This window comes from Tropicimonas sp. IMCC6043 (assembly GCF_004146235.1).
GTDB lineage: Bacteria > Pseudomonadota > Alphaproteobacteria > Rhodobacterales > Rhodobacteraceae > Tropicimonas.
Window position 1 is genome coordinate 1 of record NZ_SELO01000002.1, and the last position, 114212, is coordinate 114212.

The 114212-nt window shown below is 64.9% G+C and carries 99 protein-coding genes, 1 tRNA gene, 1 pseudogene and 1 riboswitch (1 of these 102 running past the window's edge); of the genes and pseudogenes, 57 read left to right on the forward strand and 44 right to left on the reverse strand.

The window, feature by feature from the left end:
* A pseudogene (locus tag EU800_RS27195) lies at positions 1-282 on the forward strand (hypothetical protein); the annotation flags it as partial.
* The gene (locus tag EU800_RS02340) at positions 243-962 is read left to right on the forward strand and encodes an isoprenylcysteine carboxylmethyltransferase family protein (RefSeq protein ID WP_129628182.1); all 720 of its coding nucleotides are present in this window, start codon (positions 243-245) and stop codon (positions 960-962) included. The pseudogene EU800_RS27195 and the gene EU800_RS02340, both read left to right, overlap by 40 nt.
* 116 nt (positions 963-1078) lie before the next feature.
* Here the strand turns inward: EU800_RS02340 and EU800_RS02345 are convergent, their stop codons facing one another.
* The 3 genes from EU800_RS02345 to EU800_RS02355 all read right to left on the reverse strand — a co-directional run bounded on the left by EU800_RS02345 (position 1079) and on the right by EU800_RS02355 (position 7618).
* Positions 1079-6196, reverse strand: coding sequence for a RecQ family ATP-dependent DNA helicase (locus tag EU800_RS02345; RefSeq protein WP_129628184.1), 5118 nt, complete (start codon positions 6194-6196; stop codon positions 1079-1081).
* 532 nt (positions 6197-6728) lie between these two features.
* Positions 6729-6977 carry a hypothetical protein gene (locus tag EU800_RS02350; protein WP_129628186.1) on the reverse strand — a complete coding sequence of 83 codons (249 nt, stop codon included), beginning with the start codon at positions 6975-6977 and terminating at the stop codon, positions 6729-6731.
* Positions 6978-7393: 416 nt separating this feature from the next.
* Positions 7394-7618, reverse strand: a complete 225-nt coding sequence (locus EU800_RS02355; protein ID WP_129628188.1) for a hypothetical protein — start codon at positions 7616-7618, stop codon at positions 7394-7396.
* Between the two features lie 92 nt (positions 7619-7710).
* Between EU800_RS02355 and EU800_RS02360 the strand changes: the two genes are divergently transcribed.
* Entirely contained in the window at positions 7711-8598 is an 888-nt protein-coding gene (locus EU800_RS02360) for a LysR family transcriptional regulator (protein WP_129628190.1), read from the forward strand.
* 214 nt (positions 8599-8812) lie between these two features.
* Complete coding sequence (locus tag EU800_RS02365) at positions 8813-10159, forward strand: hypothetical protein (RefSeq protein WP_129628192.1); 1347 nt, start codon at positions 8813-8815, stop codon at positions 10157-10159.
* A 387-nt stretch (positions 10160-10546) separates the two neighbouring features.
* Here the strand turns inward: EU800_RS02365 and EU800_RS02370 are convergent.
* Positions 10547-10623 (reverse strand) — tRNA-Met (locus EU800_RS02370).
* A gap of 493 nt (positions 10624-11116) precedes the next feature.
* On the opposite strand from EU800_RS02370, the gene EU800_RS02375 reads away from it, so the two are divergent.
* From EU800_RS02375 to EU800_RS02430, 12 genes are all read left to right on the forward strand, one after another.
* Entirely contained in the window at positions 11117-11992 is an 876-nt protein-coding gene (locus EU800_RS02375) for a dienelactone hydrolase family protein (RefSeq protein ID WP_165354543.1), read from the forward strand.
* A gap of 99 nt (positions 11993-12091) precedes the next feature.
* Complete coding sequence (gene trpA / locus EU800_RS02380) at positions 12092-12883, forward strand: tryptophan synthase subunit alpha (protein ID WP_129628196.1); 792 nt, start codon at positions 12092-12094, stop codon at positions 12881-12883.
* 35 nt (positions 12884-12918) lie between these two features.
* Positions 12919-13986 (forward strand): methyltransferase domain-containing protein, encoded by a 1068-nt coding sequence (locus tag EU800_RS02385; RefSeq protein WP_129628198.1) that lies wholly within the window; start codon positions 12919-12921, stop codon positions 13984-13986.
* Between the two features lie 88 nt (positions 13987-14074).
* A complete protein-coding gene (locus EU800_RS02390) occupies positions 14075-15244 on the forward strand; it encodes an alpha-hydroxy acid oxidase (RefSeq protein ID WP_129628200.1) in 1170 nt (389 codons plus the stop codon).
* Positions 15245-15656: 412 nt separating this feature from the next.
* Positions 15657-17621 carry an acetate--CoA ligase gene (gene acs, locus EU800_RS02395; protein ID WP_129628202.1) on the forward strand — a complete coding sequence of 655 codons (1965 nt, stop codon included), beginning with the start codon at positions 15657-15659 and terminating at the stop codon, positions 17619-17621.
* Positions 17622-17625: 4 nt separating this feature from the next.
* Positions 17626-18303 carry an adenylate kinase gene (locus EU800_RS02400; RefSeq protein ID WP_129628204.1) on the forward strand — a complete coding sequence of 226 codons (678 nt, stop codon included), beginning with the start codon at positions 17626-17628 and terminating at the stop codon, positions 18301-18303.
* Between the two features lie 118 nt (positions 18304-18421).
* A complete protein-coding gene (locus EU800_RS02405) occupies positions 18422-18661 on the forward strand; it encodes a DUF4212 domain-containing protein (RefSeq protein ID WP_129628206.1) in 240 nt (79 codons plus the stop codon).
* A gap of 16 nt (positions 18662-18677) precedes the next feature.
* Positions 18678-20465, forward strand: a complete 1788-nt coding sequence (locus EU800_RS02410; protein WP_129628208.1) for a sodium:solute symporter family protein — start codon at positions 18678-18680, stop codon at positions 20463-20465.
* A 107-nt stretch (positions 20466-20572) separates the two neighbouring features.
* Complete coding sequence (locus EU800_RS02415; RefSeq protein ID WP_242500377.1) at positions 20573-22426, forward strand: DUF294 nucleotidyltransferase-like domain-containing protein; 1854 nt, start codon at positions 20573-20575, stop codon at positions 22424-22426.
* A 39-nt stretch (positions 22427-22465) separates the two neighbouring features.
* Positions 22466-22993, forward strand: coding sequence for a hypothetical protein (locus tag EU800_RS02420; protein WP_129628210.1), 528 nt, complete (start codon positions 22466-22468; stop codon positions 22991-22993).
* Entirely contained in the window at positions 22990-23394 is a 405-nt protein-coding gene (locus tag EU800_RS02425; RefSeq protein ID WP_129628212.1) for a response regulator transcription factor, read from the forward strand. Before EU800_RS02420 ends, EU800_RS02425 begins: the two co-directional genes overlap by 4 nt.
* Positions 23387-25495, forward strand: a complete 2109-nt coding sequence (locus EU800_RS02430) for an exonuclease domain-containing protein (RefSeq protein WP_242500378.1) — start codon at positions 23387-23389, stop codon at positions 25493-25495. Before EU800_RS02425 ends, EU800_RS02430 begins: the two co-directional genes overlap by 8 nt.
* Before the next feature lie 78 nt (positions 25496-25573).
* Here EU800_RS02430 and EU800_RS02435 read toward each other — a convergent pair whose 3' ends face one another.
* On the reverse strand, positions 25574-26050 hold the full coding sequence (locus EU800_RS02435) for a VOC family protein (RefSeq protein ID WP_242500379.1): 477 nt from the start codon (positions 26048-26050) through the stop codon (positions 25574-25576).
* A 225-nt stretch (positions 26051-26275) separates the two neighbouring features.
* Positions 26276-26809: an isopentenyl-diphosphate Delta-isomerase gene (gene idi / locus EU800_RS02440; RefSeq protein WP_129628214.1), complete on the reverse strand. Its 534-nt coding sequence runs from the start codon at positions 26807-26809 to the stop codon at positions 26276-26278.
* 386 nt (positions 26810-27195) lie between these two features.
* On the opposite strand from idi, the gene secE reads away from it, so the two are divergent.
* The 4 genes from secE to rplA all read left to right on the forward strand — a co-directional run bounded on the left by secE (position 27196) and on the right by rplA (position 29397).
* Positions 27196-27387: a preprotein translocase subunit SecE gene (gene secE / locus EU800_RS02445; RefSeq protein WP_129628216.1), complete on the forward strand. Its 192-nt coding sequence runs from the start codon at positions 27196-27198 to the stop codon at positions 27385-27387.
* A 201-nt stretch (positions 27388-27588) separates the two neighbouring features.
* Positions 27589-28122, forward strand: a complete 534-nt coding sequence (gene nusG, locus EU800_RS02450) for a transcription termination/antitermination protein NusG (protein ID WP_129628218.1) — start codon at positions 27589-27591, stop codon at positions 28120-28122.
* A gap of 144 nt (positions 28123-28266) precedes the next feature.
* Positions 28267-28695, forward strand: coding sequence for a 50S ribosomal protein L11 (gene rplK / locus EU800_RS02455; protein ID WP_129628219.1), 429 nt, complete (start codon positions 28267-28269; stop codon positions 28693-28695).
* Between the two features lie 3 nt (positions 28696-28698).
* On the forward strand, positions 28699-29397 hold the full coding sequence (rplA, locus tag EU800_RS02460) for a 50S ribosomal protein L1 (protein WP_129628222.1): 699 nt from the start codon (positions 28699-28701) through the stop codon (positions 29395-29397).
* Between the two features lie 121 nt (positions 29398-29518).
* On the opposite strand, the gene EU800_RS02465 is transcribed toward rplA, so the two are convergent.
* The gene (locus tag EU800_RS02465; protein WP_129628223.1) at positions 29519-29815 is read right to left on the reverse strand and encodes a hypothetical protein; all 297 of its coding nucleotides are present in this window, start codon (positions 29813-29815) and stop codon (positions 29519-29521) included.
* Between the two features lie 209 nt (positions 29816-30024).
* Between EU800_RS02465 and EU800_RS02470 the strand changes: the two genes are divergently transcribed.
* The 9 genes from EU800_RS02470 (at position 30025) to rpoC (ending at position 44189) form a co-directional block, all read left to right on the forward strand.
* Complete coding sequence (locus EU800_RS02470) at positions 30025-31257, forward strand: lytic murein transglycosylase (protein ID WP_129628225.1); 1233 nt, start codon at positions 30025-30027, stop codon at positions 31255-31257.
* Between the two features lie 25 nt (positions 31258-31282).
* Entirely contained in the window at positions 31283-31819 is a 537-nt protein-coding gene (locus EU800_RS02475) for an NADPH-dependent FMN reductase (protein WP_129628227.1), read from the forward strand.
* A 176-nt stretch (positions 31820-31995) separates the two neighbouring features.
* Positions 31996-32586, forward strand: coding sequence for a hypothetical protein (locus tag EU800_RS27200; protein WP_207209838.1), 591 nt, complete (start codon positions 31996-31998; stop codon positions 32584-32586).
* Positions 32583-33128, forward strand: a complete 546-nt coding sequence (locus EU800_RS02485) for a LuxR C-terminal-related transcriptional regulator (protein WP_129628229.1) — start codon at positions 32583-32585, stop codon at positions 33126-33128. Before EU800_RS27200 ends, EU800_RS02485 begins: the two co-directional genes overlap by 4 nt.
* 296 nt (positions 33129-33424) lie before the next feature.
* Positions 33425-33943, forward strand: a complete 519-nt coding sequence (gene rplJ, locus EU800_RS02490) for a 50S ribosomal protein L10 (protein WP_129628231.1) — start codon at positions 33425-33427, stop codon at positions 33941-33943.
* Between the two features lie 66 nt (positions 33944-34009).
* Positions 34010-34390, forward strand: coding sequence for a 50S ribosomal protein L7/L12 (gene rplL, locus EU800_RS02495; RefSeq protein WP_129628233.1), 381 nt, complete (start codon positions 34010-34012; stop codon positions 34388-34390).
* Entirely contained in the window at positions 34387-35526 is a 1140-nt protein-coding gene (locus EU800_RS02500) for a glycosyltransferase (protein WP_129628235.1), read from the forward strand. The genes rplL and EU800_RS02500 overlap by 4 nt, the downstream gene beginning before the upstream one ends.
* Positions 35527-35732: 206 nt before the next feature.
* Positions 35733-39869 carry a DNA-directed RNA polymerase subunit beta gene (gene rpoB, locus EU800_RS02505; RefSeq protein ID WP_129628237.1) on the forward strand — a complete coding sequence of 1379 codons (4137 nt, stop codon included), beginning with the start codon at positions 35733-35735 and terminating at the stop codon, positions 39867-39869.
* A 75-nt stretch (positions 39870-39944) separates the two neighbouring features.
* Positions 39945-44189, forward strand: coding sequence for a DNA-directed RNA polymerase subunit beta' (rpoC, locus tag EU800_RS02510; RefSeq protein WP_129628239.1), 4245 nt, complete (start codon positions 39945-39947; stop codon positions 44187-44189).
* Positions 44190-44320: 131 nt separating this feature from the next.
* Here the strand turns inward: rpoC and EU800_RS02515 are convergent, their stop codons facing one another.
* Both EU800_RS02515 and EU800_RS02520 read right to left on the reverse strand, forming a co-directional pair.
* Positions 44321-45190, reverse strand: coding sequence for a type II CAAX endopeptidase family protein (locus EU800_RS02515; protein ID WP_129628241.1), 870 nt, complete (start codon positions 45188-45190; stop codon positions 44321-44323).
* Between the two features lie 34 nt (positions 45191-45224).
* On the reverse strand, positions 45225-45896 hold the full coding sequence (locus EU800_RS02520; protein WP_165354544.1) for a TetR/AcrR family transcriptional regulator: 672 nt from the start codon (positions 45894-45896) through the stop codon (positions 45225-45227).
* A 323-nt stretch (positions 45897-46219) separates the two neighbouring features.
* Here EU800_RS02520 and EU800_RS02525 point away from each other — a divergent pair, with 323 nt between their 5' ends.
* A complete protein-coding gene (locus EU800_RS02525; RefSeq protein WP_129628245.1) occupies positions 46220-46612 on the forward strand; it encodes a nuclear transport factor 2 family protein in 393 nt (130 codons plus the stop codon).
* A gap of 6 nt (positions 46613-46618) precedes the next feature.
* The gene (locus EU800_RS02530) at positions 46619-46984 is read left to right on the forward strand and encodes a cupin (RefSeq protein WP_129628247.1); all 366 of its coding nucleotides are present in this window, start codon (positions 46619-46621) and stop codon (positions 46982-46984) included.
* 66 nt (positions 46985-47050) lie between these two features.
* Here EU800_RS02530 and folE2 read toward each other — a convergent pair whose 3' ends face one another.
* From folE2 to EU800_RS02545, 3 genes are all read right to left on the reverse strand, one after another.
* Positions 47051-48154 carry a GTP cyclohydrolase FolE2 gene (folE2, locus tag EU800_RS02535; protein WP_129628249.1) on the reverse strand — a complete coding sequence of 368 codons (1104 nt, stop codon included), beginning with the start codon at positions 48152-48154 and terminating at the stop codon, positions 47051-47053.
* A 109-nt stretch (positions 48155-48263) separates the two neighbouring features.
* Positions 48264-49001 (reverse strand): glutamine amidotransferase, encoded by a 738-nt coding sequence (locus EU800_RS02540; protein ID WP_129628251.1) that lies wholly within the window; start codon positions 48999-49001, stop codon positions 48264-48266.
* A gap of 52 nt (positions 49002-49053) precedes the next feature.
* Positions 49054-49917: a helix-turn-helix transcriptional regulator gene (locus EU800_RS02545; RefSeq protein ID WP_129628253.1), complete on the reverse strand. Its 864-nt coding sequence runs from the start codon at positions 49915-49917 to the stop codon at positions 49054-49056.
* Positions 49918-50029: 112 nt separating this feature from the next.
* Between EU800_RS02545 and EU800_RS02550 the strand changes: the two genes are divergently transcribed.
* Positions 50030-50266, forward strand: coding sequence for a DUF2061 domain-containing protein (locus EU800_RS02550; RefSeq protein WP_129628255.1), 237 nt, complete (start codon positions 50030-50032; stop codon positions 50264-50266).
* A 9-nt stretch (positions 50267-50275) separates the two neighbouring features.
* Here EU800_RS02550 and EU800_RS02555 read toward each other — a convergent pair whose 3' ends face one another.
* Both EU800_RS02555 and metZ read right to left on the reverse strand, forming a co-directional pair.
* On the reverse strand, positions 50276-50875 hold the full coding sequence (locus EU800_RS02555) for a histidine phosphatase family protein (RefSeq protein WP_242500380.1): 600 nt from the start codon (positions 50873-50875) through the stop codon (positions 50276-50278).
* On the reverse strand, positions 50865-52043 hold the full coding sequence (gene metZ, locus EU800_RS02560; RefSeq protein ID WP_129628257.1) for an O-succinylhomoserine sulfhydrylase: 1179 nt from the start codon (positions 52041-52043) through the stop codon (positions 50865-50867). The genes EU800_RS02555 and metZ overlap by 11 nt, the downstream gene beginning before the upstream one ends.
* Positions 52044-52086: 43 nt before the next feature.
* A riboswitch (SAM riboswitch) is annotated at positions 52087-52165 on the reverse strand.
* Positions 52166-52300: 135 nt separating this feature from the next.
* Between metZ and EU800_RS02565 the strand changes: the two genes are divergently transcribed.
* Positions 52301-53221, forward strand: coding sequence for an alpha/beta hydrolase (locus EU800_RS02565; protein ID WP_129628259.1), 921 nt, complete (start codon positions 52301-52303; stop codon positions 53219-53221).
* A 16-nt stretch (positions 53222-53237) separates the two neighbouring features.
* On the opposite strand, the gene EU800_RS02570 is transcribed toward EU800_RS02565, so the two are convergent.
* Entirely contained in the window at positions 53238-53678 is a 441-nt protein-coding gene (locus EU800_RS02570) for a hypothetical protein (RefSeq protein ID WP_129628261.1), read from the reverse strand.
* Positions 53679-54007: 329 nt separating this feature from the next.
* On the opposite strand from EU800_RS02570, the gene EU800_RS02575 reads away from it, so the two are divergent.
* The 5 genes from EU800_RS02575 (at position 54008) to EU800_RS02595 (ending at position 59476) form a co-directional block, all read left to right on the forward strand.
* Positions 54008-54712, forward strand: coding sequence for a glutathione S-transferase N-terminal domain-containing protein (locus EU800_RS02575; protein WP_129628263.1), 705 nt, complete (start codon positions 54008-54010; stop codon positions 54710-54712).
* 78 nt (positions 54713-54790) lie between these two features.
* A complete protein-coding gene (locus EU800_RS02580) occupies positions 54791-56263 on the forward strand; it encodes an ABC transporter substrate-binding protein (RefSeq protein ID WP_129628265.1) in 1473 nt (490 codons plus the stop codon).
* A 55-nt stretch (positions 56264-56318) separates the two neighbouring features.
* Complete coding sequence (locus tag EU800_RS02585; protein WP_165354545.1) at positions 56319-57467, forward strand: esterase-like activity of phytase family protein; 1149 nt, start codon at positions 56319-56321, stop codon at positions 57465-57467.
* A 94-nt stretch (positions 57468-57561) separates the two neighbouring features.
* A complete protein-coding gene (locus tag EU800_RS02590; RefSeq protein WP_129628269.1) occupies positions 57562-58323 on the forward strand; it encodes a DeoR/GlpR family DNA-binding transcription regulator in 762 nt (253 codons plus the stop codon).
* A complete protein-coding gene (locus EU800_RS02595; protein WP_242500381.1) occupies positions 58316-59476 on the forward strand; it encodes an MFS transporter in 1161 nt (386 codons plus the stop codon). Before EU800_RS02590 ends, EU800_RS02595 begins: the two co-directional genes overlap by 8 nt.
* A gap of 16 nt (positions 59477-59492) precedes the next feature.
* Here the strand turns inward: EU800_RS02595 and EU800_RS02600 are convergent, their stop codons facing one another.
* Both EU800_RS02600 and EU800_RS26710 read right to left on the reverse strand, forming a co-directional pair.
* Positions 59493-61898 carry a caspase family protein gene (locus EU800_RS02600; protein ID WP_129628273.1) on the reverse strand — a complete coding sequence of 802 codons (2406 nt, stop codon included), beginning with the start codon at positions 61896-61898 and terminating at the stop codon, positions 59493-59495.
* Positions 61899-61910: 12 nt separating this feature from the next.
* On the reverse strand, positions 61911-62300 hold the full coding sequence (locus EU800_RS26710) for a hypothetical protein (protein WP_165354546.1): 390 nt from the start codon (positions 62298-62300) through the stop codon (positions 61911-61913).
* A gap of 230 nt (positions 62301-62530) precedes the next feature.
* Between EU800_RS26710 and EU800_RS02610 the strand changes: the two genes are divergently transcribed.
* Complete coding sequence (locus tag EU800_RS02610; RefSeq protein ID WP_129628275.1) at positions 62531-63691, forward strand: osmoprotectant NAGGN system M42 family peptidase; 1161 nt, start codon at positions 62531-62533, stop codon at positions 63689-63691.
* A gap of 9 nt (positions 63692-63700) precedes the next feature.
* On the opposite strand, the gene EU800_RS02615 is transcribed toward EU800_RS02610, so the two are convergent.
* From EU800_RS02615 to EU800_RS02635, 5 genes are read right to left on the reverse strand one after another with little or no spacing between them, the layout of a single operon-like run.
* Entirely contained in the window at positions 63701-64513 is an 813-nt protein-coding gene (locus EU800_RS02615; RefSeq protein ID WP_129628277.1) for a FadR/GntR family transcriptional regulator, read from the reverse strand.
* A complete protein-coding gene (locus EU800_RS02620) occupies positions 64470-65441 on the reverse strand; it encodes an ABC transporter ATP-binding protein (RefSeq protein ID WP_129628279.1) in 972 nt (323 codons plus the stop codon). Before EU800_RS02620 ends, EU800_RS02615 begins: the two co-directional genes overlap by 44 nt.
* On the reverse strand, positions 65438-67318 hold the full coding sequence (locus EU800_RS02625) for a dipeptide/oligopeptide/nickel ABC transporter permease/ATP-binding protein (RefSeq protein WP_129628281.1): 1881 nt from the start codon (positions 67316-67318) through the stop codon (positions 65438-65440). The genes EU800_RS02620 and EU800_RS02625 overlap by 4 nt, the downstream gene beginning before the upstream one ends.
* Entirely contained in the window at positions 67315-68262 is a 948-nt protein-coding gene (locus tag EU800_RS02630; protein WP_129628283.1) for an ABC transporter permease, read from the reverse strand. Before EU800_RS02630 ends, EU800_RS02625 begins: the two co-directional genes overlap by 4 nt.
* Before the next feature lie 58 nt (positions 68263-68320).
* Complete coding sequence (locus EU800_RS02635; RefSeq protein ID WP_129628285.1) at positions 68321-69895, reverse strand: ABC transporter substrate-binding protein; 1575 nt, start codon at positions 69893-69895, stop codon at positions 68321-68323.
* 92 nt (positions 69896-69987) lie between these two features.
* Between EU800_RS02635 and EU800_RS02640 the strand changes: the two genes are divergently transcribed.
* The 4 genes from EU800_RS02640 to ngg all read left to right on the forward strand — a co-directional run bounded on the left by EU800_RS02640 (position 69988) and on the right by ngg (position 75512).
* Positions 69988-70644 carry a DUF1028 domain-containing protein gene (locus EU800_RS02640; protein WP_129628287.1) on the forward strand — a complete coding sequence of 219 codons (657 nt, stop codon included), beginning with the start codon at positions 69988-69990 and terminating at the stop codon, positions 70642-70644.
* A complete protein-coding gene (locus EU800_RS02645; protein WP_129628289.1) occupies positions 70641-71891 on the forward strand; it encodes a M20 family metallo-hydrolase in 1251 nt (416 codons plus the stop codon). The genes EU800_RS02640 and EU800_RS02645 overlap by 4 nt, the downstream gene beginning before the upstream one ends.
* A gap of 151 nt (positions 71892-72042) precedes the next feature.
* Positions 72043-73827, forward strand: coding sequence for an N-acetylglutaminylglutamine amidotransferase (locus EU800_RS02650; RefSeq protein WP_129628291.1), 1785 nt, complete (start codon positions 72043-72045; stop codon positions 73825-73827).
* Positions 73824-75512, forward strand: coding sequence for an N-acetylglutaminylglutamine synthetase (ngg, locus tag EU800_RS02655; RefSeq protein ID WP_129628293.1), 1689 nt, complete (start codon positions 73824-73826; stop codon positions 75510-75512). The genes EU800_RS02650 and ngg overlap by 4 nt, the downstream gene beginning before the upstream one ends.
* 97 nt (positions 75513-75609) lie before the next feature.
* Here the strand turns inward: ngg and EU800_RS02660 are convergent, their stop codons facing one another.
* Positions 75610-75984, reverse strand: coding sequence for a glycine zipper family protein (locus EU800_RS02660; RefSeq protein ID WP_129628295.1), 375 nt, complete (start codon positions 75982-75984; stop codon positions 75610-75612).
* Positions 75985-76175: 191 nt separating this feature from the next.
* On the opposite strand from EU800_RS02660, the gene EU800_RS02665 reads away from it, so the two are divergent.
* On the forward strand, positions 76176-76607 hold the full coding sequence (locus EU800_RS02665) for a DsrE family protein (RefSeq protein ID WP_129628297.1): 432 nt from the start codon (positions 76176-76178) through the stop codon (positions 76605-76607).
* Between the two features lie 131 nt (positions 76608-76738).
* Positions 76739-77395 carry a HigA family addiction module antitoxin gene (locus tag EU800_RS27205; protein ID WP_207209839.1) on the forward strand — a complete coding sequence of 219 codons (657 nt, stop codon included), beginning with the start codon at positions 76739-76741 and terminating at the stop codon, positions 77393-77395.
* Positions 77396-77454: 59 nt separating this feature from the next.
* Here EU800_RS27205 and EU800_RS02675 read toward each other — a convergent pair whose 3' ends face one another.
* Together EU800_RS02675 and EU800_RS02680 are read right to left on the reverse strand one after the other, a co-directional pair.
* Complete coding sequence (locus tag EU800_RS02675; protein WP_129628299.1) at positions 77455-78825, reverse strand: aspartate aminotransferase family protein; 1371 nt, start codon at positions 78823-78825, stop codon at positions 77455-77457.
* 250 nt (positions 78826-79075) lie between these two features.
* Positions 79076-79555, reverse strand: coding sequence for an Lrp/AsnC family transcriptional regulator (locus EU800_RS02680; protein ID WP_129628301.1), 480 nt, complete (start codon positions 79553-79555; stop codon positions 79076-79078).
* A gap of 258 nt (positions 79556-79813) precedes the next feature.
* On the opposite strand from EU800_RS02680, the gene eutB reads away from it, so the two are divergent.
* From eutB to doeB, 4 genes are read left to right on the forward strand one after another with little or no spacing between them, the layout of a single operon-like run.
* Positions 79814-80770, forward strand: a complete 957-nt coding sequence (gene eutB / locus EU800_RS02685; protein ID WP_129628303.1) for a hydroxyectoine utilization dehydratase EutB — start codon at positions 79814-79816, stop codon at positions 80768-80770.
* Entirely contained in the window at positions 80767-81726 is a 960-nt protein-coding gene (locus EU800_RS02690; RefSeq protein WP_129628305.1) for a cyclodeaminase, read from the forward strand. Before eutB ends, EU800_RS02690 begins: the two co-directional genes overlap by 4 nt.
* 9 nt (positions 81727-81735) lie before the next feature.
* Positions 81736-82932, forward strand: coding sequence for an ectoine hydrolase DoeA (gene doeA, locus EU800_RS02695; RefSeq protein WP_129628307.1), 1197 nt, complete (start codon positions 81736-81738; stop codon positions 82930-82932).
* Positions 82929-83918 carry a N(2)-acetyl-L-2,4-diaminobutanoate deacetylase DoeB gene (gene doeB, locus EU800_RS02700; protein ID WP_129628309.1) on the forward strand — a complete coding sequence of 330 codons (990 nt, stop codon included), beginning with the start codon at positions 82929-82931 and terminating at the stop codon, positions 83916-83918. The genes doeA and doeB overlap by 4 nt, the downstream gene beginning before the upstream one ends.
* 104 nt (positions 83919-84022) lie before the next feature.
* Here the strand turns inward: doeB and EU800_RS02705 are convergent, their stop codons facing one another.
* From EU800_RS02705 to EU800_RS02755, 11 genes are all read right to left on the reverse strand, one after another.
* A complete protein-coding gene (locus EU800_RS02705) occupies positions 84023-84667 on the reverse strand; it encodes a ThuA domain-containing protein (RefSeq protein WP_129628311.1) in 645 nt (214 codons plus the stop codon).
* On the reverse strand, positions 84664-85770 hold the full coding sequence (locus EU800_RS02710; RefSeq protein ID WP_129628313.1) for a Gfo/Idh/MocA family protein: 1107 nt from the start codon (positions 85768-85770) through the stop codon (positions 84664-84666). The genes EU800_RS02705 and EU800_RS02710 overlap by 4 nt, the downstream gene beginning before the upstream one ends.
* Complete coding sequence (locus tag EU800_RS02715) at positions 85767-86777, reverse strand: ABC transporter ATP-binding protein (protein WP_129628315.1); 1011 nt, start codon at positions 86775-86777, stop codon at positions 85767-85769. The genes EU800_RS02710 and EU800_RS02715 overlap by 4 nt, the downstream gene beginning before the upstream one ends.
* Positions 86770-88437, reverse strand: a complete 1668-nt coding sequence (locus tag EU800_RS02720; protein ID WP_129628317.1) for a glycoside hydrolase family 43 protein — start codon at positions 88435-88437, stop codon at positions 86770-86772. The genes EU800_RS02715 and EU800_RS02720 overlap by 8 nt, the downstream gene beginning before the upstream one ends.
* Before the next feature lie 2 nt (positions 88438-88439).
* Positions 88440-89267: a carbohydrate ABC transporter permease gene (locus EU800_RS02725; RefSeq protein WP_129628319.1), complete on the reverse strand. Its 828-nt coding sequence runs from the start codon at positions 89265-89267 to the stop codon at positions 88440-88442.
* Positions 89264-90190 (reverse strand): carbohydrate ABC transporter permease, encoded by a 927-nt coding sequence (locus EU800_RS02730; protein WP_129628321.1) that lies wholly within the window; start codon positions 90188-90190, stop codon positions 89264-89266. The genes EU800_RS02725 and EU800_RS02730 overlap by 4 nt, the downstream gene beginning before the upstream one ends.
* Positions 90191-90252: 62 nt before the next feature.
* Positions 90253-91482: an ABC transporter substrate-binding protein gene (locus tag EU800_RS02735; protein ID WP_207209840.1), complete on the reverse strand. Its 1230-nt coding sequence runs from the start codon at positions 91480-91482 to the stop codon at positions 90253-90255.
* A gap of 154 nt (positions 91483-91636) precedes the next feature.
* Positions 91637-92677 (reverse strand): LacI family DNA-binding transcriptional regulator, encoded by a 1041-nt coding sequence (locus EU800_RS02740; protein ID WP_129628323.1) that lies wholly within the window; start codon positions 92675-92677, stop codon positions 91637-91639.
* Positions 92678-93067: 390 nt separating this feature from the next.
* On the reverse strand, positions 93068-93355 hold the full coding sequence (locus EU800_RS02745) for a putative quinol monooxygenase (protein WP_129628325.1): 288 nt from the start codon (positions 93353-93355) through the stop codon (positions 93068-93070).
* Between the two features lie 115 nt (positions 93356-93470).
* Complete coding sequence (locus EU800_RS02750; RefSeq protein WP_242500383.1) at positions 93471-94040, reverse strand: CIA30 family protein; 570 nt, start codon at positions 94038-94040, stop codon at positions 93471-93473.
* A 76-nt stretch (positions 94041-94116) separates the two neighbouring features.
* Positions 94117-95223 (reverse strand): class I SAM-dependent RNA methyltransferase, encoded by a 1107-nt coding sequence (locus tag EU800_RS02755; RefSeq protein WP_129628327.1) that lies wholly within the window; start codon positions 95221-95223, stop codon positions 94117-94119.
* A 109-nt stretch (positions 95224-95332) separates the two neighbouring features.
* Here EU800_RS02755 and pepN point away from each other — a divergent pair, with 109 nt between their 5' ends.
* A complete protein-coding gene (gene pepN, locus EU800_RS02760) occupies positions 95333-97885 on the forward strand; it encodes an aminopeptidase N (RefSeq protein WP_129628329.1) in 2553 nt (850 codons plus the stop codon).
* 3 nt (positions 97886-97888) lie between these two features.
* On the opposite strand, the gene EU800_RS02765 is transcribed toward pepN, so the two are convergent.
* The 3 genes from EU800_RS02765 to EU800_RS02775 all read right to left on the reverse strand — a co-directional run bounded on the left by EU800_RS02765 (position 97889) and on the right by EU800_RS02775 (position 99821).
* Positions 97889-98524 carry a LysE family translocator gene (locus tag EU800_RS02765; RefSeq protein ID WP_129628331.1) on the reverse strand — a complete coding sequence of 212 codons (636 nt, stop codon included), beginning with the start codon at positions 98522-98524 and terminating at the stop codon, positions 97889-97891.
* Positions 98517-98984, reverse strand: coding sequence for an Lrp/AsnC family transcriptional regulator (locus EU800_RS02770; RefSeq protein WP_129628333.1), 468 nt, complete (start codon positions 98982-98984; stop codon positions 98517-98519). Before EU800_RS02770 ends, EU800_RS02765 begins: the two co-directional genes overlap by 8 nt.
* A 162-nt stretch (positions 98985-99146) precedes the next feature.
* A complete protein-coding gene (locus tag EU800_RS02775) occupies positions 99147-99821 on the reverse strand; it encodes a transglycosylase SLT domain-containing protein (RefSeq protein WP_129628335.1) in 675 nt (224 codons plus the stop codon).
* A 165-nt stretch (positions 99822-99986) separates the two neighbouring features.
* Here EU800_RS02775 and gatB point away from each other — a divergent pair, with 165 nt between their 5' ends.
* Entirely contained in the window at positions 99987-101495 is a 1509-nt protein-coding gene (gene gatB / locus EU800_RS02780; RefSeq protein ID WP_129628337.1) for an Asp-tRNA(Asn)/Glu-tRNA(Gln) amidotransferase subunit GatB, read from the forward strand.
* 72 nt (positions 101496-101567) lie between these two features.
* Positions 101568-101951 carry a DUF3307 domain-containing protein gene (locus EU800_RS02785; RefSeq protein ID WP_129628339.1) on the forward strand — a complete coding sequence of 128 codons (384 nt, stop codon included), beginning with the start codon at positions 101568-101570 and terminating at the stop codon, positions 101949-101951.
* A gap of 4 nt (positions 101952-101955) precedes the next feature.
* Here the strand turns inward: EU800_RS02785 and EU800_RS02790 are convergent, their stop codons facing one another.
* The 4 genes from EU800_RS02790 to EU800_RS02805 form a co-directional block, all read right to left on the reverse strand.
* Positions 101956-104160: a cyclic nucleotide-binding domain-containing protein gene (locus tag EU800_RS02790; RefSeq protein ID WP_129628341.1), complete on the reverse strand. Its 2205-nt coding sequence runs from the start codon at positions 104158-104160 to the stop codon at positions 101956-101958.
* Between the two features lie 174 nt (positions 104161-104334).
* Positions 104335-105963 (reverse strand): TRAP transporter large permease subunit, encoded by a 1629-nt coding sequence (locus EU800_RS02795; RefSeq protein ID WP_129628343.1) that lies wholly within the window; start codon positions 105961-105963, stop codon positions 104335-104337.
* Positions 105963-106811: a TRAP transporter small permease subunit gene (locus EU800_RS02800; RefSeq protein WP_129628345.1), complete on the reverse strand. Its 849-nt coding sequence runs from the start codon at positions 106809-106811 to the stop codon at positions 105963-105965. The genes EU800_RS02795 and EU800_RS02800 overlap by 1 nt, the downstream gene beginning before the upstream one ends.
* Positions 106812-106823: 12 nt before the next feature.
* Positions 106824-107990: a mandelate racemase/muconate lactonizing enzyme family protein gene (locus EU800_RS02805; protein ID WP_129628347.1), complete on the reverse strand. Its 1167-nt coding sequence runs from the start codon at positions 107988-107990 to the stop codon at positions 106824-106826.
* A 322-nt stretch (positions 107991-108312) separates the two neighbouring features.
* On the opposite strand from EU800_RS02805, the gene EU800_RS02810 reads away from it, so the two are divergent.
* The 3 genes from EU800_RS02810 (at position 108313) to EU800_RS02820 (ending at position 111366) form a co-directional block, all read left to right on the forward strand.
* Complete coding sequence (locus EU800_RS02810; RefSeq protein ID WP_242500384.1) at positions 108313-108975, forward strand: GntR family transcriptional regulator; 663 nt, start codon at positions 108313-108315, stop codon at positions 108973-108975.
* Between the two features lie 198 nt (positions 108976-109173).
* On the forward strand, positions 109174-110181 hold the full coding sequence (locus EU800_RS02815) for a TRAP transporter substrate-binding protein (protein ID WP_129628349.1): 1008 nt from the start codon (positions 109174-109176) through the stop codon (positions 110179-110181).
* Positions 110182-110274: 93 nt separating this feature from the next.
* A complete protein-coding gene (locus EU800_RS02820) occupies positions 110275-111366 on the forward strand; it encodes a mandelate racemase/muconate lactonizing enzyme family protein (protein WP_129628351.1) in 1092 nt (363 codons plus the stop codon).
* A 167-nt stretch (positions 111367-111533) separates the two neighbouring features.
* On the opposite strand, the gene EU800_RS02825 is transcribed toward EU800_RS02820, so the two are convergent.
* Positions 111534-112361, reverse strand: coding sequence for a phosphogluconate dehydrogenase C-terminal domain-containing protein (locus EU800_RS02825; RefSeq protein ID WP_129628352.1), 828 nt, complete (start codon positions 112359-112361; stop codon positions 111534-111536).
* Positions 112362-112455: 94 nt separating this feature from the next.
* Here EU800_RS02825 and EU800_RS02830 point away from each other — a divergent pair, with 94 nt between their 5' ends.
* A complete protein-coding gene (locus EU800_RS02830) occupies positions 112456-113826 on the forward strand; it encodes a four-carbon acid sugar kinase family protein (protein ID WP_129628354.1) in 1371 nt (456 codons plus the stop codon).
* A 3-nt stretch (positions 113827-113829) separates the two neighbouring features.
* Positions 113830-114212 carry the 5' portion of a hypothetical protein gene (locus tag EU800_RS02835; protein WP_129628356.1) on the forward strand. 148 nt of this gene lie beyond the right edge of the window, so the window shows 383 of its 531 coding nt (coding positions 1-383); the start codon lies at positions 113830-113832; the stop codon falls past the right edge of the window.

Here is a 114212-nt window from a genome sequence, read left to right on the forward strand (position 1 = left end):
CGATCGCTGTATTGCTGCTCGGATGGCGTGCGTGGTCGTGGCGCTGCCGTGACGTACCTGTCCCATAGGGCTTCCTTCCATTCCAGCGAATGGATCGCACCATCAAACCGTGGGATCAAACACCTAGACCGCCCTAAAGGCGGCTTCAGAAGAGAGTCGCTGCATCTTGCGCCAGATCGTGCATGGTTGAGCGCCGAGAAGGTTGGGCATAAACTCAAACCTGTTTTGTTTTGGGGAATGACATGCCAGCGCAGCGGGGCAGTGAAGAAACAGCTCAAATAGCATCTCTTCGCCAGTGGATAAGATTAGCTGTGGTCTATCTCCTAATTCCGCTCATTTTATTGATATGCGGCGGGGACCTCGGTTGGTGGCAGGCGTGGCTCTATTCCATTGTGATCGTCGCCGTTGGATTAGGGGGACGCGTGTGGGCAGAACAGCGACATCCCGGATTGACAGCCGAACGGCAAAACCTTGAAAATTTTCAAAACGCAAAATCCTGGGACAAGGTACTCGCTCCACTGATGGCGGTGAGTATCGGATACCCTGTGGTTATCTTGGCAGGGCTGGACCACCGCTATGTCTGGTCTCCCGAATTTCCACTATGGCTAAATGTCATTGGCTTCTTGTTAATCTCCTCCGGATACGCTTTCGGCGCATGGGCATTGGCAGAGAACCGCTATTTCTACAGCGTAGTGGTCATTCAGACGGATCGAGGACATGTAGTTTGTGACAGCGGTCCGTACCGGTATGTGCGGCATCCGGGTTATGCTGGAAATATTTTTCCACTGTTCGGTATTGTTCTTGCTCTGGGCTCGGCATGGATCTTGATTCCTGCGGCGGTGGCATCGGTCATCTCGGTCTTTAGAACGGCCCTTGAGGACCAGACTTTGCAGGAAGAGTTACCGGGCTATCGGGACTATGCACGTCGGGTGCGCTATCGGTTAATTCCCGGGATATACTGAGAGACCAGAATGGCGGGGGGCCTGGATTAGGAAGCGCGGTTCAACAGAGAGTTGCGCGCAGCCTGCCCAAGCGTTCACTCGCGGTATTTGCCAGATTCCTAGCGGGCCTCGCGCTGTTACTGCAGAGCCTCGAACACCATCTCAGGAATGACCACCTCCCAGGCGTCGCGTTTGAGCGTGTGATAGAAGGCTTCATCCCCGTCTTCTTTGCACCAGCGAAGAATTGCGGCGATCGTCCCTTCGACAAACCGGGTGTTTGGTGGGGGTTGAAAGCTCTTCGCCATACGCCCCAGGCTTCGACCGCTTGCATCCTGAAGATGCCAGCGACCCTGTTCGCAAAGCAGAGAAATCGGGTCGCCAACCCGAGCTTGTGAGATGGCATTGAGAACAGGGTGTCCGGCGCGTTGGCGGCCAGCAAAGGACAGGTCGACCTGGCGTGCCTCGGCAGACTGGAAAAACCGTCTCGGTCCGGGGAGGCCGGCGAGATCGGGCTTCACATGCCGATTGATGATCGAAGGAGACCGCACCGGAAGGTATTCGTGGTTGTCATTGCTCATCACGATAAGGTTTCGCCGCGCGCGAGTCATGGCAACGTAGAACAGCCGTCGTGGGGCATCCTGATCTTCATTGCGAGAAGGACGTTCCCAGCCACCGTCCAAGACGACCACGTCGTCGAATTCCAGCCCCTTGGCGCGATGGGCTGTGAGGAGTTTCAGACCTCGCTGCTCGCCCCAGGAGTCACGGGCCCATTCGGCGAACCATTCGATCACATCAGGTGTTGAGAGGTTTCGCCCGTCGATTTCCCTGGCGAGGAGTCCCAGGCCTTCACCAATACGATCGGTCCAGCGCGAGCTCGGGATAGCATTCAATGTGTTGGTCAGATCGGTCATTGAAACCATCCGGCTATGATCAGCAAGTATTGCTTCGATGAAGGACTGCATTTCGCGCATCCGCCAAAGACCGGGCAGCCGCTCATTGGCCATCTCGACGGGAATCCCGAGCGCTTCGGCAAAGTCCCTCACCGGAGCCAACTTTTGCCAATCGCGCGAGATGATCGCGGCGCGTGACCAGGTCCAGTCGGGGATCAGCCGTGATAGGCGCAGAAGTTCGTCAAGCGCGGCCATCGCCTGTGCGTCATTGCCGGGAGGGCATTCCAGTATCTGCACCCGGCCTTGTGCAACTGGATCTATCGCCGCCATGTCGCCACCCGGCGCCGCACTTCGCCGATCGCTGTTGACGGTAATGTCGCGCCCGATCTTCATCCGCGCCGAAGCGTCTTTGATGACAGCATTCGCCGCCGTGATGATATGACCGGTCGAGCGATAGTTCTCCGTGAGAAAAACCGGTTTGGCCGAATAGTCCTCTTCGAACTGGCGGATGTGTCGAATGGAGGCGCCGGCGAAGGAATAGATGTTCTGGTCGTCGTCTCCCACTGCGAAGAGGGAGAGGCGAAGCTCCGGATCATCGAGGCTTCTGCCAGCCACCGCCGAGATGAGCGCATATTCCTCTGGGCCAACGTCCTGGTATTCGTCGACCAGAATCCATCGGTGGCCCTGAATCAGCGTGTCCCGCAAAGCCTCTGCCGTGGCCTTGTCCAGGCCATCGCCACGTAGGAGCTGCGCCGCGTCCAGGAGTAAGGTCTGAAAATCGGGCTGCGCTGCTCGCGCTGAACCAGCAAAGCTGGCGCCCACCAGCCGCATAGCAAGGGCGTGGATCGTTGACACCGTGACGAAGCGGGCCTCGTCGCCGATCAAACCACGTAAGCGCTCACGGATCTCTGCGGCGGCGTGGCGATTGTAGGCGAGCACCAGAATGCCGTTTGGATCCTCGCGCCGGATCTTGACCAGATAGGCAACACGATGCACCAGCACGCGGGTCTTGCCAGAGCCGGGCCCGGCCAGCACCAGAACGTTTGTCTGCTCGCGATCATCGCGCACGATCTGTTCCTGCGTGCTGTTGCCAAGCGCCCCGACGATTTCTGCCCAGGACTGGCCCGTCGCCTGCCTGCGAAACTCTGTCCCGCGGCCCGGCATCCACCTCCGCATGAACGCTTCTCGCTCCAGAACGAAATAATCGGCCGCCAGTCTTTCGGCCTCGTCCATGCTCTCGAGCCCCTTCTCGGCGTAGGCCGCCATCACATGGGTCTGAATCGTCTGTTCAGTGTAGTGATCTTCGAGCGGTGCAAAGTTCTGGACAGTAAAGCTCCCGCCATTCGGATTCAGGTGTAGGGTCATCGCGGGGCGGAACACCGACAAGCCCTTGCCAAGGGTGACGACCTGCTGCTCGTGGAGCCAAAGAAGCGCCCGATCCATCAGCTTGTTCGGGTCTTTGACCGCACCTCGCAATATGACGTCGCTGGTAATGGCCGCGAGCAGCTCTCCCAAGGTGGTCTCCACCGGAATATCTTTACCGCGCAGTCCCTTCTGCACTTTGCCCACGAGATGCGAGAGCAGACGCTCGGCCCCCTGCCTGCGCAGGTCCGCGGTCTGTTCAACGATCGACCACGAACGTTGCAGGCGAACCATAAGACTGCCACGCGATGCCTTGCGGATGTGGAGATTTCCGCGCCCACCTTCCATGTCGCGCCCGTCTTGTGCGATGCCGCGCAGGAGCGTTTCGACAATATCCGGGCGCACTGCGCTATGGCCATCCTCCCGCAGTACCTGACAGGTGGCCGCGAGGCTGAAAGGTGTGGGGTCTCCGTTGTCGGCGTCCGGAGCCTCTTCTCGCAACTTTGCAATCAGATCGGCCTCAAGCCGAGCTGCACCCTCGAGCCGTGCACGCGAAGCGTTCTCGATGCCCAGATGAACGAAGATCGTGATGTTCGTGTCATCGCTGGCGATGCCCAGGGCTTCCAGATCGGTCAGCGCCTTTCGCAGCGCTGGACCTGTCAAGCCACTCGCGCCGCCAAGGGCATCCGTGGAGATACCCTCGTCCGCGGGCGCGTTGATTATGTGCTGGACGATGCTGAGGAGTTGCCGCCGACGGATGTCCGTGATGTCCGCGCGACCGAGGATCATCTTCACCTGTTCGATGTCGCGTACCAGCAGCGCGGCGGGGAACACCTGCACACGGTTTTCTTCCCGGCGTAGGAGAGTTGCCTCCTCGAGCCAGGCCACGGCCGTCTTGACCCGTGTGTCATCCGTGGCGCTGTCGCGCTGGAAATCGTGATCCTTCTCCTCTTTCACGATCTCACCTGGCGTCGCGACAACTTTGCCGCTCTTGCGCGTTCGGTCATCGAGACGCCGCAGCGCTTTCAGGATCGCGGCGATCTCGTGCCGGGCAAGTCGAGATCGGGCACTCAGGCTGAACTGGCGATCCACGTCTTCCGTGTTGAACAGAAGAACACATCGGGCCGGGTCCCTATCCCGACCTGCGCGGCCAGCCTCCTGAAGGTAGTTTTCGAGCGAGCCGGGTACGTCACCGTGGACTACGAGCCGGATGTCGGGCTTGTCGATCCCCATGCCGAAGGCATTGGTTGCGGCGATGACCCGCAGCTCGCCCACCCGGAATGCTTCTTGGATCTCACGCTTCTCCTCGGCACTGAGACCTGCGTGATAGCGCTCGGCTGCCAGCCCCTGCTGCTTGAGGAACTCCGCTACGCGTTCGGTTGCACTCCGCGTCGCGCAATAGACGACAGCTCCAGAGGCGCCAGTGGCGGGCAATTCCGCCTCCAGTGCGCCGAGGACATCGGCCATCTTGGTGGCGCGCTGGGTCGGCAGCACCTTGAAGCTCAAGTTCGTGCGAGAGGCGCCTCCATCGAGCAGGACAAGCTCCAGTCCAAGGCGTTCGCTGAAATGCCCACGAATGTCCTGAACGACATCGGGCTTTGCGGTGGCGGTCAGGCAGAGGACCGGAGCGACATCATCCCCGGAGCTCTCCTTGATGAAACGGCTGACATAGCGATAGTCGGGCCGGAAATCATGCCCCCATTTCGAGACACAGTGGGCCTCGTCCAGAACCCATAACCCAACCTCACGCTGGGCAAGCACGGAGCGCACCGAAGTGCTGCGCAACTGCTCCGGCGAGATCAGCAGGATCGCGGCATCCCCCAGCCTAACCTTGTCCAGGGCATCGTGGCGTTCAGGCAGCGACAATAGCCCATTGATCGTGACCGCCGACGCGATGCCGGCCCGCGCCAACCCCTGCACCTGGTCGGCCATCAGCGCCACGAGGGGTGAGATGACAACCGTCAGAGCCCCGGTCTTGTCAAACCGGGAGAGTGCGGGGATCTGGTAGCAGATGGATTTGCCAGTACCAGTAGGCAGGATGCCAAGCAGGCTCTCGCCCCCCATCGCGTTTTCGATGATCCGTTCCTGAAGCGGGCGTCCGAACTCGTCGACCGGTTCAGGACGGAAACTCTCGAAGCCAAACCAACGGTTCAGCGCCTGTTTCGGGTCGTTGTTGGTGCGGCAATAGCTGCAATCGCGATCGCCGCAGTTGCTGTCGCGCAGGTCCCGCACGATCCGCGCGGCGTCCCGGAACTGCGCGCGCACCCAGGGCGGCATGACCGAGTCTCCGCCAGCCACCGAAATCCACGATAACGCGTAGGCCAGAGGCCAGCTGAGGCTCGCATCGTCGAGCCGAGCAATAGTGCTCTCCACCATCGCGGAACAAGCCGCGTTCGCGAGCAGCCGCCGGATCGCGGCGTCTGCTTCGTCTTTTCCGGGCTTCGTTGTCCCCCGGATGATTGCAAATAGCCGATCAACGCCGCCGCTCCGGGCATTGCGGGTGCAGAGATAGTGATACGCTGTCAGGGAGTCGGGAGATTGCTCATTGAGCCTTATGAAGGCGTTGATCTGGTTTTCCAGCACCTCAAACACGAGCCTGGCATCAAACTCCGGGTCATTCACGCGCCCGGTCTGCAACCGTCCGTCCTGGTAATGTTTGACGAGGTGGTGGTACGGGTTTCGCGGAAAGGCCAGCGGGTTGAGCCAGAGCGTGTCGATCGGGGCGTTCGCGAGGGCAGCGAGTTTCGGCGCGGCTGCGGTCAGGTAGGGCAGATCGTGGCGGAGGATATTGTGACCGATCACATGGTCGAAATCCTGGCAGAACAAGTCCAGTTGTCGGAGGCCGGCATCGACGGAGGCGTTCACAACCAGGCTCGGCGTGTCAGTATCATACGTCACTGCTGCGAAAGCGAAGATCCGTGCCTTTTCGGGATCAACCTCGAGATCGACTGAAACACAGCGCGCCAGAATCCCGGACTGTATTGTGTTGACGACCGTATCCATGGTCGGGGCGCCGACCTCCTCACTTCAAGTCTCTGAGGATCTTATTTTTTCAGGCAGGAAAGAAAAGTACTTCAATCCGCGCGGCGCAAGGAGTGTGGATCATGAGCCTCAGCGCGCCAGGGGCACGATAGGGACCGCAAGCAACTCGCCACCAGGAAACTCCGACGGTTTTCGGCGTCAGCTTCACGGCAGAAGACCTGCAAACGTCGGTCGCTAAACCATTCGTCAAACGAGCAGATGCCTCGCTTCATCTTAAGAAGCGGGCATTCATTCGGCTGCGGGTCCGTTCACCGCGCATTGCGGACCTCCAAGCAGAGCTCTGCCTTCGCACGCGCAGCAACTCCTGACGCTCGGCGACCGGTCCAATCCCGCCGTTCGGCCGGCTGAAATCAAATGTCTGCTTCGCGCCCCATCTCGGCCGTTCGAGCCAGTTCAAGAATTGTTTGGCAGCGGCGGTTATCCAGCTGTGCGGCCACAAAGCGGGACAAACTACACACGTCTTGGAAAGGCTGCCGTTCCTGGCCGAAGCCGCTCATTTATCCCGCTCTGCTTTGTTCGTGACCATCGAGTGCACCGGATAGACCGTCGGGCTGTTGATGGCGCCGCCGTCGGAGAGCGCATGGCCTTGGTAGACAGGGAAGCCCGCGGGAAAGACGGTGCCCTTCGGCGCCTCTTCGGCAAAAGTGTAGACCGTATTCTCGGGATTGCGTGCGAACCAGTTCGGATTGTCGAACGAGCCGCAGAAGACGCCGGCCGCTTTGGAGAAGTTCTCCCAAGTCATGAACATGGTGCTGTGACAGGCCGGGCATGAGTTCGCCACATCTTCTTGCCGCTGCCCTCAAAAACATTTTCATAGACGTCCGGCGTTCCCGAGAGCAGTTTGGCGTTTTTCCCTGAGGAACGGTGCCATTGTGTTTCCGGCCGCGGCCGTCATCCGCTGGCAGAACCGGCAGCTGCAGATGTAGAACCGCAGCGGCTCGCTCGTGACGGCGAATTTGATGTCTCCGCACAAACATCCCCCTTCGTGTCGCGCATCCATCTGTTCCTCCAATGGCGCTCTGACTCGTCGTTTTTAGCGCCTCAAACCTGGTTGTATTCACCGAAAACGCAGCGCCTCGCGCAGCCTGAGACGGGCGCCGGCGCAGGACAGCCTTTCGTACCCGACCCACTTCAAATCGTGATGCCGGCCCCCAGTGCTCAGAACCTCGACGGGTAGACGTGCATCATGTTTTGGAAGTCCAGTTCGCTCTGGAAAGAGCAAGGACGTAACTCCATCATTTCAAGCAGGAAATCGCGGCGGTCTCGGCTTTCATCCTCGTTGTTCGATTTGTTCGCCGGCGTCCAGAGGACGCGTGCAATCAGGGACAGCAGATTTGCCATCGGCGAAAATCTCGGAGTGCTGGTGAAGGTTATCAGGCTCATGGGGCCACCTTTTCGCAATCTACCTGTCAGTGCGACCGTAGGGGGCGATCGGAAACGATGGTATCCTTCCCGATTTTGTGCTGCTCTAAAAAATGAAGAGCGCGCCCGACAACTGGTCGAATATCAGAGCCTTCCTTGCTGTCGTCCGAACCGGCTCGACACTGGCGGCATCGCGGGAACTTGGCGTTACACAGCCAACAGTCGCCCGCAGGATCGACGAGTTTGAGCATGAGCTCGGACTGACCCTGTTCGATCGCGACACGCGGGGGTTCCACCCGACGCCCCAGGCCAGGAAACTGTTAGAAAACGCGGAGAATGTCGAGGTGGCGGTGCGTTCGTTCGGCACCTTGGCGGCCAAGTTGTCCGACGATGCATCGCAGGTAATCCGGTTTTCGGCACCGGTTGCTGCAATCTCCGACAGGATATACGATGTCATCGCCGAATTCCGCGCTGCTCACCCAGAGACACCGGTCGAAGTGACGCCGACCAATCGATTTGTGGATCTGATGGGCGGCGACGGTGACATCACCCTGCGCATCACGCCGCAGATCAGGGACGACAAACTCATCTGCCGCAAGCTCGGCGTCCTGTCAGGCGGGCTTTACGCTTCCCGTGACTACCCTGGTCCACTGCCTTCGGGCCCGGATCAGTTAGGGCGCCACAAGTTCGCAGTGTTCGACGGTCAGAATGTGCCCCATGCGCTCAACGATTGGTTGCGGGAGCTGATCAGACCGGATCAGGTGGCAGCCAAGTGCTTTGACCTCGGATCGATGGTCGCGACCATTGGGATCGGCGAGGTCCTGGGGCCGTTGCCCAGATCACTCGGCGACAAGACCAAGAACCTGACCGCCTGCTTCCATGCACCCGTCAGCATGTCAGTTCCAGTGTGGATTGTCATTTCTCCGGCTGCGTATCGGCGTCAGAACGTGCGCGCCCTGGCGAAACTGATGGTGAAAAGATACCGGTCGCTGGGATGGTAGGCGGGCGCTCCGTATGAAAGTCCGCTTGCCCGGGATCAGCCGGCGCGTCGCCTTGTTTGCGGATGGGGCAACGGCTCCAAACAGTCCTGCATAGGAGTGACTGCCATAACAGTATCGACAGTATTCCAAGCAGCGTCAGCCGAGTTGCGCGTCTGGTTCGCGGTCCGGATCCACGATAGTCGTGATGCCACTTGAGATGGGGAGGCATTTGCACGTGGGGACAAGGAACGACATAGACGGCCTGATCGGCTTCATTGGCCACGACGACCTTTGGCGTGAGCGTCTGGCCAGCGTCATGGACGAACATCTGTTGCCCGCCATGGAGGAGTTCGAGGTCGATTTCGAGGAACTCGGTGACATCCTTGGTGAGAGTTGGCCGATGGTCTTGTGGGGATGTGCCTTCGAGGATTTCCTCGGCAGGACCTACGATCCGGACGATCAGAACATCGTCGACCTCTATCTCAAGCGTCGGGGTTGGAAGGAAACTGCCCAGAACCGGGCCTATTTCGAGGCTCTGCGGGACGCGCCGGTCAGCCTGTATGAAGTGAGCGCAATCAAACCGGGCGTGTCCATGGTGCTGCGGGATCTTCTGAGCGACGCCGCGCCCGTCACGGTCCGCGAGAAAAGCGCAACACAGATGCTGAAACCGTGGGACCGGATCGCCGTGCGAATCGTCCCGGAACGAGATCACCATGTCATTTCGGGCGCGCTGCTGCCCTTCCCGGCGGAGGCGGTTGACCTCCTGACCGACGTGTTGCGGGACGCCCTGAATCTGGGAAGACGGAAAAAGCTACGCCTCTCGGCCAACCAGCGCCGCCAATGCGCGCCGCTCTTCGCCAATGCCTGGCTCTTCGAAAGCCTGCCGAGGGCGCTCGACATCGAACCCATGCAGCTTGGAAACATCGATGGCGACGAACTGGTGTTCCACGACCTGCGTTTTCCACTGGCCGCGGGTGTGGTTCAGAAAGATGTCGTAGCCCGACTGGCGCGGGTGCCGGCATTTGATCCTGCCGGGCCGAAAGTCTGGAACTGGTTGGTGGCAGAAGGAACGCCCGCCACCAGACCGGCGGGCGGCATCGCCCTTGGTCAGGCGATTTCCGGCGCCACGGTCCTGGGCATGCTGGAGCTGAAGGGGAAGGCGTTGACCCTGTCCGTCAACTCGGCTGCGCGGGCAGACCGGGGCGAGGCCCTGATCATGGACGGACTCGGGGACCTCCTGAAACCGCCACTGACCGCGATCCGGACGGTCCAGCAGATGATGGCCGAGCGCGACGACACCGACGGCCTTCAGAATGAGGACGAGATCCCACCAGAGATCGCCCGGCAGATCGTGCACGACCATCTGGACCGGCATTACCGCGACATACTCGACCAGCCCGTCCCGGCCCTCGGCGACAAGACGCCCCGTCTGGCGACGCGCAGTGCGGCCGGCCGAAAGAAGGTCGTCGAATGGCTGAAACTGATCGAGAACCGGAGTGCAAGCCAACCGGGATCGCCATTGGCCGAGCATGACTTCGGTTGGATGTGGGAGGAACTCGGCGTCGCCGACGAGAGGCAATGACGCCATGACACTGCGTTCGAGGTCGATGATGCGATATCAAGTCACTTTTCGCGCAGGAGAGGAGTTCTGCACTCGTCTCGAAAGCCGGTCCATTGGCGAAGGCGAAACGTGTGAAACGAATCCGCTGGCTGATCAGGAGTCGGAACCCAGACTGGACGACAATGGATCGGTGTCGAGAATCACGGCAAGCGACCGTTCCGAAGCCAGCCTTTGGTGGGCGTCAATTTCCTGGGTGACGGAGCACGACATCCCGCCCGCCAGCCAAACTTGACGTTGGTTCCGTCCAGAGGACTCGTCAAACGTTGATGTGGCGTTGATGTAAAACGCGACATCAAAAACTCGATCGGCCGAAGCCGACTTCAAGTCTTTGATATTGTGTGTGATTTTTGGTTGCGGGGGTAGGATTTGAACCTACGACCTTCAGGTTATGAGCCTGACGAGCTACCGGGCTGCTCCACCCCGCGCCAAGAGCGGCTTACCTAGACCTGCTTCGATCGGGCCGCAAGAGCAAAATCGACAGGGCCATCAAAAAATCTTTAGAGCCTCGAACACCCTTTGGTGGCCGACCTTTGGAGGCACGTTTCGCACGCCCGGCCGATCAAAACTTGCAGGGTGCGTGCCGCTTGGCGCAAGTTCCGACAGGCAGCGGCGTTGGAGGGTCGTCATGAATCTTGGCGGAACCAGAATCGTTACAATCGCGCAATGCGAGTCTGGCTGGACAATAGCGATCGGGACTCCGACCCGCGAAGATTTCCGCACTCGGATCGCCCGAGGCCGATTCGGGCGACTCCGATGGCGCTTTCACATCCCCCGCCCGCGGCCCGTGGTCCTGTCGGCTCGGAGAGCCCGTTTCGCCGGATCCTGCGCTGCCGTCGTCACAACTGTTGCCGGCGCCCGTGATCTCCTTTTGTCGGGACCGAGACGCCAAAAGGCACCGCTTTGATGGGAGCATCCCGGATGTGGACCAATCCGCTCGTCTGGGCCGTATTGGCACTGCTCGTTGTTTTCGGTCTCGTGGGTTGCAACGTCCTCGCTCGGTATTACGGCTTCGGCACTGCCGCGCTGACGCCTGAGCAGCTCTCCGCAAAGCTTCGGCCGAGCTACCGGACTTACCTGCCGGACGGCCCCGGTCCGTTTCCCGCCGCCTTGCTCTTTTCCGGATGCGACGGGCCGAAAGACAACATGGAACGATGGGCGCAGTCGGTCGTCGACCAGGGCTGGGCGGCCGTGATCGTCGATAGCCACGGACCACGCGGTCTCAACGACGCACAGCTTTGGCGGCTGGTCTGCATCGGCCAGATCCTGCCCGGCCCGGAGCGTGCCGGCGATGTTGCCGTTGCAATCGAGGACGCCAGGGCCATGGAGGCCGTCGACCCGGACCGGATCGTCCTGATCGGCGCGTCGCATGGCGGATGGTCTGTGCTCGACATGCTCTCTCTTCACGGCCAGGGTGCGCGGCCGCACAACCTCACCCGTTGGCCCGAAAGCATCCGCGCGCGCGGTCTCGAGGGCATCGCCGGCGTGATCCTGCTCTATCCTTATTGCGGCGTGGCGAGCCAGGTTCGGAGCAACGGCTGGAAGGCGGATGTGCCGGCGCTCTTCCTGCTGGTCAAGGACGACACGATCGTCGACGAGGATTCCTGTATCGACGTGATCGAGCGGATGCGGGCGGCGGGACGGCCGGTCGAGACGCACCTCTTCGAGGGCACGACGCACGGATTCGACCAGGCCGAAAAGAACGCATTCAGCATGCTGGAATTCTCGCCCGAAGCGATCGAGCGGGCCAAGGAGATCACGCGGCGCTTCCTCGCGGACATCGCGGACGGCAGTTGAACGTCGACGGCTTCAGCCGGCCAACAGCCCCGGCCGACTCCCTGCTTGATTTTCCCGGCCGCATTCTGCAAGGCAGTCCGGACCATTTGCGAGGACGCCATGACACGGATCGACGACACTTTCGCGCGGCTGAGAGCCGAAGGGAAAAAGGCCTTCGTCGCCTATGTGATGGCGGGCGACCCCGACTACGAGACCTCGCTCGAGGTGGTGAAGGGCCTGCCCGGCGCCGGCGTCGACATCATCGAGCTCGGCATCCCCTTCACCGACCCGATGGCCGACGGCCCGACGATCCAGCGCGCCGGCCAGCGTGCGCTGGAGGGCGGCCAGACGCTGCAGAAGACGCTCGACCTCGCCACAGCATTCCGCAAAGGCGACCAGACGACGCCGATCGTCGCCATGGGTTATTACAACCCGATCTACAGTCGCGGCGTCGACCGTTTCCTTGCCGACGCACGAGAGGCCGGGATCGATGGGCTGATCGTCGTCGACCTCCCGCCCGAAGAGGATGAAGAGCTCTGCCTGCCGGCCCAGGCCGCGGGGCTCAACTTCATCCGCCTCGCCACCCCGACGACCGACGACAAGCGCCTGCCCAAGGTGCTGCAGAACACGTCCGGTTTCGTGTATTACGTCTCGATCACCGGCATCACCGGCGCCGCCGAGGCGCAGGCAAGCGATGTCGGCCCCGAGGTCGCCCGGATCAAGGCGAAGACCGATCTGCCGGTGATCGTCGGCTTCGGCGTCAACTCGCCGGCGAGGGCCGAAGCAATCGCCGGCGTCGCTGATGGCACCGTCGTCGGCTCGGCCATCGTCAAGCTGATCGGCGAGGGCCGGCCGGTGGCCGAGGTCCTCGACTTCGTGAAGGGCCTCGCCGACGGAGCACACAGGGCCTAGGCGCCGGTCGCACCAGAACGGGCAGGAGGCCGCCGATGCATTCCGATCTTGCCTGCCCGACCTGCCGGGTGCCGCTGACCCGGACCGCCGACGGCGCGTCCCTCGCCTGCTCCGCCTGCGACACTGGCTACCCGATCGTTTCGGGGCGACTTCCCATCCTCGTGCCTGACCCGCTTCGCCATGTCACCGCCGAGCGGCAGGTGCTCGCCGGCTTTGCCGACCAGCATGAGGAGGGCGCGCGGGGCTATGCCGCACTTGCCGGGCGCGGCAGCCTCCGGGCGGAGACGATGCGCGGCATCTCGCACGCGCTGGCCGGGAACGCCGCGCTCCTGCGCGACCTTGCCGGGACATTGCCGGAGGTCGAGACCGAGCCCTTCGCCTACCAGGTACCGCCGGGCGCCGACCTCCTGAACGCGCTGCTCCGCGACTGGGGCGGATCCGCATCCGCCGAGGCGGAAATCGCCGCCACCTTCGAAGCGGTCACCGGCGCGTTCGGAACGGAGACGCCGGGTCGCTGCCTCCTCCTCGGCGCCGGCACGGGCCGGCTGCTCTGCGCCCTCGCCGAGAACCTGCCGGAGATCGTCGGGGTCGACCTCTCGCTCGGCATGGCACTGCTCTATGACCGGCTCTGCGAGACAGGCCGGATCGGATTCCACCACCCGATGGTCGGCAATTTCCGCCGCGCAGAAGACGAGATCCGCCGCCTCGAGGCGCGCCACGCGCTCGCCCCGCGCCGCCCAGCCTATCTCGTCGCCGACGCCGCGCGGCTGCCATTCACAGACGGCCAGTTCGACACCGTGCTCTCGCCCTATTTCACCGACCTGATGCCGCTCTCCCGGCTGCTGCCCGAGATGCGCCGTATCCTGCGCCCGTGCGGGCGCTTCCTGCATTTCGGCCCGCTCGGCTATGCCTTCTCCCCCGGCGAGGAGGAGTATTACGCCGCGGACCAGTTGCCCGATGCCTTCGCGCAATTCGGTTTCCGGATGGGCCCGCAGCGTCACGTCGAGACGAGCTATCTTGCCGACCCGCGCCGTCTCAACCGCCTGGGCTTCGACAACCTGCTCTTCGTGGCGCGTTCAGAGCCCATCGGCGATCGCGACTGACTGCGGGGGAATAAGGCCGGCTTGGCATTGCGATGGCAGTGGCCCGCCGGTAAAGGTCTCACAGCAGTTTCGTGAAGGAGCAAGCGGCATGCCGGTCATCACCAACATTGAGGATCTCAAGACGATTTACCGGCGCCGGGTGCCGAAGATGTTCTACGACTACGCCGAATCCGGCAGCTGGACCGAACAGACCTTTTCCGAAAATGTCTCCGATTTCGCAAAGATCCGCCTGCGCCAGCGGGTGGCCATCGACATGACGGGCCGCTCGACCGCCTCCGAGATGGTCGGCCAGCCGGTCGAAATGCCGGTGGCGCTCGCCCCGGTGGGCCTGCTCGGCATGCAGCATGCCGATGGCGAGATCGCTGCCGCCCGAGCCGCCGAACGCTTCGGTGTGCCCTTCACGCTCTCCACCATGTCGATCTGCTCCATCGAGGACGTGGCAGAGAACACGCGCAAGCCCTTCTGGTTCCAGCTCTACACCATGACCGACGAGGATTTCGTGCGCCGCCTGATCGGCCGCGCGAAGGACGCCGGCTGTTCCGCGCTTGTGATCACACTCGACCTGCAGATGATCGGCCAGCGCCACAAGGATCTCAAGAACGGCCTCTCCGCCCCGCCTAAGCCGACGCTGAAGAACTGGATCGACCTGTCCACCCGCTGGGCTTGGGGTCTCGGCATGCTGGGTACTAAGCGGCGCGAGTTCGGCAATATTGTCGGCCATGCCCAAGGGGTCGAGGACCCCTCGTCGCTCTTCGAATGGACCGCAAAGCAGTTCGACCAGGCGCTTGACTGGAAGAAGGTCGAAAAGCTTATCGAGATGTGGGACGGCAAGGTGATCCTCAAGGGCATCCTCGATCCGGAGGACGCCAGGATGGCCGTCAAGGTCGGTGCCGACGCCATCATCATCTCCAATCATGGCGGCCGTCAGATCGACGGCGCGCTGAGTTCGATCCGCATGCTTCGGCCGATCCTCGACGCGGTGGGCGGCGAGATCGAGGTCCATCTGGATAGCGGCATCCGCTCCGGCCAGGACGTGCTCAAGGCGGTCTCGATGGGCGCACAGGGGTGCTATATCGGCCGCGCCTTCGTTTACGGCCTCGGCGCCAATGGCGAGCAGGGCGTGATCCAGGCGCTGGAGGTGATCCGCAAGGAGCTCGACACCAACATGGCGCTCTGCGGCCGCCGGACGATCGGAGAGCTCGGGCGCGGCGTCCTGCTGATCCCGGAGGATTTCGAAGGTCGCTGGCAACAGGACTGACGACCGCTGAGGGCGACTCGATTCCCGCCCGACCGGGCGGGAAAATCACGAGACAGTCGCCACAATCCGCCCCCCTCGCCCCGGCGAAGCTTCCCTTACGACAGTTACGACCGCTTTCGCGCCGGCCGGCGCGGATTAGTGATCACGCGTTTTCAACCTGCAGACCTCAGACAATGCATTGTTTTCAAATGTGTTTGCGCTCACATATGAAAACAAATTTTCACCATACATGCCTTCCGGGTGAAAACTTTTACAGAAAAATCATTTTTGTGAAAAGACTTATCCGTTTTTTGACGGACGGGGTTAGAGTGCCTTCAAGCCGCGACCAGGGGAGGGGAGCGTCTTGGGGCATTGATGGCCCGGGAAGAAACCTCCGAAAGGTTCGCAGACGCAATTTCAGGGAGGGAAATCCATGACGACCAAGACCAAGGCCCCCGAAATCGGAGCCATCCCAGCCGAATTCGCCAAGAATGCCCATATCGACGAAAAGAAATACGAGGAGATGTATGCCGCCTCGATCACCGACCCGGAGGCGTTCTGGGGAGAGCACGGCAAGCGGCTCGACTGGATCAAGCCCTACACCAAGGTGAAGAACACCTCCTTCGAGCCTGGCAACATTGACATCAAGTGGTTCGAGGACGGCACGCTCAACGTGGCCGCAAACTGTATCGACCGCCACCTCGCGAAGCGCGGCAACCAGACCGCGATCATCTTCGAGCCGGACGATATTCACGAACCGGCGCAGTACATCACCTATCGCCAGCTGCACAATCAGGTCTGCAAGCTCGCCAACGTGCTGGAAGACCTCGGCATCCGCAAGGGTGACCGCGTCGTCATCTATCTGCCGATGATCCCCGAGGCGGCCTACGCAATGCTCGCCTGCGCCCGGATCGGCGCCATCCACTCCATCGTCTTCGCCGGTTTCTCGCCTGAGGCGTTGGCCGCCAGGGTCAACGGCTGCGACGCCAAGCTCATCATCACCGCCGATTACGCCCCGCGTGGCGGCCGCAAGACCCCGCTCAAGTCCAACACCGATGCCGCCCTGCTGCACTGCATCCACGATCCCGAGGTGCTGATGGTCCGCCGGACGCGGGAACAGACCACCTGGGTCGACGGCCGCGACCACGACTACGGCGAGCTGATGCTCGAGGCCGACGAGCACATGGTTCCGGTCGAGATGGAGGCCGAGGATCCGCTCTTCATCCTCTACACCTCCGGCTCCACCGGCCACCCGAAAGGCGTTGTGCATACCACCGGCGGCTATCTCGTCTACGCGGCGATGACACACGAATACACCTTCGACTATCACCCCGGCGATGTCTTCTGGTGCACAGCCGATGTCGGCTGGGTGACAGGCCACAGCTACATCGTTTACGGTCCGCTCGCCAATGGCGCGACCACCGTCATGTTCGAAGGCGTGCCGACCTATCCTGATCCCGGACGTTTCTGGGAAGTGGTCGAGAAGCACAAGGTGAACCAGTTCTACACCGCGCCGACCGCGATCCGCGCTCTGATGGGCAAGGGCACGGAGTGGGTCGAGAAACACGATCTCTCTTCGCTCAAGCTGCTGGGGTCTGTCGGCGAACCGATCAACCCGGAAGCCTGGAACTGGTACAACGAGAATGTCGGCAAAGGGAAATGCCCGATCGTCGACACCTTCTGGCAAACCGAGACCGGCGGCCACATGATCACGCCGCTGCCCGGCGCTCATAAAGCGAAGCCCGGCTCGGCCACCAAGCCCTTCTTCGGAGTCCAACCGGTGGTGCTCGACCCGCATTCCGGCACCGAGGTCACCCAGACCGAGGCCGAGGGCGTGCTCTGCATCAAGGATAGCTGGCCGGGGCAGATGCGCGGCGTCTGGGACGATCACGGCCGCTTCGAGAAGACCTATTTCGCGGATTACAAAGGCTACTACTTCTCCGGCGACGGCTGCCGCCGCGACGCGGACGGCTATTACTGGATCACCGGCCGGGTCGACGACGTCATCAACGTCTCCGGCCACCGGATGGGCACGGCGGAGGTCGAGAGCGCGCTGGTGGCGCATGCCAAGGTCGCCGAGGCCGCGGTGGTGGGCTACCCGCATGAGCTGAAGGGTCAGGGCATCTATTGCTACGTCACGCTGATGAACGACGTCGAGCCCAGCGACGAGCTCATGAAGGAACTGCGCATGTGGGTGCGGCACGAGATCGGCCCGATCGCCTCGCCGGATCTCATCCAGTGGGCCCCCGGCCTGCCCAAGACACGCTCCGGCAAGATCATGCGCCGCATCTTGCGCAAGATCGCCGAGAACGATTACGGATCCCTTGGAGACACCTCCACCCTCGCCGACCCTTCCGTGGTCGACGACCTGATCGAGAACCGTATGAACAAGGGATGACGCCATGAGCCCCGAAAACACCCCGCCCGTTCTGATCCTGCTCGGCCCCCCGGGGGCCGGGAAGGGCACCCAGGCCCGCATGCTCGAAGAGAAGTTCGGCCTGGTGCAACTCAGCACGGGCGACCTTCTCCGGGGCGCCGTCGCGGCCGGGACCGATGCCGGAAAGGCCGCGAAGGCCGTGATGGAAGCAGGACAGCTGGTGAGCGACGAGATCGTCATCGCGGTGCTGAAGGATCGCCTCGGCGATGACGACGTGAAGAACGGCATCATCCTCGACGGCTTCCCGCGCACAACCGCGCAGGCGGAAGCGCTGGATGGGCTGCTGGCCGCGCGTGGCCAGAAGATTAATGCCGCGATCAGCCTCGAGGTCGAGGACGACGCGATGGTCGAGCGGATCTCGGGACGCTACACCTGCGCCAATTGCGGCGAGGGCTACCACGACACGTTCAAGAAACCGGAGGTCGAGGGTGTCTGCGACAAGTGTGGCGGCACCGAGTTCAATCGCAGGGCCGACGACAATGCCGAGACCGTGCGCTCGCGGCTCGAAGCCTATCACGCGCAGACCGCACCTCTGATAGAGTTCTACCAGGCGCGTGGCGTTCTCAAGGAGGTCGAAGCCATGGGCGCGATCGACGAGATCGCAGCGAAGCTTGCGGAAATCGTCGAGCAGGCCAAGGCCTGATCGACGGGACGGGCGCCTGGCGGCGCCGGTCCGAGGGGCCACCCGAACATGGCCCAGGGGAAGGACCCCGCCATGCGTGAGGCATGTGCGGGAACGGGAAACTTATGGGAGGACCGCTATGTCGGACAAACCTCAAGCCAATGCGTATTGGGCGGCGAACATCCGTATCGTCACCTGGTGCCTCGTGATCTGGGCTATCGTGCCCTTCGGTTTCGGCATCTTGCTGGAACCGGTGATGCCGGGCTTCGCCTTCTGGGTTGCCCAGCAGGGATCAATCCTCGTCTTCCTGGCAATCATCTTCTTCTACGCCTGGCGGATGAACGCACTCGACCGCGAACACGGCGTCGACGAGCAATAAGAGGGACAGCGGACAGATGGATCAATTCGTACTCAACTGGATCTTTATCGGTGCGAGCTTCGCGCTCTACATCGGTATCGCGATCTGGGCCCGCGCGGGCTCTACGTCGGAATTCTATGCCGCCGGCCGGGGCGTTCACCCCGTCCTGAACGGCATGGCCACCGGCGCCGACTGGATGTCGGCCGCCTCCTTCATCTCCATGGCCGGCCTGATCGCCTTCGTCGGCTATGACAACTCCACCTTCCTGATGGGCTGGACCGGCGGCTACGTGCTGCTGGCGCTGATGCTCGCGCCCTACCTGCGCAAGTTCGGCAAGTTCACTGTTCCCGAGTTCATCGGCGACCGCTTCTACAGCCCGACCGCGCGCCTCGTGGCCGTGATCTGCCTGATCGTCGCCTCGATCACCTATGTGATCGGCCAGATGACGGGCGTTGGCGTGGCCTTCGGCCGCTTCCTCGAGGTGAGCAACACCACGGGCCTGCTGATCGGCGCCGCCGTCGTCTTCGCCTATGCCGTGTTCGGCGGCATGAAGGGCGTCACCTACACCCAGGTGGCCCAGTATGTCGTGCTGATCACCGCCTACACGATCCCGGCGATATTCATCTCGCTCGAACTCACCGGCAACCCGATCCCGGGCCTCGGCCTCTTCGGAACCGAGGTGTCCTCCGGCGAGCCGCTGCTGATGAAGCTCGACCAGCTCGTCACCGAACTCGGCTTCGCCGAATACACGACGCGCAACAGCGACACCCTGAACATGGTTCTGTTCACGCTGTCCCTGATGATCGGCACCGCGGGTCTTCCGCACGTCATCATGCGCTTCTTCACCGTGCCGACCGTCGCCGCCGCGCGCTGGTCCGCCGGCTGGGCGCTGGTCTTCATCGCCCTGCTCTACCTGACGGCCCCGGCCGTTGGCGCGATGGCGCGGCTCAACATCACCAACCAGTTCTGGCCGGACGGCCCGCAGGGTGAAGCGGTGTCGGTCGAGACCATTGCCAACGATCCGGACTACAACTGGATGGCGACCTGGCAGAAGACCGGCCTGCTCGGCTGGGAAGACCTGAACGGTGACGGCAAGATCCAGTACTACAACGACAAGAGCCCGGACATGCAGGCGCGGGCCGAGGCCAACGGCTGGGTCGGCAACGAGCTCACCAAGTTCGACCGCGACATCCTGGTTCTCGCCAACCCGGAGATCGCCAACCTGCCCGGCTGGGTGATCGGTCTCGTCGCAGCCGGCGGCCTCGCCGCGGCGCTGTCGACCGCTGCCGGCCTGCTGCTGGCCATTTCCTCGGCCGTCTCGCACGACCTGATGAAGGGTCAGCTGACACCGAACATGTCGGAAGCCAACGAGCTCCTGTCGGCGCGGGTCGCCATGGCCGTGGCCATCGCTGTCGCGACCTATCTCGGGCTCAACCCGCCGGGCTTCGCCGCACAGACGGTTGCGCTGGCCTTCGGCATCGCGGCGGCGTCGATCTTCCCGGCGCTGATGATGGGGATCTTCTCCAAGCGGGTGAACAACACCGGCGCGGTGGCCGGCATGCTGGTCGGCCTGATCGTGACGGTTGTCTACATCTTCCTGCACAAGGGCTGGTTCTTCATCCCCGGCACCAACAGCTACACCGACGCGGCACCGCTGCTGTTCGGGATCAAGTCGACGTCCTTCGGGGTCATCGGCGCGATCCTCAACTTCGCAACGGCGATCCTGGTCTCCAACGCGACCGAGGAGCCGCCGGCGGAGATCCAGGAGCTGGTCGAAAGCGTCCGCATCCCGCGTGGCGCAGGGGCCGCTGCCGCGGATCACTGATCCCCGAAACGGGCGGGGTCCCAATGCCCCGTCCGCCAAAGGGTGTGAAAACCGGCGCGCCCCTTCGAAAGGAGGGGCGCGCCTTTGCTTCAAGGCAACCGGTTTCCATGGGTGAGACGATGACCGACACGGCGCTTGACCGCGAGACCCGCATCCTGAGGTTTCTCGAACATGTCCACCCCTATGACAGCCTCCGGCGGGAGGTTCTGACACGGGTGGCCGGCGTCTTTCTCGAACGCCTGGCCGGGCCCGGTGAGACGATCTATTCGATCGGCGATCCCGCCGAGGGGCTTTGGCTGATCGAGCATGGCACGGTCGAGATCACCGACGACGCCGGCGCTCCGGTGTCGATCCTCCACGGGCGCAACAGCTTCGGCGAACGCGGTTTGCAGCGCGAGGGTCGTTCACTGACCAACGCGCGCGCCACCGAAGAGACACGTCTTCTGCTGTTGCCGGCCGACGAGTTCAACGAGCTGCTGAAGACCTCGCCGGCCTTCGCCCGCTTCTTTGACCGCGGTCGCGGCACGGCGCGCGAACAGCGGGTCGAGCTTGCCACCCAAAAGATCAGCGACCTGATGGTGCGCACGCCGGTCACGGTGAATGCCGGCACCACGATCCGCGCCGCCGCCGAACGCATGCGCGACACGCGCGTGTCCTGCCTCGCCGTGGTGGACGCGGAGGACCGTCTGGAAGGTATCGTGACCCTGCGCGACATGGCGACCAAGGCGGTGGCGCAGGGCCTCGGCGGTGACACGCCGGTCTCCGAGATCATGACGGCTGACCCGGTAAGCCTCGCGCCCTCGGCGCTCGGCACCGACCTGCTGCACACGATGCTCGAGCGCAAGGTCGGCCATGTGCCGGTGACTGAGGACGGCCGACTCGTCGGCATTCTGACCCAGACTGACCTGACCCGGTTCCAGGCGGTGAGTTCGGCCTCGATGGTGTCGGGCATCGTCGGCGCACAAAGTGCGCGCGAGATGGCCGAGGTCACCGCGGGTCTGCCGCAACTGCTTGCCCATCTGGTCGGCGCCGGAAACCGGCACGAGGTGGTCACGCGGCTGATCACCGACATCGCCGACGCCGTGACCCGCCGCCTGCTGGCGCTGGCCGAAGAACGGCTCGGCGCGCCGCCGGTCGACTATCTCTGGCTCGCCTGTGGTTCCCAGGGACGGCAGGAACAGACCGGCGTCTCGGACCAGGACAACTGCCTCATCCTCGACGATGCGGCGACCCCGGACGACATGGAGTATTTCCGCCGGCTCGCGACCTTTGTCTCCGACGGGCTCGATACCTGCGGCTATTTCCATTGCCCGGGCGACATGATGGCCACGAACCCGCGCTGGTGCCAGCCGCTCGCCATATGGCAGCGCTATTTCCGGGGCTGGATCAACAAGCCCGACCCCGAAGCGCAGATGCTCGCCTCGGTAATGTTCGACCTGCGCCCCATCGGCGGCGCCAAGCACCTGTTCGAGAACCTCCAGGGCGAGACCCTCGCCGCCGCGCACAGGAACTCGATCTTCGTCGGCCACATGATCATGAACTCGCTCAAGCATGTCCCGCCCCTCGGCCTGTTCCGCGGCTTCGCCACGGTGCGTTCGGGCGAGCACAAGAACGAGCTCGATATGAAGATGAACGGCGTCGTCCCCGTTGTCGATCTCGCCCGGATCTATGCGCTTCAGGGCGAGCTGACGCAGGTCAACACGCGCGCCCGGCTGGAAGCGGCCGAGGCGATGGGCACGATCTCGCATTCCGGCGCCCAGGACCTGATCGACGCCTACGACCTGATCGCCGAGACCCGGCTCCGGCGCCAGGCCGAGGAGATCCGCGCGGGCCGAAAGCCCGACAATTTCATGCCGCCCTCCGATCTCTCCGACTTCGAGCGCAGCCATTTGCGCGACGCCTTTGTCGTGGTGCGAACGATGCAATCGGCGGTGGGACAGGGCAAGGGCGTGCTAGGCTAGACCCGGCGTTTTGCCCCATATCGGGGCGTGGGAGGAACGATGTTTCTGGAGCTGATTGCCGCGATTTTCGCAGGAGCCGCTGGCGCGGGGGTCGTCCTGCTGGCCAACCGTCTCATGGGCGGCCGCCTGCCGCGCTGGCTGATGCCCGTAGCCGCAGGCGCGGCGATCCTGCTCTTTGCGATACGGATGGAATATAGCTGGTTCAACCGCACGATCGCGGATTTTCCGGAGAGCGTTGTCGTCACCGAGACCCACCAGGCGCGCGGCTTCTGGCGCCCATGGACCTACATATTCCCTCTCACTGACCGTTTCGTGGCCGTGGATACCGCCGCACTGCGCCTCAATCCGGACGTTCCGGACCAGCGCATGGCGGATTTCCTTTTCTTCGGCCGCTGGCAACCGGCGCGGACGATGCCGATGGTCGTGGATTGCGCGGCGCGCCGCGGCGCACCGCTCGGCGAGAGCGTGACGTTCGAGTCCTCGGGCGCAGTTGCGGAGGCGCAATGGGCCCCGATCCCGGAGGGCGACACAACCTTCGAGGCCATCTGTAAGGAGGTCAGGCCATGACCGGTGGCGGCGCTTCAACCCGTATCCTGCTCGTCGAGGACGAGGACAATATCGCACTCGCACTCGCGCATGTGCTTGCCCGCGAAGGCTGGGTGGCGCAACGTGTGCCGGATGGCGAGGCCGCCCTGGAAGCGATGCGCTCGGAGCCGCCGGATCTCGTGCTGCTCGACGTCATGCTGCCCGGCATGTCGGGTTACGAGGTCTGCCAGGCAATCCGGCTCGAGCCGGAGCTAGCGGGGGTGAAGATCCTGATGATGACGGCGCGGGGGAATGCGATGGAGCGGCGCAAGGGGCTGGCGCTCGGCGCCGACGGGTTCATCGCCAAGCCGTTCGACCTGTCAGAGCTGATGGAGACGGCGCGGCGGCTCCTGTCAAGCGCATCGGAGGCCTCCGATGCATGAGTGGCTGGCGCGCCGGCTCAGCCTGCGCCTCAGAGTGTTTCTGTTCTTCGCGTTAGTGGCCCTCGGCGGACTCGCGGCGGTGGTCGTGGGTCTCTGGGCCGGCTATCGGAGGGTGCCCGAGGCGGGGCTGGAAAGCGGCTTCGTCTTCGCGGGGCTGATCGCCTGTGCCGGCATTCTCGCGCTGGTTGTGTGGGTCTGGTTCCTCTTTGACGAGAACGTCGCGAAGGCGATCCAGAAGCTCGCCGGCGGGCTGCGGGCGCGCGCCCATGCAGATATCGCCGAGGATCTGGACCACCAGCCGGCCCGCTACCTGGGCGACCTCGCCCCCGCCGCACAAGCGATCAGCGGCTCTCTGGCGGCGACCAAGAACGCGCTGGCCGAGGCCGTCGAGCGCGAAACCACCCGCCTCGCGGTGGAGAACGCGCGCCTCCAGGCGCTGCTCGGCGATGTTCCTGCGGGCGTGCTGCTCTGCACCTCCGACCATCAGATTGTCTTCTACAACGGCAATGCGCAGGCCGTGCTCTCCGGAGAGGTGTCCGCCGGGCTCGACCGGTCCCTGCTCGACTATCTGAGCCCCGGCCCGATCCGGCGCGCCTACGAGCGGCTCAACGCCTCCGAGGATCCCGATGCGGCGAGCGACCTGCTCTGCGCCGGCATGCAGTCCGGCGAAGTTCTGGCCGGCCGCATGCGGCTCGTCCACCTGCCGCAACGCAGCGCCGGTGACCCGGGCTACGTGCTGACCCTGCGCGACGTTACGACCGACCTGGCGCTGCATTCGGGCCGCGAAGAGCTTCTGGAGGAGGTCTTCGACCGCGTTCGCCGCCCGGCCGCCAACCTTCAGACCGTGCTCGACGCCGATGCGGAAGCCACCGGCAACGGCCGCGCCGCGCTGCTGGGCGAGGTCGGCGCGCTTACCCATGCGATCACCGATCTCAGCAAGCGTTATGATGCCGCGCGCGGCGGCTGGTGGCCGATGGAGGAGATCCGCTCCAGCGAACTCGTCGACAGCGTCGTGGCACTCTGCGCCCGCGAGGGGATCACGCTCATCGCCGATGCCGAGCGGCTGATGCTGCGCTGCGACGCATTCCAGCTTGTGGCGCTGCTCACGCATCTCGTCGAGCGACTGGCAAACGTGATCCGCGCAAAGGCGATCTCTCTGCGGATCGCCGAGGAGGAGGACGGCGGCGCGCTGATCACCATCGGCTGGTTCGGCAACGTCCTGCAGGTCGGCCTGCTGGAGGGCTGGCTCGACGTGCCGCTCGAAGTCGGGCTGGCCAACGTGACCGGCCGCAGCGTGCTCGCGACACATGCGACCGAGGCCTGGCCCGAACTCGGCGCGGCACAGCGGGCGCTGCTGCGCATTCCACTTCCGCGCATCGCACCCCCGATCGAGACAAGTCAGGCACGTGCCCGCCGCGCGGCAATCTACGATTTCGACCTGATGAACCGCGCTCCGACCGGCGCGCTGGCTGAGACACCGCTCCGCGAGCTCACCTGCGTTGTCTTCGACACCGAGACCACCGGGCTCCTGCCCTCCTCGGGCGACGAGATCGTGCAAATTGCCGCCCTCCGGCTGATCGGCGGCAAGCGGATCCCGGGCGAGACCTTCGAGAGCCTGGTCAACCCCGGGCGGCCGATCCCCGCCAGCGCAACCGAGGTTCACCACGTCACGGACGCGATGGTGGCCGATGCGCCGACCATTGCCGACGTCGGCCGCCGCTTCCATGCCTTCGCCCATGACGCGGTGCTGGTGGCGCACAACGCGCCGTTCGACCTCGAGTTCCTGCGGCGGCACGAGACGGATATCGGCAAGTGCTTCGACCACCCCGTGCTCGACACGGTGCTGCTCTCGGCGGTGGTGTTCGGACAGTCGGAAACCCACACGCTCGACGCCTTGACCGAGCGGCTGGGCATCGTGATCCCACCCGAGGCGCGCCACACCGCGATGGGCGACACGATCGCCACCGCGGCGGCGCTGGAAATGATGATCCCGATGCTCGAGGGACAGGGCCTCAGGACATTCGGCGAGGTCATCGCCGCCGTGCGGCGGCACTCCCGGCTCCTGAAAGACGCCAACAGCCCCGACGCGCTCGAGCGTTAGGCGGCCGCGGACAACCGTGCCGTCGTCGGGCCGGAGCGTGGCCCAAAGCACGAAACCGCTTCTGCGGCGGGCGCCGACCTATGCGATGTGCCAATCCGGGGAGGCGGCGACCAGTTCCACGGTATTGCCGTCCGGGTCGCGCGTGAAAAGGCCCCGCCAGCCAGCCCAGGAGAATGTCTCGAACCGGCCATCGAGGCCCTCCTCTTGGAGCCGGGCTGCGGCGGCCTCTTGTTCCTCCCATGGCAGGCTGAGCGCGAGATGATGCAACGACGACCGGAGTCCGGCCTGAACAGGCTGCTCCGCGTCGCCGGTGGACATCGAGACGCCGCGCGTCCCGGAGGAGAACAGCGCAAGCACCGCGACATGCCCGCCAAAGCTTTCGCCCAGACGGTAGAATACGATCCCGTCGCCATACCCTCCCCGCGCGCCGGGCTGGACCCGCGCGAGACCCAGAACGCGACCGTAGAAATCCTGCATCGCTTCGAAATCGAGACAGCGGATCGCGATCTCGGCCAGGGCACGGGGGTGAAAGGGCCGATCCATCATCTCTGTCATTTTGCGGCCTTTGCGTAGGGGGACATCCAGGCGCGGCCCCGGGAGGAAGAAGCGCCGTCGCCGCGATAGACCATCTCGACCGCTTGGACAAATCCCAGTCAGGCGACGCGGCCAAGACAAGGCCGACACTCCTGATAAGGACTCAATACCTCTGCGTCCCCCCTAACCCGGTTTCTCCAGCTCCACTCGCAGGCCGACACCGCATCGGCCCCGCGATGGTCACGCTCAGGGGCGGACCAGGGTTCCGAAGATCCGTTTGCTGTGCTCTTCGAGATAGATCCTGAGCCAGGGCGTGAACCGCTCGGGGCGGCGGCGGACCTCTGCGGCGAGATCGTAAAAACCCACCCATTCGACCTGGCTGACCTCGGCCGGATCAGGCTCGACCTTGATCTTGCTGCCGGCCATGGCGAGGAAGATGTCGACCACCTCGTGCTCGACCATCCCGCCGCCCACATCGGCGCGGTATTCGACGCGGTCGCGATGCGCCGGCCAGAGCCCGGTGATCCCCAGTTCCTCCCGCAGGCGCCGCACCGCGCAATCGGCAGCCGATTCGTTCCAGCGGGGATGGGTACAGCAGGTATTCGCCCAGAGCCCGCCGGAATGGTATTTCTCCCGCGCCCGCCGCTGTAGCAGCACGTTCTGCCCGTCCATCACGAAGACCGACACCGCCTTGTGGCGGAGCCCCCTGCGGTGCACCTCCAGCTTCTCAACTGGTTGGAGGGTCCCGTCGACCCATGCTGGAATCATCTCGTCGGTCATCGGTGTCCAGTCCGGGCGTTGAATTTTGCGGCCCTGGAACGGCTCGGATTGCGTGGTCGGCACGCCCGGCGGCGGCGCGGGCGTACCTGGGCCGATGTAAGCGCCGTTCCGGAAACACCGCACCTCGACATGGTGACACAGGTAAAACCCCGCTGCGTCATGCCGCCAGCGCGCCAGCGATTGCTAGCGGATTCCGCGCCTCAGGCGCGCGAACGGACCCCGTCAGCGCCTTGTGAGGACGCATTCTGCGGCGATTTGCCCTCCCTACAGGGGAGATGCGCGCCCGACCCGCCCGGGTGACTCCGCGCGCGATGCGGCTTGTAATCCTGCGTCGCAGCGCGTATGTGCGGCGCCTGAACCCGATCACCCGACAGGCAGGACACCAGATGGCCAACCCCCTTCAGTTCATGCAGCAGGTGCGCACCGAAGTCGGCAAGGTGGTCTGGCCGACCCGGCGCGAGGTGTTCCTGACGACGATGATGGTGCTGGCGCTGGCGACCATGACGGCGATCTTCTTCTTCCTCGTCGACCTGCTCATCCGCCAGGGCCTGCAATTCGTCCTCGGGCTGTTCGGCTGAGCGCGCGGGCGCGCAGGCGCCGCACAAGGCACTTGAATCCCCTCGCCCACGGGGGTAATGCGAGCCAACTCTCCCCAGCCGGCGTGCATCGATTCGGGTCGCACGCCGCTTTTCGTTTGGGGAGGCGACAGCGCCGCAACGGCGTTTCGGAACGGAATACCCGGCCCTGCGCCGGCACAGGATGAAGGCAAGGCACGGCAGATGGCGAAGCGTTGGTACTCGGTGAGCGTCCTCTCGAATTTCGAGAAGAAGATCGCCGAACAGATCCGTCACGACGTGGCCCAGGCCGGTCTCGAGGAAGAGATCGACGAGGTGCTGGTGCCGACCGAGGAGGTCATCGAAGTGCGCCGCGGCAAGAAGGTGACCGCCGAGCGCCGCTTCATGCCGGGCTACGTGCTGGTGCACATGGAGATGACCGACAAGGGGTATCACCTGATCAACTCGATCAACCGGGTGACAGGGTTCCTCGGCCCCCAGGGTCGGCCGATGCCGATGCGCGACGCCGAGGTGAACCAGATTCTCAACCGCGTCGAGGAAGGTGCCGAGGCGCCGCGTTCGCTCATCTCGTACGAGATCGGCGAGACCGTTAGCGTGACCGACGGGCCCTTCGAGGGCTTTTCGGGCATGGTCGAGGACGTCGATGAGGACAACAACCGCCTGAAGGTAATGGTGTCGATCTTCGGCCGGGCCACCCCGGTCGAGCTGGAATTCGCGCAGGTCTCCAAGGAGAGCTGAGCGGACGGCGGGCCCTGCCCGCCCGCGGCCGAAGCGCCGCATCGCAACGTGGGAGGCCGCCCGGGCGCGCCCGGGACCTGACCACGGCAACATAGGAAAGGGCCATGGACGCGTCCGCGGCCCGTTGTGAGAAGGAGAGGCCAGATGGCCAAGAAACTCGCAGGCAAGATGAAGCTGCAGGTGCCCGCCGGGCAGGCGAACCCTTCCCCGCCCGTGGGCCCCGCCCTCGGTCAGCGCGGCATCAACATCATGGAATTCTGCAAGGCGTTCAACGCCAAGACGCAGGACATGGATCCCGGTGCGCCCTGCCCGACCGTGATCACCTATTACCAGGACAAGTCCTTCACGATGGACATCAAGACGCCGCCGGCGTCCTACTTCCTCAAGAAGGCCGCAAAGAAGAAATCCGGCGCCAACAACCCGGGCAAGGAGACCGTCGGCACGGTCACTGCGGCCCAGGTCAAGGAGATCGCCGAGGCCAAGATGAAGGACCTGAACGCCAACGACGTCGAGGCGGCGATGCAGATCATCCTCGGCTCGGCACGGTCGATGGGCATCGAGGTGAAGGGGTAAATCATGGCAAAGCTTGGAAAACGTACCCGCACCGCGCGTGAAGCCTTCGCCGGCAAGGAGAACCTGAAGCTCGAGGAGGCTGTCGCCCTCGTCAAGGGCAACGCCAAGGCGAAGTTCGACGAGACCATCGAGATCGCGATGAACCTCGGTGTGGACACGCGTCACGCCGACCAGATGGTCCGCGGCACTGTGGTGCTGCCGAATGGCACCGGCAAGACCGTGCGCGTGGCCGTTTTTGCCCGCGGCGAGAAGGCCGACGAGGCCAAGGCCGCCGGTGCTGACATCGTGGGCGCCGAGGACCTGATGGAAACCATCCAGGGCGGCACCATTGAGTTCGACCGTTGCATTGCGACGCCGGACATGATGCCGATCGTCGGCCGTCTGGGTAAGATCCTCGGCCCGCGCAACCTGATGCCGAACCCCAAGGTCGGAACCGTGACCCCCGACGTCACCGCGGCCGTCCAGGCGGCCAAGGGTGGCGAGGTGCAGTTCCGTGCCGAGAAGGGCGGCGTCGTGCATGCCGGCGTTGGCAAGGCTAGCTTCGACGAGGCGAAACTAGTCGAGAACGTCAAGGCGTTCTGCGACGCGGTCGCCAAGGCCAAACCCTCGGGCGCCAAGGGCACCTACATGAAGAAGATCTCGCTCAGCTCCTCGATGGGCCCTGGCGTGACCATCGACGTGGCTGCCACGACCGAGCACTGAATCCGGCCCCGATGCCGGACCGGAAGGGCGCCTTTGGGCGCCCTTTTTCGTGTCAGCAATACGGTCCCACGACGAAACCGAGTTTCGTCACGGTATCTCGGTAGAATTTGCGGAGTCCGGATCAGACCTCGACCAGTTCGTAGTGCCGGATCATCCGCGACTCGACGAGCTCGGCTTCGGCCGGGTCGATATGCGGGCTCTGGTAGTCATCGCCGACGAACGCCTTGAGCGCGTCAAGATCGCGCCAGACCATCACGAAGCTGAAATCCCGCGGGCTTTCGGGCCGGGGCGCTCCGGGAAGGATCGAGACGATCCCGTCGGTCGCAAGCATCATCGGGATCGCCGTGTCGAAAAAGAACTTGGCGAATTCGTCCTCCTTGCCGGGCCGGGTGATGACCTGGAATACGCGCATGATCATACAGTCCACCTCCTGTGGTCTGAATCTCGACCGCCTCCCCACCGTCAGTACGCCGCGATGGGCGCCTGTACCATCCTAGCACGTTCCTTGACTGGCGGAGCCGGGCGGATGCCTGCCGCCTTCGCAGATGCCCGCCGCTCGGTGCTATGCGGCACCGCGGGAAACCGTTAGTCTCCCGTCCGAGCAGTCACCGAAAAAAGGGCAATCCAATGATCCTCTCCCGGCGAACAGCATTTCTCGGCATGAGCGCCGCCTTGCTTTCCGCCTGCAACAGCAGCGGATCCGCGGTGTCACGCGCGGCCCCAACGCGTGTCCGCGCGGTCCCCAACCCGGCCTTCGATGCCTGGGTCGTCGCCTTCAAGCCGCGCGCAGCGGCCAATGGCATCAGTCAGGCGACGATCGACCGCGCCTTCCGCAATGTGGGCTACCTTCCCGACGTGATCGAGAAGGACCGCAACCAGACCGAGTTCAACCGCACGCTCGAAGATTATTTCGCGATTGCCGCCTCCGACGAGCGCATCCGCATGGGCAAGCAGGCACTGAACCGGCAGGCAGCGACGCTCGCCGCAGTCGAGGCGCGTTACGGCGTCGAGCCACAGGTCGTCACGGCGGTGTGGGGGCTTGAAAGCAAATACGGCACGCGCCGCGGCGACATCCCGGTCATCTCATCGCTCTCGACGCTCTCCTATGACGGCCGGCGCGGCGCCTTCATGGAAAAACAGCTGATGGCGGCGCTGCGCATCCTGCAGCGCGGCGACACGACACCAGAGAACATGCTGGGAAGCTGGGCCGGCGCGATGGGGCACACGCAGTTCATTCCCACCAGCTTCGAAGCCTTCGCTGTCGATTTCAACGGCGACGGGCGGCGCGACATCTGGTCCGACGACCCGACCGACGCGCTCGCTTCGACTGCCGCCTATCTGAACCGGAACGGCTGGCGGCGCGGCCAGCCCTGGGGCCTCGAGGTGCGCCTGCCGGCCGGTTTCGCGGGCCCCACCGGCCGCGGCAACCGCCGCAGCGTTGCCGCCTGGACCGCGGCAGGAGTGACCGACATGGACGGCCGCGCGCTCCCGGACCACGGCGCAGGCGCGATCCTCGCGCCCGAAGGGCTTGGCGGACCGGCCTTCCTGGTGTTCGGAAACTTTAACGTCATCCTGACCTACAACAATGCCGAAAGCTACGCGCTCGGCGTCGGCCATCTCTCGGACCGGATCCTCGGCAAGCCGCCGATCCGGGGGACATTCGCGCCAGACCGCAACGGGATGACGCTCGACGACCGCAAGGACCTGCAACGACGCCTGAACGCCAAGGGCTACGATGTCGGCGAACCCGACGGAGTGATCGGCAGCAAGACAGAAGAGGCAATTTCAGCCTATCAGACGGCCAACGGGCTCGCCGTCACGGGACAACCGTCGATGGCCCTGCTCGCGCGGCTGCGCTGAGAAACGAAAAAAAGGGAATAGGGACATGGCAACCATTTTCGGACTGAGCGGCAGCCTCCGCCGCGCGTCATTCAACGCCGGGCTGCTTCGGACGGCCGCCGAGGTCATGCCGAACGGATCGGAACTCACCATCGGCACCATCGCGGGTGTGCCGCTCTACGACGCGGATCTTGAGGCAGAAGGAACGCCGCCTGTCGTGCTCACTTTGCGCGACAGGATCGCGGCGGCAGACGGCCTTCTCCTGGCGACACCGGAATACAATGGCGGCATCCCCGGTGTCTTCAAGAACGCGCTCGACTGGATCGGCAGCGGCCCGGGCGCGAAGATCTTCGATGGGAAGCCCGTCGCCGTCATCGGCGCCTCGCCGATGGGATTCGGGACGCTGTCGGCTCAAACGGCCTGGCTGCCGATCCTCCGGGCATTGAAGGCGGACCAGTGGCACGGGGGACGGCTCACCGTCTCGGGAGCACGCAAGCTTTTCGACGCGGACGGCAACCTGACCGATGACGAGACGCGCGAAAAACTGCGCGGGTTTCTCGAAGGGTTCGTTGCATCGCTGTAGCCGCGTCCGCCGCACGGCCAAAGAGCGCCACGCCCCTTGTCCAACGGTGCTCCGGACACAAGCGGCGGCATAATCCTTCGTCCAGATCGCCCGATCTGCCCCTTTGTCGAATTGGTGGCGGTGGCCGGTGCCGGCAGGCTTGGCGCAATCTGGTTCTGAAAAAAGGAGACGATCCGATGGAGAGAAAGACGACAGCCCGCGGGACTTGGGCCTGCCTCAAAGCCGGCACCATTCTGGTGGCCACCTTTGTCGCTGTGATGCCGGCCCTAGCTGAGACGCCGGTGGAGGCGACCGTTCGGCAACTGCGTGAACAGGGTTTCCAGCGGATCGAGATCAAGCGCACGATGCTCGGACGTACCAAGATCGAAGCCGTCCGCGGTGATTTCGAGCGTGAGATTGTGATCGGAGGCTCCGGGCGGATCCTGAAGGACGAGGTCGAGCGGGATAGTGACCGCGGCAGGTCTGACCGATCCGCGAGCAGCGGCGGGCGCGATGACGACCGGAGTGATAGCCGCGATGACGGCCGCGACGATGATCGGGACGACGATCACGGCGGAAATTCCAGCGATGACAGCAGCGACGACCGGGACGACGATCGTGATGATGATCGCGACGACGACCGAAACGACGATCGTGACGACGACAGCAATGACGATCATGGCGATGACAGCGATGATGGTCGCGACGACGACCGGGGTGACGACCGGGACGATGACAGCCATGATGACGGGGACGATCACGATGACGAGGATGATGACGATTCGTGAACGAATCTCCTGACACCGACGCAACGCTGCCGGCCGCCACACCCGTGGCAGCCGGCGGTCGGACTCTGGCAAGCCTGTTGTCGGTTGCGCTCGGCATTCAACTCGCCGCGCTGCTGCTGTTCCTTTTCGACTTCGCGGGAACAGTTCTGGACCTTCACGGATTCACTCTCTCTTGGGAGATGCACGAGGTGGTCGAGTTGTTGGCAATCGTCAGCATGGCGACGGGCTCCGCGATCACTCTGCGCCTGCTTTGGCAGTCGCAGCGCCGGACGGAGCGCGTCGAGGAGCAGCTCGGACTTGCATCCGCGTCCTTCCACTCGGTCCTGCTCGACCGGTTCGATCACTGGGGTCTGACCGCGGCCGAGCAGGAAGTGGCGATCCTCATCGTCAAGGGCTGCACGATTGCCGAGATCGCCAGGGAGCTGGGAAAAAGCGAAGGCACGATCAAGGCACAGAACTCATCGATCTACCAGAAGTCGGGCCTCTCCGGACGCGTGCAGTTCGTCAGCTATTTCATCGAGTTGCTGACCGAGCCGCTCTGAGCGCGGAGCAGCGGAGGACCGATTGCGCTTGGCAAGGCCCGGGGAAGCCGGTAATGGGACATCTCGCAAACCAGCGTGCGATTCGTCGCGCGCTGTCTTGCGTTTCGTCCAAGACGGCGGGTGGCTCCGCTCTCGAAACGGAGCCATAAATCCTGCCTGAGACGGGATACGACAAGATTGGCCGAGGGACTGACCTCGGGCGGTTTGGCGCAGCCCCGTATTACGGACCTGAACGCCGGAGCAATCCGGCAAACTTGAGCCGGGGGGCGCAAGTTCCCCACACTTGGAGTGAAACTGTGGATAGAGCCCAGAAAGAGAAAGTGGTCGAGGAACTCGGCCAGATCTTCGAAAGCTCTGGCGTCGTGGTGGTTGCCCGCTACGAAGGTCTCACGGTTGCCGAGATGCAGGATCTTCGTGCTCGCGCCCGCGGCGCCGAAGCTTCCGTGCGCGTCGCCAAGAACAGGCTCGCCAAGATCGCCCTCGAGGACAAGCCCTGCGCAAGCATCGGCGAGTATCTGACGGGGATGACCGTTCTCACCTTCTCCGAGGATCCTGTGGCTGCGGCCAAGGTTGCCGAGGGTTTCGCCAAGGACAACAAGAAGTTCGAAATCCTTGGCGGGGCTATGGGAGAGAACGCCCTGGACCGTGCTGGTGTCGAGGCCGTGTCGAAAATGCCGTCGCGCGAGGAGCTCATCGCTTCCATCGCCGGCTGCATCGGCGCGCCTGCATCCAACATCGCCGGGGCCATTGGCGCACCTGCTTCGAACATCGCGAGCATTCTCAGCACCATCGAGGAGCGCGGCGAGGCCGCCTGATCGCGAGACCTTCGTGGAGAGAAATCCTTCGCGTTGGAACACATCTAGGAAAACGGAACCAGAACAATGGCTGATCTGAAGAAACTTGCCGAAGAGATCGTGAACCTCACGCTTCTCGAAGCCCAGGAACTGAAAACCATCCTCAAGGACGAATACGGCATCGAGCCCGCCGCCGGCGGCGCTGTCATGATGGCGGGTCCGGCCGAGGGCGGCGCTGCCGCTGCCGAGGAAGAGAAGACCGAATTCGACGTGATCCTCAAGGCCGCTGGCGACAAGAAGATCAACGTCATCAAGGAAGTCCGCGCCATCACCGGCCTGGGCCTCAAGGAAGCCAAGGAACTCGTCGAGGCCGGCGGCAAGGCCGTCAAGGAGCAAGTCTCCAAGGACGAGGCCGAGGAGATCAAGAAGAAGCTCGAAGAGGCCGGCGCCGAAGTCGAGCTCAAGTGACTTTTGGCGGGCGCGCTCCGGCGCGCCCGTTCCTCCTGTTGTTTCAGAGCATTTCTGCTGTGTCGGCGCGAACCTATTTTTTCGTTATTCCCGAAGCCACGCGGCCTATCGGCGGCGTGAATGTCGCCATCCAAATGGCATCGTATCTACGAAATGCTGGATATGATTGCCATATGCTGCACGCGACAGCGCAGTTCAGTTACCAGTATTTTAGGTCGAATGTTCCGTTCAGCTACCTACCTGAACTCAAGCAAGTGCTGAAGCCGGAGGCCTTAAGAAAAAGGCTAAGATCGCTTCTAAAGAATCCGTCCCTTTTGGTTCGGCTCCCCAGCCATACGGGAAGGGCCAATATTCGACCGCAAGATGTCATCATAGCGCCCGAGTATTTATGCTCCGAGATTGTCCGCGCCTTTCCCGGGAATCCGGTCGTGATACTCGTTCAAGGCATGATGCCCCTAGCGATTGCAAATGGTCGCGAGTTCCGACGGGGCGCGGAAACTGCTCTGAAGAATGTAGCTGCAATTGTTGCCACGTCCCAGGCAACCGCAGAAGCCGCAGAAATGCTGACAGGGCGGTATTGCCACCGGGTGACATTGTGTGTGGGAGAGCACAGCCAAGGGTTTAGCCGGCAGAAAAAGCTTCAGATCGCCTACATGCCGCGAAAGCGGCCGGAACAAATCAGATTCGTGCTCGACTGCCTTCGAAGCGCGCCGGAACTCACAGGCGTCAATTTTGTTCCGATCGATGGTGTCGGACCGAATAGGGTTGACGAAATCCTACGAGAATCGTTGATCTTTCTAAACTTTCCGGACCTCGAAGGATTTGGGCTTCCCGGAGCTGAAGCAATGCTCGCGGGATGCATTGTGGTCGGATATCATGGCGTCGGTGGCGCAGAGTATTTCGATTCTGACAGCGGAATTCCGGTTCCGGAATCGGACATGGTCGCTTTCGTGCGACAAGTCAGGTCGCTGGTCTTGGACTACCGCACGGATCCTATTCCGCTGGACAGGCTGCGCGAGGCTGCATCGAGAAGAATCGCAGAATCCTATTCTCAGACGGTTTTCGAGAAGAGTCTGCGCAGCGTCTGGGCGGAGATCGATGCGGGCTTGCAATCCGCCGCCCCGGCCAATAAATAGAACTACCTGCCCTTCCCGAAGGAACCGTTGTGATTCGTGCAAGCTGCCGCGAGCACTGGATTTGGGTTTCCTCCGGAAGGTCAGGCCGACAAGTCGAGAGGGGTGCTCTGGGAGGTGCCTCGGGAATGGACTTGCGCCGACTGCAATCGGGCACCGACTCCTGCGGCCCAGGCGGGATCGTGCCCAGTTGACAAGGGAAATCCTGTATGCCCGCGACCTATCTCGGCCAAAAACGGCTGCGCAAGTATTATGGCAAGATCCGTGAAGTGCTGGAGATGCCGAACCTCATCGAGGTTCAGAAATCCTCCTACGACCTTTTCCTGAAATCCGGAGACGCGCCCGAGCCGAAAGAGGGCGAGGGCATCATGGGTGTCTTCCAGTCGGTCTTCCCGATCAAGGATTTCAACGAGACCGCCGTTCTCGAATTCGTCCGCTACGAGCTCGAGAAGCCGAAATACGACGTCGAGGAGTGCATGCAGCGCGACATGACCTACAGCGCCCCGCTGAAGGTCACGCTTCGCCTCATCGTGTTCGATGTCGACGAGGATACCGGCGCGAAATCGGTGAAGGACATCAAGGAGCAGGACGTCTTCATGGGCGACATGCCGCTGATGACGCCCAACGGCACCTTCGTCGTCAACGGCACCGAGCGGGTGATCGTCTCCCAGATGCACCGCTCACCCGGCGTCTTCTTCGACCATGACAAGGGCAAGACCCATTCCTCGGGCAAGCTCCTCTTCGCCTGCCGGATCATCCCCTATCGCGGCTCCTGGCTCGATTTCGAGTTCGATGCCAAGGACATGGTCTTTGCCCGCATCGACCGCCGCCGGAAACTGCCAGTGACGACGCTGCTCTATGCGCTCGGCCTCGATCAGGAAGGCATCTGCGACGCCTACTACCAGACGGTCGACTTCAAGCTGGAGAAGAACAAGGGCTGGGTCACCAAGTTCTTCCCCGAGCGTGTCCGCGGCACCCGTCCGACCTATGACCTAGTGGACGCCGCCACGGGCGAAGTGATCTGCGAGGCCGGCAAGAAGGTCACGCCGCGCGCAGTCAAGCAGATCCTCGAAGAAGGCAAGATCACCCAACTCCTGGTGCCGTTCGATCATATCGTCGGCCGCTTCGTCGCCAAGGACATCATCAACGAGGAGACCGGCGCGATCTACGTCGAGGCCGGCGACGAGCTGACTTGGGAGGTCGACAAGGACGGTGACGTGACCGGCGGCACGCTCAAGGAGCTGCTGGACGCGGGCTTCACCGAGATCCCGGTGCTCGACATCGACAACATCAATGTCGGCCCCTACATCCGCAACACCATGGCGATGGACAAGAATATGAACCGGAGCACGGCTCTTCTTGACATCTACCGGGTGATGCGTCCGGGCGAGCCGCCTACCGTCGAGGCCGCCTCGGCCCTGTTCGACAGCCTGTTCTTCGACAGCGAGCGCTACGATCTCTCGGCTGTTGGCCGGGTGAAGATGAACATGCGCCTCGCGCTCGACGCCATGGACACGCAGCGCACGCTCCGCAACGAGGACATCATCGCCTGCATCAAGGCGCTGGTGGAGCTGCGGGACGGCAAGGGCGAGGTGGACGACATCGACCACCTCGGCAACCGTCGCGTCCGCTCGGTCGGCGAGCTGATGGAGAACCAGTACCGCGTCGGCCTGCTGCGCATGGAGCGCGCGATCAAGGAGCGGATGAGCTCGGTCGAGATCGACACGGTGATGCCGCAGGACCTGATTAACGCCAAGCCGGCCGCCGCCGCCGTGCGCGAATTCTTCGGCTCCAGCCAGCTCAGCCAGTTCATGGACCAGACCAACCCGCTCTCCGAAGTGACGCACAAGCGTCGTCTCTCGGCGCTTGGCCCGGGCGGTCTGACCCGCGAGCGCGCGGGCTTCGAGGTGCGCGACGTGCACCCGACCCATTACGGCCGGATGTGCCCGATCGAGACGCCGGAGGGCCCGAATATCGGCCTGATCAACTCGCTGGCCACTTTCGCCCGCGTCAACAAGTACGGCTTCATCGAGACCCCCTACCGGGTGGTCAAGGACGGGCAGGTGACCGACGAGGTCCACTACATGTCCGCCACCGAGGAGATGCGCCACACAGTCGCTCAGGCGAACGCCACGCTCGACGAGGCGGGACGTTTCATGAACGACCTCGTGAACACGCGCCAGTCCGGCGAATACACGATGGCGCCGCGCGAGAACGTGGACCTGATCGACGTCTCGCCGAAACAGCTGGTCTCGGTCGCCGCCTCGTTGATTCCGTTCCTCGAGAATGACGACGCCAACCGGGCGCTGATGGGTTCGAACATGCAGCGTCAGGCGGTGCCGCTCCTGCGCGCCGAGGCGCCGCTTGTCGGCACCGGCATCGAGGGCAAGGTGGCCATCGACTCCGGCGCCGCGATCCAGGCGCGCCGCGCCGGGATTATCGACCAGGTCGATGCGCAGCGGATCGTCGTCCGCGCGACGGAGGATCTCGAGGTCGGCGACCCCGGCGTCGACATTTACCGCCTGCGGAAGTTCCAGCGCTCGAACCAGAACACCTGCATCAACCAGCGTCCGCTGGTGAAGGTGGGCGACACGGTCGTCAAGGGCGAGGTGATCGCCGACGGCCCGTCGACCGACATGGGCGAGCTGGCGCTCGGCAAGAACGTCATCGTCGCGTTCATGCCGTGGAACGGTTACAACTACGAGGACTCGATCCTGATCTCCGAACGGATCGCCAAGGATGACGTCTTCACCTCGGTGCATATCGAGGAATTCGAAGTCGCCGCCCGCGATACCAAGCTCGGGCCCGAAGAGATCACCCGCGACATCCCGAATGTCGGCGAAGAGGCGCTGCGCAACCTCGACGAGGCTGGCATCGTCTACATCGGCGCCGAAGTGGGGCCGGCGGACATTCTCGTGGGCAAGATCACGCCGAAGGGCGAGAGCCCGATGACGCCGGAGGAGAAACTCCTGCGCGCGATCTTCGGCGAAAAGGCCAGCGACGTGCGCGACACCTCGCTCCGACTGCCGCCGGGCGACTTCGGCACGGTCGTGGAGGTCCGGGTCTTCAACCGGCACGGCGTCGAAAAGGACGAGCGCGCGCTGCAAATCGAGCGCGAAGAGGTCGAGCGGTTGGCGCGTGACCGCGATGACGAGTTGGTCATCCTCGAGCGCAACATCTACGCGCGTCTCAAGGACATGATCCTTGGCAAGGTTGCGGTGAAGGGGCCGAAAGGCGTCCCGGCCAATTCCGAAATCACCGAAGGGCTGCTGGAAAGCCTCTCGCGCGGCCAGTGGTGGCAGCTTGCGCTGGCCGAGGAGGCCGATGCCCAGGTGGTCGAAGCGCTCAACGAGCAGTTCGAGGTGCAGAAACGCGCGCTCGAGGCCCGGTTCGAAGACAAGGTCGAAAAAGTCCGCCGCGGCGACGACCTGCCGCCGGGCGTGATGAAGATGGTCAAGGTCTTCATCGCGGTGAAGCGCAAGCTTCAGCCAGGCGACAAGATGGCCGGCCGTCACGGCAACAAGGGCGTGATCAGCCGCGTCGTGCCGATCGAGGACATGCCGTTCCTCGCGGACGGCACGCCGGTCGATTTCGTTCTGAACCCGCTCGGCGTTCCGAGCCGGATGAATGTCGGCCAGATCCTCGAGACCCATATGGGCTGGGCCGCGCGCGGTCTCGGCATCAAGGTCGACGAGGCGCTGGACGAGTATCGCCGGTCGGGCGACCTGACCCCGGTGCGTGAGGCGATGAAGATCGTCTATGGCGATGATGTCTACGAAGAGGGCATTGCCGACATGGACGAGGATCGCCTGGTGGAGGCTGCTGGCCATGTCACCCGCGGCGTGCCGATCGCGACGCCGGTCTTCGACGGGGCGCGCGAAGAGGGCGTCAACGACGCGCTGAAGCGTGCCGGCTTCGACCTTTCCGGACAGTCGGATCTCTACGACGGGCGGACCGGCGAGAAGTTCTCGCGCAAGGTCACGGTGGGCATGAAATACCTGCTCAAGCTGCACCACCTTGTCGACGACAAGATCCACGCGCGGAGCACCGGCCCCTACTCGCTCGTCACCCAGCAGCCGCTCGGTGGTAAGGCGCAGTTCGGCGGTCAGCGTTTCGGGGAGATGGAAGTCTGGGCTCTGGAAGCCTACGGCGCCGCCTATACCCTGCAGGAGATGCTGACGGTGAAGTCGGACGACGTGGCTGGCCGGACCAAGGTCTACGAGTCGATCGTCAAGGGCGAGGACAATTTCGAAGCCGGCGTGCCGGAATCGTTCAACGTGCTCGTCAAGGAAGTGCGCGGCCTCGGCCTCAACATGGAACTCCTGGATGCGGAGGGAGAGGAATAACGGCCTCTCGCCCGAAGCGGGCGGCGTGACCGTCGCCCGGCTCCTCCCTTCTCGCACGATTTCAAGGATTTGAAGATGAACCAGGAACTGACCAACAACCCGTTCAACCCGCTGACGCCGCCGAAGGTCTTTGACGAGATCAAGGTGAGCCTCGCGAGCCCGGAACGGATTCTCTCGTGGTCCTATGGCGAGATCAAGAAGCCCGAGACCATCAACTACAGGACCTTCAAGCCGGAGCGCGACGGCCTGTTCTGCGCCCGGATCTTTGGCCCGATCAAGGATTACGAGTGCCTCTGCGGCAAATATAAGCGCATGAAGTATCGCGGCGTCGTCTGCGAGAAATGCGGCGTGGAGGTCACGCTGCAGAAGGTGCGCCGCGAGCGGATGGGCCATATCGAGCTGGCCGCGCCGGTGGCGCATATCTGGTTCCTGAAGTCGCTGCCCTCCCGCATCGGCCTCATGCTCGACATGACGCTGCGTGATCTGGAGCGGATTCTCTACTTCGAGAACTACGTGGTGATCGAGCCGGGCCTCACCGATCTCGCCTACGGTCAGTTGATGACCGAGGAAGAATTCATGGACGCCCAGGACATGTACGGCATGGACGCCTTCACCGCCAATATCGGCGCCGAGGCGATCCGCGAGATGCTGTCGATGATCGACCTGGAGGCCACCGCCGAACAGCTCCGCGAGGAGCTGAAGGAGGCGACCGGCGAGTTGAAGCCGAAGAAGATCATCAAACGGCTGAAGATCGTCGAGAACTTCATCGAATCCGGCAACCGGCCGGAGTGGATGATCCTCACCGTGGTGCCGGTCATTCCGCCCGAACTGCGCCCGCTGGTGCCGCTCGACGGAGGCCGTTTCGCGACCTCGGACCTCAACGATCTTTATCGTCGCGTCATCAACCGGAACAACCGCCTCAAGCGGCTGATCGAACTGCGCGCGCCGGACATCATCATCCGCAACGAAAAGCGGATGTTGCAGGAATCGGTCGACGCGCTCTTTGACAACGGCCGTCGCGGCCGGGTCATCACCGGGGCCAACAAGCGCCCGCTCAAGTCACTTTCCGACATGCTCAAGGGCAAGCAGGGCCGCTTCCGGCAGAACCTGCTCGGCAAGCGGGTGGACTTCTCAGGCCGCTCGGTGATCGTGACCGGTCCCGAGCTCAAGCTGCACCAGTGCGGTTTGCCCAAGAAGATGGCGCTCGAACTCTTCAAGCCCTTCATCTACTCGCGGCTGGAGGCCAAGGGTCTTTCCTCGACGGTGAAGCAGGCCAAGAAGCTGGTCGAGAAGGAACGCCCCGAGGTCTGGGACATCCTTGACGAGGTGATCCGCGAACACCCGGTGCTGCTGAACCGCGCACCGACGCTGCACCGTCTCGGCATCCAGGCATTCGAACCGATCCTGATCGAGGGCAAGGCGATCCAGCTTCACCCGCTGGTCTGCTCCGCCTTCAACGCCGACTTCGACGGCGACCAGATGGCCGTCCACGTGCCGCTCTCTCTGGAGGCCCAGCTCGAAGCGCGCGTGCTGATGATGTCGACGAACAACGTTCTCAGCCCCGCCAACGGCGCGCCGATCATCGTTCCGTCGCAGGACATGATTCTCGGCCTCTACTACGTCTCGCTCGAGCGCGAGGGGATGAAGGGCGAGGGCATGATCTTCTCGGGCATCGAGGAAGTGATGCACGCGCTTGACGCCGGCGAAGTGCACATGCACGCCAAGATCGAGTGCCGCGTGCCGCAGATCGACGAGCATGGCGAGGAAGTGCAGAAACGCTACAAGACGACGCCCGGCCGGGTGCGGCTCGGCGCGCTCCTGCCGAAGAACGCCAAGGCGCCGTTCGACCTCGTCAACAAACTCCTGAAGAAGGGCGAGGTTCAGAAGGTCATCGACACCGTCTACCGCTATTGCGGCCAGAAGGAGTCGGTCATCTTCTGCGACCAGATCATGTCGATGGGCTTCAAGGAGGCCTTCAAGGGCGGCATCTCTTTCGGCAAGGACGACATGGTCATCCCCGACAACAAGTGGGAGATCGTCGACTCGGTCCGCGAGCAGGTCAAGGATTTCGAACAGCAATACATGGACGGCCTGATCACCCAGGGTGAGAAATACAACAAGGTCGTCGATGCCTGGTCGAAGTGCAACGACCGCGTCACCGAGGCGATGATGTCCACGATCTCGGCCAAGCGGTTCGACGAGAATGGCGCCGAAGAGGAGCCGAACTCGGTCTACATGATGGCCGATTCCAAGGCGCGGGGCTCGGTGACCCAGATGAAGCAGCTCGGCGCCATGCGCGGGCTGATGGCCAAGCCCTCGGGCGAGATCATCGAGACGCCGATCATCTCGAACTTCAAAGAGGGTCTGACCGTGCTGGAGTATTTCAACTCCACCCACGGCGCGCGGAAGGGTCTGTCGGACACCGCCCTGAAGACGGCGAACTCGGGTTACCTGACCCGCCGTCTCGTCGACGTGGCGCAGGACTGCATCGTGCGCGCGCATGATTGCGGCACCGACAACGCGATCACCGCGGAGCCGGCGATCAATGACGGCGAGGTGGTGGCAACGCTCGGCGAGCGCGTGCTCGGCCGGGTGGCGGCCGAAGACATCCTGCGGCCGGGGACCGACGAGGTGATCGTTGCGCGCAACGAGTTGATCGACGAGCGCAAGGCCGACGAGATCGAGCAATCCGGTCTGGTCTCCGTCCGGATGCGTTCGCCGCTCACCTGCGAGGCCGAGGAGGGCGTCTGCGCGATGTGCTACGGGCGCGACCTCGCGCGCGGCACGATGGTGAACCAGGGCGAAGCCGTGGGCATCATCGCGGCGCAGTCGATCGGCGAGCCTGGCACCCAGCTGACGATGCGGACCTTCCACATCGGCGGCGTCGCCCAGGGCGGTCAGCAGTCCTTCCAGGAAGCCAATGGCGAAGGAAAGATCGAGTTCCGCAACGCCAACCTGCTGGAGAATGCCGCCGGCGAGCAGGTCGTGATGGGCCGCAACATGCAGATTGCCATCATCGACGATCATGGCGTGGAGCGCGGCAGCTTCAAGATCGGCTACGGTTCGAAAGTCTTCGTTAAGGACGGCCGGAAGGTCGTGCGCGGCGACAAGCTCTTCGAATGGGACCCCTATACGCTGCCGATCATCGCCGAGAAGGCCGGCACCGCCAAGTTCGTCGACCTGACCTCGGGCATCTCGGTGCGCGACGAGACCGACGAAGCCACCGGCATGACGCAGAAGATCGTCTCCGACTGGCGCTCGGCGCCGAAGGGCAACGAGCTCAAGCCGGAGATCATCATCGTCAATCCGGAAAACGGTGAGCCGATGCGCAATGAGGCGGGTAACCCGGTCACCTACCCGATGTCGGTGGACGCGATTCTCTCGGTTGAGGATGGCGCCTCGGTCCAGGCCGGCGACGTGGTGGCACGGATCCCGCGCGAGGGTGCGAAGACCAAGGACATCACCGGCGGTCTGCCGCGGGTGGCCGAACTCTTCGAAGCGCGGCGTCCGAAGGACCACGCGATCATCGCCGAGGCCGACGGCTACGTGAAGTTCGGGCGCGACTACAAGAACAAGCGCCGGATCTCGATCGTGCCGGCCGACGAAAACCTCGAGCCCGTCGAATACATGGTGCCGAAGGGCAAGCACATCCCGGTGCAGGAAGGCGACTTCGTGCAGAAGGGCGACTACATCATGGACGGCAACCCGGCGCCGCATGACATCCTGTCGATCATGGGTGTCGAGGCGCTCGCCGATTACATGATCGACGAGGTGCAGGACGTCTACCGGCTCCAGGGCGTTAAGATCAACGACAAGCATATCGAGGTGATCGTCCGCCAGATGCTTCAGAAGTGGGAAATCCTCGACTCGGGCGAGACCACGCTGCTGAAGGGCGAGCATGTCGACAAGTCGGAGTTCGACGCGGCCAACGAAAAGGCGATCAAGGACGGGCGGCGACCGGCCGAGGGCGAGCCGATCCTGCTCGGGATCACCAAGGCCAGCCTGCAGACGCGCTCCTTCATCTCGGCGGCCTCCTTCCAGGAGACCACCCGCGTGCTCACCGAGGCATCGGTCATGGGCAAGCGCGACAAGCTTGTCGGCCTGAAGGAGAACGTCATCGTCGGTCGGCTAATCCCGGCCGGCACCGGCGGCGCGACCCAGCGGGTGCGCCGGATCGCGCAGGAACGCGATCAGAAGGTCATCGAACAGCGCCAGGCCGAGGCGGAAGCCGCGGCAGCGCTGGCGGCACCGGTCGAGGACTTCTCGAGCGAACCGGCCGATCCGTTCATCGTGGATACGCCGGAGAGTCGGGACTACTGACCACCCGCTGCACACACAAAAAGCAAACGCCCCGCCACTTCGGCGGGGCGTTTCGCGTTTCAGGCCACTGATTTCGGTGTCCGGCGGCTCGCACTCCGAGGGATCGGCTGGACCAGCATGTCTGCGCCGGTTCAGGCCTGCAGGCCGACGTCACCTCGTCGGGTTGTGGCAGGTTCGGTCGAGGGTATTACGTCGGTCACCGCGTCCCCGCGCCGGAACAGGCTGGCGCGTTTCCACCAGACGACCACGACCGTGACACCGACGAGAATCCAGGTATCCCACGGCTGTGCATCTGGCCAGAACGGGTTGATGAGCTGCCAGTGGAACAGCATCGGCAGCAGAATGCTCCCGCGCGCGGCGTTGAAGATGGGCGTCACGAGGATCGCCAGCGTGACGTTGCCGATGAAGAACGGCAGGAAACTCCAGTCGGCATAGACCGTGCTCGCCAGGTAGAACGCGGGAAGGTGCCAGAGGCCCCAGATCACCCCGATGGCTGCACCGGCAAAGACGGGCGAGACATACCGTTGCAGGATCGGAAGGGCGACGCCGCGCCAGCCAAGTTCCTCGACTGGCCCGAGAAACAGCATCACTGCGAGAATGGCAAAGGCGGCGCTGGCCCCCTGCGGCGGCAAGGGCGCGATCAACGGCCCGCCCTTCAGGAGCGATCCGGCCATGAAGATCAGCGGGATGCCAGCCAGGATGAAGATCCACCAGACCGGATCGCAGCGCCACAAGGCCATCCGCCCGAGATAGCTTCGCAGGCCCGACATACCACCATGAACGAAAACGACGGTCAGTCCGGCAATCGCCGGCGCCCATGTCGCCAGGAAATAGAGCGGATGCAAGCCGCTGAGCTCGCCGAAAAGGCCCGATGCGGTCTCCGGGAAGAAGATGTAGCTCCCGGCGATCGCCCATGTGATCGCGAAGGTAAGCGCGATTTGCCAGATGATGGCGCTCGACGGGACGACGTGGCCAGGATTCTGCGATGGATGGCGTGTCATTTTCCTACTCCGGATTGCGACCTCGGCACCCTCGTCAGGCACCGGGAACCTTGGCGTGCGGATCAGCCTCTGCCGTTCCATCTCCACGCGCGGGGTTCATGAAGCTGAAGCAGCCCGGCTCTGCCCCCAAGGATTTCTCCACGATCTCCTGCGTGACCAAGCGTCGTGCCGCAATTTCCTCCGCCGAGAAACTGAACAGGCCGCCGTCGGTCAGGAACTCGGCTCCGGTAAGCAAAAACTGGATCGTTTCGAGGGGCCGCGCGACGGCAAAGACACCCTCCCCGTTCCCCTGCTCGATGATCCGCGCGAAGATCGGGGAAAGCCGCAGAACGGTCTGAACATTGGTGGCTTCATGCAGCTGCCGGTTTTCCGGAAGATGCATCATCTCGGCAAGTTGCTCCGTGTCGTCGCCGCCGACATGGCTGTCCGACAGCAGCGCCTGCATCTTATGCATGGCGGATTGCGAGGGATCGTCGGCGACCTCGGCGGCCATCTCCGTGAGCCGGTCCAGCGCGCGGTCGACGACGGCGCCGAGAACTTCCTCCTTGGACCGGAAATAGTAATAGAACGTCCCCTTCGCGACACCCATCTCGCGGATGATCGTTTCGACCGAGCAACTGGCGTAGCCGACCGTTCTGAACAGCCTCTCGGCTGTTTCGATGATTTCGAGGCGTCGTTCCTCTGGCGCCTTTATGGTGCGCGGCATCATCGTCTCCATGAGTCCCTTCTTCTTTTACTGACTGACGGTCAGTCAGTCAATATGCCGTCGCGATCCGGGCTCCGAAACTGGAACGAAGTAATACGACAGAACGGACACAAGACAGCCGCCACCTCCCACGAAGCGCGGCGCAATGTGTTGCCTTTGTTTTGACAATCGCGACTCACCACCGTTGCGCTGCCCGATCCAAACGGCCGCCAAGGCGGATGGCCACGGCAGACAAAACTCTTCCCCAAGGTCAATCTGACTTGGACAGGGCGGGTTTCCGATGCCAATCTGGCGGCATTTCAGTCTGACGAGGTGGCGAAGGGATGAGTGACCCAGGCGCGGAGGCAAAGTTGGCGGCTGACTGCACGGCCGCCTGGAATTTCGGATCGGCAGAGGCCGTCGCCTCCTTCTATGCCGAGGATGGCGTGATCGTCATCAACCGGGGCAATCCATGGACGGGCCGCGCACGCGTCCGCGATATGGCGGTGGGGTTCATCGCGGATGTCTCCGACCTCGTCCAGACATGCGACAATATCTGGTGTTCGGACAGCCATGCCGACTATGTCTGGACCTTCACGGGGCACGACGCCGCATCCGGCCTCCAGCTGACCGTGCGCGGCTGGGAGGAATGGGACCTCGACGAAGAACGCAGGGTGAAACACGCGTCCGGCTGGTTCGACGCGGAAGACTACGCGCGCCAGGCGCCCGGCGGGTAATCGGCAATGATGATCCACGAGCTATATGCCGATCCTGATGGCGAGAGCCGCTGGCGCGATGTCGAGGTAACCCTCGAGGAGCGCGTCTTCGCGCCGCCGGCAAAGGGAATCGAGGTTTCTGCACCGCAGCCGGCCAGCCAGACCGTATTCCTCCGCCTCCGGTCGGGTTGGGACGAACCGATCCACCCCACCCCCGTAGCGCAGCGACTGGTCTGCCTGTCCGGCAGCGTCCGGGTCACGGCAAGCGATGGGACCTTCCGCGATATAGATCCGGGTGACGTGTGGGACATGTCCGACACCCACGGAAAGGGCCACCACACCGCCGTGACCAGCGCCGAGGATTTCGAATGCGTGATCGTGCAGTTCGCCTGAGCGCCAGGTGTCAGGGCCGTCTCTGAAAGTCGCATCCGCGCCGGCGTTCGGAACGATCCGGCGCCGTCATCCCCTGTGCACGAGGCTCGGAAAGAGATGCGGCTCCAGACTCGCTCCGTCGAAAGTTTCGCCCTCGGTCAGGACCGAAACCGCGTCGTGGCTGTGCAGGCTCTCCTGATGGCTCGCCACCACCCGGAAGTCGCCGATCCGAGAGTCTGCCTGCAGGGCTTCGGCAAAGAGCCGCGCCGCGTCCTCGACAAAGACCGGATTGGCCGCGTTCAACTCGGCGAAAGCCTGTTCGTCCTCGCGCTTTACCATCACCTGCGTCTCCGTTGGCACCGCGCGGCGGCACATCTCCACCACTTCCTCGAACCAGGGGCATCCGGCCTCGGGATCGATCACCATCGAAAGCCGCGCCACCGACCGCTGTGAATGCGGCACGGCCAGTTGACCGCGGGCGCGGCGGGCATGTTCGGATAGTTCCAGCGAACACGGGCAGGTCGAGGCATAGACATAGTCGAGATGCATGATCTTGAGGCGCGATCCTGCCTGGTCCACCATCTCCAGCGCCATGTCGTAATACTGGAACCCCTCGAGCCCCGAGCGCAGCGCTGTCACCTTCATCGGGAAGGCGAAGCGCATCATGATCCTTGCATCGAAGCTCTCGAGATCGCGCTTGTAGCCTTCAAGCGCATCCTCGATCACCTCGAAGCTGAAGGTGCGCTCGGCAGAGGCGTAGAAGCTGCGCATGATGCGCGACATGTTGATGCCCTTCTTCTCGGCCTCGAGGCTGACCGTGCCCGTCACCGATGTGTCGAGCGCGAGATCGGCCCCTTCGCGACGGTGAAAGCGGATCGGCAGCCGGAAATTCGAGATGCCAACATGCTGGATCTGCCGCTTGGTGCCACGGATCAGGCTTTCCGGGCCGTTCTGAAGATCAGGCATCTCCGCCTTGTAGGCATCATCAACGACAAAATCTGCCGGGTAAGTGCGGCTGAGTGCGGGGTAGGAGTTCGGGGTGCCTTGCGGCAGAAGCCTGGCAACGACCGGGTCGAGATCGGCGATCTCCAGCTCCGAGGCGGTGCCGGCCCATTGGCGCAGCACTTCCAACGCGCGCGCGGCATCGCTGCGATCGGGTGTCCGGGGAAAGTCGTTCATGTGAAGGTTCATTCTGGCCTCGCGCGACAGATCTGCGCCCGGTCAAGGTCGCGCCGGCGGCGGTGGCTTGTCCAGAGCAATATTATACGAATTTACGAATGCGGCCCGCGTGTGGATCACATCAACGCCGATAACGCGCGACGAAGTTCCTCAGGATAAGGGGCGCGAGCGACGTATCGCTTTGTAGTACCGCGCGGGTCAGGTCGGCGGCCTCTTCGGGCGGGAAATAGCCCTTGTCCTTGTAGATGGCGATCCGGAGGGCGAAGACCGCACCATCGGCCTCGGGGTGGAACTGGGTGGCATAGACGTTCCGTCCGTGGCGGATCATCTGGAAGGGACAGGGGGCGGAGGCCAGAAGGTGGGTGCAGCCGGACGGCAGCGCCTGCACCGCTTCCTTGTGCCCCACCAGCGCGTCGAAACGGTCTGGCAGGCCGGCGAGGATCGGATCGGCGCGCCCCTCCTGTGTCACCGCGCAGGGCACCGGCCCGACCGGCTCGCCATAGCGGGCCTTCGAGACGTCGCCGCCGAGGTGATGGGCGAGAATGCCGATGCCGTAGCAGCAGCCGAGGAATGGGATATCCTGCCCGGTGATCTGCGGCATCAGGGCGAGGATCTCCTCCTCGATGTGCTTCTCGACTGCCGATTTTTCCTCGTCGTGATCCGAAACGCAGCCGGGTCCGCCGCCGACGATCACGCCGGAATACGCTCCGAGATCCAGATCCGCCGGTATCTCTTCCCTCTCCAGCCGCACGCGCCGGACCTCGTCCGGGTCCAGCGCACCTTTCGCGAGGAACGCCTCGAACTCGTTGTCCGACGCCTCCGGTTCGGGGCGCAATTGCAGGATCAGGAAGGGCTTCATCGCAGGCGTTCCTTTCGGTCACGCCGCATCTGCCGCAAGCCGTGCCGATCCGTCAAGCCGCCTGCACCGTCTCGCGCAGCGTCTGGAGCCAACCGGGGACTTCGCGGGCATCGACCTCGGCCTCGCGGACGAGACCGTCGAAATGCTCGGTCAGCGAGCGGACGCGATCACGGGAACGGAAGGCGAGGTAGAAGCGGCCGATATAGACCACGCCGAGGAAGGAGCCGAAGATCGTCACCGGCGCGCTGAACACGCGACGCGACTCGTAGAGGAAAAGGCGCAGCGAGGGGAAGAGTGCGTCCGTGGTGGCAATCAGGTGGTCGAGTTGAGCGCGGCGGGTGTCGGCGTCGAGCCCCTCGTAATACCCCGCGCCGGCGGCAAAGGCGCGCAACTCCCCCAGGGAGACGGCGATCTCGTAATCCGAGCTCTGTTCCCCAAGCAGGCCGTAGCGATCCTGCGACGCGCCGATTGCCTGTTCGGGCGTTTTGCCGAGGAAATGCCGGTATTCCCAGTTCAACAGCGCCTCGGTCTTGAGCATGTCCGGGAGCGTGGCCGGGACATGGCGGATCTTGTAGCCCGCCGCTTCGCGGTGCCAGTCATGGAGCTGGGAATCGGCCGAAGATCGGGCGGCTTCGGTCACCGTGACGGCCGCCGCGAGCACGTCACCGGGCCGCTCGGGCAGGTCCGTGAGGCCCAGGAGCCAATCCGAAGAGACGCCAAGCGCCCGCGCGCATTCGGCGGCGAGATGGGCATTCGGAAGGCGCGCCGAACCGTCGGAGAGGAGTTGCGCCACAGTCGACCGATCCGCGCCTGTGGCGCGGGCAAGCCCGCTCCGTGACGTATTGGTGAGCGCCATCTGGGCCGCGAGCCTGTCCCGGAAGATCACGGCGCGGTCGCGTTTGTCGATTTTCTTCATGTCTGTCGTTTTTCCTCACCATTCGGGAGAAATGCAAGAGAAGATCCAGAATTCCCACGGCCTTCATTCGGAGCGAAACTGCTGCCGAACCAACGGACTCCGGAGACTGGACATGCACGACCCCCCCGCACGTAGCATCGTGAAAGCGCTGACATGGCAGGCCATGGGCCTCGTCGTCATGACGGCGATCACATGGGCCGTGACGGGGTCGGTTGCCACGGGCGGCGCCGTGGCGCTGCTTGGCGCAGCGACGGGAACCGTAACCTATCTTCTGCACGAGCGCCTCTGGGCGCGCTTGGGCTGGGGGCGGCGGGTGGAGCCGGAGCCGGTCGCGTCCGGGCGGCGCTGAGCCGGGCTACTATCTGGGAGCGCAGGTCTCGGTGGGGCGCCAGGCATGGATCAGATCACCCGAGGGCCGCTCGACCGCCCAGAGATTGCCGCCGCCCGCGGGTTGGTCATATCTCCGGGAGATCGTCCAACCGGCAAGATGGCACAGGAGAAGCGTCCCGACCGCGCCATGACCGACGAGAAGGACATCCCCCATACCGTCCCACTTCAGAAGATCCGCCGTTTCCGCCACGATCCGTGCCTGCGCGTCCAAGGCCCGCTCCCAGCCGAAGACGGATACCCCGGCCGCGGCGAAAAAGGCGTCCGCCGTCGCCTCGAAGGCATCCGCCGGCAGGAAGCCGGTGGCCGAGCGGTCGTTCTCATGCGTCCTGGGCCGGATCTCCGCGGGGCAGCCGAGGGCGGTCGCGATCGGCCGGGCCGTCTCGACGGCCTTGCGCTCGGCGCTGCTCACCACCCGGACGACGCCGGCGAACGCGCCGGCGCCGATCCAGGCGCCGACGCGGGCGCGGCCGGTCTCGTTCAGCCCCCAATCCGGCACCGGCACCGCCGGGTCGATCGCCACCTGTGGATGCGAGAGATAGAGAAGCCGCGCCAACAGTTCAGACAGCATCCAGCGCCTGCCGGACATCGGCGATGAGATCGTCCGTGTCCTCGATGCCGAGGCTCAGCCGGACCAGACCCGGCGTGATCCCAAGTTCCGCCCTCTGCTCGTCGCTGAGCCGCTGGTGGGTGGTCGTCGCAGGGTGGGTGACGATCGATTTCGCATCGCCGAGATTGTTGGAAATCGTAATGATCTTCAGCGCGTTGAGGAAGCGGAAAGCCGCCGCCTGCCCGCCCTTGATGTCGAGCGACAGCACCGTGCCGGGTTTCTCGAGGAGGCGATCGGCGAGCACGTGCTGCGGGTGCTGCTCGAGGCCGGGATAGATGACGCGCTCCAGCCGCGCATCCCACTGCAACGCCTCGGCCATCGCCTGCGCCGTCGCCGCCTGGGCGCGCACGCGCAAATCCAGCGTCTCGAGGCCCTTGAGCATGATCCAGGCGGTGAACGGGCTCATCGAACCGCCGGTATGCTTGAGATAGGGTTCCACCGTCTTGCGGATGAACTCCTTCGTGCCGAGGATCACGCCGCCGAGCGCCCGGCCCTGCCCATCGATATGCTTGGTGGCCGAGTAGACGACAACGTCCGCACCCTGCTCCAGCGCGCGCGAAAAGACCGGCGTCGCGAAGACATTGTCGACGATGACCGTCGCGCCGACGCGGCGTGCGAGCTTGGCGACCGCAGGCAGGTCGATCACCTCCAGCGTCGGGTTCGACATGGACTCGAAGAAGACCGCCTTGGTGTCCTTGTTGATCGCGTGTTTCCACTGGTCGAGATCGGTGCCGTCGACAAATGTCACCTCGACGCCGAACCGCGTCAGCACGTCCTCGAGGATGTAAAGGCAGGAGCCGAAGAGCGCCCGCGCCGCCACCACGTGGTCCCCGGCCTTCAGCATCGACGTCAGCGCGCCATTGACTGCGGCCATGCCAGACGCGGTTGCAAAAGCGTCCTCCGCCCCCTCGAGCGCGGCGATGCGCTCCTCGAACATCCGCACCGTCGGGTTTCCGTAGCGGGCATAAATGAACTCGTCCTCGCCCGCCTCAAGAAACCGAGCCTCGGCCTGCTCGGCGCTGTCATAGACAAAGCCCTGGGTCAGGAAAATGGCCTCGGACACCTCGCCATACTGGCTGCGGCGGATGCCGGAATGAATGAGTTTCGTGCGCGTCTTCCAGTCGTCCATCGGCCGACCTCCCATGAAAAAGCCCCACCGCAGCCAGCGGCGGGGCGACCCGCTCCTGACCTCTTTAGCGGCATGTTTTACGTGGCCCGCAATCCGGTGAACAAATCGCCACGGTGAGGTGACGTAACGCCGAAGCACCGGTGTCGTCAAGTCGCGCCCGGCCGTTACCGTTTCGTTACCGTCTCGTCACGTCCGCTTAATCCGCATGTCACCCCAGCGTAGCAGATTGGCGCTAAGCGACATACCAGATGTAGTGGATGGCGAAGATGCCCCTGGTCCGGGTCAATGTCGAAGGTGACAGGCTCACAGCACCCGAGCAGGTGCAGGGCGAATTGCACGCGGCGCTGACGCGGACGAGCCCGGGCGCACCGGTCGTGGTGATGATCCACGGCTACAAGTTCTCGCCTGCCTTCGAGCCGCACTCGCCCCACAGCCACATCCTCTCGCTCTCCCCGGCGCGCGACGACTGGAAGGCACTTTCCTGGCCTCGGGCGCTCGGTCTCGGTTCGGACGCCAAGGACGAGCCGCTCTGCATCGCCTTCGGTTGGGAGGCGCGCGGCTCGCTGTGGCACGCCTACGAGCGCGCCGCGAAAGCGGGGCGGGCGCTGGCGGCACTGATTGTGCTCGTACGCCGGCTCCGGCCGGAGATTTCGGTCGACGTGTTGGCTCACTCGCTTGGCTGCCGCGTTGCACTCTCGGCGCTCCCCCACCTGCCCGCGCGCTCCATGGGCCGGGCCGTGCTGATGGCGCCGGCGGAACTGCGCTCGCGCGCCATCGCGCGGCTCGACAGCGTCGCAGGGCGTTCTGTCGAAGTCCTGAGCATCACCAGTCGCGAGAACGGCGTCTACGACCGGCTTCTGGAATGGCTGCTGGCGCCGCTGCGCTTCGGTGACCGGTCGCTCGGCGCGGGATTGTCGCATCTCGCCGACAACTGGATCGACGTGAATATCGACCACCGCGACACCCGGGCCGCCCTCGCCAGTTGCGGCTTTCCCGTGCCCGCCTCCGACAAGCGAATCTGCCACTGGTCGGTCTATCTCCGCCCCGGCCTCTTCCCATTCTACCGCGCCGTCCTGCACCGGAAGATTCCACTCAACACTCTGCGTCAGCAGAAACGGGAGGTGTCGCAGGCAGGCGCCGGGCCGCGCTTCCGGCTTCCGTTGCCATTTGCTTCGTGAGGACCCGCCGCGCGGGTCAGGGTTGCGGCAAATGCACCGGTTGCGTGAGCAGCAGGGCGAGCGATGCATTCTCGCGGCCGAAATCGAAAACGAAATCGTCCAGGGTACCAGACTCCACAAACGCTTCTTGGTCGTTGTCTGGCACGGGCGGCGCATCGTCGGCGGAGACCTCGGTCAGAGGGCGGGAAAGCAGTGCCTGCGCCTCGTCCGACAAAGCCCGGAAATCACGCGACAAACGCGCGCGGTTCTTCAGAAGATACCCGGCAGCCCCCCGACGGAATCCGTCACGGTCACGAGGGTCGACCCGGTCGAGAAGGCAGGAGAGGAAATAGAGCGCGAAATCCTCCGGCGAGAAGGAGGTTCGCTGCGCCATCAGCGTAGCATAGGCGCACTCCATCAAATCGCCGGTTTCATCGCCGGCCGTCATGTCGGGATCGATACGGCCATGCAGCGTCATCGCCCGGAGCGCTTCGCCGAAAGCAATATCCTTCTGCCGCTCCTGGACAGGATCCATGCCGGTTGCCGGCATACCGGTTGTGAGTCGGAATACGCTGTTCACCACTGCCCGAAAGGACCGTTTTCCGGCCCCTTTTCCCGTTTCTGCTCTGCGCGGAACGTTCCGGATGCCCGGTCGCCCCGTATTTTCTGGGAAAAGACTAGACCAGCCGAGCGCACGACACAAGTTGGACACTTGGACAGTCACGCTTTCGTGGCGGACGCCGTTTCTGCCTTGCCCTCCCGCGCGCAAGCGTCTTGTTTCCGGTCCGGACCGACAGGAGAAAGCGCATGCCTCAGGACCCGATCGACCTTTACTACTGGCCAACGCCCAATGGCTGGAAGATCTCGATCGCGCTCGAGGAGATGGACCTGCCCTACCGGTTGCATCTCGTCGAGATTGGCAAGGGCGCCCAATATGACCCCGGCTTCCTGGAGATCGCGCCGAACAACCGCATTCCGGCGATTGTCGACCCGGACGGGCCCGACGGCGCGCCGGTCTCGATCTTCGAATCCGGTGCGATCCTGCAATATCTCGCCCGGAAGACCGGCCGCTTCTACGGCGAGAGCGAGCGCGACAGGATCGCTGTTGAACAATGGCTCTTCTGGCAGGTCGGCGGCGTCGGTCCGATGGCCGGGCAGGCGCATCATTTCCTGAAATACGCACCCGCGATGGACCCGCCCCAAGACATCCCCTATGCGCAGGACCGGTATCGCCGCGAGGTTTCCCGGCTCTACGGGGTGCTCGACCGGCAACTCGCGAAGCACCGATACGTGGCGGGCGATTTCTATTCCATTGCCGATATGTCGCTCTGGGGCTGGGCCTCGCTCTGGGAGGGCCAGCTGCAGGTGCTCGCCGACACGCCCAACATGGCGCGCTGGCTCGAGGATCTCGCCGCGCGGCCGGGCGTGCAGCGGGGCCGCGCGCTGGCCGCCGAGAAACGCTCCGACTTCCGCCGCGAGGCGTCGACCCACAGGTTCCTGTTCCGGCACTAGGGTCGGGAGTCGAAATCCGTTCCATTCCCGGACGACATGCCGTTAACTGCCCCGCAGTGGGAAAACAGGGAGCGACACATGTTCATCCGCCACATGATGGCCACCGCCGCCCTGGCGCTGGCCGCCACGGGAGCGCTGGCCGCACAGGACGAGATCACCATCGGCATGGCGCTGGAACCACCCAATCTCGACCCGACCGGCGGCGCTGCCGCCGCCATCGACGAGGTGGTCTATGCCAATGTCTTCGAGGGGCTCACCCGTTTCGCACCGGACGGCTCCATCGTGCCCGGCCTCGCGGAGAGTTGGGACATCTCGGAGGACGGCACGGTCTACACCTTCCATCTGCACGAGGGCGTGACCTTCCATGACGGCTCGGCAATGGATGCGGAGGACGTGAAGTTCTCGCTCGACCGAGCCCGCGCCGAGGACAGCACCAACGCCCAGAAGGCGCTTTTTGCCGGGATCACGGATGTCGAGGTGGTTGATCCGCTCACCGTCAAGGTGACGCTCGCCAACCCGGACGGCGCCTTCCCGTTCAAGATGGCCTGGGGCGACGCGGTGATCCTTGCGCCGGAGACCGCCGACGAGGCCGCGACGAAACCCATCGGCACCGGCCCCTTCGCCTTCTCCAACTGGGTTCAGGGCGATTCGGTCGAGATCACCCGCTACGATGGCTACTGGGGCGAAGCGCCGGCGCTGGCCAAGGCGACCTTCAAGTTCATCTCGGACCCCAACGCCGCCTTTGCGGCGATGATGGCCGGCGACGTCGACGCCTACCCGAACTTCCCGGCACCTGAGACGCTGGCGCAGTTCGAGGCCAACCCGATGTTCAAGGTGATCGTCGGCTCGACCGAGGGCGAGACGATCCTCGCCATGAACAACAAGGCCGCGCCGCTCGACAACGTCAAGGTGCGCGAGGCCATCGCCCATGCGATCAACCGTCAGGAGATCATCGATGGCGCGATGCATGGCTTCGGCACGCCGATCGGCACGCATTTCGCGCCGCACAATCCCGATTACGTCGACCTGACCGCGCAATCGGCCTACGATCCGGAAGCGGCGAAGGCGCTGCTAGCGGAGGCCGGGCAAACCGACCTCAAGCTGCGCCTGGCGCTGCCGCCCCCGTCCTATGCCCGCCGCGGCGGCGAAATCGTGGCGGCCGAGCTGCGCGCGGTCGGGATCGAGACCGAGATCAGCAACCTCGAATGGGCGCAGTGGCTCGAGCAGGTGTTCAAGGGCAAGGATTTCGACCTGACCATCGTCAGCCACACCGAGCCCGCGGACATCAACATCTACGCAAGGCCGGATTACTACTTCCAGTATGACAACCCGGACTTCCAGGCGCTGATGGCCGAGCTTGATGTCACCACGGACGCCGCAACGCGCAGCGAGCTCCTGAAGTCAGCACAGGAGATGATCGCGAATGACTATGTGAACGCGTTCCTCTTCCAGCTGGCCAAGGCAGGCGTCGCCAATGCCAAGATCGAGGGCCTGTGGGAGAACACGCCGACCCAGGCCAACGACCTGACGGGCGTCCACTGGACAGACTAGGCACAGAGCGGGACGCCCGATGAGGGGGCGTCCCGCAGCATTTCGAGGCTCAGGCGTGACATCGCGCTTCATCCGCGGCGCTGCGGCGCTTCTTCTCTGCGGCGCGATGATCGGCGCGGGATGTCCGGCGTCGTCGCAGGACGCGCCCGGACTGCGTTTTCTCGGTGCGGCCGAGATCGCCACCGGGACGCGCTTCGAGGGAACCGAGATCGGCGGACTCTCGGGTCTTGCCTGGCGTGGCGGCGATGCCTGGCTTGCGATCTCCGATGATGGCGCCGATCCGCGGGTCTACGATTTCACCCTGACGCTTCAGGAGGAGCGGCTCGGCGCTGGGAGCATCCGGATCGACGCGGTGCGCCGGCTGACACCTGCTGGCGGAGGGCGTTTCAAACCGCCGCTCGACCCGGAAGCCATTGCCCTCGGTCCAGGCGGCTGGATCTACGTCGCCGACGAAGGATACACGTGGAAAGGTCATCCGTCACAGGTGCGGATCTTCAACGGCGACTTTGCCTCGCGCGGCAGCCTGGCCCCGCCGCCGAAGATCCGGCCGGACGGGTTCCGGAATGACCTCGGTAGCCGCGGCGTGCGGCGCAAGTTCGGCTTCGAGAGCATCGCGATCACCCCGGACGGCCGCCGCCTCTTTACCGCGGTCGAGCAGGCGCTGCTTCAGGACGGTCCGGCGGTCGGCCCCGCCATCGGGTCCCGGACCCGGCTATTCAGCTACGATCTAGAGAGCGGCGCGGCCGGGCCGGAATATGCCTACCCGCTCGCGCCGGTGCCCGGCATGCTGCCCCTGCCGCTCGCGCAGGAAGCCGCGGGGCTCGTCGGGCTTCTGGCGCTCGACAACGCGGGCGGCTTTCTTGCGCTCGAACGCAGCTTCACGCTGAGCACTGGATTCTCGGTGCGGCTTTTCCGGGTCGACACTGCCGGCGCGACGGATGTGAGCGGCGACTTTGTGCTACCCGAGGACGCCATCCCCGTCCGCAAGCGCGAGCTGCTGGATCTGGCAAACCTCGGGATCGAGCTCGACAACATGGAGGGCATGGCGCTCGGACCGGAACTCGCAACCGGCGAGCGCTTGTTGCTCCTCGTCTCCGACAACAATTTCCGGGCACGGCAGAGGACGCTCTTCCTCGCCTTCGGGTTCCTCCCCGACGCAGAGCAACGCGCCGCTCTGGACCCATCGGAGGCGCGCGCGGACTGACGCAACGTCCGATCGCGTGGAGTCGGCGCATCGAGTGTTGCAATTTCTTGCAATAACGCGCACCAGTCCGCAAGAATTTGCAGGAACTGCTGCCATGGGAAGCCCGTTCAACACCCCGGAAGCCCGCCAGCGTCTTCTTCGGACCCGCGCCGCCGAGGGGGTACCTCTGGTGTTGTCGCAACTCGCAGAAGAGTTCGCCGTCTCGCCGGACACGATCCGGCGCGACCTTCTGGCGCTCGAGGCGGCAGGCGCGGTGACGCGGGTCCGCGGCGGCGCCTTGCCGGTCGCACCGCTCGCCGCCCCGCTCCATGTCCGACAGGCAAGCACCGGCGCGCTGGCCGAACGGCTCGCCCGCGCTGCGCTCCCGCTCGTCGAGGACGGCATGGTGCTAATGCTCGACGGTGGCACCAGCGTGACGCATCTCGCCCGCGCGCTCCCGGCCTTGCCTCGCGGGCTCGTGGTCACGCCCTGCCCCGACGTGGCGACCGTGACCCTCGCGCGCGGCACGGAGACCATTCTCGTCGGCGGTCGACTCTCGCGTTTCGGCGGCATCGCCGTGGGCCAGGCGGCCGAGCGGATGATCTCAGAGATCGCCGCCGATCTCTGCCTGCTCGGGGCGTGCGGGCTCGATGCCGGTTTCGGCCTCGGCGCCGACGATGCTGACGAAGCCGCCGTCAAGCGGGCCATGGCGCAGGCGAGCGCCCGCGCCGTTGTGCTGACCGGCGCACCAAAGCTCGGACGCCGCGCCCGCCACCGCGTCCTGCCTTGCGACGCGCTCGACCTGCTGGTAACGGACGCGCCCGCCTCCGCCACCGAAGCCTTCGCCGATACCGGCATGGAGATCCGTCATGTCTGACACCGCCGCCCCCCGGCGAATCGCCTGGCGTACGCCCTGGCGCGCCGTCGCCGCCGCTTTCGCCTTCAACGGCATTCTGCTCGGCATCTGGGCCGCGCGCATCCCGGCTGTGGTCGAGATCCACGCCCTTTCGGAAGCCGATCTCGGCCTGCTGCTGCTCTTCATGGGGGTCGGTGCGCTGGTCTCGTTCCCGCTCGCAGGACGGCTTGCCGACAGCCTTGGCGCGGCGCGGCTGACCCGCTGGATCGCCGCGAGCTACTCGCTGACGCTGATCCTCATCGCACTGGCGCCGTCGCGCCCCTGGCTCGCCGTCGCGCTTTTCCTCTTCGGCATGGCGCATGGCTCGATGGACGTGGTGATGAACACCTGGGCCAGCGAGGCGGAGAAACGCGCGGGCCGCGCGATCATGTCCTCCTTCCACGCGATGTGGAGCCTCGGTGCCGGGCTGGGCGCGCTCTCGGGCTTCGCGGCGACCAGCTTCGGCTGGTCGGTGCCGCTGCATTTCATCGCCGGCGCGCTCGTGTCGGCGGCGCTCTTCCTGCCCTTCCTGACCCTGCCATGGCAGTCGGACACGCGCCCGCACGATCCGAACGCGCCGGTCTTTGCGATCCCCCGCGGCGCGCTGGTGCTGGTGGGCCTCGTCGCGCTCGCCGCAGCGGCAAGCGAAGGGTCCGTGGCGGATTGGAGCGCCGTCTATCTCGCCGATGTCGTGCAAGCCGGCAAGGCGCAGGCGACGCTCGGCTTCGCCGTCTACTCGGTTGCGATGGTCAGCACGCGCTTGCTGGTCGATCGGGTGGTAACGCTGCTTGGCCCGGTGCTCTGGGCACGGATCAGCGGCCTGCTGGCAGCAACCGGCATGGGGCTCGTGGTCGCCTTCCCGGTCCTGCCGGTGGCACTGGCAGGGTATGTCCTGCTCGGCATCGGCTGTGCGGCAATCGTGCCGCTGGCCTTCAGCCGCGCCGCCGCGGACCCCTTTGTGCCACCCGGGCAGGCAATCGCCTCGGTGGCGACGCTCTGCTACGGCGCATTGCTGATGGGACCGCCGGCGGTCGGGTTCATCGCCGAGGCGACCTCGCTGCGGATCGCACTTGGGCTCATCGCCGCGCAGGCGCTCCTGATCACGCTGCTCGCGGGCGTTCTCCGGCGGCCGTGAGCCGCCGCAGCGAGTATCAGAACAGGTCGAACCGCACGGGGTTCTGTGCCCAATAGACCCGGCCGGCAAAGAGCAGCCGCTCGCGCGGATCGTTCGCGGCGCGATAGGCGATTCCCGCCTCCTGGCTCGCGCGTTCGAGCGCCTGAAGTGTCTGCGGTCCGACTGCGCCGTCGACCGTGACCTGCTGGCCGAGCTCCTTGAGCAGCATCTGCAGCGCCATGCCGAGTTCGCTTGCCGGTATATCGCCAAGAAGCTCGCGCGCCTTGGCCGCCGCTTCCTCGTTCGAGAGGTTGGCCGCCTTGGCCGCGCGCACGGCCGCCTCGGCCCCGCCCTTGCCAGGCACGTCGTCGTTGAGGATCAGCACCGCCGCGTTGGTCCCGCCCCAGCCGTCGCCGCGCTCGAGACCGATATCGTACCAGCGTACCGCCTCCGGCACGTCCTTCGCGCCGAGTTGGCCGCGCAGGATCATCCGCGCAATGCTGCTCGGGGCGCTCGGATGTCCGCCTTCGCTGGCCTTCTTGTAGTAGTCGAAGGCCGTCTGAAAGTCCGGCGGATTCCCGTCCAGACCCCGGACCGCAACGAAGGCGAGATTGGCGTAGCCATAGATGTCCTCGCGGGCTTCGGACGCGCGGAGATAGCGCATGCCGCGCTCGGGAATGTAGTGGTCGCTGTCCTTGTTGAGGAAATAGATGCCGAGTTCGTTCATCGAGTAGGTATGTCCCAACTCCAGCGCGCTTTCGAGCAGTTCAAAGCCACGCTGTCGCTCCGCTTCGGTCTCGCCGTTGTTGAGAAGCTGCTTGCCGAGCCGGTGCATCGGGTAGGGATCGCCGAGCGATGTGCCGCGTTCGAGCAATTCGCGTGCGAGTTCCTGGTTCTCCGGGATGCCAGTGGCCTCACGGTCGATCTGGTCGGTCGAGAACAGAACCGAGAGCGCGTGGAGCGCGCGGAGATGCCCGCCCTCGGAAGCCGCCTCGAAATTGGCAAAGGCTTGCTCAAGCCGACCCAAGCCTTGCTGGACGCGGCCGAGCTGGTAGCGGAAGCGTGCGTTCTCCGGGTCTCGCTCCACCGCCGCCTCACAGGCCGAAAGCGCCGCGAGTAGGTCGATCTCGTTGGGCAGCCGGTAGATGCCGACGCCCCCGAGGTCGAGCGCGTCACCCGCTTCGAGGTCGCAAGGATCGACCGTCAGGTCCAGCGCGACATCGACCCGCCGCTCGGATCCATCGGGATGTTCGATGTTCACTGCGAACTGGTCGGACACGGAATAGTCGTCGAGACTGGTCGCACGGATATCGGAGATCTGAGGCGAGTAGATGATCCGTGGTCCGCCCGACGGTGTCTCGCCAACCGAAAGGATACCGCTGTCCGGCGGCGTGACCAGTTCGGCGTCCTGGAAGGGCACATCGAGCCGGGCCTGGAAGAGGTCGGCGATGTCGACCCGCCGGTCGAACGGCTTCTCGATCCGGATCGAGACCGGTTCGAGGGAAATCGGCCCGTTCGCCGGCGAGGCAAGCACCATACCCCGGTCCGGCGAAACCGTCTCGCCCTCGGCCGGGGCGGTCTGCGCTTCCGGCCGGGCCACCGCCGGGATGAGGTAGAAGGGCCGCACCAGCGTCGAGCTTTCCCAGGGCACCTGCTTTCCCTGCGTCGCCGAATAGACCTGCTCGCGAACGCGCGGGAACAGGTTCTGGATATTCTCCCCGGGCGTCGTCCCGACCGCATTGATGATCGCCGACGTGTAGGGGCTGTTGCCGCCCACATCGCCGTCCATCGCCACCGCGCCGGGCGACGTGGAGAAGGCCACGAAGGAATTGAGAGGCGTGGAGAATACGTCGAAGCCTGACTTGGTCTCGAAGAGATTGGCATCCAGATCCGCTGCGAGGCGGATATCGGGGAAAGGATTGTCGCGACAGGAATCGAGGATTGCGACATGGGTCGCGCCGCGCGCCGCAAGCGTCTCGATCACCCGGTCCAGCGTCATCGTCTCCAGCGGCACGTCATAGATCGAGGCAAAGGCGGCATCGGTCGGCAACAGGTAGTTGCGCCTCCCGATCTGGATGCCGTGGCCGGCATAGTAGAACACGACGTCTGCGCCCTCGGTGATGTTCAGCATCGCGGTGCGCAGGAGTTCCTCGAACTCGCGCTTGTCGAGGTCGTAGCCGTCGAAGACGTTGAAGCGGAAGGACCGCAACATCGCCGCCATGTCCTCCGCGTCGCGCCGCGCATTGCCGAGATCGGGGACCGAGTCGTAGTCCTGGTTGCCGACGACGATGGCGACACGTCCGGGAACGGCCCGGCCGGTGTCGGCGCGGGTGACCTGGCGCAGATCCGCCGACGCCGGGAGGCCGGCGACGGCAAGCCCGCAGACGAGGAGAGCAATCCGGGAAGCTCCGGACGCCAGGCGAAATCTCGCTGTGTGAGACATGGCTGGTACGCCTCAGCCCCAGCCGCCGGAATCGTCGCCGCCACCGGTGCCATCATCGCCACCCGAGTCGCCGCCGGAATCGCCACCGGAATCTCCGCCAGAGTCGCCGCCGGAATCTCCACCAGAGTCGCCGCCAGAGTCGCCGCCGGAATCTCCACCGGTGTCACCACCCGTGTCACCGCCCGAGCTGCCGCCGCCACCGGAATCGTTGCTGCTCGAGGCACCTCTGTCGCCGGAACCCGGATGCCGCCTCACCCCGGAGGACGAACTGCTCGAGGAGGAGGTCGACTGTGCGGCGGCCATAGAGGCCGGCTCCACGACGTACGTCTCATCAACACTGGGTTGACAAGCCAGAAGGATCGAGGTGGATCCAAGTAGCAAGGCCATGGTCTTGATGCTCATGGGTATTCTCCTTTGAAAAAAAGCGCCGCTAAAAAAAACCGGATGAACACGCGCTCCCACTGAAAGGGTGGAGCCTGAGACCAAGCGATGCAAGCATGAAATTTACGTAGGGTTACCTATTCACGGGGCTTGGGAGCCGATTGTCTCCCCCTTGAAAGACAGCCCCTTCCCCGTTTACGGCTTCGGGGCGAGCCGCGCGCTTGCACAACAGAAAGAACAGTGGAGATCCCGTGGAACAGGAACGAACCCGTCTCGATATCGATGTCGCCCGGCTGCAGCAGCATCTTGCCGATCTGCTGGAGATACCGAGCCCGTCAGGCTATACCGACAGCGTCGTCCGCCACGTCTGCGAGGAACTTGACCGCCTCGGCATCTCCTATGAGCTGACCCGCCGCGGTGCGATCCGGGCCCGCCTGCCGGGCCAACGCAGCGGCGGCGCGCGTGCCATCGTCTCGCATCTCGATACGCTCGGCGCGCAGGTCAAGGCGCTCAAGCCAAACGGGCGGCTGGAACTCGTGCCCATCGGCACCTGGTCGGCGCGGTTCGCCGAGGGTGCACGGGCGACGATCTTTTCCGGCAAGGGCAGCTACCGAGGCACCATCCTGCCGCTAAAGGCATCTGGGCACACCTACGGCGACGAGGTCGACGAATTGCCCATCGGCTGGGACTATGTCGAGCTGCGCGTGGATGCGCGGGCAGACAGCTCCGAGCAGCTCGGCCTTCTCGGGATCGAGATCGGCGACATCGTGGCGATCGATCCGCAGCCGGAGTTCACCGAGACGGGCTATATCGTCTCGCGCCATCTCGACAACAAGGCGGGCGTCGCGGTGATGCTGGCCGCGATGGCATCGCTGAAAGATGCGCCGCCGCCCCCGGTGGATATCTACTGGCTCTTCACCATCGCCGAGGAGGTCGGCCACGGCGCCGCGGCGATCCTGCTGCCCGAGATCGCCTCGATGGTTGCGGTGGACAACGGCACCTCGGCGCCCGGGCAGAATTCCTCCGAGTTCGGCGTGACCCTGTCGATGGCCGACATGAGCGGGCCCTTCGACTACCACCTGACGCGCAAGCTCGCCGATCTCTGCCTGGCCAACGACATCCGCATGCGCAAGGACGTGTTCCGCTACTACCGCTCCGACAGCGCCTCGGCGATCGAGGCCGGCGCCGATGTGCGCACGGCACTGGCGACCTTCGGTGTCGACGCGAGCCACGGCTACGAGCGCATCCACATGCACGCGCTGCGGTCGCTCGCCGAGTTGTTGACGGCCTATGCAACGAGCCCGGTCGAGATCCCGCGCGACGAGCACGAGACCGGCGACCTCGAGGGCTTCACCCGCCAGCCGGACGCCCCGGCCGCCCCAGCCGTTCCGGTGCCATCCGAACGGCTCTGAGGCGGCAGGTCACTCTGGAGTTCGCCCGCCCGGCGGACTCTCGGCATCACTGAGGAACTGGCGCAGAACCACGACCTCCTGCTGCTCCATGATCGCCTGCGCGGTGTGCATATGCGCCCGCATGATCGCCCGCGCGGACTTTTCATCGCCTGCCCTGAGCGCGAGCAGCAGGCGCGACTGGTAATCTCGCCCGGAGCGGCGCAGTCCCGGGATCTCGCGCCGGTAGATCCGCCTGCAAACCGTCAGGTCCTTCAGCAGCGAGATCAGGAAACGGACCTGGAAACGCATCAGCGGATTGGGAGAGAATTCGGCCAGCAGGGCATGGAAATCGAGCTCGGCATGACGCTGGCGCTCTGCCTCCTCGATGGTCTTGGCCGGACGCTCATAGGCCATCATCACGTTTTCCAACTGGGCGAGCTGACCGGCATCGAGTTGACCGGCAAGCTGCGAGACCAGGGCCGGTTCCAGCACGCGGCGCAATTCGTAGATGTCGCCGATGGAGATCTCGTTGAAGTAGAAATAGTTGCCGAGCAGCGCCCGCGCCCGCGCCTCGGAGACCTCGTTGACGAAAGCGCCGCCGCCCGGACCAGTGCGCGTCCGGATCAGTCCCTGAGCCTCGAGCACCCGCAACGCCTCGCGGATCGTGCCCTTGGCCATGGAGAAATGCTCCATGAGTTCGGCCTCCGCAGGCAGGCGGTCGCCCGGGCGCATTCCGCGTTCCACCACCCAGTCCTTGATCGCGGCCGCAGCGCGTTGCGGCCGGCTCAACCGGGGCGCATCAGCGGGCAGGGTTGTGACAGGCGGCGGAATGTCCGGGTCCATATTCCTCCAGGGGCGGTGTCTCGCGGTGACAAATCTCGGTGGCCGCCGGGCAGCGCTTCGCGAAAGCGCAGCCGGGGGGCGGGTTGAGCGGGTCCGGCAGCTCGGCATCGGCGCCCTCGGGCGCGGCCAGCGGACGGCCGACGACCGGCGCCGAGCGGGCGAGCAGCGAGGTGTAGTGATGGCGGGGCCGGGCAAAGATCTCCTCGGCGGGGGCAAGCTCTACGATGGCTCCGAAATACATCACGGCGACCCGGTCCGCCACGGCCTCGACGACGGCGAGATCGTGGCTGATAAAAAGATAGGTGAGGTCGAACTCCTCGCGGAGCCGTGCCAACAGGTTCAGCACCTGCGCCTGCACCGAAACGTCCAGCGCCGAGACCGGCTCGTCGAGGACGAGGATGCGCGGAGCGGCGGCGAGCGCCCGGGCGATGCCGATGCGTTGCGCCTGACCGCCGGAGAACTCGTGCGGATACCGGTCGAGAAACTCGGCCCGTAGGTTGACCGCGTCGAGGATCTCGTCGATCCGCTGAGCGCGCGCCGCTGCGGGCATCCCGTGCAGGAGCTTCAACGGCGCCTCGAGGATCTGGCGGATCGTCTTGCGCGGGTTGAGCGAGGAGATCGGGTCCTGGAAAACATACTGGATCAGCTTTCCGAAGGCGGCGGGGTCCTTGCCCGCGCGGTCGGCGTAGTCCCGGCCCTCGATCTCGATCGACCCCGCGGTCGGCGGCAGCAGGCCCACGATCATCCGCGCCAACGTGGACTTGCCGCAGCCGGATTCGCCGACGATGCCCAGCGTCTCGCCACGCGCGACGTCGAGGCTGGCGGATTGCACGGCGTGAACGGAGGGCCGCTCGGCGCCGAAGCCGAAAAATGTCCGCCCTCCCCCGAAGCGTTTGTCGAGATCCCGGATGCGCAGCGTCTGGCTCATGCGGCGCCCTCCTCGGGATAGAGACAGCGAACTGCGCGCGCGCCGCGCGTCGCCTCGAGTGCGACCTCGCCGCGGCGGCAGGCGTCCTGTGCCTTGTCGCAGCGCGGGGCAAAGGCGCAGCCCGCGGGCAGGTTGTCCACCGCCGGCGGCAAGCCGGGGATCGCGTGGAGCTCGCGCCGGCCGCCGCCCAGCTCGGGCACACAGGCGATCAGGCGACGCGTGTAGGGATGGGCCGGGGCGTCTAGGATCGCCTCGGTCGGTCCGGTCTCGACGATCCGCCCGGCATACATCACCGCGACCCGGTCGCAGAGCTGCGCCACGACGCCGAAATCATGAGTGATGAAGAGGATCGCGACGTTTCGTTCGCGGCGCAGGTCATCGAGCAGGGCAAGGATTTGCGCCTGCACGGTCACGTCAAGCGCCGTGGTCGGCTCGTCAGCGATGATCAGGTCCGGCTCGTTGACCAGCGCCATGGCGATGCCGACGCGCTGACGCATGCCGCCCGAAAGCTCATGCGGGAAATCGTCCAGCCGGCGTTCGGCATTGGGGATGCGGACTGCTTTCAGCAGGTCCAGTGCCCGCGCGCGGGCCTCTGCCTTCTGGACCGGGCGGTGCGACTGGATCGCCTCGACGATCTGGTCTCCGACCTTGTAAAGCGGGTGCAGCGTCGCAAGCGGATCCTGGAAGATGTAGGAGATCCGGTCCCCGCGCAGCTTGCGCAGCTCCGAAAAGGGCGCGCCGAGGATCTCGGCATCGGCATAGCGTACGGCTCCGCCGGCGATGACGCCGGGCGGCGAGGCGACGAGACCCATGACCGAGAGCGCGGTGACGGATTTGCCCGAGCCGGATTCGCCAATCAGACCAAGGCATTCGCCGGAGCGGACCTGTAGCGTGACGCCCGAGAGCGCCTTTAGTGTTCGCGCGCCGACACGGAACTCCGTGCGCAGGTCCTGCAAATCGAGCAGCGCGGGATCGGCGGGCGGTTCGGGCACGGAGTCGCGATCGACAATCGTGCGCGCCATCGGCCGGGTCAGCGCGCCGGACCGCAGGCGGGGGTCGAGCGCATCGCGGATGCCGTCGCCCATCAGGTTCACGCTCATGACGATGACGAAGATCATGACACCCGGCACGATCGAGGCATGCGGGTCGGTGATGAGCGCGTTGCGGCCCTCACCGAGCATCGAGCCGAGATCCGCCACCGGCGGCTGCGAGCCGAGGCCAAGGAAAGAGAGACCGGCAGTCTCCAGGATCATCCAGCCGACGGTGGTCGACATCGCGATGACGATGACCGGCAGCACATTGGGCAGGATTTCCGAGATCATGATGCGCAGATCGGTCATGCCGGCCAGCCGGGCGGCATCGACGAATTCCTTGTGCGCGAGAGTCACGGTCACGCCGCGAATGTTGCGCGCGAAGAAGGGAATGTTGACGACGGCGACCGCGATCAGCGCATTGGTGAGGCCGGGCCCGAGGGCCGCGACGATGGCCAGCGCCAGCAGAATGTAGGGAAAGGCCATCAGCATATCGATGCCGCGCATCAGCCAGTTGTCGATGCGGCCGCCGAAATAGCCCGCGGCGATGCCGATGACCGAGCCGAAGAAGGCCGCGCCGAAGGAGGCGACGAGGCCGACGACGAGGCTGAGCCGGGTGCCCCAGATCAGCCGCGAGAGGATGTCGCGGCCCAGGTGGTCGGTTCCGAGCAGGTGGCCCGCGGTGAAGGGGCGGAGGAACTTGTCGCCCGTGTTCTGCGCGTAGGGATCGGCAAGCGGCAGCACCGGGGCCAGCAGGGCGACAAGCACCACGAAGAGGAGAAGTATCCCGCCCGCCGCGGCGAGGCGGTTGCGGGCGAAAAGCTTGAGAAAGGCGCCGGCATTCATGTCTTCACCCGCGGGTCGAGCAGGCTCTGGGCGACGTCGACGCAAAGGTTGAACAGCACATAGCAGCTGGCGACGATTACCACGCCTCCCTGCACCAGCAGGATGTCACGCGTCAGGATCGCGGTGACCAGCATGCGCCCGACTCCGGGCCACTGGAAGACGGTCTCGATATAGACCGCACCGGAGAGCACGAAGCCCGCCTGCACGCCGATGACGGGGATGATCGATACCATCGCCGCCTTGAGCGCGTGGCGCCAGACGACGCGGCTCTCCTTCACGCCCTTGGCCCGCGCGGTGCGGATGAAGTCCTGCCGAAGGACTTCGAGCATGGCCGAGCGCGAGAGACGGGCGATGACGCCGGTGGCCACCACTGCGAGCGCGATGGCTGGCATGGCGAGGTGGCGCGCGAGGTCGGGCAGGTCGCCGCCGCCATAGATCGCATACATGCCGGAGACAGGCAGCAGCCGGAGCCTCACCGCGAAGACCAGGATCATCATCATGCCGAGGAAGAAGGACGGGATGGAGATGCCGATCAGCACGACGAAAGTGATCGCCTTGTCGGCGGTGCCGTATTGCCGTGCCGCCGAGACGACGCCGGCGAGGACGCCGAAGATCGAGCAGAGCACGAGCGATGTGCCAGCGAGGATCAGCGTCGCGCCAAAGCGCTCGAGCACCTCGTCGAGCACCGGGCGGTTGAGCGAGAAGGAGCGGCCGAAATCGCCCTGGAACATGTTGCCGAGCCAGATGAAATATTGCTGAACCAAAGGCTTGTCGAGACCGAGGTCGCGGTTCAGCTTCTCCACATTTTCCGGTGTCGCATAGCTCCCGAGGATCGCCGTGGCCGGGTCGCCCGGGATCAGCGACATGATCACGAAGACGATCACCGTGATCCCGAGGATCACCGGGATGGCGGCAAGAAGTCGCCGGAGAATGTAGCTTCCCATCTGGCTTGCCCGTGGCTGGGGCGGCAGGCCGGGTTGCACCGGCCTGCCACGGCTGGGGTCAGTTCTTGGCCACGTCCCGCAGGATCAGGAAGAACGAAGGTTCGAGCTGCAGGTTCTCGACATTAGCAGAAGTGACCGCGTTCTGCTTCCAGTTGGCAACGAAGACCCAAGGTGCTTCTTCCTGAACGATGGCCTGCATCTCCTTGTAGAGCGCGGCGCGCTCGTCCTGGCTGGTGGAAACGCGCGCTTTTTCAAGCAGCTCGTCCACTTTCGGGTTTGAGTAATAGCCCGAGTTGAAGCCGCCCTGCTCGGGCCAGGCGGCGGTGCGGAGCGCGAGGAACGGTAGGGTATCGGGGTCCTGGGTCATCCAGGCCATCTCGGCCATGTCCGCCTTGCCCTCAAGCCCGGGATTCACCTCGCCGAGGAACGTGTTCCATTCGTAGGTCTCGATCTTCACGTCGAGCCCGACGGCTTCGAGATCGGCCTGGATCGCGGTGCCCATCGGAACCGGATCGAGCATGCCCGAACCCCCTTCGGTGACGTAGAAGGTGAGTTCGGCACCTTCAGCGCCGGCCTCGGCGATAAGCGCTTTCGCCTTCTCAGGGTCATAGGGATAGGGATCGAGATCCGAATTATAGGCCCAGCCAAAGGCCGGCGGAGTCGGGCCGGCGGCAACTTCGGCGGTGCCTTCCAGGACGTTGTCGACGATCGCCTGCTTGTTGATCGCGTAATTCGCCGCCTGGCGAACGCGGACATCGGCGAAGGGGCCTTCCTTGGCGTTGAGGATCAGGAACCAGACATGCGGTCCGGCGGCCTCGAGCAGCTTGTAGCGGTCGTTCTCGAACTCGGAGAGCGCATCCGGCGGCACCTCCACCATCACGTCGATCCCGCCCGAGAGCATCTCGGCGGTGCGGGTGTTGGCGTCGGTGATCGGGCGGAAGATCACCGCTTCAAGCGGCGGGGCACCGTCCCAGTAGTCCGGGTTCTTCTCCACCACGACGGCCTCGTTCGAGCGCCACTCGACGAACTTGAAGGGGCCCGTGCCGGAGGGATGGCGCCCGAAATCCTTGCCGTATTGCTCGACGGCTGCGGGCGAGACGATAAGGCCCGTCGCATAGGCGATATTGGCCATGAAGGGCGCGTAGGGTTCGGAGAGCTTGAACTCGACGGTCAGGTCATCGATCACCGTCACTTCCTCGACCGAGGAGAAGAAGAACGAGAGCGGGAAAGGTCCGGTGTCGTGGTAGGGATGATTTTCGTCCAGCATCCGGTCGAAATTGAACTTCACCGCCTCGGCATTGAAATCGCTGCCGTCGTGGAACTTGACGCCCGAGCGCAGGTGGAAGGTGTAGACGGTGCCGTCGTCGGAAATGTCCCAGCTTTCCGCCAGCGCCGGCTCCGGCTCCAGCGTGCCGGCCTTGTAGCGGGCGAGGCCGTCATAGACGTTCAGCAGGATGCGGAAGTCGTTCGCCGCCGTCACCGCGGCAGGGTCGAGCGACTTCGGCTCGGCGATCTGCCCCACCACCAGAACGCCCGGAGGGGTCTGGGCGAGGGTCGGCAGGCCGATCGAGGCGGTCATCGCTGCAAGCGCCAACGCGCTGACGGCGCGGCGCGTCATCGGAAGGATCGTCATCTTTATCTCCCTTTTTTGGTTGTTAGCAATTTATCATGAGAAATTATGTGTCCCAAGGGGTTTTGTGATATGGCAGGGAAAGGAGGATGCGCATGACCTTTTCCCTGCTTGCACGCGACCCGGAGACAGGCGCGTTTGGCGGCGCTGCGGTGACCGGGAACCTCTGCGTCGGCGCCTGGGTGCTGCGGGGCGATGCCCGATTCGGGCTCAGCGCCTCGCAGGGGCACACGCCGTCGACGCTCTGGGGCGAGGACACGCTGGCGCATCTTGCCGGCGGCGCGAGCGCCGGCGAGGCGCTGTCCGCGGTGGTCGGTACTGATCCCGGACGCGAGACGCGCCAGCTCGCGGTTCTCGACCGGCACGGCGCCACCGCCGTCCATGACGGCGCGGACAACCTCCCCTTCACCGGCCATCTCGCGGCACCCGGGTGGGTCGTCGCCGGCAACTGGCTGGCCTCCAGCGCGGTGATCGAGCGCGCCGCGGAGACATTCGCCGCGCCCGGCCGACCCTTCGCCGACAGGCTGGTTGCCGCGCTCCGGGCCGGCATGGCCGCAGGCAGCGACCGGCGGGGGACCTTCTCGGCGGCGCTTCTGGTGCTCGCTGAGGACGCGCCGCCGCTGGACCTGCGGGTCGATTTCGACGCTGCGCCGGTGGACAGGCTGGCGGACCTCCTCGATCGCACTCGGGCGACCGGCTACGCCGCCTGGCTCGACACACTTCCCACAAGACGAAAGCCTTTCACGACATGAACGAGACGATCGGAGACCGCGCCGCCGCGATGCTCGCGAAGGCCGCGACGATATCTGAACCGGGCCCCGGCGTGACCCGCCTGCCCTTCACCCCGGAACATGCACATGCGAACGACCTGATCGCGGGCTGGATGCAGGCCGCCGGGCTCGACACGCATCGCGACGCGGCCGGCACGTTGATCGGCCGGCGCGAGGGCGCGACGCCCGATGCCCCGACATTCCTGCTCGGCTCGCACCAGGATTCGGTCCGCGGTGGCGGCGCCTATGACGGCATCATGGGGGTGCTGCTGCCGGTTCTGGCGTTGGAGCAACTCCACGACACCCCCCTGCCCTTCGCCGTCGAAGTGCTCTGCTTCGCCGACGAGGAGGGCGTTCGGTTTCCCACCGCGCTGATCGGACCGCGCGCCCTTGCCGGCACGCTCGACCCGGCCGTGCTCGACATGGCAGACCGCTCCGGCCTGCGGCTCGGCGAGGCGCTCGAGGGCTTCGGAGATCCGGCGGCCATTGGGAGCATCGCCCGCGCTCCGGGTTCGGTCATGGGCTATCTCGAGACCCATATCGAACAGGGCCCGGTGCTCGAGGCCGAAGACCTTCCCGTCGGCATCGTCACCGCGATCGCCGGGATCGAGCGCCATGCGGTGACGATCACCGGCCGCGCCGCCCATGCTGGCACCGCACCGATGACGCTGCGCAAGGATGCGCTCTGCGCGGCGGCGGAGCTGGTGACCGGGGTCGAGCGGATCTGCGGCGAGACCGAGAACGCGGTCGGCACGATCGGGCATCTGGAAGTCGCCCCGAATGTGGTGAACGCGGTGCCGGCAGAAGTCGTCGCGACGATCGAGCTGCGCTCGGCAGAGGACGTGATCCGCGCCGAGGTTGCCTCCCGAGTCGCGGAGGTGGCACGGCAGGCGACGGACCGGCGCGGCTGCGCGCTCCGGATGGAGCGCACCTACCAGCAGCCCGCCAAGGCCTGCGCGCCGGAGTTGCAGGACGCGCTAGAGGCAGCAGTCGCAGCCACCGGGGTGCGGCCGCTCCGACTGATGTCGGGCGCCACGCATGATGCCTCTGCGATCGCCGATCTCTGCCCGATGGCGATGCTCTTCGTGCGCTGCCGCGAGGGCGTCAGCCACCACCCGGACGAATATGCGGCGCCGGAGGACATGGGATGCGCCGTCGGTGTCCTCGTCAATGTCCTGCGGGGGCTTGCCGCAACCGACACGCAAGGAGCCGCTTCCCGATCCTCATGACGCGCGCGGGCGACAGTCAGACGGAGGCACGGGAGGACCCGCTTCCTGCACGATTCCGCGCAGGGATTGCGCCTTCCGGGCATCCGTTTGACCTCCGGGGTGCGCCTCCTTAGGTTCCGCCCCAACGATCAACGGATGAAAGGAAGAACCTGTGTGCGGCATTTGCGGCGAGATAACTTTTGACGGAAGCCCGGCAAATGTCGATGCGGTAGCGGCAATGGCCGACTGTCTGGCGCCGCGCGGCCCCGACAGTTCCGGCGTCGTGGCGCGCGGGGACTGGGCCTTCGGGCACCGCAGGCTGAGGATCATCGACCTCTCCGAGGCCGGTGCGCAACCCTTCGTCGACACCGATCTCGGGCTGACCATCGTCTTCAACGGCTGCATATACAACTACAAGGAAATCCGTGCCGAGCTGGAAGCGAAGGGGCACAGGTTCGCTTCGCATGGCGATACCGAAGTGGTTCTGAAGGCCTGGGCGCAATGGGGCGGCGACGCCATCCCGAAGCTCAACGGCATGTTCGCCGTGGCGATCCGCGAGCGCGAGAGTGGCCGAACGATCTTGTTCCGCGACCGCTTCGGCATCAAGCCGCTCTATTATGCCGAGACCGGCAACGGGCTGCGCTTTGCGTCGACGCTGCCGGCGCTGTTGCGCGCGGGCGGGATCGACACGTCGATCGACCGGGTGGCGTTGCACCACTACATGACATGGCACGCGGTGGTGCCCGCGCCGCGAACGATCCTCGCTGGCGTCCGCAAGCTGCCCCCGGCGACTATCCGGATCCTCGACGCGGACGGCTCTGTGGCCTCCGAGCGGCAATATTGGACCCCGAGCTTCGAACGCAGCGCCGAGGACGCGACGCGCAGCGCCGAGGATTGGGAGGAACTGCTGCTCGACGAACTTCGCGCCTCGGTCCGCCGCCGGATGGTCGCGGACGTGCCGGTGGGCGTGCTGCTCTCGGGCGGCGTCGACAGTTCGCTGATCGTCGGACTGCTGGCCGAAGAGGGCCAGGCGGATCTTGCCACCTATTCGATCGGCTTCGAGGCGGCGCATGGCGAGAAGGGCGACGAGTTCAAGTATTCCGACCTGATCGCCGAGCATTACGGCACAAAGCACCACAAGCTGATGATCCCCTCGGCGGAGATGCGGGAAAACCTGCCCCACGCCATACGCGCGATGTCCGAACCGATGGTCTCCTACGACAATATCGGCTTCTACCTTCTGTCGCGCGAGGTCTCCAAGACGATCAAGGTCGTGCAGTCGGGCCAGGGAGCCGACGAGGTGTTCGGTGGATACCACTGGTACCCGCCGCTCGCCGACGCCAATGACCCGGTCTCGGCCTATGCCGACGCCTTCTTCGACCGCACCCATGCGCGTCTCGGCGAGCACCTGAATGCCGACTACATGGCGGACAAGGACGAGAGCCGCGCCTTCGTGGAGGCGCATTTCGCGATGCCGGGCGCCGATGATCCGGTCGACAAGGCCCTGCGCCAGGACACCAATGTCATGCTGGTGGACGACCCGGTGAAGCGGGTGGACAACATGACAATGGCATGGGGGCTGGAGGCGCGGGTGCCCTTCCTCGACCACGAGGTGGTCGAGTTCGCCGGACGCATCCCGTCGCGCCACAAGCTTGCCGATGGCGGCAAGGGCATCCTCAAGCGCGCGGCGCGCCGGGTGATTCCGACGGAGGTCATCGACCGGCCGAAGGGCTATTTCCCGGTCCCGGCGCTGAAATACCTCGAGGGTCCCTATCTCGAGATGGTTCGCGGTGCACTCACCAACGAGGCGGCCCGGGCACGTGGCCTCTTCAAGCAAGACTACCTGGACAAGCTCTTCGCTGATCCCAAGGCGCACATCACCCGCCTGCGCGGCTCCGAACTCTGGCAGGTTGCAATGCTGGAACTGTGGCTTCAGGCACAGGGGATCGAGGGATGACCCAGGACAGCCACCCGGCGCCGACCGAGAATGCCAGCATCGATTGCGGCTGGGGCCGGCTGATCTTTGGTAACACATTCGACGACCCGAAGGCGCTGGCGACGACGCTTGCGGCCGAGCAACACACTCGGCGCGACATCGCCTTCTATGTCGAGGACCCGCAAGTGGTCCTCGCCGAAGCACCGCAGGAGCTCTTTCTCGACCCTTCGATCTCTTTCCGACTCGACCTCACCGCCTTCGAACCTGCGGAGCAGCGCCTACCTGGACTCTCGATCCGCCGGCTGACGACCGAGAGAGACGCCGAGGCTATCAACACGATCTATGCCGCGCATGGCATGGTCGAGGTCCCGCCGCATTTCTTCTGGTCGAACCGCGACGCCCGCGCGATTACCGTTCTGGTGGCCGAGGAGGACGAGACCGGCACAATCCTCGGCACGGTCATGGGCGTGGACCACAAGCTCTCCTGGGGCGACCCCGACCACGGCGCATCGCTCTGGTGCCTCGCCGTCTCGCCGCATGCGCGCTATCCCGGCATCGGCAAGGCACTGGTGCGCCGGCTTGCCGAGGAGTTCCGCGCGCGCGGCGCGACGACAATGGATCTCTCGGTGCTGCATGACAACTCCGAGGCGATGAAGCTCTACGAGAAGCTCGGCTTCGAGCGCTTCCAGGCCTTCACGATCAAGCGCAAGAACCCGATCAACGAGCCGCTCTTCGTCGGCGACTACGAGACCGACGGCCTGAACCCCTATGCGCAGATCATCGTCAAGGAGGCCCGCAGGCGTGGGATCTTCGTCGAGGTGATCGACGCCGAGGCCGGGCTTTTCGAGTTGCAGATGGGCGGGCGGCGGATCAAGTGCCGCGAGGCGCTGAGCGAGTTGACCAGCGCCGTCGCCATGTCGATCTGCGACGACAAGCGGGTGACGCGGCGGATCGTCTCCGCAGCGGGAGTGCGGACCGCCGAACAGGCCCCCGAGGACAGCCCCGCGGCGCGCGCGGCCTTCCTCGCGGAGCACGGCGCCGTGGTGGTCAAGCCGGCCCGCGGCGAGATGGGCGACGGTGTCTCGGTCGACCTGCGCACACCCGAGGAGGTCGAGGCGGCCGTGGAACGGGCGCGGAATGTCTGTTCCGACATCATCGTCGAGAGCTATCTCGATGGTGAGGACCTGCGCCTCGTTGTGATCGACTACAAGGTCGTCGCCGCCGCGATCCGTCGCCGCCCGATGATCACCGGCGACGGCACACATACCGCGCGCGAACTCATCGAAACCCAAAGCCGTCGCCGCGCGGCCCAAACCGGCGGCGAGAGCACCATTCCCTGCGACGCGGAGACCGAGCGTTGCCTCGCCATGGCCGGTTTCGGCTATGACGACGTGGTACCGAAAGGCACCGAGGTCACGGTGCGCAAGACCGCGAATCTGCATACCGGCGGCCTGATCCTCGACGTTACCGAGGAGACCCACCCAGCGCTTATCGACGCGGCGATCAAATGCGCCCGTGCGATTGGAATTCCGGTGACGGGAATCGACTTCATCGTCCGGAGCCCGAGGCAGTCCGACTATATCTTCATCGAGGCGAACGAGCGGCCGGGACTGGCCAATCACGAGCCGCAGCCAACGGCGCAGCGGTTCATTGACTTGCTGTTCCCGATGACGGTGGCGAGCGAAGCGGCCTATCTCTCCGAGTAGGCATGGCGCGGCGCTGCCGCGTCGCCCCGAATGAGATCTTCACGTACTGGAGAGAAGCGGGCCGGCGGGCCCGCTTCCCGATTCTGCCGTTCTGAAATCAGCGGACGACGTTGTAGCCGCGGCCACGCATGCAGTTGGCGATAATGGTTTCCTTGCGCCGCTGCTGGTCGACGGCGCCCGAAACGGCACCGGCGCCGGCGCCGATCAGGGCGGCGTCGCGGACATTCGTGCCCTGGTTGGCAAAGAGCGCGGTTCCGCCGGCGGCGACGGCAGCCGCGCCGAGCATCTGCCCGCCGGTGCTGGGCGCGAACGCGCCTTGCTGCTCGGCGAGCGACTGGCAGGCTGCGAGGTCGTTGGAATAGTTCGGCCCGACCGCCCCGTCGATCACCGGCTGATAGCTTGAGCCCGAGTTAACGCAGGCGGCTGTGAGGCCGGCGAGAGCGAGAGTGGAGATGGATTTGGCGAGGCGCATGGAAGGCCCTTTCGTCAGTTATGATTTTTTTTGCTCTGGCGGCCCGGTCGATGGTCCGCTCAGCCCTTTTAGCGCGGGATTGGACTCCGCGACAACAATTCATCAACGGGACGACTGACCCACGAGCGTGACCTTGCTCTTTTCGCGCGTTGCGGCCTACGCTCTCCCTGCGAACAGATGGGAGGACATCCATGAAGACGATACTGACCGCGCTCGGCCTGTGCCTGCTGGCCACCGGCGCGTTTGCCGAGGGTATGGTGCACAAGGTGGCGATCCATGTCGACCAGAACGACCCGCAGGTGCTGAACATGGCGCTGAACAACGTTCAGAATCTCAACGCCTATTACGAGGAGATGGGCGACACCGTGGAGGTCGAACTGGTCGCCTACGGGCCGGGACTGCTCATGCTCATGGCCGACAAGTCACCGGTGCGGGACCGGATCTCAACCATGGGTCTCGAGATGGAAAACCTGACATTCTCGGCCTGCGGCAACACGATCCAGAACATCGAGAAGAAGACCGGGGCCCCCGTTTCACTGGTGGAGGAGGCCCAGGTCGTACCTTCGGGCGTGGCTCGGCTGGTCGAGTTGCAGGAGCAGGGCTTCAGCTATGTGAGACCCTGACCGAGGTCCGGCCGGCGGGACGACCGCCTGTCGGCCGGCACGGCCCCAGTTGAAAATCACGCGCCCGGGGAAGAGACTGGCCGAATGGCCGGCGGCCCCCCGCCGCGCCTGATGGGAAAGGGAAGCGCGCAATGTCAGAGGCAACGCAGGCGACGGTTACCCCCGTCGAGGTTCATCAGATCCACGACTGGCTCGAGGGCAACCAGATCCTTCTGGTCGATGTCCGCGAGACGTCGGAATACGAGATCGAGCATATCTCAGGAGCGCTGTTGCTGCCGATGTCGAGCTTCGATCCGGAGACTTTCCCGCAGGTTCCGGGCAAAAAGGTCGTGCTGCATTGTGCGGTCGGAAAACGCTCGGAGGCGGCGGGCAAGATGCTGCTGAAGGAAGGGCACACGGACGTCGCTCACATGGTCGGTGGGCTCGTGGCCTGGAAGGCCGCGGGCTTTGCGACCGAGATCCAGATTGCACCGCATTCGGAACCGGAGGCGCCGGTATTCCTCTGCCCGCCGCCGGGCGAGGTTCTGCGCAAGGAATATCTCGAGCCGCTCGGCATTGCGCCGGCCGACCTGGCGGCGCGGATCGGCGTCCTGGAGGGCACGATCAAGGACGTGCTGTCCGGCAACCGACCAATCGGCGTGGAACTGTCGTTACGTCTCGCACGCTACTTCAGCACGGCGTCGGATTTCTGGGTACACCTTCAGGTCGAGCACGACCTCGAGCGCACCCGCCACAGTGTCGGCGATCAGATCCGTCGGGACATCCAACCCAGGACATCCCTCGGATAACGGGAACCACGGCCGGAACCGCGCATGGTGCATTTCCGGCAAGCGCTCGACCTGCGGCGCTACCCGAGAACGGCCTCGATGGCCGCCCGTGTCGCCTCCACGATCTGGTCCGCTTCGGCTTTCGACAGGCACAGCGGCGGTGCGAAGCCGATGATGTCGCCCTGCGGCATGGCCCGCGCGATCACGCCACGCTCCAGCATCGCCGCAACCACCTTCGCGCCCATGCCCTGGGACGCATCGAAGAAGCTGCGCGTGTCCCGATCGGCGACCAGTTCGACGGCGCAGAGCATGCCTTCGCCGCGAACCTCGCCGACATTGGCGTGGTCTCCCACGGCGGCCCGCATGGCGTTGTTGAGATAGGCGCCCGTTTCAGCCGCGTTCTTCACAAGCCCCAGCTCGTCGATCAGCGTGAGATTGGCGATGCCGGCCGCCGCGCCGATCGGGTGCGCCGAATAAGTCCAGCCATGGCCCATGACGCCGTTCTCGTCGGTTCCGCGCGCAAGAACCTCCCACATCCGCTGACTGACGATCGACGCCGAGAGCGGCGCGTAGGCCGAGGTCAATCCCTTGGCGCTGGTGATTAGGTCCGGCTTCATCCCGAAATGCTCGGAACCGAACAAGCTGCCAAGGCGGCCGAACCCGGTTACCACCTCGTCGGCGATCAGCAGGATGTCGTGCCGGTCCAACACCTGCTGGATCGCCGGCCAGTAGCCGGCAGGCGGCGGAACGATTCCACCGGTTCCCAGAACCGGCTCGCCGATGAAGGCGGCAATGGTGTCTGCGCCCTCGCGAGCGATCATCTGTTCCAGTTGCTCCACGCAATGGGCGACGAAATTGGCCTCGCTCATGGCAAGGTCCGACCGGCGAAAGAAATATGGCGCCTCGGTATGGAGTATCGGAGCCAACGGCAGGTCGAATTTCGTGTGGAACAGGTCCAGCCCTGTCAGCGAGCCCGTCATCAGCCCGGAGCCGTGATAGCCGCGCCAGCGCGAGATGATCTTCTTCTTCTGCGGCCGGCCGAGAATGTTGTTGTAGTACCACACGAGCTTGAGGTTGGTTTCGTTCGCGTCCGAGCCGCCGAGCCCGAAATACACCCGCGCCATGTGGTCCGGCGCCCGGTCCATGACCATCTTCGCGAGCGTGATCGAGGCCTCCGAACCATGGCCGGCATAGGCGTGGTAATAGCTCAGCTCGCGCGCCTGCGTGGCGATCGCCTCCGCGATCTCCTGCCGGCCGTAACCAACATTGACGCAATAGAGCCCGGCAAACCCATCCAGCAGGCGGTTGCCGTCGCGATCGGTGATAAAGACACCCTCGCCACCCGTGACGATCCGTTGCGGAGCCTCGCCACGGGCGAACTGCCCCAGATGGGTCGAGGGGTGAAAGAAGCTCTCGCGGTCCCATTTCGCCAGTTCGTCATTCGTCAGCATGTCCAGTCCTTTCATCCTCGGTCGCGCCCGGCACAAGTGCCCCCTCCGGCATCAAGCCGAATCCGATTGTCCGCAAAGTCAATCAAGACGACGGGTCGCCTGTCGGCGTCTCCCTCCGTTTGCCGTCATACTGCCGGAAAACGCCGAGAGAATTCTCCGGGCTTCCCGTATCCCGACAGAGAGTTTCTCTTTTTTTGCGGTGGTCGGACGGAAAACCCGTCTGTCGGCGCGGCGTGGTGCGGTGTCGGACCTAGCCGCGCAGGAGCCCGAGAGCGGGTGGCACGTCCTTGATCGACTTGGTGACGATGTAGCTGAAGTAACGCTGCACGCCGGCGCGGCTTTCGAGTAGCCCGTCCATCAGCGCCTGGAAGCTCTCAATGTCGCGTTCCACGATATGGAGCAGGTAGTCGTAGCCACCGCCGATCGCCCAGCAGCCGATGATCTCGTCCATGCGCCCGACCACGCTCTCGAAGACCCGGAAGCTCTCGGAACGGTGGCTTTCCAGTTCGACGGTGACGAAGACTTGTACATGCGCGCCCAGACCGGCGAGGTCGATCTCGGCCCGGTATCCACGGATCAGGCCAGCGTCTTCCAGCCGTTTCATGCGCTCCCAGCAGGGCGTCGGCGACAGGTTGACCCGCGCTGCGAGCTCGGTCTTGGCGATACGGCCCTCACGCGACAGGGTCGCCAGTATCGCGATGTCGCGGGCGTCGAGGCGAAGGGGAGGCATGGATCGCTTGTTCCCGGAGGCCACGGGAATGTCAATCTGGACAAGACGCCGATCCTGAGTGAATCCTTACGTCATGTCGCATTGGCCGCTCTCTCGAAACGATGTCTCACAGAGAGACGGCCGTGCCGGGACAAATTGCGATCGAAACCGGACGCCCGGCCTTCCGGCACGATGCGCCGTTCCCGTCTCTTGGGAACGGGCTCGGGCAGAGCGGAACCCCGGCAGTTCACAGAAACCGCTTCGCCGCGGGGCCGGCACATGGTGACGCCGGAGGACATCGCGGCGGCGGCGGACCGGGTCCGGGACACGGTCCGCGTGACCCCGGTCAAGCCATCGCCCAGCCTGTCGGAACTCGCGGGCGGTCCGGTCTGGCTGAAATGCGAACACCACCAGAAAACCGGCGCCTTCAAGCTGCGCGGGGCGGCCAACGCCGTCGCTCGGTTGGGAAAGGTGGCCGGTGTCACGACCGCCTCGACCGGGAACCACGGGCGCGCACTCGCCCATGCGGCGCGCGCCGTGGGCCTGCCGGCGGTGATCTGCGTCTCGCGGCTGGTGCCGCAGAACAAGCTCGACGCGATCGCCGATCTCGGAGCGGAAGCGCGGGTGATCGGCGCGACGCAGGACGAGGCTTTCGAGGAGGCGCGGCGCCTGGAGCGGGAGGAGGGCTTCGCCATGATCCCGCCTTTCGACCACGCCGACGTGATCGCCGGACAGGGAACGCTGGGGCTGGAGATCCTCGACCAGATCCCGGAGGCCGGCGCCATCGCCATCCCGCTCTCGGGAGGCGGGCTCCTGGCGGGCGTGGCGCTGGCGGCAAAGCACCGCCGCCCCGACATACGCATCATCGGCATCAGCATGGCGCGCGGCGCGGCCATGGCCGCCAGCCTCGCGGCCGGCCACCCCGTCACCGTGGAGGAAGTCGAAACGCTGGCCGACAGTCTCGGCGGCGGTATCGGGCTCGACAACCGTCTCACTTTCGCGCTCTGCCGCGACCTGGTGGACGAGGTCATCCTGCTGGGCGAGGATGAGATTGCCGCCGGCATCCGCCACCTCGCCATAGCGGACGGGGAAATGGTCGAGGGCGCGGCTGCCGTCGGCGCCGGCGCGATCCTGGCCGGACGGCTCGTTGCGGGGCAGGTGCCGCTGGTGCTGCTCCTGTCGGGAAGAAACATCGACCCGGCCCGCCACGCGGCCATAGTAGCGGAGGAGAGATGAGCGATATCGTCATCCTGCACGAGGCGGAGCTGCGCGCACGGCTGCCGCTTGATCTGCGCGCTGTCGACGTGGTCGAGAGGGCCTTTGCCACGCTGGCGGACGGCGGCGTGGTGATGCCGCCGATCCTGTCCATGCATATGCCGGACGTGAACGGCGAGCTCGACGTGAAGACCGCCTATGTGCCCGGATTGTCGGGATTTGCGGTCAAGATCTCGCCGGGTTTTTTCGACAACCCGGCGAAGGGCCTGCCCTCTACCTCCGGACTGATGGTGGTGCTCTCAGCCGAGACGGGGCAGGTGCGCGCGGTGCTGCTCGACAACGGCTACCTGACCGATCTGCGTACGGCGGCGGCGGGCGGGGTTGCGGCTCGGCACCTCGCACGTGCAGATGCAAGCCGCGCCGCGATCTTCGGCGCAGGAGTTCAGGCGCGCCTGCAACTTCAGGCGCTGCGCCTGGTGCGGCCAGTTACCGACGCGGTGATCTGGGCGCGCGACCCGGCCCGGGCGCAGGCACTGGCCGATTCCGTCACCGAAGACGGGTTTTCTGCGCGTGCCACCGCCGATCCCGCCGAGGCCGCCGGCTTCGCCGATATCCTCGTTACCACCACGCCCGCCACCGAGCCGATCCTGCAAGCCGACTGGCTGCGACCGGGCCAGCACGTGACCGCCATGGGCAGTGATCAGGCCGGCAAGAACGAGCTCGACCCGCGCTGCCTCGCCCGCGCCGACCTCTATGTCGCCGATCGCCTGAGCCAGACGCAGGCACTGGGCGAGCTGCGCGCAGCGCTCGCCGCCGGGACGATGGACACCGCCCTGACGCCTCCGGAGCTCGGCGAGATCGTCACCGGCCGCCGCCCCGGCCGGAGCGACCCCGACCAGATTACCATTGCCGACCTGACCGGCACGGGCGTGCAGGACACGGCCATCGCCACCCACGCGCTCGCCGCGTTTTCCTGAGGAGCCCAGATGCCCGAGCTGCAACGAACCCCCGAGCGCTTCACCGATGCCGAATACGAGACGCGCCTGGAGGGAACCCGCGCCGCCATGGCGGCGGCCGGGATCGACCTGCTGATCATCAGCGACCCCTCCAACATGGCCTGGCTCGCCGGTTATGGCGGCTGGTCCTTCTACGTTCACCAATGCGTTCTGATCGGCCCCGACGGCCCGCCGGTCTGGTTCGGACGCGGACAGGACGCGCAGGGCGCCTATCGCACCGTCTGGATGGGCGAGGAAGATGTGATCGGCTACCCCGACCACTACGTCCAGTCGACCGAACGCCACCCGATGGACTACCTCTGCGCGAAACTCACCGACAAGGGCTGGCACCGCGGCACCTTGGGCGTCGAGATGGACAATTACTGGTATTCGGCCAAGGCGCATGAGCGGCTCCAGCACGGCCTTCCGGAGGCGCGCTTCACGGATGCCACGGCGATGGTGAACTGGCAGCGCGCGATCAAGTCCGACAAGGAGCTGCACTACATGCGTCAGGCCGCCCGCATCGTCGAGCGAATGCATCGCCGGATCGCCGACACGGTCGAGGTGGGGATGCGCAAATGTGATCTTGTGGCCGAGATCTACGACGCTGCCCTGCGGTACGATGAATGGGACGGGCATGGCGGCGACTATCCCGCCATCGTGCCACTCCTGCCCTCGGGGCCGGATGCCGCCGCGCCGCACCTGACCTGGGACGACCTGCCGATGAAACCGAACGAGGGCACCTTTTTCGAGATCGCCGGCTGCTACCAGCGCTACCACGTACCCCTCTCGCGCACGATCTTCCTCGGCACCCCGCCGCAGGAGATCCTTGATGCCGAAAAGGCGGTCCTGGAGGGCATGGATGCCGGGCTGGAGGCTGCTCGCGCCGGCAATACCTGCGAGGATATCGCAATCGCCTTTTTCAAGGTGCTCGACCGCTACGGCATCGTGAAGGACAACCGTACCGGCTATTCAATCGGGCTTAGCTATCCGCCTGACTGGGGCGAGCGCACCATGTCGCTGCGCCGAGGCGACCGTACCGAATTGAAACCCGGCATGACCTTCCACTTCATGACCGGACTCTGGATGGACAGCTGGGGCTACGAGACCACCGAGTCGATCGCGATCACCGACGGCGACCCTTTCCTCTTCTGCGACATGCCGCGCAAGATGCTGGTCAAGCAATGAGCCCGAACCCGATCCGCCCGACCGTCCCGCTCGACGCCCGGGGCAAGCACCACGGCTTCCTGCGGCTGCCGCATTCCCGCAACGACAGTGCCTGGGGCAGTGTGATGATCCCGATCACCGTGATCGCGGGTGGCGACGGTCCGACCGCGCTCCTGACCGGAGGCAATCACGGCGACGAATACGAAGGCCCGATCGCGTTGCAGCAGCTCGCCTGGGAGATCGATCCGGCGGATGTGACCGGCCGGATCCTCATCGTGCCCTACATGAACTATCCCGCCTTCCGGGTCGGGGCGCGGGTCAGTCCGATCGACCAGGTGAACCTGAACCGGGCCTTCCCCGGACGCCCCGATGGCACTCCGACCCAGAAGATCGCGCATTACTTCGACAGCGTTCTCCTGCCGCTGGCCGATATCGTTCTGGACTATCATTCGGGCGGAAAGACGCTCGATTTCCTGCCCTACGCGGCAGCGCATTACCTCGATGACACCGCGCAGCAGGCGGCCTGCGTTGCCGCCGTCGAGGCCTTTGGCGCCCCATACAGCATGATGATGCGGGAGATCGACGCCGTCGGCATGTTTGATACCGCCGTGGAGGCGCAGGGAAAGGTCTTCGTCACCACCGAGCTCGGCGGCGGCGGGACGGCGACGGCGCGGTCGGCGGAGATCGCGATCCGCGGCGGCCGGAACGTCCTGCGCCATGCCGGGATCCTCACGGGAGCGCCGGAGCGGCCGGAACGGAGCCGCATGCTGGCAATGCCGGACGACGACTGCTTCCACTTCGCTACGGTCGACGGGTTGATGCACCCGCTCGTTGACCTTGGCGAAGAGGTCAGGGCCGGCCAGCCCATCGCGCGGCTCTGGTCCAACGACCGGACGGGGATCGCACCCGTCGAGATCACCGCCAACTGCGACGGACTTCTCGTGGCCCGGCATTTCCCCGGCCTTGTCCAGAGCGGCGACTGCCTCGCCGTTGTCGCCACGGAGTGACGCCTCGCCGTTTCCGACGAGTGTCATTGGTCCGACCCCAACATCATGCCGGCCGTGAGCATCGCCGGCTCGGACGGCAGGACGCTACCCCGAGCCGCGAGGGGTCAGCGGGCAGCCCAGACGAGGCCGCGGCGCAGGATCTCGCGCATCTGCGGGACTTCGAACTCCGACGCGACATGGCCGAGGGCGGAGAAGAAGATCCGCGCCTGTCCGTAGCGGTGTTTCCAGACGACCGGCATCACGGTGCCTTTCGTCCAGGGCGCGTGCTCGCCGGTGAAAGTGGTGCTCGCCAGGACCTCGAGGCCGGGGTCGACATGCATGAAATACTGCTCGGAGTGATAGTCGAAGTCACCGATGCCCGCGACGATCGGGTCGTCCGGCCGGGTGATCTCGACGCGATAGTCGATGATGTTTCCGGGATGCGCGACCCACTGGCCGCCGACCATGAACTGATAGGCCGGCTCGTTGCGGAAGGTGTCGCCCATGCCGCCATGAAACCCGCCCAGCCCGGTGCCGCCCTCGACCGCGTCGATCAGGTTTTGCAGCGCCTCCTTCTCGACCTGCACCTGCGTCGAGAGCGGGACGATCAGGTCGTAGCGGTCAAGCCCGCCACGGGCAAGGACGTCGTTGCCCTGCTCGACATCGACGTCGAAATCCTCGCCGCGCAGCATCTCGCTTACGACGCCGGCGCAGGCCTCAGGTTCGTGGCCTTCCCAGCCCCCCCAAAAGATCAGTGCCTTGCGGGTCATGCGGTCTCCTCGGATGCAATGCGGCCGGTCACTCCGCCGGGGGCGAGAGGTTCGGGCCGGTCGCAGGTGGACAGGATGGAAACGGCGGCGCCCTGCTCGGCCGAGGCCAGGAGCGCCTCCATCACTTCGAGCACATGCAGCGCCAGCGCGCCGTTGGCGCGGTGCGGCCGCCCCTCGACGATCGCCGCGGCCATGTCCGCGAGGCCGAGCCCGCGGTAATTGCCGTCGCCATGTGCATGGGTCGTGGGCTGCGGCTCCCAGTCAGCGTCGAAAAGCTCGACCGTGCCGTCGAAGCGGTTCGGGTCCGGGATCAGCAGCGAGCCCTCGGTCCCGTAGAGCTCGAGCGGGCTGTGCCGATGCTTCTTCACCTCGAAGCTGGTCGCGATCTGCACGAGCGCACCGGAGGCGAATTCCATCACCCCCGCGACATGGGTCGCGACGTCGACCGGCACCGTCTCGCCCGCCCGGGGGCCGGTGGCGATGGTGCGCGTGTCACGACCGCGCGAGGCCAGCGCCGAGACGCGTGCGACAGGCCCGAGAAGATGCACCATCGCGGTGATGTAGTAGGGCCCCATGTCGAAGAGCGGCCCGCCACCCGGCTGGTAGTAGAAGTCGGGATTCGGGTGCCATGCCTCGTGCCCCGGCAGCATCAGCGTCGCGGTGCCGGCGGTCGGCCGGCCAATCCGGCCGGCATCCACCAGCGCGCGGGCCGTCTGGTGGGCGCCACCTAGGAACGTGTCCGGCGCGCAGCCGATGCGGAGGCCGGCGGCCTGTGCCGCCTCGATCATCGGCCGTGCCTCGGCAACCGTGTTGGCCAGCGGCTTTTCCGCGTAGACATGCTTGCCCGCCGCGATCGCCGAGAGCCCCACGTCGACATGCGCCGCGGGAATGGTCAGGTTCAGCACGATGTCGATGTCGTCACGGCGCAGGAGCGCCTCCGGCGTCACCGCCGCGACCCCGAACGCCTCGCCCCGTGCCTGCGCCGCCTCGGGACGGAGATCGGCGACGGCGCGCACCTCGATCTGCGGGAAAATGCGGGCGTTTTCGAGATAGATCTCGCTGATGACGCCGCATCCGACGATTCCAACGCCAAGCGGGATCATGCCGTCACCTCGATCCGACGGCCATCTTCGCCGAAATGGTGGAGGTTCTCGCGCTCGGGCGTGAGGAACACCCTGTCGCCGGCGGCGAGGCGCGCATATCCGGGCAGGCGGACGATGAGGTCGCCATACCCGTCAGCCCGGACATGCGCCATGGTGTCGGCGCCGAGATGCTCGACCACCATCGCGGTCGCCGGCCAGTCGCCGGTTTCCGGGTCCGCCTGAATATGCTCCGGGCGAACGCCCACGGTCTTAATGTCGCTTCTTTGCACGGCCGCTCCTGGCAGAAGGTTCATTCTCGGGGACCCGATGAAACCCGCCACGAACTCGCTCTGCGGACAGTTGTAGAGATCCATCGGGGCGCCAACCTGCTCGATCCGGCCCTCGTTCATCACCACGATCTGGTCGGCGAGGGTCATCGCCTCGACCTGGTCATGGGTGACGTAGATCATCGTCGAGGTGATCGACTGGTGGAGTTGGGCAAGCTCCACCCGCATCTGCGTGCGCAGCGCCGCGTCGAGGTTCGACAGCGGCTCGTCGAAGAGGAACACTTTCGGCTGGCGCACGATCGAACGGCCGATGGCGACGCGCTGCCGCTGGCCGCCCGAAAGCTGGCCCGGTTTCCGGTCGAGCAGGGCCTCCAGCGAGAGGATCCGCGCGGCCTCCGCCACCCGCTCCTCGCGCTCTTTCGCCGGCGTCTTCGACAGGCGCAGGCCGAAATCGATGTTCTGCGCCACCGTCATGTGCGGGTAAAGCGCGTAGGACTGGAAGACCATCGAGATACCGCGTTTCGACGGTTCCTCGAAGGTGACGTCCTGGCCGCCAATTTCGACGCTTCCTTCGGACGGCGTCTCGAGCCCCGCGATGATGCGAAGAAGCGTGGACTTTCCGCAACCGGACGGGCCGACGAGCACGGTGAACGAGCCGTCGGGAACCGTCAGGTTCAGGTCCGGGATGACCGTCACCGTGCCGAAACGTTTGGTGACGTTGTTCAGGCGTACCTCAGCCATGTCTCAGGGTCTCCGCCGGTTCATAGGTGAAGTAGGGGAAATCGGCCGGCGTGCTGCGGCCCGACGTGTCATGCGCGCAGATGCCCACGAAGGCGCCAGTGAAGTTGTTGCCGGGGCCATTGCCCGCCTCGTCCGAGATCGCCGACTGGTCGAGGACAAGGCCGAGATCCTGCCACGTATCGCCGGTCGCGTAGCGGAACCGAAGCTCCGCCCCGTCGACGTCGCAGCCAAGGCGAACCGGGCCATCGTCAGGCAGGCGGATGGGCTCCTTCAGCGGGAAGTCGAGCCGCGCATCCGGCCAGTCGGCGGCGCAGCTATTGATTGTGAGGAGGCGTTCGCCCGCTTCGTTCGCCGTAACCGCGAGGTAGTGGAACTTGAAACGGTTGTACCAGGAGATCAGGCCGGCGAATTGCTGGTAGTCCTGCGGTGCAAAGTCGATCTCTGTCTCGGCCCGATACGCAAAGTCGGTCTGCCGCCGGGCGACGAGCGCGTGCTCGAAGGCCGACCCGGGAGACTCGCGGCCAAAGAGGCGCAGGAAGCCGGGCCGCTCGGTCAGGGAAAACAGGCGCTTGGGCTCGGGGCTGCGGAGCCACTGGAAGGGGAGTGGCAGGTCGGGCCCGGAAAAATCGGTGCGGGTAGGCAGCGGATCAACAGGGTGTTCGGGCAGGTCCGGCGCCTCCACCTCGGTAGCCGGAGCGCAGCCGCCATGGGCCAGGCGCGGGAACTCGCCCTCGGGCCAGACGAGCTTCTGGATCGCCGTCTCGCGACCGAGCGGCGACCGGCGCACATCGTCCGCGTGGATGTTCGTCGCCCCGCCTGTCGCAATGTCGATCGTCTCGGGCAGCGGCCTTGAGCAGAGATGCGGCATGTAGAACTCGCCATCCTGCGTCTCGACGATGCTCGCATGGCCCGCCCGCTGAAGCCCGTGGCTGAGCGTGTCCTTTGCCGTCAGGACATGCTTTGCCGGGTCCGTCTCATACGGCCCCTCCAGGTTGCGCGACCGCGCCATCGTGACCGCATGGTCATAGCCGGTGCCGCCCTCTGCGGTCAGCAGGTAATACCAGCCGTCGCGCCGGTAGAGATGCGGACCTTCGGTGAACTTGTGATCGGTGCCGCGATAGATGTTGCGGATCGGACCGGTCAGGCGCTTCTCCTCGACCGAGTATTCCTGAAGGACGATGCCGCCGAAACGGTCGCCCGCCGGGCCGAAATTGTGGTCCCAGATCATGTTGACGAGCCACTTGCGCCCGTCCTCGTCGTGAAACAGCGACGGGTCGAACCCAGAGGAGTTGAGATAGATGGCATCCGACCACGGCCCCTCGATGGCGGGCGCGGTGACGAGGTAGTTGTGCGAGTCCTTCCACGCACCGTCGCGGCGCTTCACATCGGTGTAGATCAGCCAGAACTGTCCGTCGGAATAGCTCAGGTCCGGCGCCCACACGCCGCCCGAATCCGGGTCGCCCCGCATGTCGAGTTGCTCAGCGCGCGTCAGCGGGCGCGTCACCAATTTCCAATTCCTGAGGTCACGCGAATGGTGGATCTGAACGCCCGGGAACCACTCGAAGGTCGAAGTCGCGATATAGTAGTCGTCGCCCACCCGCACGATCGAAGGGTCGGGGTTGAACCCCGGCAGGATCGGGTTCTGTATCATCTGGGTCATGGTCATCCCTTGACGGCACCGCCGGTGAGGCCGGCGACGATGTATTTCTGGGCGGCGAGGAAGAAGACGATCGCGGGCAGGATCGTCAGCGTCACGAAGGCGAGCGACCGGTTCCATTCGGTCACATATTCCCCGCGGAACTGCATCATGCCGAGCGGCCAGGTGAAGACTTCGCGGCTGTTCAGCACGACAAGCGGCAGCAGAAAGTTGTTCCAGCTCTGCACGAAGACGAAAACACCGACGGTCGCCAGGATCGGCGTCGAGAGCGGCAGCGTGAAACGCCAGAAGAACCGGACATAGCCGCAGCCGTCGATATAGGCGGCCTCGAAGAGCTCCTTCGGGAGCTGTTCGAAGAAGGTGCGGAAGAGAAGGATTGCGAGCGACAGCCCGAACGCCGTCTGCGGCAGGATCACCGCCCACCAGGTATCGAGCAGGCCGATATCCCGCACCTTGATGAAGAGCGGCAGGATCGCCGTTGCAAAGGGAAACATCAGGCCAAGCAGGAGGTAGGAGAAGAGCATCCGCGAACCGAAGAAGCGGATCTGCGCGAAGACATAGGCCGCGGCCGCCCCCACGAGCAGCGTCAGCAGGACCGTCGACGTGGAGATGACCAGCGAATTGCCGAGATAGCGCCAGAACGCCGGGTCCGTGATGATCGAGGCGTAGAACTCGGTGTTCCAGGTCTCGGGAAGGGCGAAGGCGTTGGTCCGGATCTCCGCATTGGTCTTGAAGCCGCCGAGCGCGGTCGCCAGCAGCGGCGCGACGACGAATGCGGCGACGATCACCAGGAACGTGACACGCGCGAGATTGCGCCAGAAATGCGGGGTCATGATTCTGCACTCCGCATGAAGACGCGCTGGTAGAAGACCGCGATGAAGACGGCCGCGACAAAAAGCATGACGCCGACGGCGCTCCCGAAACCGATGTTCAACCGCGTCAGGCCGAACGTGTAGAGATAGGTCACGATTGTATGGGTCGTGTTGGAGGGGCCGCCATTGGTCAGCGGGATGATGACGTCGAACACCTGCAGAGCGCCGATGATGGCGAAGAAGGCGCTGACGGTGATCGCGGGCTTGATGACCGGGATCTGGACGTAGCGGACAACCTGCGTCCGGGTCGCGCCTTCGATCCTGGCGGCTTCGATCAGGTCATTCGACACGCCTTGCAACGCCGCGATGTAGATCATCATGTGGAAGCCGAAATACTTCCAGACGATGACGGTCAGGATTGCGACGAATGCCCAGTCGCGATCGGCGAGAATGAAGATACTTTCGACGCCGAATGCCTGCGCGATGGAAGCCGTGACGCCGTAATTGCCGTCGAAGACGAAACTCCAGATCAGGCCCGCGGCGACTTCGGCCAGGATGTACGGCACGAAGAATATGAGCCGGAAGACCGCATTTGTCGGCGTTTTCTGGTAGATGAGCAGCGCGAGCAACAGTGCCAGCGGCATCTGCACGAAGAGCGAGATCAGGATGATCTTTGCCGTGTTGCCGACGGCGGTGTGAAAGACGGAGTGGCCGGCGATCCGCTCGAAATTCTCGAGGCCGACATAGTTCGTCGGCGTGCCGTAGCCATTCCAGTTGAAGAATGCGTAGTAGCCGGATTCACCCAGCGGAAGCACGACGAAGAGCGTGAAGAGGATCAACGCCGGCGGCAGCAGGATGAGAACCGAAGTAACCCGCCCGTTGGTAATATTCCGTCGCAGCCGCTCGCCGAGCGGCATGCGACGACCGAGAGTGGGGGTGTGCATCACCGACTCCGCCCGTTGAAGAGGCGCGCGCCGTTCCGGGCGCGCGCCGATGTGTCAGAGGATCAGCGGAAGTCCCAGGCTTCCTGCACCTGGCTGGCCGCCTCTTCCGGGGTGATCGCACCCTGCGCGAGGTCCGCCGAGATGTCGTTCACCGTCGCGCCGACGGACGCGCCGAGGAACTGGTCCAGGAAGATCTGGTGATAGTCCGACTCGGCGATGTCCTGAGCAACCTGCTGGAAGAAGGGGTTCTCCAGCGCCTGGCCGGCCCCTTTCACGATCGGGATGAAGATTCCCCGGCTCGCGACTTCCTCCTGATGCTCCGGGTTGAGAAGGAAGGTCAGGAAATCGACCGCTTCCGGGGTCGCCGCTGTCGTGACGGCCCAGCCGTTCATGCCGCCGAGCGTCGCGTTGTCGCCACCTTCGGCGACCGGGTCTTCGATCGACGGGAAACCGATGATCGCGAGCTGGTCGTCCGAAAGGCCCTCGCCCGAGGTCGAGCGGCCGCGCATCGGCAGGTAGTCCCAGTCGCCCATCAGGTGGAACGCGCCCTTGCCGTCGGCAAACATGCCGCTCGCAGTCTCGTAGGTGGTTCCCATGAAGCCAGGCTGGAACGGATCCATCTCGGCGAGTTCCTGGAAGTCGCGGCCGGCTGCCACGAAAGCCTCTCCCTTGAACCCGTCGCCCTCGCCGGCCATCGCTCCGGTGACGACATTGGGTCCGCCCTCACGCAGGGCGAGATAGCTCCAGTAGAAATGCAGCGGCCACTTGTCCTGACCGCCGGCGATGATCGGCGTCACCCCGGCATCCTTGAGTTGCTGCACGGCGCCCTTCAGGTCGCCCCAGGTCTTGATCTCCGTGTGGTCGACGCCCGCCTGTTTCGTCAGGTCGGTGTTGACCCAGAACACGACCTCGGTCGCGTAGAGCGGAAGTCCGTAGAGCTGTCCGTCCACCGTGTAGGCGTTGATTGCCGCCTCGGGGAAGGTGGCGAGCGCCTCCGGAGAGACCATGTCCCCGATGGGCTGCAGGAACCCGGCCTTTGCCTGCTCGACCAGCGTCTCGCCGCCCCAGCTGTAGAAGATGTCCGGCCGCGCGTCAGATTGCAGCAGCGTCGGCAGCTTCGACTTGTAGGCCTCGTTGGCGATATACTCAAAGACCACGTCCACATTAGGATGCGTGGCTTCATACTGCTCCTCGACGCGCTGGTAGAACGCCTGCTCAGCGTCTCCCGGCTGGACACGCAGTATCTTGACCTCGGTCTGGGCAACCACGGCTTGCGCCGCGATCGAGCCCATGAGCAAGGCAGTAAGTCCCAGGGTCTTTTTTATGCTATCTCCTCCCGCCGGCATCATCGCCGGGTTGTCTGCAGCAGTGCGACTCGACGCACCACCTCGGAATTTGAGGAACGTACATCATTCCGAACCGAAGTGCAAAGTGGCCTTGCGCGTACTAGGGCAAATTATCGCGAGTGAAGATGTCGACACGGATACGCTCGCGCTCCGCGATAATCGGTCTTTCGTCGATGAGCGACGTCAGGACCCGGACGGCGCTATGGATCTCAAGTCCGATATCCTGGTTGATCACCGCGTCGAAAAGCCCGGATTGCAGCTCCGCGCGCGCATGTTTCGTGAGGTCATGCACCACGATATACGGCCGGTCAGAAAGACCCGCCTTCCTGACGGCCCGCGCCACGCCCCGGTTCCCGGCCCCGAGACTGTAGATGCCGACGATGTCATCGTGCCGGCGTAGAAGGTCCGACAGCAACAGCTCGACCTGCTCCGAATCGTCTGCACCTTCGATAGTCGGGAGCAGGACGAAGTCCGGATAGTCAGCCCGCATCACCTGGTCAAAGCCGAGCCGGCGCTCGACATGGTCACGCAACACCATGGACCCGGCGATGACGGCGATCGAACCGCGTCGCCCCGAACAAAAACGGCCCAAAAGGCCCGCCGCCGTCCGTCCTGCAACGACATTATCGATGCCCACGAAGTGCTCCCGAGGGGAACTCGGCAGGTCGCTGACAATCGTGACGACATGCACGCCCTTCTGCATCAATCCAGAGATCGCCTGCCCAGCGACGGGCGCATCCGTTGCGACAACGGCGACGCCATCGACCTCGTCAGGCCCAAGGCCATCAAGCAGAGCAGCCAGAGTGATTCCGTCGAACGCTGGAACGGTGAGGACCTGCAGCCGCACCCGCTCCCGCTCGTAGCTCCTGCGCAGCGCCTCGATCCCGGCCTCGAGCCCGCGCATGAAGCTGTTTTCGCCCTCGGGAAGAATGAAGGTGATCCTGTATTCGCGCCGCTTCGAGAGATTTGCGGCTGCGATGTCCCGTTCGAAGCTCAGCTTCTCCATGGCAGCGAGGACCTTCGACTGCGTCGCGGGACGGACACCGATGCGGCCGTTCAGGACCCGATCGACCGTGGCAAGGCTCACGCCGGCCGCCTTGGCGACGTCGCGGACCGTGGGGCGTGAAGAAGGAGGTCTCATTGCATTTCGCAAGCTCATCTCTGAGGTTCTTGCAAAAATACATCTGATTAACGTTCCTCACAAGCGGCCTGCTCCGACCTCCTGTGCGGGAGAATCCTGTAACTCCCCCGAACGCGTGCGGATGAAGATGGATTGCTCCGGACGGAAGATAAGCCGGACCGATGTGCCGGCTCCCGCGGCAACGCGGCACCTCTGTCGAGCGCGTCTGCGTGATCGGGAGGGATGACCCGTCCCGATGGCGCTTGCGATGGGCTCATGCGCCGAAGCCGACCTACTTGTCGGTTCGAGCCTGCCGGAAAGATTCGGAGAGCTATCGAATCGGAAGGCGCGGGCCACGGCGCGCGGCCCGAGGGAATCTCCCCGGGCCGTGACCTGGCTGGCCTCCGCGCCTCAGAGCTTCGTCATCTCGTAGATCGTCGTGCTCACGACCTTGCCTTCGGTGGCCGCCTTGTGCGCGGCCAGGTGCGCCGTTTCCATGTGGTCGAGCCAGAGCTCCCGCGTCTCCCAGTTCTCGTAGAAAAGAAGATGCGTGGGGTCGTCGTTGTTCTGGTGGAGGTCGTATTGCAGGCAGCCCGGCTCGGGGAGAACCTGCGGGATCAGCTTGCGGAAGGAGGCGAGCACGGGCTCGACCTCACCCGGCTTGATCCGGATATCAGCGATGATGGTTAGTACACTCATGTTTCTTTGCCCTTTCGAACGGCTGGAGGCGCAGAGTAGCACCGCGCCTGACGAAATGGCATGAGGCGCGCGCGCACAGCCTGATGGCCCTTCGGAAGCGATGTGTCGAAGCGTCCTAATAGAACCCGATCGCCGCGAGCGACACGTCGGCCACATGGTCCCGACCGTATGCGACAAGCCCGACCGAGCGGATCGACTCCGGCGCAATCCGGCGAGGCAGTAGCCGCCCCGACCCCTCGAATGCCGTGAGCGGCAGGCGGATCTCCTGCCAGTCCGGCCCGGTCCCGAACCCGGCCTGATAGTATTGCCAGGGTAACAGGGTGGCCGCCGTCCTGAGATGCAGGAAATAGCGCTCGCCATTGCCGCGCACTCGGATCGCGACGCCCTCCACGCCCGCTTCCGGCGGCGCGGCAAGGCGCGACTGCGCCTGGATGAAACCGCCGCGATTGGCCGTGCTGACCTCGCCGGTGAGACGCAGCACCCGCTGCCCTCCCGCTGTCACGAGCTCCGCCTGCCCCTGGGAGACGCCGCCCATGACTGTATCGGCGATGAAGCGCCACGGCCACTCGGCCGCCGGTTGCAAAGCGCTCTCCATGGCCTGCTCCCCGCGCGCGCCCGTTGCCGCTGTTGCCGCCAGTGCCAGCCCGCCGGCAAAGAACGCACGCCTGTCGAATCCTCGCGTCATGATCCACCTTCTTTGCCTGAACTACGTCCCGCGGACCCTTCCGGATCACCTGCCCCCGAGGCGACTGCTCTGGCCGTCAGAGTGGCCCGGCCTGCCAGAGCCGGATCTTCAGCCCACCATGCGCCACCACCGGCCCAGGCGGCTTGAGAGGCAACCCGGTTGCCTTCGCCAGCGCCGCGTCCGAGGTCACGATCCCGACACGCCAACCCGAGAATCGCTCCTTCAGAGCCGTCCCCAGTGCCGAATAGAGTCCGAACAGCGGCCCCTTGTTGCCGATCCGCGCGCCATAGGGTGGGTTGACGATGACCAGCCCGGAGGGGCCGTCGGGCCGTGCGATCTCGCTCACGGCCGCCCGCTGGAACGCGCAGAAATCGCCCACGCCAGCCCGCGTCGCATTCGCCGAGGCCCCGCGAATCGCGCCGTCATCCCGGTCCGATCCGAAAAAGTGCCGGTCCGGGACCCGCACCGTGCCAGCCGCCTTCATTGCCGCGAAGGCCGTCGCATCGAAGCTCTGCAGCGCCTCGAAGGCGAAGCTTCGCGACCGCCCAGGTTGAAACCCTGCCGCCATCTCGGCGGCCTCGATCACGAAGGTTCCCGAGCCGCACATGGGGTCGAGCAGCGGTTCGGAGCCGTCATAGCCGCAGTCCCGCAGGAACATCGCCGCCATCGTCTCACGCATCGGAGCCTTGCCGACCCATTCCTTGTGCCCCCGCTTGTGGAGCGACTCGCCCGTGCTGTCGATCGAGATGGTCACGAGGTCATCCTCGATCCGCACCATCAGCCGCAGCGGTGCGTCCGGCGAGATGACCGCCCTTGCCTCCTCGCGCATCGCCCGCTCGACCCGCTGTGCCGCCGCCCCAGCGTGATAGATCTTGGACTTGCGGCAGGTCACCTCGACCCGCACCGCCTCGCCCGGTGTGATGACCGTGGACCAGGGGAATTTCCGCGCCCGCTTGTCGAGCTGCGCGAGGTGGAAGGCGCGGAAAGATCCAATCCGGGCAAGCACCCGCGTCGCGCCGCGCAGCTCCAGGTTTGCGCGCCAGACCTCCGGCCAGCCGCCGGCGAACACCACCCCGCCCGGAACGACTTCGGCCGCCGAAAAACCGAGCGCCCGCGCCTCGGCGCGAAGTGGCGCCTCAAGCCCGGGCGTGGCCACCAGGAAGATCTCGAACGGCTCGCTCATCCCGCTCCAATAGCCGCAATTGCGGCGCCCCGCGAGCGCGAAAGCGCCCCCCGTTGCGGCGCCGCCGCGCAAGCCCTAGGGTCCGCCCGAACCAGCCGGAGACATCCCGATGCCCGAGAGCGCCCCGAAGACAATCCATCTCGCCGATTATGCACCCTTCACCCATGTCGTGGAGAAGGTCGAGCTCACCTTCCGCCTCGCCCCCGACGCCACGCGGGTGATCTCGAGGATAATGTTTGCGCCCAACCCGGCCAGCGACGGCGGCGACTTCTTCCTTCACGGAGAGCAGCTGAAGCTCCTCTGGGCGAAGATCGACGGCGCGGACATCTCACCCGGGATCACGGCCGAGGGCCTCACCTGCCCGGTCCCAGACTCGCGTTTCACCTGGGAATCGGAAGTCGAGATCGCGCCGGAGAGCAATACCGCGCTCGAAGGGCTCTACATGTCCCGCGGCATGTATTGCACGCAATGCGAGGCCGAGGGTTTCCGCAAGATCACCTACTACCCGGACCGTCCGGACGTGATGGCGCCCTTCGATGTGCGGATCGAGAGCGACCTGCCGGTGCTGCTCTCGAACGGCAACAAGAAGGCGGTCGGAGAGGGCTTTGCCGAGTGGTCGGACCCCTGGCCCAAGCCGGCCTATCTCTTCGCCCTCGTCGCGGGCAAGCTCGTCAGCCATCCCGACAGCTTCACCACGCGGTCCGGGCGCAACGTCTCGCTCAACATCTGGGTCCGGCCCGGCGACGAGCACAAATGCCCATTCGCGATGGAATCGCTGAAGAAGGCGATGGCCTGGGACGAGGATATCTATGGCCGCGAATACGACCTCGACATCTTCAACATCGTGGCCGTTGACGATTTCAACATGGGGGCAATGGAGAACAAGGGGCTGAACATCTTCAACTCCTCGGCCGTGCTCGCCAGCCCCGAGACGGCGACCGACGCCAATTTCGAGCGCATCGAATCGATCATCGCGCACGAGTATTTCCACAACTGGACCGGCAACCGGATCACCTGCCGCGACTGGTTCCAGCTCTGCCTCAAAGAGGGGCTGACGGTGTTCCGCGACCAGCAGTTCTCCGGCGACCAGCGCTCCCGCTCCGTCCAGCGCATCCAGGACGTGCTCGCCCTGCGTGCCCGCCAGTTCCGCGAGGACAACGGGCCGCTGGCACATCCGGTCCGCCCGGAGAGCTTCGTCGAGATCAACAATTTCTACACGTCCACCGTCTACGAGAAGGGCGCCGAAGTAATCGGCATGCTCAAGCGTCTGGTCGGCGACGAGGTGTATGCCCGGGCGCTCGATCTCTATTTCGAGCGGCATGACGGCGAGGCGGCGACGATCGAGGACTGGATCAAGGTTTTCGAGGACGCCTCCGGGCGCGATCTCACACAGTTCAAGCGCTGGTATTCCCAGTCCGGCACGCCGCGCGTGACGGTCGAAGAAGAGTTCTCCCTCGGCACCTACACGCTGACCCTCTCGCAGCGCACCCCGCCGACGCCGGGTCAGGCGGAGAAGGCGCCGCTGGTGATCCCGGTTGCGGTTGGCCTGCTCTCTCCCAATGGCGACGAGATTGTTCCGACGCGGGTGCTGGAACTTACGGAAGCCGAACAGAGCTTCACCTTCGAGGACCTGCCGGCGAAGCCCGTCGCCTCGATCCTGCGCGACTTCTCCGCCCCGGTGATCCTCGAGCGCAAACTGTCGGCGGCGGAGCGTGCGTTCCTGCTCGCCCATGACACCGATCCGTTCAACAAATGGGAAGCCGGACGGGCGTTGGCCAAGGACACGCTCATCGGCATGATCGCCGAGCGCGCAGAGCCCGATCCTGCTTTCCTCGGCGCGCTTCAGGGCGTCGTGCGCGACGAAAGCCTCGATCCGGCGTTCCGCGCGCTTGCCCTCGGCCTGCCGGGCGAAGACGACCTCGCCCAGGCGCTGTTCGACGCCGGCCGCACGCCCGACCCGCTGCGGATCCACACCGCCTGCGAGACCTTGCGCGATGCCATCGCCGAACAGCTCGGCTCGATCCTTGCCGATCTCTACGACGACATGGCGATCCACGGCCCCTATCGCCCCGATGCCGCCGATGCCGGCCAGCGCGCCCTGCGCGGTGCGGCGCTGAGCTATCTCAGCCGGCTCGATGACGATGTGCGGGCGCGGGCGCAGTTCGAGACGGCCGACAACATGACCGACGAGATCGGCGCGCTTTCCTGTCTCGTCCGCGCCGGCGATGCCGGGGCCGAACTCGCTACCTTCCGGCGGAAATGGCAGGGTGACCGCCTTGTCATGGACAAGTGGTTCGCTCTTCAGGCCAGCCTCGCCGCGCCGAAGGAGGCGGCCACCGTGGTGCGCAGGCTTACAGCGGATGCCGATTTCGACTGGAAGAATCCCAACCGTTTCCGCGCGGTAATGGGCGGGCTGGCGACGAATGCCGCGGGTTTCCATGCGGCCTCCGGTGAGGGCTACACGCTGCTCGCGGACTGGCTGATCCGGCTCGATCCGGTCAACCCGCAGACAGCAGCGCGGATGACCACGGCCTTCGAGACCTGGAAGCGCTACGACGCCGACCGCCAGCAGATGATGCGGGAGAATCTCGAGCGGATCGCTGCCGCACCGGGGCTGAGCCGGGATGTGGGCGAGATGGTCGCGCGAATCCTCGGCGACTGAAGGTCAGACAGGAAGGCTGCGCGCCGCGATCCAGAGGCCCCAGACGAGCAGGATGCCGCCCGAGGCGAGGTCGAGCCAGCGGCTGGCACCGGCGTCGAGCCGACTGCCAGCCCAATGCGCCATCTGCACCAGCAGGATCCACCAGAGCGCCGACCCGGTGAAGACGCCGGCGACGAGGACATAGGGCGCGGCCGGCCCACCGGAGGCCGCGGTACCGAGGGCGGCGACCATGCCGATGAAGGCAAGGATCGTCATCGGATTCGACAGTGTGAGCAGAAACGTGGTGGCCCAGGCTGCGAAGACCCCGCGATAGGGGCGGCCATTGCCCGCCGGTTGCGGCTCGCCCGCCGCCGGCGCAACGAGAAAGCCGCGGAGCGACAGCGCGCCGAGGACGGCGATGAGCAGCCCGCCGGCGAGCGCCATCGGCTGCGCGTGGCTAACAAGCAGGCCGGTCGCCGCGAAACCCGCGGCGACCATAAGCCCGTAGAGCCCGTCCGCCGTCGCTGCGCCAAGCCCGGTGGCGAGCCCCGCAGCGCGGCCGTCTAGCAATGTTCGACGGACGCAGAGAAGCCCGATCGGCCCCACCGGCGCCGCCACCGCGACCCCTGCGCCGATCCCCTTCAGCAGCACTTCAAGCATCATCTGCCTCCAGACCGTCGATCGCCACGGCGCCCGACTCCTTGAGCGCCTGCAGCGAGAGAAGGGTTTCCGTCCGGCGGACTGCCGGAAACGGCTTGAGCTGCTCCTGAAGGAAGCGCTGGAGCGCGGCACTGTCCTTCACCCGGATCTTGGCGAGATAGGAATGCGGTCCGCTGACATGGTGCAGTTCCATGACTTCCGGACGCGCGATCAGCGCCGCGCATGCCTCGGCCTCTCCGGTGTAGTCCATGTCGATGAAGACCAGCGCGCAGAGCGCGGCGCCGACTGCCTCAGGATCGAGCTGCGCCCGCCAGCCGGTCACAATCCCCTGCGCTGACAGACGGCGCACCCGCTCGTTTGCGGAGGAGACGGAGAGGCCCACGGCGTCCGCCAGTTCAGCGCTCGACGCGCGACCGCTGGATTGAAGGAGATCGCAAATTTTCCGATCAATAGTATCCATTACAGGAAAATTATCGGAAAAAACTCAATAAATCAAGAATACCTATGGTTTCGCCCGAAAGAGCCGTAAAGAGATCACAGATCTCAGGCAAGCGATGCCGAAGTTCGCTTGCCAGCGTTGTGTCAAAGGCGGGATTTGTGTGAAGCAGCGACCGTTACGGCATCAGCCGTCGGCCATCTTCTTCTTCAGCATCGCCAGCGGACCTTTGGCCTTGGGTTGGCAGAAGGGCTGGGTCGAAGTCCAGGCGATCATGTCCTTGCGCTTGCTCGCAGTGTGGAACGGGCCCCAGTCGGCAGCGACACCGCGCATGCCAGCGCTGACCACGCCGTCCCGCTGCACCGTGCGGGACATGATGCGGATCGCACAGCTGATATTGGCCGCGCCATTCTTCAGCGCCGATCCGCTCTTGGCCTCGCAGCCATAAAGCCGCGCCGTTGCCGGAGAGATCTGCACCAGCCCGAACCAGCGCCCGCCGCCGCCGACCGCGGCCGGGTTCCAGGTGCTCTCGTGCTTGGCGAGCGCAGAGATCAGGCCGATCCAGAACGCCTCGCGGTCAGCCTGGCTGGCGTCTGCGTAGCCCGGGCACCAGGTCTCGATATCGGCGGGCACGATCGCGGGCAGTGCCGCCCCGTGGCTTTCCAGCGCCGCCAGGCCCCGCGCGGTCCACTCCGTCGATTGCGCCTTGTGGTCCCACCGCATTGCGTACTCCGAATGCGGTGTCTTGGTCGAGGCACGGGAGCGGGTCGTCTCTGCGCCCGGCACCTCGGCGCAGGCACCGAGGACCATGGTTCCGATCAGGAGGATCGCCGTTGCAAGGCGGGAGGCGGGGATGGACATGCGGTCGTCTCGCAGCAATTTCGTCGGCCACGGGCTTTAGCGCGTTTTGCGAAATCTGGCAAAGCCCGGGGCGTCGCATCGGCGGCTTCCCGCCCGCGCAGCAAGCCTTGCCCCGTGCCCGTGGCTGTTCTAAGACCTCTGCGATCAGCCACAGGGACCGTTCCGATGCTCGACCTCACCTATGACGCCCCGAAACCCAAGGTCATTTCCGGCGCGAAGGAAGACTGGGAACTGGTGATCGGCATGGAGGTCCATGCGCAGGTCGCCTCGAAGGCAAAGCTCTTCTCCGGAGCCTCAACCACCTTCGGCGCCGAGCCCAATTCCAACGTCGCCTTCATCGACGCCGGCATGCCGGGGATGCTGCCGGTGATCAACGAGTTCTGCGTCGAACAGGCGGTGCGCACCGGGCTCGGGCTCAAGGCCGAGATCAACCTGCGATCCGCCTTCGACCGCAAGAACTACTTTTATCCCGACCTGCCGCAGGGCTACCAGATCTCCCAGCTCTACCACCCGATCGTCGGCGAGGGCGAGGTGCTGGTCGACATGGGACCGGGCGTTGCGCGCAGGGTGCGAATCGAGCGGATCCATATCGAGCAGGACGCGGGCAAGTCGATCCACGACATGGACCCGAACATGTCCTTCGTTGATCTCAACCGCACCGGCGTGGCGCTCATGGAAATCGTCTCGCGCCCCGATATCCGCGGCCCCGAGGAGGCAGCGGCGTATGTCGGCAAGCTGCGCCAGATCCTGCGCTATCTCGGCACCTGCGACGGCAACATGCAGAACGGTAACCTGCGGGCGGACGTGAACGTTTCCGTCTGCCGCCCGGGCGATTTCGAGCGCTACTGGGAGACGCAGGATTTCTCGCATCTCGGCACCCGCTGCGAGATCAAGAACATGAACTCAATGCGGTTCATCCAGCAGGCCATCGAATACGAGGCGCGCCGCCAGATCGCCATCCTCGAGGACGGCGGCACGGTGGATCAGGAGACCCGCCTCTTCGACCCCGACAAGGGCGAGACGCGATCGATGCGCTCCAAGGAAGAGGCGCATGACTATCGCTACTTCCCCTGCCCTGACCTTCTGCCGCTGGAGATCGAGCAGGCTTGGGTGGACGGCATCGCCGCGACCCTGCCAGAGCTTCCCGACGAGAAGAAGGCCCGCTTCGTCAATGAATTCGGGATGACCGAATATGACGCCTCTGTGCTCACCGCCGAGGCCGAGTCGGCGGCCTATTTCGAGGAGGTGGCGCAGGGGCGCGATGGCAAGCTCGCCGCAAACTGGGTCATCAACGAGCTCTTCGGCCGGCTGAAGAAAGAGGATAACGACATCACCAGCAGCCCCGTCTCGGCGGCGCAGCTCGGCGGCATCATCGACCTCATCTCCAAGGGCGACATCTCGGGCAAGATCGCCAAGGACCTGTTCGAGATCGTCTATACCGAGGGCGGAGATCCGGCCGAGATCGTCGAGAGCCGCGGCATGCGGCAGGTGACCGATACCGGCGCCATCGAGAAGGTCGTGGACGAGATCATCGAGGCCAACCCGGACCAGGTCGAAAAGGCCAAGGTCAACCCGAAGCTCGCGGGCTGGTTCGTCGGACAGGTGATGAAAGCCACCGGCGGCAAGGCCAACCCGAAGGCCGTGAACGAGATCGTCGCCCGGAAGCTCGGCTGATCCGGCTCCACCTGTCATTGATCCCCTCGCACCTTGTGCCTAGACTCGACTAAGGCAACCGGGAGGCTGTGCATGACCGTATCCGCGACGATGGTTTTGCTGCTCGTCCTGGCGTTGCAGGTCAAACATCTGGTGGCGGATTTCTACCTTCAGACCGCCTACATGCTCTCACGCCGCGGCCGCTATCTCCATCCCGGCCGGGCGCTGCATTGCCTCGTGCATATCCTCGGCACGACGCTGGTCCTTTTCGTCTTCGGCACCCCGCCCGGGCCGCTCGCCGCGATCCTGCTGGCCGAGTTCGTGATTCATTTCCACATCGATTGGGGCAAGGCGCAGATCGTGGCCCGCCGTAGTCTCACGCCGGAGGATGCCGCCTACTGGCACGCCACCGGTGTCGACCAGGCGCTGCACCACGCGACCTATATCGGCATTGCCGGGATCTGGGCAGGACTTTAGCCTCTCAGCGTGAGACCGCGTGCAGCAGCGCCGTGGTCCGGGCGAGTCGCTGCGCAATCAGCGTTGCGATCCGCTCGGTGAGTTCCAGTGCAAGCTCGGGGTCGTGGACGCGCAGCGCTTCGAGTTCCGTGCGGGTCACGATCCGGACACGGGCCGCCGTCTCGGCCACCACGTTTGCCGTACGGGGCGCGCCGGTCAGAAGGCCCATCTCGCCCACGACCGCGCCCGGGAGGAAAGTCGCCACGCGGGTGCTGGCGGAGTCCCCGTCGCACAGCGTGGCATGGAGCCGGCCGGATTCCAGCACCGCCAGACTGTCCGACTCCTCGCCCATCTCGAAGATTTGCGTGCCCGCGGCCACCTCATGTGCCCGGAAATCGACCGGTGCTCCGGTCGCCTCGATCCGCGCCATCAGGCTGCGGAAGCCGGCGCCGAAGTTCTGGAAATGCTCGCCGACCAGCGTGTCGCCCATCGCACTGGCCAGCACCTCCTCCTCGAGCGAGATCAGTGCCTGATCGAGAATCGGAAAATACCGGACGTCGCCCTGTTCAATCACGCTCGACAGGCGCGCCTCCTCCTCGGACGAGAGGCCTGCGAAGATCACCGCCACGCCGCGCCGCGCCGCCTGCCTGGCCAGGCGGTCGAACATGAAAAGAGCAGAGACGTCGATTCCCTGCACCCGCCTGAGATCAATCACGAGGTAGCGCACGCTCTCGCCCATTTGCTGGCTCTTCTCCATATCGCGGTCGATCCGGGAGAAAAGCGCGTTGGCGGTTCCGAAGAACATGTAGCCCTGGACCTCGAAGATCAGCCGCTCGGCGCCGGTCGCGATGATTTCCCGTGTTGCGCGTTCGGAGCGTTCGGTCGACGAGAGCCGGACCGCGCCGTTCGTTGCGCTGCGCAGCGCCGGCAGGCGCGAATAGGCGACGGTAAAGCGCATCGAGGCGACCACAATCCCGGCGCCGACCGCCCAGACGAACCCCGCCGCCAGGGTAATTGCGAGGATCAGCAACACGATCAGGTAGTCGCCCCGCGGCAGCCGGGCGCGTTCATGCACCAGCCACCGGCGCAGGAAACCGAGACCGAGATAGGCCAGCAGCATCACGAAGAGGCTGCGGGGGAAGAGGCCTAGGAGATCCGAACCACCGAGCAGCGCGGCGAGGACGGTGCCCGTCGCGACCGCGGGCGCGAGGCGCGTCGGCCTGGGGTGCATACCGGTGGCTAGTTCGGTAAGCGTGGTCGACTGATAGCCCACGAACCCGCCAAAGGAACCGGAGATCATGTTCGCGGCACCCGCGGCGCGCATCTCGGCGTCGATGTCGACCGGCGCGCCGGTGGCAAACTCGATCGCCGAAAGGTTCAGGAGCGCCCCGAGCGCGGCGAGCAGGGCCGCAGTGCCGATAAGCGGGAACTGGTCTCCGATCGCCTGCCAGTCGACCTCCATGAGATGGCCCGGGGCCAGCGCCCAGGACCATGCGTCGCCCTGCGCGTCGGCCAGATCGAGCAGGAGGCCCGCCGCACGCGCTTCATCAAGACTCATGCCCATCGCCGCGATGCCGGCATAGACCGCCACTGTGAGGCCGAGCGTGGCGACAACAAGCGCGGTCGCACTCTTCACGCGTCTCTCGGCGATGAGCATCAGCGCCGCGACGATAAAGGGCGGCAGCCAGCGCATCGCGGCCGCGGGCGTGAGCGCCGCCACAAGCCCGGCGCCGCCCTGGTGGCCGATCTCCGCCGCTCGGACCACCAGCAGCCAGCCGGTCGCCGCAAGAAAGCCGCCGACCACCGGATAAGGAATGGACTTGGCGATCTGACCGAGCCGGGCGAGGCCAATCGCGAGCATGAGGGCGCCGGTTGACAGCGCGATCAGCGCAAGCAGCACGAAGACCGAAGCGACCGTCACCGGCGAGGCCGGTCCCGCCGAATCTCCGGCGATCCCGGCTGCGGCGAGCGCCGTGAGCACCACGACGATCCCCTGCGCCTGCCACATCGTTCCGGTGAAGTTGCGCCGCAGGAGCGCCGCGACCACGGCGACCAGCGTCCCGAGCAGCGCCAGCCGAACCCCCTGCCCGACAGCGGGCGAAAGCGGACCGGCAAAGACGATCTGGGCGAAGGAGACCGCGTAGAGACTCGCGAGCCCCCCTGCCAACAGCCCCGCACCGGTCGCGGACAGAAGCGCTTCGGCACGTCCTGGGTCGTTGGCTCTTGTCATAAAGGCTTGTCGTTTCTGGTGCGTTTTCCAAGGTCTAGCCGCCCTGACCCGGTCCGGCAACACCCTGTTGGCGCACTGCCCCTCAAACTCGACGCGCCCGCCCGGAAACCGGACGGACGCGTCACGAGGTTGGAGGACCGCCCGGCCATGACGGCAAGCATGGGGAAGCCCGCGTCAGAGCAGGATAGTGACGATTGGTGGCCAGATCAGCAGCACGGAGATGGCCGCGATCTGCACGCCGATGAACGGCAGGAAGCCCTGAAAGATGTCGGTGAGCGAGATGTGCTCGGGCGCCACCGACTTCAGGTAGAAGGCGGCGGGGCCGAAAGGTGGTGACAGGAAGCTCACCTGCATGTTCATACAAAACAACACCCCGAACCAGATCGAAACCTGCGCCGGCTCGAGCTGCCCGAAGAAGCCGATCTCGTCGATCGGCACACGTTGCACGATCGGCAGGAAGACCGGGATGATCAGCAGAACGATACCGACCCAGTCCATGAAGGCGCCCATGAAGAGCAGGATCAGCATCATGGTGAGCAGGATCACCATGGTGGGCATCTCCGAGCCCACGATCAGGTCGGCGATGTAGCGCGGCCCGCCCGCCAGCGTGTAGGCACCCGCCAGCGCCGCGGCGCCGATGGTCACCCAGAGGATCGTGCCGGTCGAGCGCATGGTGCGCATCATGCCGTCCCAGAGCAGTTCGACGGAGGCTTCGCCGCGCAGCAGTGCAATGACGAAGACCGCGAAGGCGCCCATCCCGGCGGCCTCGGTGATGCCCGTGATCCCGCCATAGATCGAGCCGAGCACAACGCCGATGACGGTGAAGGGCGGCACGAGGCCCTTGCCATGTGTCCAGCCGAGCCGGGCGCGCTCCCTGCCGAAGGCGAAGAAGGCCAGCGCGAACCCAAGAAGCATGAACCCGGCGAGCCAGGGCAGGTCAGACTGCATGCCTAGCACGATGGCGTCCTGCCCTTCGGCCAGATGTGTGTTCTGGCCGGTGACGGTGAAAAACAGCGCGCGAAGCAGCAACAGGCCGGAGACGCCGCCCAGCAGCAGGCAAAGAAAGGCGCTGAACATGCCGAGTTTCTGGAACCCGGTCGGGTCGCCGGGCTTGCGCGGCGGGAGCGGGGCGTGGTCGGGATTCATCTGGGTGCGCACGACGATATAGAGGATGATCATCGAGGCCAGCATGAAGCCCGGCAGAAAGGCGGCGGTGAAGAGCGCCTTGATCGAGGTCTCGGTGATGAGCCCATACATGATGAGCACGATCGAGGGCGGGATCATCGTTCCCAGGGTGCCCGAGGCGCAGATCGTGCCGCAGGCGAGGTTCTGGTTGTAGCCCAGTCGCAGCATCTGCGGCAGTGCGATCAGGCCGAGAAGCACGACCTCGCCGCCGACGATTCCCGACATCGCGGCCATGATGACCGCCATCAGTGAGGTCACGATCGCGACGCCGCCGCGCACCGAGGAGAGCCAGTAATCCAGTGCCTTGTACATCTCGCGGGCGACGCCGGACCGTTCCAGTAGCGCCGCCATGAAGATGAAGAGCGGCACCGATATCATCACGTAATCCGTCAGAAGTCCGAAAACCTTCTGGGTGAGGATATAGAGCGGCCCCGTTCCCGGCCGTCCGGTCAGCATGCCGTCACCGAAGGTGAGCGGGTTCAGCACCAGCGTCGGCTCGAATTTCAGGATCATCACCAGCACGGCCAGCGACAGCGAGGCAAAGGCCAGCGGCATGCCGATCGCCAGGAGGACGACCAGCCCGAGGACCAGGATTATCGAGATTGTGCCGACGTCCATCACTCGACTCCGATATTGCGTTTGAGAGCTTCGATCTCGTCCTCGTCGACGTCATCCGCGGCGCTATGGACGACCTTTTCGAGGTTCCAGTCGTTGATCAGGTTGATGACCGCCTGAACTGCGATCAGTGTCATCACGATCAGGATCGCCGGCAGGACCGTCGCCGGGATCGGCGGATCGAAGGCGGTGCCGAACATCTCCCACTTGTAGAACTTGTTGACGAAGACCTGCTGGTAGCTGCCGTAGACGAAGAAGAAGGCGAAAACGCAGATCAGCACGACTCCGAACGTATCGAAGGCGCGTTGCAGGTTGCGCGGAAGGGTGTCGTAGAGCAGGAAGATGCGGATATGGCCGCGCTGCTGCATCACGTAGAGGCCGGAGCACAGGAAGACAAAGCCCGCCAGCCATTGCGACAATTCGTTGGCCCAAAGCGTCGGACTCTCCAGCACGTATCGCATGAAGACCTCGTAGAGCATGACCGACGTCATGGTGATGATGATGATCATCGTGACACGGCCAACGAACAGCGTCGGACGGTCGACGCGGCGCCATTTCTGGAACTCCGAATGCGCCACCTTCACCGTCAGGCAGCCGATGATGAAGAGGATCGGCACCATGACCAGCATCAGCCAGTCGACGATATCGGCGTGACCGCCAAAGAGCCCGGGCAGCCCGGGCCAGATGTCCTTCTCCTCATAGAGCTGGCCCATGACATCCACGAGGCTCTGCTCCTTGGGCGGGTATATGTCGAGGATGAAGGCAGGCATCTGCCAGACCACCCACCCCGTGCAGAACAGGAAGGCGGCGGGAATGATCCATTCCCGGATGCCGCCAGTTGATTCGTTCATGTCTCCTCCTCCTCAGGCGATCTTGTACTGGCGGATGAAGTCGCGGTCGGGCTCGACGCCGAGGCCCGGACCACCGGGGATCCGAACCCGGCCATGGTTGCGTCTGAGCTGTCCCTGGATGTCCAGAGGTTCCGTCAGAAGCTCGTCACGGAACTTGTTGTCGGTCGTGTCGAACTCGAGCATCGGTTCCCAGGGGAACAGGCCGCCCGGCAGGGGCGGCATGGCAGCCAGCAGGTGCAGGTTGGTGGCAACCGAGATCGCCGAGCCCCAGACATGGTTCACGACCGGCGTGAAATGGGCATGGCAGAGCGCCAGAACGCGCAGGTATTCCGAGATCCCACCGAGGGCGCAGACCTCGGGCTGGGCGATGTCGAGTCCGCGCGCTTCGAGGAGCCGCCGCCAGCCCCAGCGGGTGAACTCCGCCTCACCGCCGGAAATGTTGACCTTGAGGCGTGCACGCAACTCGGCATAGCCCTCGAGATCCTCAGGCGCCACCGGCTCCTCGAACCAGTACGCGCCGAGGTCCTCCAGCCCGCGTCCGACCTCGAAGGCGTCCGCGGTCGTGTAGGCGTGGTTGGCGTCGGCCATGAAGGGGAAGTCGTCGCCGATGCCGCGGCGCACCGCCTCGGCAAGCCGGATATCGTCCTTCGGCCCGAGACCAATCTTCATCTTTGTGGCGGCGAAGCCCATCTCACGGATCGCCTCCGCCTCGTCGGTGAACCGCGCCGCGAGTTCGACGGCCGGTTCTGGGCGCAGCATCATTCCGTAGCCATAGGCGCTGACACTGTCGCGATGCGCCCCGCCGATGAGCTTGTGAAGAGGCAGGCCCGCGACCTTGCCCGCGATGTCCCAGAGCGCGATATCGACGCCCGAAAGCGCTTGTAGCGGCATCCCCTTCTGGCCGTGGTCGCGCATCATGTTGTAGGCGCGGTGCCAGATCACGTCTCGGTCGAGCGGGTCGGAGCCGATCACCAGCGGTGCGATCACGCCCTCGACGATACCCTTGTTGGCCAGTGCCACTGGACCTGGCCCGAAGCATTCGCCCCAGCCAGTGAGTCCCTCGTCGGTTTCGATCTCGACGAGATGGGCGCTCCGGCGGGCGTAATATTGCTGCGAGTAGCCAAGAAGCTCCGGCATGTCATAGCCGAGCACGTGGCTCCGAACGGATGTGACCTTCATGACCCCCTCCTCGTCACGCCCTCACCTCAACGTTGTCGAGGCGCTCGACGACTCCCGGCTGGTATCGATACCGGGAACGGGCCTAGCTTCGAAGCCGTCCGTAAAGGTCTGACCCTCAGCGTCACACGCTCCTCCATTGCTTGCCGAAAGGCGCTCGGGGCCATTCGCGCGACACGCCGCTGGCCCTCTTGAAAACCAAAGTTATCCCCCGAACCTCAGGGTTGCAAGAAAAAGATTGAAATTGGCCAAAATCCCGAGATTATGTCGAATAACAAGATTCTCGACTCAGAGAGCGGTTTTGGAACGATCTGGGAGGAGTACGGTGGAGAGCGAGAGCCTTTTCGAACAGATGCGGGACCGTGTCGTCAGTGGAGAGTTCGCTCCCGGCCAGAGGCTGCGTGCGGAGGATCTGCGCTCGGATTACGGCGTCTCGGCCTCGACCATGCGCGAAATCCTTTTCCGCCTCTCGACCGTCTGCCTCGTTGATTTTCAGGAACAGCGCGGATTCCGCCTGACCAGCCAGTCGCCGGTGCTTCAGAACGACCTGACGACCTTCCGCATCCTTCTCGAATGCGAGGGCGCCTGCCTCTCGACCCGACTCGGCGGCGTCGAATGGGAGGCGCAGTTATCAGCGGCACATCACGCTCTAAGCCATATCGAGTCGCGCGTCCGCGCCGGTCAACCGTCCCGGGAGCTACTTGCGCTCTGGGTCCGTAGCGAGCTGGAGTTCCACCGCACTCTCATTTCGGCCTGCGGCAACGAAGTCCTCAGGGAGACCCATCTCAACGTCTTCTACCGGTTCCGTCAGCAACTCATCACCAGCGACCGGCAGTTCTACGCCGTGCCGCAAAACATCGAACAGCACAAGGCGATCGTCGACGCGGCGCTGAGCAAAGACGAGGCGCTGCTCCGCACGCGGATCCACGACCATCTGATACAGAACCTGGTCGACCCGGCCAGCGTCCCGACCGGGGAGGCGACCTGAATTGCGCACCCCGATCACGCCATTTCCGATCCAACTGCACGGGCGGGGGAGCCCACGCGACAGGATCGGAACCGAGTCTGCGACAGCATCGCGCAGGCATCATCCGGCCCGGAGTGGGCCGAGGGAGGAGTCCGGTCCAGACGTGGCCGGGCACCTGCACGTTCCAAATCACCACGAAAGGAAACTCAGGTGAAAACCATGTCCAAGCTTGCAGTCACCACTGCCATCGCGCTCGGCCTCGCGGCGACCGCCGCCGGCGCCGCCGACGTCACGCTGCGCATCCAGAGCCACCAGTCCCCCGAATCGACCCAAGGCAAGCTGCTGGCGCAATTCGTCGAGAACATCGAGACGATGTCGGAAGGCTCGATCGCGATCGAAATGTTCTACTCCGCCGCCGTCGTGAAATCGGCCGAGACCTTCGACGCTGCCGCCACCGGCATCCTCGATTGCGACATGACCAACGGCTCCTACCAGACCGGCAAGAACCCAGCCTTCCAGTTCGTCGCGGACACGATGGGCGGCTATGACACCCCGCTCCAGTATCTCGCCTGGATCAACTTCGGCGGCGGCAAGGAAGCCGTCAACGAGCTCTACAACCCCTATGGCATGACCTTCATCGGCGCCCAGGTCGGCGGCCAGGAATCGCTCGTCTCCACCAAGCCGCTGCCCGGCATTGACGCGCTCGGCAACTTCAAGTTCCGCTCGCCCCCGGGCATGGAAACCGAGATCTTCCAGAAGCTCGGCGCCAAGCCCGTCGTGATGGACTTCACCGAGGTCTTCACCGCGCTTGAAACCGGTATCGTGGACGGTGCCGATGCCTCTTCGCTCGCCGTGAATACCTCGATGGGCATCTACGACATCGCCAAGCACACCACCTATCCGGGCTTCCACTCGATGTCCTCCGACAGCCTGGCCTGCCGCACCGATATCTGGGAGAGCCTGACCCCTGCGCAGCAGAAGATCATCGAGATGGCCCACAAGAACCTCATGGTCGACTATGTGATGAAGACCATGATCGAAAACGGCGAAGCGCTCGGCAAGCTGCATGAAATCGGCGTGACCACCTATGACTGGTCGGCCGAAGACCGCGCCAAGTTCCGCGATGGCGCCAAGGCGTCCTGGGACGAATGGGCTGCCAAGACCCCCGAAGCGGCCAAGATGGTCCAGAGCCACAAGGACTTCATTGCCCGCATCGGCCTGGAGTAATCTCTCGGTTGCCCCCTGCACCCCCGGCCACGCGCCGGGGGTGTTTTCGTGAAAGACAGTCATGTTCCCGGGAAGTTCCGGGTGGGAGGAAGAATGCCCAGGATCGAGTCCGTCCGGACCCGCCTCTTCAACGTGCCGCTCGCCGAGCTGCTCGTTGACGCAAAGCACGGCAACCACACCCATTTCGAGCTGATCACCGCGACGGTGACGCTGGAGGGCGGCGCCACCGGCACCGGCTATACCGTGACCGGCGGCCGTGGCGGCCATGCCATCGAGGCGATGATCGAGCACGATCTTGGCCCCTGGCTCATCGGACGTGAGGCCGATCCGGTGGAAGAGCTCTGGGACGGGATGCAGTGGTATGTCCACTATGTCGGCCGCGGTGGCGTCGCCTCCTTCGCAATCGCCGCGCTCGATATCGCGCTCTGGGACCTGCGCGGCAAGGCGCGCGGCGAGTCCCTCCTGAAGATGGCCGGCGGCACCTCCGACCGCTGCCGCTGCTACGGCGGCGGGATCGACCTCAACTTTCCGCTTCCCAAGCTCCTGAAGAACATCCAGGGCTACCTCGACCGTGGCATGACCGCGGTGAAGATCAAGGTCGGCCAGCCGACGCTCGAAGAGGACGTCGACCGTGTCCGCGCGGTCCGCGACCTCATCGGCCCCGAGGCCGGTTTCATGGTCGACGCCAACTTCTCGATGAGTGTCGAGGAGGGCATCGCCGCGGCCGAGGCGTTCAAGCCCTTCGACCTCATCTGGTTCGAGGAGCCGATCATCCCTGACGATTACGCGGGCTACGGCCGCATTGCCGAAGCCACCGGCCACCCGCTCGCCGCGGGCGAGAATCTGCACACGATGATCGAGTTCGAAACCGCCTTTGCACAGTCGAAACTGAGCTACATCATGCCCGACGCCGGCACCTGCGGCGGCATCACTGCATGGCTGAAGGTCGCCGAGATGAGCCGCAAGGCGGGTATCGAGGTCTGCAGCCACGGCATGCAGGAGCTTCAGGTGAGCCTCGTCTCCGCGCAGCCGAATGCCGGCTGGCTGGAGGTCCATTCCTTTCCCGTGGATGAGTACACCACCCGCCCGCTGGTGATCGAAGGCGGCAAGGCGGTGGCTCCGGACGTTCCGGGCATCGGCGTTGAGTTCGATTGGGAGAAGCTCGCACCGCACGAGGCGGGATGAGACCTGGCCTGGCCGGATGGACTCGTCCGCCCCCGCTATGCCGGAACAGACATGCACCGGCCCGGAGGCCTCCGGGCCGGTGCCGGTGCGGCGTGTGGGGAGGGATACCCCGCCGCGAGACCGCCATGGCAGGCGGGAGAGGCCGCCTGCCGGTCATGCTGCAAGGCTCAGGTGATCCGCTTGACGCTGTCGAGGATCTCCTGCTTCTCGAAGACCTTCTTCCAGTCGTCCTTCATCAGCGTCGGCACGCCGAACTCGATGGCCTTGTTGCAGGCATCGGAGAAGACGCCCTCAACCTCGCCGAAGATCACCGCTCCGAGGATGTTCATGTGCCCAAGCAGGAAATCGCGGGCGCAGGCCTCGGAGACGCCGGTCTTCACCACTTCGTCCATCGCCTGTTTCATCACCGTCAGCAGCGATGCACAGACGGTCTCGGAGAGGCCGGGCTCGAGATAGGCCATCTGCTCGACCGTGCAGCGATAAGTGTCGCGGACCGGCGCGTAGATCGCCCGAGCGACGGCATCGCCCATCGCATAATGCTCCTCCGGTCCCTGCATCAATGCGTTCACGACGCCCTGCGGCGCGGCGATGCCGCCGAAATGGTCGTGCAGCGCTTCCTGGGTCTCGGAATAGTTGAAGATCACCGGGTGGCAGGGATGGGTGATGAAATAGGTGATGTCCGCGCGCTCGGGCAGGTAGCCGGCATAGGGCGCCGCGGCGTCGAGGATGACGACCATCGTGCCGGGCGCGAGTTGCGGGATCAGGTCCTTGGCGACCTTGCCGATCACCGTGTCCGGAATCGCGAGGATCACCACGTCGGCACCGTCGATCGCCGCGTCTGCTGGGACCGCCTCGGCGCCGATCTCCTCTTTCAGCCGCTTGAGCCCGGCGTCGGAGACCTCGACATGGCGGGTCTCGAAATCGGTCTTGGCCAGGTTCCGGCCGAGCCGAATTCCCATCTTCCCGCCCGCGCCGAACAGGGCAATCGTGGTCATCTTGCGCTCCTCCATAGGTTCTGAGGCATCTTGTCAAACTGGTATGATGAGATAATATCATGACGACAGAGTCAAGTGCGAAGGAGAGGATTCCATGTCGAAAGACGCCGCAGGGGCCGCGCCCTGGCTCACCTGGTATGGCGACGATTTCACCGGCTCGGCCGCCGTCATGGAGGTTCTGGCCTTCGCCAGCATCCCGACCGTGCTTTTCACCTCCATTCCGTCGGACTCGCTCAGGGAACGCTTCGCCGATGCCCGCGCCATCGGCATCGCCTCGACCGCGCGCTCGAAGTCACCCGACTGGATGGCGGAGAACCTGCCCGCGCCGTTGAACTGGCTCGACGGACTCGGTGCGCCGATCCTGCATTACAAGGTCTGCTCGACCTTCGATTCCTCGCCCGAATCCGGCTCCATCGGAAAGGCGATCGAGACCGCCCTCGCCCTCCGACCGAGCGACGCCGTTCCGATGATAACCGCCGCCCCGCAGATGCGCCGCTACCAGGCGTTCGGGCATCTCTTCGCCGGCACTTTCGATGGCGTCTTTCGCCTCGACCGTCATCCTGTGATGGCGCGCCACCCGGTCACGCCGATGGACGAGGCCGACCTTCTGGTCCACCTCGCCCGGCAGACCGACCTGCCCTCCGCCTTGATCGACCTCGAGATGCTGGCGGGTGATCCGCAGGAAGCGCTGGAAACGGCGCTGGCGGCCGGCGCCCGCATCCTCTCCATCGATTCCATGGAAGAAGCGTCCGAGACCGCCGCCGGCCGGCTGCTGTGGGAGAACCGCGACCGCCTGCGGTTCGTCGTCGGCAGCCAGGGGGTGGAATACGCCTTGGTGCGCCACTGGATCGCCAGTGGCCGGCTCGCGCCCGCTGTTCCCGCCGGCGGCGCCGGCGCGGTCGACCGGATCGCCGCCGTCTCCGGCTCGGTCTCGCTCAGCACCGCCCGCCAACTCGCCCATGCTGGCGCCAACGGTTTCGCGCTCCTGGCCTTCCCGGCGACCTGCGCGTGCGGCCCCGAGGAAGACCGCGAGGCCGAGATCCACCGCTTGATCGCCGAGGGCGTGGCCGCCGCCGCGCGGGGCGCAAGCCCGCTCGTCCACTCGGCCAGCGGCCCCGACGATCCGGCCGTCGCTGCATTCCGCGCGGCACTGTCCAGCTCCTCGGTCGACCCGGCCGAGGCCAATGCACGGATCGGCGACGCGCTTGGCCGCATCCTCGACGGCATCCTCCGGGAGAGCGGCATTCGCCGCGCGGTAATCTCGGGCGGCGACACCTCGGGCTACGGCATGGCCCGGCTCGGCCTGCAGGCCCTTGTCGCCCGCGCACCAACCATTCCCGGCGCGGCGATCTGCACGGGCTATGGCGAGTCAGATCACGACGGGCTGGAAATCGCGCTCAAGGGCGGGCAGATGGGGTCGGAGGACTTCTTCGACTGGGTCCGCAGCGGTGGCGGGCCGCGCTAGGCGATGGTGGCCGCCCTAGCCCCAGGACGCGGCGCACTCGGGAAGCTCCAGGCAGCGCTCGCCGCCGCGTCCTTCATGCTGCTCCTGGCGGGCACAAACACGACGACGCCACTGCTGCCGCTCTATCGCGACATGCTCGGCTTCTCCCCCCTCACCGTCACGCTCACCTTCGTCGCCTATGTCAGCCTGCTGGTGGCGACGCTCGCCGTCGCGTCCGGCCCCAAACTCGTGCGCTATGCCCCGAGCGTTCTCGTCGCCGCGCTCGCAGTCGCCCTGCTGGCTGACCTCGCGCTTTCCACCGGAACGGCGCCTGGCATCTTGGCCGGACGCGCACTCCAAGGGGTCTCCAGCGGCATCGGCACTGGCGCGGCGGCGGCGCTTGTCGT

What these genes read in the sequence shown, in the direction of transcription:
- doeA (WP_129628307.1), top strand. Translation starts at nt 81,736, where the DNA reads ATGCCCGAGCTGCAACGAACCCCCGAGCGCTTCACCGATGCCGAATAC.
- EU800_RS02580 (WP_129628265.1), top strand. Translation starts at nt 54,791, where the DNA reads ATGTTCATCCGCCACATGATGGCCACCGCCGCCCTGGCGCTGGCCGCC.
- trpA (WP_129628196.1), top strand. Translation starts at nt 12,092, where the DNA reads ATGACACGGATCGACGACACTTTCGCGCGGCTGAGAGCCGAAGGGAAA.
- EU800_RS02520 (WP_165354544.1), bottom strand. Translation starts at nt 45,896, where the DNA reads ATGCCGCGCACCATAAAGGCGCCAGAGGAACGACGCCTCGAAATCATC.
- EU800_RS02805 (WP_129628347.1), bottom strand. Translation starts at nt 107,990, where the DNA reads ATGAAGGTCACATCCGTTCGGAGCCACGTGCTCGGCTATGACATGCCG.
- EU800_RS02550 (WP_129628255.1), top strand. Translation starts at nt 50,030, where the DNA reads ATGCACGACCCCCCCGCACGTAGCATCGTGAAAGCGCTGACATGGCAG.
- EU800_RS02340 (WP_129628182.1), top strand. Translation starts at nt 243, where the DNA reads ATGCCAGCGCAGCGGGGCAGTGAAGAAACAGCTCAAATAGCATCTCTT.
- EU800_RS02360 (WP_129628190.1), top strand. Translation starts at nt 7,711, where the DNA reads ATGAAGAGCGCGCCCGACAACTGGTCGAATATCAGAGCCTTCCTTGCT.
- EU800_RS02705 (WP_129628311.1), bottom strand. Translation starts at nt 84,667, where the DNA reads ATGACCCGCAAGGCACTGATCTTTTGGGGGGGCTGGGAAGGCCACGAA.
- EU800_RS02790 (WP_129628341.1), bottom strand. Translation starts at nt 104,160, where the DNA reads ATGACAAGAGCCAACGACCCAGGACGTGCCGAAGCGCTTCTGTCCGCG.
- EU800_RS02465 (WP_129628223.1), bottom strand. Translation starts at nt 29,815, where the DNA reads ATGATCATGCGCGTATTCCAGGTCATCACCCGGCCCGGCAAGGAGGAC.
- EU800_RS02820 (WP_129628351.1), top strand. Translation starts at nt 110,275, where the DNA reads ATGCCCAGGATCGAGTCCGTCCGGACCCGCCTCTTCAACGTGCCGCTC.
- EU800_RS02565 (WP_129628259.1), top strand. Translation starts at nt 52,301, where the DNA reads ATGGCGAAGATGCCCCTGGTCCGGGTCAATGTCGAAGGTGACAGGCTC.
- EU800_RS02390 (WP_129628200.1), top strand. Translation starts at nt 14,075, where the DNA reads ATGCCGGTCATCACCAACATTGAGGATCTCAAGACGATTTACCGGCGC.
- EU800_RS02785 (WP_129628339.1), top strand. Translation starts at nt 101,568, where the DNA reads ATGACCGTATCCGCGACGATGGTTTTGCTGCTCGTCCTGGCGTTGCAG.
- folE2 (WP_129628249.1), bottom strand. Translation starts at nt 48,154, where the DNA reads ATGAACCTTCACATGAACGACTTTCCCCGGACACCCGATCGCAGCGAT.
- EU800_RS27205 (WP_207209839.1), top strand. Translation starts at nt 76,739, where the DNA reads ATGTCAGAGGCAACGCAGGCGACGGTTACCCCCGTCGAGGTTCATCAG.
- rpoB (WP_129628237.1), top strand. Translation starts at nt 35,733, where the DNA reads ATGCCCGCGACCTATCTCGGCCAAAAACGGCTGCGCAAGTATTATGGC.
- EU800_RS02555 (WP_242500380.1), bottom strand. Translation starts at nt 50,875, where the DNA reads ATGCTGTCTGAACTGTTGGCGCGGCTTCTCTATCTCTCGCATCCACAG.
- EU800_RS02540 (WP_129628251.1), bottom strand. Translation starts at nt 49,001, where the DNA reads ATGAAGCCCTTCCTGATCCTGCAATTGCGCCCCGAACCGGAGGCGTCG.
- EU800_RS02475 (WP_129628227.1), top strand. Translation starts at nt 31,283, where the DNA reads ATGGCAACCATTTTCGGACTGAGCGGCAGCCTCCGCCGCGCGTCATTC.
- acs (WP_129628202.1), top strand. Translation starts at nt 15,657, where the DNA reads ATGACGACCAAGACCAAGGCCCCCGAAATCGGAGCCATCCCAGCCGAA.
- EU800_RS02660 (WP_129628295.1), bottom strand. Translation starts at nt 75,984, where the DNA reads ATGCGCCTCGCCAAATCCATCTCCACTCTCGCTCTCGCCGGCCTCACA.
- metZ (WP_129628257.1), bottom strand. Translation starts at nt 52,043, where the DNA reads ATGGACGACTGGAAGACGCGCACGAAACTCATTCATTCCGGCATCCGC.
- EU800_RS02635 (WP_129628285.1), bottom strand. Translation starts at nt 69,895, where the DNA reads ATGACGATCCTTCCGATGACGCGCCGCGCCGTCAGCGCGTTGGCGCTT.
- EU800_RS02590 (WP_129628269.1), top strand. Translation starts at nt 57,562, where the DNA reads ATGGGAAGCCCGTTCAACACCCCGGAAGCCCGCCAGCGTCTTCTTCGG.
- EU800_RS02420 (WP_129628210.1), top strand. Translation starts at nt 22,466, where the DNA reads ATGTTTCTGGAGCTGATTGCCGCGATTTTCGCAGGAGCCGCTGGCGCG.
- secE (WP_129628216.1), top strand. Translation starts at nt 27,196, where the DNA reads ATGGCCAACCCCCTTCAGTTCATGCAGCAGGTGCGCACCGAAGTCGGC.
- EU800_RS27200 (WP_207209838.1), top strand. Translation starts at nt 31,996, where the DNA reads ATGGAGAGAAAGACGACAGCCCGCGGGACTTGGGCCTGCCTCAAAGCC.
- EU800_RS02615 (WP_129628277.1), bottom strand. Translation starts at nt 64,513, where the DNA reads ATGGACCCGGACATTCCGCCGCCTGTCACAACCCTGCCCGCTGATGCG.
- EU800_RS02625 (WP_129628281.1), bottom strand. Translation starts at nt 67,318, where the DNA reads ATGAATGCCGGCGCCTTTCTCAAGCTTTTCGCCCGCAACCGCCTCGCC.
- EU800_RS02630 (WP_129628283.1), bottom strand. Translation starts at nt 68,262, where the DNA reads ATGGGAAGCTACATTCTCCGGCGACTTCTTGCCGCCATCCCGGTGATC.
- EU800_RS02825 (WP_129628352.1), bottom strand. Translation starts at nt 112,361, where the DNA reads ATGACCACGATTGCCCTGTTCGGCGCGGGCGGGAAGATGGGAATTCGG.
- EU800_RS02620 (WP_129628279.1), bottom strand. Translation starts at nt 65,441, where the DNA reads ATGAGCCAGACGCTGCGCATCCGGGATCTCGACAAACGCTTCGGGGGA.
- EU800_RS02745 (WP_129628325.1), bottom strand. Translation starts at nt 93,355, where the DNA reads ATGAGTGTACTAACCATCATCGCTGATATCCGGATCAAGCCGGGTGAG.
- EU800_RS02640 (WP_129628287.1), top strand. Translation starts at nt 69,988, where the DNA reads ATGACCTTTTCCCTGCTTGCACGCGACCCGGAGACAGGCGCGTTTGGC.
- EU800_RS02470 (WP_129628225.1), top strand. Translation starts at nt 30,025, where the DNA reads ATGATCCTCTCCCGGCGAACAGCATTTCTCGGCATGAGCGCCGCCTTG.
- EU800_RS02400 (WP_129628204.1), top strand. Translation starts at nt 17,626, where the DNA reads ATGAGCCCCGAAAACACCCCGCCCGTTCTGATCCTGCTCGGCCCCCCG.
- EU800_RS02720 (WP_129628317.1), bottom strand. Translation starts at nt 88,437, where the DNA reads ATGACCCAGATGATACAGAACCCGATCCTGCCGGGGTTCAACCCCGAC.
- EU800_RS26710 (WP_165354546.1), bottom strand. Translation starts at nt 62,300, where the DNA reads ATGAGCATCAAGACCATGGCCTTGCTACTTGGATCCACCTCGATCCTT.
- EU800_RS02775 (WP_129628335.1), bottom strand. Translation starts at nt 99,821, where the DNA reads ATGTCCATCCCCGCCTCCCGCCTTGCAACGGCGATCCTCCTGATCGGA.
- pepN (WP_129628329.1), top strand. Translation starts at nt 95,333, where the DNA reads ATGCCCGAGAGCGCCCCGAAGACAATCCATCTCGCCGATTATGCACCC.
- EU800_RS02680 (WP_129628301.1), bottom strand. Translation starts at nt 79,555, where the DNA reads ATGCCTCCCCTTCGCCTCGACGCCCGCGACATCGCGATACTGGCGACC.
- EU800_RS02530 (WP_129628247.1), top strand. Translation starts at nt 46,619, where the DNA reads ATGATGATCCACGAGCTATATGCCGATCCTGATGGCGAGAGCCGCTGG.
- EU800_RS02800 (WP_129628345.1), bottom strand. Translation starts at nt 106,811, where the DNA reads ATGAACGAATCAACTGGCGGCATCCGGGAATGGATCATTCCCGCCGCC.
- gatB (WP_129628337.1), top strand. Translation starts at nt 99,987, where the DNA reads ATGCTCGACCTCACCTATGACGCCCCGAAACCCAAGGTCATTTCCGGC.
- EU800_RS02415 (WP_242500377.1), top strand. Translation starts at nt 20,573, where the DNA reads ATGGGTGAGACGATGACCGACACGGCGCTTGACCGCGAGACCCGCATC.
- EU800_RS02515 (WP_129628241.1), bottom strand. Translation starts at nt 45,190, where the DNA reads ATGACACGCCATCCATCGCAGAATCCTGGCCACGTCGTCCCGTCGAGC.
- EU800_RS02725 (WP_129628319.1), bottom strand. Translation starts at nt 89,267, where the DNA reads ATGACCCCGCATTTCTGGCGCAATCTCGCGCGTGTCACGTTCCTGGTG.
- EU800_RS02690 (WP_129628305.1), top strand. Translation starts at nt 80,767, where the DNA reads ATGAGCGATATCGTCATCCTGCACGAGGCGGAGCTGCGCGCACGGCTG.
- EU800_RS02375 (WP_165354543.1), top strand. Translation starts at nt 11,117, where the DNA reads ATGTGGACCAATCCGCTCGTCTGGGCCGTATTGGCACTGCTCGTTGTT.
- doeB (WP_129628309.1), top strand. Translation starts at nt 82,929, where the DNA reads ATGAGCCCGAACCCGATCCGCCCGACCGTCCCGCTCGACGCCCGGGGC.
- EU800_RS02710 (WP_129628313.1), bottom strand. Translation starts at nt 85,770, where the DNA reads ATGATCCCGCTTGGCGTTGGAATCGTCGGATGCGGCGTCATCAGCGAG.
- EU800_RS02815 (WP_129628349.1), top strand. Translation starts at nt 109,174, where the DNA reads ATGTCCAAGCTTGCAGTCACCACTGCCATCGCGCTCGGCCTCGCGGCG.
- EU800_RS02770 (WP_129628333.1), bottom strand. Translation starts at nt 98,984, where the DNA reads ATGGATACTATTGATCGGAAAATTTGCGATCTCCTTCAATCCAGCGGT.
- EU800_RS02425 (WP_129628212.1), top strand. Translation starts at nt 22,990, where the DNA reads ATGACCGGTGGCGGCGCTTCAACCCGTATCCTGCTCGTCGAGGACGAG.
- EU800_RS02765 (WP_129628331.1), bottom strand. Translation starts at nt 98,524, where the DNA reads ATGCTTGAAGTGCTGCTGAAGGGGATCGGCGCAGGGGTCGCGGTGGCG.
- rplL (WP_129628233.1), top strand. Translation starts at nt 34,010, where the DNA reads ATGGCTGATCTGAAGAAACTTGCCGAAGAGATCGTGAACCTCACGCTT.
- EU800_RS02405 (WP_129628206.1), top strand. Translation starts at nt 18,422, where the DNA reads ATGTCGGACAAACCTCAAGCCAATGCGTATTGGGCGGCGAACATCCGT.
- EU800_RS02430 (WP_242500378.1), top strand. Translation starts at nt 23,387, where the DNA reads ATGCATGAGTGGCTGGCGCGCCGGCTCAGCCTGCGCCTCAGAGTGTTT.
- idi (WP_129628214.1), bottom strand. Translation starts at nt 26,809, where the DNA reads ATGACCGACGAGATGATTCCAGCATGGGTCGACGGGACCCTCCAACCA.
- EU800_RS02740 (WP_129628323.1), bottom strand. Translation starts at nt 92,677, where the DNA reads ATGAGACCTCCTTCTTCACGCCCCACGGTCCGCGACGTCGCCAAGGCG.
- rplK (WP_129628219.1), top strand. Translation starts at nt 28,267, where the DNA reads ATGGCCAAGAAACTCGCAGGCAAGATGAAGCTGCAGGTGCCCGCCGGG.
- EU800_RS02385 (WP_129628198.1), top strand. Translation starts at nt 12,919, where the DNA reads ATGCATTCCGATCTTGCCTGCCCGACCTGCCGGGTGCCGCTGACCCGG.
- EU800_RS02595 (WP_242500381.1), top strand. Translation starts at nt 58,316, where the DNA reads ATGTCTGACACCGCCGCCCCCCGGCGAATCGCCTGGCGTACGCCCTGG.
- EU800_RS02675 (WP_129628299.1), bottom strand. Translation starts at nt 78,825, where the DNA reads ATGCTGACGAATGACGAACTGGCGAAATGGGACCGCGAGAGCTTCTTT.
- EU800_RS02355 (WP_129628188.1), bottom strand. Translation starts at nt 7,618, where the DNA reads ATGAGCCTGATAACCTTCACCAGCACTCCGAGATTTTCGCCGATGGCA.
- rpoC (WP_129628239.1), top strand. Translation starts at nt 39,945, where the DNA reads ATGAACCAGGAACTGACCAACAACCCGTTCAACCCGCTGACGCCGCCG.
- EU800_RS02525 (WP_129628245.1), top strand. Translation starts at nt 46,220, where the DNA reads ATGAGTGACCCAGGCGCGGAGGCAAAGTTGGCGGCTGACTGCACGGCC.
- EU800_RS02755 (WP_129628327.1), bottom strand. Translation starts at nt 95,223, where the DNA reads ATGAGCGAGCCGTTCGAGATCTTCCTGGTGGCCACGCCCGGGCTTGAG.
- eutB (WP_129628303.1), top strand. Translation starts at nt 79,814, where the DNA reads ATGGTGACGCCGGAGGACATCGCGGCGGCGGCGGACCGGGTCCGGGAC.
- EU800_RS02570 (WP_129628261.1), bottom strand. Translation starts at nt 53,678, where the DNA reads ATGACGCTGCATGGCCGTATCGATCCCGACATGACGGCCGGCGATGAA.
- EU800_RS02715 (WP_129628315.1), bottom strand. Translation starts at nt 86,777, where the DNA reads ATGGCTGAGGTACGCCTGAACAACGTCACCAAACGTTTCGGCACGGTG.
- EU800_RS02410 (WP_129628208.1), top strand. Translation starts at nt 18,678, where the DNA reads ATGGATCAATTCGTACTCAACTGGATCTTTATCGGTGCGAGCTTCGCG.
- EU800_RS02750 (WP_242500383.1), bottom strand. Translation starts at nt 94,040, where the DNA reads ATGACGCGAGGATTCGACAGGCGTGCGTTCTTTGCCGGCGGGCTGGCA.
- EU800_RS02350 (WP_129628186.1), bottom strand. Translation starts at nt 6,977, where the DNA reads ATGACTTGGGAGAACTTCTCCAAAGCGGCCGGCGTCTTCTGCGGCTCG.
- nusG (WP_129628218.1), top strand. Translation starts at nt 27,589, where the DNA reads ATGGCGAAGCGTTGGTACTCGGTGAGCGTCCTCTCGAATTTCGAGAAG.
- rplA (WP_129628222.1), top strand. Translation starts at nt 28,699, where the DNA reads ATGGCAAAGCTTGGAAAACGTACCCGCACCGCGCGTGAAGCCTTCGCC.
- EU800_RS02795 (WP_129628343.1), bottom strand. Translation starts at nt 105,963, where the DNA reads ATGGACGTCGGCACAATCTCGATAATCCTGGTCCTCGGGCTGGTCGTC.
- EU800_RS02435 (WP_242500379.1), bottom strand. Translation starts at nt 26,050, where the DNA reads ATGACAGAGATGATGGATCGGCCCTTTCACCCCCGTGCCCTGGCCGAG.
- EU800_RS02665 (WP_129628297.1), top strand. Translation starts at nt 76,176, where the DNA reads ATGAAGACGATACTGACCGCGCTCGGCCTGTGCCTGCTGGCCACCGGC.
- EU800_RS02545 (WP_129628253.1), bottom strand. Translation starts at nt 49,917, where the DNA reads ATGAAGAAAATCGACAAACGCGACCGCGCCGTGATCTTCCGGGACAGG.
- EU800_RS02735 (WP_207209840.1), bottom strand. Translation starts at nt 91,482, where the DNA reads ATGGGCTCGATCGCGGCGCAAGCCGTGGTTGCCCAGACCGAGGTCAAG.
- EU800_RS02575 (WP_129628263.1), top strand. Translation starts at nt 54,008, where the DNA reads ATGCCTCAGGACCCGATCGACCTTTACTACTGGCCAACGCCCAATGGC.
- EU800_RS02600 (WP_129628273.1), bottom strand. Translation starts at nt 61,898, where the DNA reads ATGTCTCACACAGCGAGATTTCGCCTGGCGTCCGGAGCTTCCCGGATT.
- EU800_RS02830 (WP_129628354.1), top strand. Translation starts at nt 112,456, where the DNA reads ATGTCGAAAGACGCCGCAGGGGCCGCGCCCTGGCTCACCTGGTATGGC.
- EU800_RS02730 (WP_129628321.1), bottom strand. Translation starts at nt 90,190, where the DNA reads ATGCACACCCCCACTCTCGGTCGTCGCATGCCGCTCGGCGAGCGGCTG.
- ngg (WP_129628293.1), top strand. Translation starts at nt 73,824, where the DNA reads ATGACCCAGGACAGCCACCCGGCGCCGACCGAGAATGCCAGCATCGAT.
- EU800_RS02345 (WP_129628184.1), bottom strand. Translation starts at nt 6,196, where the DNA reads ATGGATACGGTCGTCAACACAATACAGTCCGGGATTCTGGCGCGCTGT.
- EU800_RS02645 (WP_129628289.1), top strand. Translation starts at nt 70,641, where the DNA reads ATGAACGAGACGATCGGAGACCGCGCCGCCGCGATGCTCGCGAAGGCC.